Raw genomic sequence first — 115,036 nt, 5'->3', positions numbered from 1 at the left:
TCGGAAACCTGCCCATTGATTTCCTGTGGCTACCTCAATGCGGAGTTGCAAGCGGGCAGCGAAGATGAGCGCATTACCTATCGCATCAAGGCCGGCGTTCCCGTGCCAATGGTTGAAGCGGTCATCATGGATAGCGCGGGCAAAATTCTTCCATCTGACGGTGAAACCCAAGGAGAGTTGGTGCTGCGTTCGCCTTGGTTAACCCAAGGTTACTTCCGTGAGCCTGAGAAAGGTGAGGAGTTGTGGCAACACGGCTGGATGCACACTGGTGACGTTGCGACGATTGACGGCATGGGTGTAATTGATATTCGCGACCGGATTAAAGATGTGATTAAAACTGGCGGTGAGTGGTTGTCATCACTTGCCCTTGAAGACCTTATTAGTCGCTGCAGCGTTGTGCGTGAAGTGGCAGTGGTTGGAGTGGCTGATCCGCAGTGGGGTGAACGACCATTTGCCTTGATAGTGCTGCATGAAGGTCAGCAGTTGGACGCTAAAGGATTAAAAGAACATCTCAAGCCTTTTGTTGAGCAGGGCCACATTAATAAGTGGGCGATTCCAACGCAAATTGCGCTTGTTACTGAAATTCCCAAGACTAGTGTGGGCAAGCTGGATAAGAAACGAATTCGCGTGGATATCGCCCAATGGCAAGCAGCCGGTAGCGAATTTCTGTCGACGTTATAGCCAATGTAAGTCGAAGGTTTGACTGTGACTGATCAGTCAAACAAGCGTTTGGCTTGCTAATTGCTATTTACTAGCCATTCTTGCTTTAGCGGCACATTGCTATATGCGGTGAAACCGTTGGGCCAGAGTGGTTGAAGCTCTGCAAATCACACTTTCGAGGGATCAATCCGTTTTGCACGCTGGATATAGTCGAGCCATAAATAAAAATAAAACACCATGGAGTTGTGTCGATGACAATAAAAATCTGTCCACAGTGGCGTCTGGCGAAACTGCCGTTGGCAGTAGGCCTCGCTTCTACTCTTGCCGCACCTGCATTCGGTGTGACCTTCAACATTGGTGAAATAGAGGGGCAATTCGACTCCTCGCTTTCTGTCGGTGCAAGCTGGTCTACCGAGAGTCCTGACAAAGATCTGATTGGCTCTAATAACGGCGGTCGTGGTCTTTCACAAACCTCAGATGATTCGCGTCTTAACTTCAAGAGCGGCGAAACCTTCTCGAAAATCTTCAAGGGTATTCACGACCTTGAGTTGAAGTATGGCGATACTGGCGTGTTTGTTCGCGGCAAGTATTGGTATGACTTCGAGTTGAAAGACGAAGATCGTCTTTTCAAAGATATCGATGATCACAATCGCAAAACCGCGGCGCAGGCCTCCGGTGCTGAAATCCTCGATGCCTTCGTTTACCACAACTACGCCATCGGCAATCAGCCTGGTACTGTGCGTTTAGGTAAGCAGGTTGTGAGCTGGGGTGAGAGCACCTTCATCCAGAACTCGATCAACTCGATCAACCCGGTTGACGTCTCCGCTTTCCGTCGCCCCGGTGCGGAGATCAAGGAAGGCCTGATCCCCGTCAACATGTTCTATGTATCGCAGAGTCTGACAGACAGCCTCTCGATGGAAGCGTTCTATCAGCTTGAGTGGGACCAGACCGTCGTTGATAACTGCGGTACTTTCTTCTCCCAGCCTGACGTCGTGGCCGATGGTTGTGATCAGAATCTGGCTGTACTGTCCAATGACCCCGCATCGATTAACCTGATTAACAGCATCCTTGGCGGCGCTGGCTTGGGTGTGACTCCATCACCTTGGGATGAAGGTTTGCTGGTGAAGCGCGGTCCTGACCGTGATGCCAGAGACAGTGGCCAGTACGGTGTGGCGTTCCGTTACTTCGCGGATCAGCTAGACACTGAGTTCGGCGCCTACTTCATGAACTACCACAGCCGGCTGCCAATTTTCAGCGGCCAAGGTGCTTCAGTTGATGCAACCAATACCATTAACTCTGTTGCAACCGGTGCGGCTGGTTTGGTAGGGGCTTCAACCGCTGCACGTTTGGCCGCAGCAGCAACCGCGGGTAACGGCAGCTACTACATCGAATACCCTGAAGACATCCGCTTGTATGGTTTGAGCTTTTCGACCACCTTGCCTACAGGTACTGCGTGGAGCGGTGAGTTGAGCTATCGGCCGAATGCGCCTGTTCAGCTCAACACCACTGACATTTTGTATGCCGGTCTGAATCCGATCAGCATTGGCGGCAATGCGGTGTACGACAATGCTTCGTTGCTGGATGGTCAGCCAGGGCAGGATTTGCCGGGTTATCGTCGTAAAGAAATCACCCAACTGCAAACTACCTTCACCCACTTCATCGATCAGGTGATGGGCGCCAGCCGGCTAACGTTGGTGGGAGAGATTGGCTGGACTCACGTTGGCGGACTCGAAAGCACTAGCGATACTCGTTATGGCCGCGACCCTATCTTCGGTCCAGGTGAGCTGCCGGGGCAGATCGGTGGTGTTGCATCATGCCAGGCACTCAACGCAGGTACCTTGGGCGACCCGAATGGCAAGAACGTTAGCCGTCATTGCAATAACGAAGGTTTCACCACGGCAGATTCCTGGGGCTACCGCGCTCGGGCAATTTGGGAATACCCGGATGCATTAGTGGGTATCAACCTCAAGCCAAGCGTTTCCTGGTCGCATGACGTTGACGGTTATTCCCCAGGCCCTGGCGCCAACTTTGAAGAAGGCCGCAAAGGTGTAAGTCTGGGGTTGGATGCTGAATACCAGAATACCTACACCGCAAGTCTGTCATATACCAACTTCTTCGGTGGTGATTACAGCACTCAGTCGGATCGCGACTTTGCTGCGCTCAGCTTCGGTATGAACTTCTAAGGCACCCGATTTAAAGGAAGGCTGTATTTATGAAAACAACAAGAAGTCTGTTACAAACGAGTGCAATAGTTTTTGCCTTGAGTTCGATTTCCACCAGCGTACTTGCTGCCGTTTCCGCCGAGGAAGCAGCAAAGCTGGGGACTAGCTTGACTCCTATCGGTGCTGAAATGGCTGGGAACGCTGCTGGAACTATTCCAGCTTGGACCGGTGGCCTGCCAACCAACGCAGGTACGGTTGACGCTGGCGGGTTTCTGGCTAACCCGTTCGCTAGTGAAAAGCCGTTGTTCACCATCACTGCCGAAAATATGGAGCAGTACAAAGCTAATCTGACGCCGGGTCAGATTGCGTTGTTCAAGCGTTATCCAACTACCTACAAGATGCCGGTTTACACCACGCACCGTTCGGCAACCGTGCCCGCCAAGATTATCGAGGCGACCAAGAAAAATGCGCTCAACACCAAGTTGATTGAGGGCGGCAACGGTATGGAAAACTTCGATACCGCTAACCCGTTCCCAATCCCGAAAGACGGCTTGGAGGTTATCTGGAACCACATTACTCGCTACCGCGGAGGCAGCATCAAGCGGGTTGTGGCGCAAGCTACGCCGCAGCCGAACGGTTCTTACTCGCTGGTTTACTTCCAGGATGAGTTTACCTTTCGTAACTCGTTGACAGACTACGATCCAAGCAAAGAAAGCAACGTGCTGTTCTACTTCAAACAGCGGGTAACCGCGCCATCGCGTTTGGCAGGTAACGTACTGCTGGTACACGAAACCCTTAACCAGGTAAAAGAGCCGCGTTTGGCCTGGCTCTACAACGCCGGTCAACGTCGCGTGCGTCGTGCTCCACAGGTTTCGTATGACGGCCCAGGTACCGCTGCCGATGGCCTGCGTACTTCGGACAACTTCGACTTGTACAACGGTGCCCCAGATCGTTATGACTGGAAGTTAGTGGGTAAGGAAGAGAAGTACATCCCTTACAACAGCTATGACCTGGATTCGCCAAAGCTGAAGTATTCGGAAATCCTCAAGCCAGGCCACATCAACCAAGACTTGACCCGCTACGAACTGCACCGCGTGTGGCACGTGACTGCAACCTTGAAAAAGGGTGAACGCCATATCTATGCCAAGCGTGACTTTTTCATTGATGAAGATACCTGGCAAGCGGCTGAAATCGACCATTACGATGGCCGTGGCACTCTGTGGCGTGTAGCCGAAGCGCATTCGCAGTACTACTACAACTACCAAGTGCCTTGGTACACCCTGGAAACCCTTTATGACCTGTTGTCAGGACGCTACTTGGCACTGGGCATGAAGAACGAAGAGAAAGAGGCTTACGACTTTAACTTCAAAGCCACTGAAAGTGATTTCACCCCAGCGGCACTGCGCCAGGCTGGCGTACGCTAAGCGTACCGGGCCCTGCAATAAAAAACCGGCCTAGTGCCGGTTTTTTATTGTTCAGGCCTGAGTGCAACAGAACAGGATGACAAACCAGATGGTTCTGCTTTTATGTGTGGTAACACCTAAATGCTTCAAATGCCTTGATCAAGCCGTTAGTCTGATGCTCTGTCATGTAGATTGCTGACCTAACTCATCCAAGAACAGGCAAATGACCGACTTATCCAGCCTGCCGGGCTCATCTCGAATCACCGCCCAAGGGGAATTACGCTTTTACAGGCCGCCGCTGCCTGAAGGGCATGTTTCCAGGTCACGTCTATGTCTACGACTAGAGCACGGTCTGCAAGGTCGTTTGTTGCTGGTATCAGCGCCTGCAGGTTTCGGTAAAAGCTCTTTGGCGATCGAGTTTTGTGAGCATTTGCCGAGTAACTGGCAAAACCTATGGCTGGGTTTGAGCGAACGCGACAGTGATCCGGGGAAGTTCCTGGAGCGTCTGTTACTGGGGCTTCAACAACATTACCCGAATGTTGGGGATGAGGCGCTGGGGTTGTTGAAGATGCGTCAACGCCATCAGCCTTTTGCATTTGAAGAGTGGCTGGACGCGTTCCTTGATGATTTGACCCGTGTATTGGATCCGCGCCAGCCGTTATTGCTGGTGTTGGATGATTATCATCTGGCTCAGGGTGCGGTCCTCGACCGTTGCTTGCAGTTTCTTCTGAATCATCTGCCAAGTGGGATGTTGCTCTTGGTGACGAGTCGTCAGCGTCCCGATTGGCATCTTGCACGGCTGCGCTTATCGCAGCAGTTATTAGAACTAAACGAGCAGGATCTACGCTTGACGCAAGACGAGATCAGCCAGTTGTTGAGTCGACAGGGTGCGAGTTTGCCTGCGGAGGCACTGGCTGAGTTGTGCGTGCGCAGTGAAGGCTGGATTGCCGGGCTGCGCTTGTGGCTGCTGGCGGCAACTGATGCCGGGCAATTGACGGATCTGCATCATGTGATGGCGGTGCCACATGGTGCGCAAGGATTGATTCGTGAGTACTTGCTTGAAGAGGTCATTGAGCGTCAGCCTGCGGACGTTCAGACATTTTTGTATGACACCGCAAGAATGGATCGTTTTTGTGCTGAACTGTGCGATGTAATTCGTGATAGTCGCGACAGCGCGAGTATTTTGGACTACTTGCAGACGCACCAGGTATTTCTCGTACCGCTGGATGAGCAGGGTAAATGGTTTCGTTATCATCACCTGTTCTCAGACTTATTGCGGGTCCGCCCCCTGCAAAGTTCCGAGATAAATGTTGCTCACATGCATTTACGTGCCTGTCGTTGGTTCAGCGCTCAAGGCCTTCTCGATGAAGCAATCGAACAGGCCCTGCAGGCCGGACAGCCTGACGTTGCCGCGAATCTAGTGCAGAGCCTTTCAGAAGAGCAGTTGCTGGCGGAGCAAAATGTTTCGGCATTATTACGTTGGAAAATGGATCTGCCAGATCACTTGCTAAGCAGTACTTCCAGGCTGATTTTACTTTACAGCTGGGCATTGGCTTTAGCCTGTCAGCTTGACGCCGCTGAAGAGCTTGCCGCGCAGCTCAGTCGTTTTCTGCCCGCGCCATCTGATCAGCAGCAACGAGAATTAGTCGCGCAATGGTTAGCGATTAGTGGCGCGATTGCGCGGGGGCGCGGCGATAGCTCGCGAGCCATCGAATTCTGTACAGCCGCATTGGCCGGGTTATCTCACGAACGTTATGGTCCGCGATTGAACTGCTTGTCGATATTGGCAAATCTGGCAATTGTGCAAGGCGACCTGTGGCGAGCACGAGGGCTTAATCGTGACGCGTTAGAGCTTGCCCAGCGTATTGCCAATCCACTGTTTGAAGCGCTCGCTTATTATGATCGTGCTCGGGTGCTGCAAGCACGCGGTGAAATTTCACGTGCCTTGGCAGAAACGCGCCAAGGTTTGGAATTGCTGCGTGATGTTCCGGCCCACCGCTTTTATGCGGCTCGCGCCAGACTCAAACTGTATGAGGGCACCTTGCTTTCTCTAGGGTTGCAGCCTAAACAAGCGGCTTCTCATTTACGTGCGGGTATCAAAGAGTCGCGTGCATGTCGCGACATTAATGTGTTGATCGGTTATTGCGTTTTAGCCAGTCAAGAAGGCCGTGAAGGGCGCTTGTCCGAGGCTTTCGCTTTGCTCAGTGATGCGGAGCGACTGATGCACATCTGGGATGTGCCTGCTGTTTATTATCTTGCGATGATTACGCTAATCAAATGTGAACTCTGGTTGCGCCAAGGTCAGGTAGAGCTTGCTGAGGCTTGGCTTGAGAGGTTGGATGAAACCTATGGAGCAGGACAGGCTGCAACAGCACCTGAATACCATCCGCAGTTGGCGTTGCACATCGACTTTCATTTAGCGGTTCTTGAACGGATTAAAGGGCGTGTCACCGAAGCCGAGCGGCGATTAAAAGCGCTGATTCAGCGGGCCAAAACAACTGGTGGACAGTTCATTGGTTCGTTTGCAGAAGTGCAGTTGACTTTACTTGTCCTCCATTCTGGGCGAGAGCAAGAGGCGCAGCAGCACCTCGATAATGCGCTGGAGGTTGCAGCAGGGGGCGGCTTGCTGCAGTTTGATGAGCTCTTGGTGCATAAACCGAAATGGTTACGTGGGCAGCTTATGGCGCGTGCTAGTAATCCAGTGAATGAAGCTTTGCTGGCGTTGCTACCAGCGCTTGATCCAAAGCCCGAAGTGACGCGTGAGTGTCTGAGTCTTATTGATGCATTGAGCAGCCGGGAACAAGCCGTACTTGAGTTGATTGCCAAGGGCTGTTCGAACCAGGAAATTAGCGAGCGGTTATTTATTTCGCTGCATACCGTTAAAACCCATGCTCGGCATATCAACAGCAAGCTGGGGGTTGAGAGGCGAACCCAAGCTGTAGCGCGGGCTAATAGTTTGGGGCTGCTCTGAGGTGGGCTGTTGGGTTTTGGCTTAGGAAACCTCTGAAAAACTACTGCGCTAGGTATTACTGCGTTAAAAAGCTGCTCAAAATGCTCATTTAGGACAGCTAAACTGCGCTTTTTCGCATCTTTTCGTCTTGTACTCCCGTCGCTCGCTACCTTTTTCAGAGGTTCCTTAGAAGGGCAGGTCAGACTTGGGGAGTTTCAAACTCAATTGTGGATTGGACTTTTGTTCGGTTTGCTTACGCTTGCTGAGGTTTAGTTGTTGTTGCATATCGTCCTGAAGTTCGACTAAAACAGGTTGCAGCGACTCAATGTTAGTACGTACGACGGGGTTTGAGTGCGATTGTCCAATATAGGTGATTCGTTCCAACAAGCCTTGCCGGGCATCGCTGGATAGGTGCACAAATAAGTTGGGTAACTGCTTGCTCAGATCCGCGCTGTACAGAACCAATTCTTCACGACCAAACTGTTGAGTGAGTTCTAGGTAATCGAGCGAGCTTTTGGTCAGCAATGCAGCTGCAGCCTTGGTTTCAGCCAGCCCTTTAAGGCGTACAGGATTACTCATTTCGCCGGGGGAAAGAGTCATCCAAAACTCGGTCGTCAGGCTAAAAAGTACCGCTTGTTGATTGAGTGAGTAGCTCATCAAACCAAGTGCCTCAGCAGCATAAGGCTGTTTGGCAACATTGAAGTCAAAGTACAAGCGCATTAACTCTTTGAGTTGGAATAACGACTCTCGTGCCTCGTTCTGGCGCGACACTAGTGGTCGGTAGATATTCAGCTGAGCTTGTAGATTCTCATCGCTGACCATGCGTTGGTAGATTGGCCCCGTAAACTCTCCGCTACGCCTTGGCAGTGCGTTGGCCTGGGTTTGATTTACCTTTTTTAAGGCCGCAATCAAGGATTGGTAATGGGTGCTGCTCCAAGGCCGCTGTATGTCCGGAATTTTTTCACCCAAATAGAACAGTTGCGTGGCACCGGCAACGTTGATCCACAGCAGTAAGAGTGTGATCACTAATAAGGTGAATGAACGATATCTGTTAGTTAACTGCACCCAAGGCATCCTGCATGTTCTGGCTGGATTTGACGCTAGCGTTTCAAGCGCCTTATGTCTGCCGAATGAAAGTATGGGGTTGCATGGTGCTTGCAGCCGCCTTCTCGCGTTAAAGACGCCTGAGCGTTACCTCTAACCTCCACGCTGAAGTTACCCAGTAGCACTCTTGGTTATGGCTATTGTTGCCCTGTACCTAGGTTTGGTAGAGCAAGGTCCCCCGGCGTGGTGTTATGGCTATAGGTTGTGGGCGTACTCGTAGATATTCGGACGCGTTTCATCAGCCAGCGGTGGTGTCAAAACCGTATATAAAACTATAAAAAGGGGCTTTTAATGTCTGTATCCGACACCGCACTGTTCTCCCCTGTGGCCAAGCTGTTCAGTTCTCTTGGGGTTGGTGCGCTGGCTCTGAATGAGCTGAAGTCGCTCTACGCTCCGGTGAGTAGTGGTTCTAAGTTTGTTGAGATCGAAGGCTTCAATTTGCACTACCGTGATGAAGGCGACCACAAACTGCCGGTAATAATTATGCTTCACGGTGTGGTTGCATCGCTGCATACGTGGGATGACTGGCTTCTGGAATTTAGCCAAGATTACCGGGTGATCCGCTTTGATCTTCCTGGTTTTGGTTTAACTGGGCCAAGCGTGGATGGCATTTATACGATTGAGCGGATGCTTAGCGTCGTGAGTCTATTGATGGATCACCTCGGTGTTGCGAAGGCTAGTTTCGCCGGCAATTCACTGGGCGGATATGTGGCATGGAACTTCGCTTTGAGCCAGCCTGAACGTGTCGAGAAACTGGTGTTGATCGACCCTGCGGGCTACGCCATGAAAAAAATGCCGTGGATGATCGCGGCGTCTGCATTGCCGGGTTCAACGGTCTTGATGCCGATCTGGATGCCTCGAGCACTAATCGCCCAAGGTGTAAAAGATGTTTACGGTGATCAGCGCAGAATTAAGCCGAATGTGATTGAGCGCTACTATCGGCTGAGCCGACGCCCCGGAAATCGTAAGGCCATGATGCAGATTTTCCGGCAACTGGTTTTGATTAACCGCACCCAACTGCATCTAACCCCGGCAGCAGTCGCCAAACTTAGAGCGCCTACCTTATTGTTATGGGGGGAGTCCGACCGTTGGATTTCGCCAGCGCATGTGCAGTTATGGCAGCGTGACTTGCCGGGTATTCAAGTCAAAACCTATCCGGGCGTTGGGCATCTACCTATGGAGGAAATCCCCTGGCAAAGTGCCGCCGATGCGTTGCAGTTTATGCGGGCACCTGACTCGCTCGAGTTCGTCATTTAATCCGCCGCCGCGAATGACGGATGTATCCATCATTCGCGGCTAAAAGCTTAGCCTTTGCTCGTACTGGTTTGACTCAGGCTGCGGCGGGCTCTGTTGTTTCGTCAAACTCAACGCGAACGGCATAAAGCAACTCAATATTGTTGTGCTGCCATGGATGAAAATCTTCTTTGAAGAAGTCTTTGTAGGTTTTTATCATGGGTCTAAACACGCCTTCTTTACCCCACATCCAGCGCAGGCCGTCGCGCCAAATACGCCAGTTCCACAGCAAGCCATCTTGTTTAAGCATGTGTGCCAGGCCGAGAAATGTGTCTTTGATGAAGAAAAACGTGCCGATGCGCATCGCCCGATGCAGAATTTTTCTATCGCCGCCAACCTGGTTATAAACGTCGAAAGCCACCGCCTTGTGCTCGGTTTCCTCCAAGGCATGCCAGCGCCACAACTGGCGCATCAGAGGATGGGCGCCCTCCATCTGTTTTTCGTTACGCAAAAGTCCATCTGCCATGATCGCGGTTATATGTTCCATGGCTGCGGTCGCGGCTAATTGACGTTTTGCAGAGAATTTTTTTTGCGTGTAGTGAATACGTTTTTTGGCGCGATTTTCCATTCGCGTAATATCGTAGCCCAAGTCCCTCAGCCGGTCGCTGTAAACCAAGTGCTCGCGACTGTGATGACCTTCCTGGCCTATGAAGCCGCGTATTTGTTCGGATAGTTCAGGGTCACTTATCTGGTCACGAAACTTACGCACCGAATCGATGAAGAAACGCTCGCCATCAGGGAACAACACTGACATGGAGTCAAACAGGTGGCTCTTGAAGGCGTCGCCGCTATGCCAATGTCGAGGCAAAGGATTGGGAAAGTCGAAATCCATGTGTCTTGGGCGAATTTTTAATCCCGCAGGTGTAGTACTGACCATGCTGACTCCTGATTTATAGTTCTTCTAGGTAGCCCACTATGAGTGGCTCGTGTCTATTGGAAAAGGTTATCAACTGCCAATATTCAGGTCATATATGGCCATGTATCCATGCTGGTATCACAGCTAGCAATCGGCAGAAATGGCGAAACCGGCTTTATCTGCTTGCTGCGCTTGGACGCTTGCGGTTATGTTTTTGGTCTATGGTCATATCTGGCCAACAACAATAAGAAACTGATGACGTCGATCTTGAATTTCAACGCAGAACTGGTGCCGGTTGCCTATGCCGAGGCTCTTCTCGAGTTGCTAGAAGAGCTTGATGTGAGCCGTGAGCAGGTTTATGCGGGCGCAAATGTTCGCCCGCAAGTGCTGGATAGCCCGCAGGGGCGATTGTCATTTGTAGACTTCAACTTGCTTGCACTCAGCGCATTACGTCTGAGCAATGAGCCTGGACTAGGCCTGTTGTTGGGCCGCAGATTGAATGTATCGACCCACGGCATTCTTGGTTATGCGGTGCTTTCTAGCGCCAACCTCGATAAGGCGATTCAGTTTGCACTTAAGTACTACCGGGTACTCGGCATAAGCTTTGAACTTGAGCGTGTTGAGTTAGCGAACCGAGTCGAATTGCGCGCCAGTGAAAGCATGCCGTTAGGCGAACTCAACCGGTTTGCCGCAGAAGGTTTGTTTGCCAGCTTATTCACAATCGCCGGTTTTCTGGTGGGTGAGCGGTTACGTGATGTTGAGGTGGGTTTTACCTATGCCGAGCCTGAATATGCCGGTCGCTATGAGCAGGTGTTTGGTGTGGCTGCTAAGTTTGAGCAGCCATACCTCTACCTGAGCATACCTAAGCTGTATCTGGAAAAACCGATGGCGCTGGCTAATCCCGCTACGGTGCAGATGTGCGAGCAGCAATGCGAAGCGCTACTTTCAACCTTAGATATTCAGGATGGGCTGCTAATCCGTGTGCGCCGTTTGTTGCTCGCGCGTCCTGGCGATTTTCCAGACTTGGCTAATGCTGCAAAAGCATTGCATACCAGTGGCCGTACTCTGCGTCGGCACCTCTCCAGTATGGGGACCAGTTACCAAGAAGTGCTGGATGATGTGCGTCGCAGCCTAGCGCTGCAATACCTGACGACCACACATTTGCCATTGTATGAAATCGCCTATCTGTTGGGCTTCAACGACCCGTCTAATTTTCGCCGGGCGTTTAAAAAATGGACCGGTAAATTACCCAGTGCTTATCGCTGAAAGCACTGTTCTTGAGGCTTTTTCCTACGTGTTTTGCTCAAGGAGCCATATGGGTTCTGGAAGTTGCTTGTGCCACTTGTCGGATTTTTAGCTGCGTCTGTCCTTTCAAATAAAAGTCATTTCACTTGGTTATCTGAGTCTGTGCGGCGGTATTGCTGAAGTCTGCGGTAGTGGCTTTTTGCTGTTGAATGTTTGATTAGTCAATAGCGAATAATAGTTATTCAGCAAGTATTAGAAGTTTGTCCTACGCTAGTTTTTCAACTAGTCGAAAGTATTGATTTGCATCAAACGTAGCCGGGCGCTCTGGTGATTAGATCACGGCTTTCAAACTGAACAGACAAGGATGACCAGAATGATTGGAAGAACCAATAAAAAGCTGATGATGCGCGTTCTGGTCGTCGATGACGACTTGGGCAATCCAAACAGTGCCCGCGGTCGGGTACTGGCTGAGCTTGAAGAAGAACTTCGTGGCCGTAATGCAGAATTGGTATTGGCTACTTCCTATGAGGACGGCTTGGCCTCTGTAACCTCTGATGCGGCCTTGCACTGCTTTTGTGTCGACTGGACGTTGGGGCAGAACGATACCGCCAGCCACATCCAGGCTTTGGAGTTGTTGCGTGCTATTCGCCAACGTCACGAGCGTGCGCCGGTGTTTTTGATGGCAGATCACGATGCCAAGAAAAGTATTACGGTCGAAGCGATGGAACTGGCTGATGAGTTTGTCTGGATGCTCGAAGACACTGCGCCTTTTATTGCCGGTCGTGCAGTTGCCGCGATCAATCGTTATCTGGAACACCTGTTGCCGCCGTTCACCGACGCATTGCTGCGTTACACAGTAAAGGATGAGCACTCCTGGGCAGCACCCGGTCATCAGGGCGGCATCGCTTTTACCAAGTCACCGATTGGTCGGGTGTTTTTCGACTTCTTCGGCGAAAACCTGTTCCGGGCGGACAGTGGCATAGAACGAGGCAATCTGGGCTCAGTGCTGGATCACAGCGGCCCGGTCGGTGAGTCTGAAGCCTATTGCGCACGGGTATTTGGCTCCCATGCCAGTTACGCCGTGCTTAACGGCACCTCAGGCTCAAACCGCACCATCTTCATGGCGTGTGTAGGTGAGAACCAATATGCGCTGTGCGACCGAAACTGTCACAAATCGATTGAGCAAGGTCTGGTTCTGACCGGAGGCCTGCCGATTTATATGACGCCTACACGTAACCGCTACGGCATCATCGGCCCGCTATTGCCTGCACAGTTTGAGCCCGAACGAATCAATGCGGCGATCGCCAATCATCCGCTGGCGGCACAGGCCAAAGGCAATAAAGCGGTATACGCGGTGGTCACTAACTGTACTTACGACGGCATGTGCTTGAACGTCGAAAAGGCCGAAGACATGCTGGCGAGCAATGTGGACCGTATTCATTTTGATGAAGCCTGGTATGGATACGCGCGCTTTAACCCCATGTATGAAGGTCGTTTCGCCATGCGCGGCGAGCCTAAAGACCATCAACCCGATCAACCAACAGTTTTTGCAACCCACTCAACCCACAAGTTGCTTGCGGCATTGTCTCAGTCGTCTTTTATCCATGTCCGCAATGGTCGTAATCCGATTGAGCACAGCCGGTTCAATGAGTCCTTTGTAATCCAGGCCACCACTTCGCCAATGTACGCCTTGTTTGCTTCCAATGAAGTCGGGGCGGCGATGATGGACGGCAATGGCGGTTATTCATTGACCCAGGACACCATTCGCGAAGCGGTTGATTTCAGGCAGGCGCTTGCCCGCACCCACCGTGAATTTGCCGAGCGTGGCGATTGGTTTTTCGAGCCCTGGAATGCCCCGCAGATTAAAGATGCCAAGACCGGTGAGCTGGTTGACTTTGCCGATGCTGACGCCGAGCAACTGACCACCGACCCGAACTGCTGGACGTTGGAGCCAGGGGCGCAGTGGCACGGTTTTGAAGGGCTTGAGGATGGCTGGTGCATGCTTGACCCGATCAAGGTCGGCATCATGGTTCCGGGCATGGGAGCAGACGGTAAGCTGTTGGCCGAGGGGATTCCTGCACCCATTCTGGGGGCCTATTTCTATCGCAAGAACATCGTACCTTCGCGTATTACCGATTTTATGGTGCTGTGCCTGTTCAGCATCGGTGTGACCAAGGGCAAATGGGGCACCTTGATCAGCGTATTGCTGGCATTCAAGCGTGATTACGACAATAACCTTCCCTTGGCGCGAGTGCTGCCAGATCTGGTTGCTCAAGCGCCTGAGCGCTACAGCAACATGGGGTTGCGTGATCTGAGCCAAGAAATGTTTGAGTTCATGCGCAACAGCCGAATGGATGATCTGCAGGCCGCAGCATTTGGTTCGCTGCCCAAGATTGAAACCACGCCTCGCGCTGCGTTTCAGGCATTGCAAGCCGGTGAAGCTGAACTCTTGCCGCTGGCTCAGGCCGCTAATCGGGTGACAGGCGTTGGCATCATGCCTTATCCACCAGGTATCCCAATTGTGATGCCGGGTGAAAACCTTGGGCCGCTCGATGGTCCCTGGATTCGCTATATCCAGGCACTGCAAGATTGGGGGAATCATTTCCCTGGCTTCGAGAAAGAAGTCGAGGGCGCAGTGCACAAGGACGGTGACTATCACTTCTGGTGTCTTAAGTAAGCCTCAAGCAGCCTTTCACATGCCTAATGGAGTGAGCGTTAATGAGCAATCGTAAACAGCCTCTGCCGGGACAACTTGCAGAGCAATATCCCGTGTTAATTATTTCTCAAGTGCAAGCGCAAACGGGCAGTGCGGTATTGCGCAGCGCCTTGGAAATCGGTGAGGCATTAGCTGCACATGACCTGAGTTTTGAGGTTGCAAACAGTCTTGAAGATGGCGAAGTTGCGTTGCTGTCTAGTCCCGCTTACAGCTGCGTCATTCTCGGTTGGGGGCTGTGTGAAGACGACATGACCAAGGCCATGGACATTATTAAATTAATCCGCAAACGCACTGCGCAGTTGCCGATTATCGTTGCCATGAGCAAGTCCAAGCATAAGCAGGCGCCGCTTGAATTCTTTGAGCAGATCGACGGCTTTATTTGGCATCCAGAAGACAGCCCAACATTCATCGCTGGACGCATCGCCGCTGCTGCTAAGCGTTATCTCGATAGCATATTGCCGCCGTTTTTCGGTGCCTTGGTCAACTTCTCTGACACCCATGAATACTCCTGGCATACCCCAGGTCACACCGGCGGTACGGCTTTTATGAAAACCGCGGTAGGGCGCAGCTTTCTCGATTTTTATGGTGAGGAAATGCTCCGCTCAGACCTCAGTGTTTCGGTGGGTGAGCTTGGCTCCTTGAATGACCATTCTGGTCCTGTGCTTGAGGCTGAGCGCAATGCGGCGCGGGTTTTTGGCGCGGATTACACCTTCTTTTCAGTGGGCGGGAGTTCGGCCAGTAACGAGATTGTGCTGCATTCGGCGGTGACTGATTCTGATCCGGTGTTGGTCGACCGTAACTGTCACAAGTCGCTTAATTATGCATTGAACATGACGGGTGCTGTGCCTCTGTACTTGCGCCCACGGCGTAATGCACGTGGCTTGATCGGCCCTGTTCCGCAGTCGGAAATGAGCCCCGATGCTATTGCTAAAAAAATTGCAGACAGTCCTTTGCTCACTGACAAAAAGCACAAGCCGGTATTGGCGGTGCTTACCAACTCGACCTACGACGGCCTTTGCTACAACGTGCAAACTACAACGCGCGAATTGAGCAAGAGCGTTGACCGCATTCATTATGATGAAGCCTGGTACGCCTATGCGCGCTTTAACCCCTTGTACGAAGGCCGCTACGGCATGCACCGGGGGGAGCGTCATGCCGATGATGCAACTGTGACTGTCACCCACTCGACACACAAGCTGTTGGCGGCGCTGTCTCAGGCATCCATGATTCATATTCGCTCAGGCAAGGTGCCGGTCAGGCCAGCGCTGTTCAACGAAGCCTTTATGATGCATACCTCGACTTCACCGCAATACAGCATCATCGCCTCGACCGATGTGTCGGCGAAAATGATGGATGATTCCGGTGAGTATCTAACCGATGAATCGATTGGCGAGGCGATTGCTTTTCGTCAGGCGATGGTACGGCTCGGCAATCAAATCAATCAGCGCGACTCAGACGACTGGTGGTTTGGTGTCTGGCAGCCGGACCAGATTGGCGGTGTGGCCTTTGTCGAGTTGCCGGTCGAGCAATTACGCAAAGGTCAGTCATGGGTGCTCAAACCAGAGGACAGCTGGCATGGCTTTGGTGACTTGGGTGCCGATTACTGCATGCTTGATCCAATCAAGGTCACCATACTGACGCCGGGGCAAAGCCTTGAGGGTGAGATGCAAGAGGCGGGCATTCCGGCACCGCTGGTTTCGTCCTTTCTCTCCAGTCGCGGCATTGTGGTCGAGAAAACCGAGCCTTATTCGATTCTCTTGCTGTTCAGTATTGGCATTACCAAAGGCAAGTGGGGCTCCTTGGTCGCAGGCCTGATGGAGTTCAAAAAGCATTACGACAGCAACACATCGCTGGAGCAGGTCATGCCTGACCTGCTCGATAGCTATCCCGAGCGCTATAGCGGTATGGGACTCAAAGATCTGGCTGATGAGATGCATGCCGACATGCTCGCGTCCAAGCTGCTGCACAACATGGATGCTGCGTTCACCCTGCTTCCGGATCAGGTCAGTTCGCCACGTGCGACCTACACGCAATTGGTCAAAGGTGAGATTGAGCAGATTCCCGTGCGCGATTTGCTTGGGCGCACTGTAGCCGTGCAAATCGTGCCTTATCCGCCAGGTATTCCGTTGATGATGCCCGGAGAAAAAGCGGATGCCGATAAACGCGCAATTATCGATTACCTGCTGGCGATGGAGTTGTTCGACGGTCACTTCCCGGGATTCGAACATGACAACCACGGGGTTGAAATAGAGCGCAGCGCTGACGGTGACATTACTTACATGGTGTACGTGGTCAAGGCCTAGTTCAGCACATGAGTGCGTGAAACATATTGCCGTTTAGCACAAGGAGCCTTTTATGGCGCAAACAAAGAAAATGGGCCTGATGGGACTTACTACCCTGGTCTCGGTCAACATGATGGGCTCGGGCATCATCATGTTGCCTTCGAGCATGGCTCAGCTGGGAGCGGTGTCACTGTTGTCATGGATCATTACCGCTGTCGGGTCGATGGCCATTGCCTATTGCTTTGCCCAGTGCGGGATCTTTTGTCATCGCTCGGGAGGCATGTCGGCCTACAGTGAAGAAGCCCATGGCAAGTCGGCATTCTTCCTTTGTTCGTTCCTGTACTTTCTTTCGTTGGCAATTGGCAACGTGGCCATCGGTATCTCGGCTGTGGGTTACCTGACGCCGTTTTTCCCTTGGTTGGGGACTGGCGCAATCCCGCTGTTCATCGGTACCGTGGGTTTGATTTGGCTAACCACGGTTGCCAACTTCGGTGGCCCACAAATCACCGGAAAAATTGGTGCGATTACCGTATGGGGGGTGATTATTCCCGTTGCCGGGCTCAGCGTTATTGGTTGGTTCTGGTTCAAGCCAGATGTACTGGTGGCAGCGTGGAATCCTCATAACCTGGCCTTGAGTGAGGCAATCGGCCAGAGCATTCCGCTGACCCTGTGGGCGTTCTTGGGGATGGAATCAGCAGCCCAGAACTCTGACGCCGTTGAAGACCCTAAGCGTAACGTGCCTTTGGCGTGCTTGTTCGGCACATTAGGCGCCGCGGTGGTGTATATCCTGTCCACCACTGTGATTCAGGGCATTGTGCCCAACGCTGAGTTGGCCAACTCCAGCGCGCCATTCGCCGCCGTTTATGCGCAGATGTTCAATCCATTCGTGGGGCAGATCATCATGGGGCTCGCTGTTATGGCGTGCGTGGGCTCGCTCCTGGGCTGGCAGTTTACCCTGGCCCAGACGGCAAAAGTCACTGCAGACCAGCGCATGTTTCCCAAGCTGTTTTCCCGCGTGACCAAACACAACGCGCCGGTGATCGGCATGGTTGTGTGCGGCATTCTGCAAACCCTGATGGCGGTCTCAACCATCTCGCCAAATGCCAGCGAGCAGTTCAGCAAGCTGGTTAACCTGGCTGCAGTCACCAACCTGATTCCCTATGTCACCTCGCTCTCAGCATTATTGGTCATCATGTACAAGGCCAAGGTTAGCGCCGGGGTGTTCCGACGCAATGTGGTGATCTTGTTGGTCGCAATGCTTTACTCCTTTTATGCCCTGTATGCCTCGGGCAAGGACGCGGTATTTGGTGCCATGATTGTTATGGCTGTTGGTTACCTGATGTATGGCTTTATTGCCAAGCGGTTTGTCGATGAACCTGCAAGCCAGCCCGCCAGCTCATAGCCGCTGTGCTTGCAACGCTTCGGACATCAGGAATCAAGGGATTAGGAAATGAATATGAAACATACGAAAAGACTACTTGGTTGCGTGCTGGCGCTGGCTTTTAGCGTACCCATGCTGACGACTGCCGCGACGCTCGACCGCGTGCGCAGCAGTGGTGAATTGACTATGGGCTATATGCCGGATGTCGAGCCCTTTAGCAGCAAGCAAGGTGACAAGGTTGAAGGTTACGCGATCGATATTTGTCGCAATATCGCCGTGCGGGTCAAGCAGCAACTTGAGCTTTCTGACTTGCAACTGAACTTTGCTGCAGTTGGCGATGATGATGCCGTTAAGGCGGTCAGTAATGGTGATGTCGATATTCTTTGCACGCCGTTACCGCAAACACTCACTCGCCGTAAGCTGATCAGCTATTCATTGCCGATCTACACCGCAGGCCTTGCTGCACTGGTTCGTGATGATGCGCCAGAACGCCTGGTGAGGATTCTCCAAGGCAAGGAAGGGCATGCTGGCCCTACATGGCGGGCGACCATAAACCGCGGTATCGCAACCCATACATTCGCGGCGATCAAAGGCGGGGTTACTCTCGATTGGATCCGCCAACGGATGAACAAGTTGGGGTTAGTCGCCAAATTGATCACCGTCGATAACCATGAGCAGGGTGTCAAAGCTGTGGCTGATGGTGAGGTTTCGGCGTTCTTCTCTGACCGCATCCTACTGACCAGCTACGCACATAAGTCTGCTCAGAGCGAAAGTATTCGGGTGCTGGGCAATATTTATGAGCGCGCGCCTGTCAGTATGGTGCTTGGCCGTGGAGATGAGGACTTCCGCTTGCTGGTTGATACGGTGATCAGTGAGATGAATGACTCAGGTGAACTGCTCAAGGCCTATCGCAAGTACCTTGGTGCGCCAAGTGCTACCGATGAGTCTCTGCTTAAGCTTTACGCATTACCGATTATAGAGTCCGATAATTAAGCCACACTTAGACCGCCCCGTTTGGGGCGGTCACTTCGATGTATTTTCAGGCAGGGGTGTCTTGCTGACTCACTTGATCGAGCGCTTGACCCAGCGTCTGCAAGGCGCTGCCCATGCGTTTCGCTTGCTCCATGACCAGTTGCGTATCGCCATCATCACAAGCGTGCTCCAAGGCGACGCAACAGTCGATTAGCTGTGTCGCTCTGATAATTGCTGCTGCACCTTTGATGCGGTGTGCGAGTTCCGAAAGCGCGACAAGATCCATGGTTGTCAGCAGTTGGCCAAGGCTAGAAAGATCTTCTGCGACACTGGTTTTCATCTGATCCATCAGCCTGATACTGACTGATTGGTTGCCTCCGGTTATCCGTTCGAGTGCTCCTTGGTCAAACACATCGGATGGTACCCAGGTACTCTCAGGTTCTTGCTGTTTTAGGGCGCTAAGGGCTTGCGCCAGGTCATCAAGTTCGACTGGCTTGAACAGACAGCCATTCATGCCTGCGTCGATGCAGCGCTGAAGCATTTCGGGTTGCGCATTGGCGGTGAACCCCAAAATCGTGCAGGCATTTGCGCCCAGCATTTGCTCCTTGCTGCGTATCGCTCGGCTCAGGGTATAGCCATCCATTACTGGCATGTTGCAGTCGGTAATGACAAGGTCGAAGTGTTTTGACTGCCAAAGGGTAAATGCACTATCACCGTCTACAGCGGATTCCACTTGTTGGCCCAGAAACTTCATTTGTTGTGCCAGTAGCATGCGGTTGGCCGGGTGGTCGTCAACTACCAGAATCTTGAGCTTCGGCAGATTTAGTTTGGGTGTTTGATCCGGCGTGGATACTTCATTTTTCTTTTGCACTGTCTCTAAGCACAAGAGTTTAAGTTCTACGGTAATGCAGGTTCCCACGCCTTCCTGGCTTTGTAAGAGCAGGGTGCCGCCCATCATCTCGACAATATTTCGACAAATCATCAAACCCAAGCCGCTGCCGCCTGAGGTCTCATTCACCTGAACGAAAGGTTGGAACAGGGTCGCCTGATCATTCGGGGAGATGCCAATTCCGGTATCGGATACTTCTGCCCTTAACTGAATATAATCATCACCCAGTGAGGTGCCGGTTAACTTGAGCAGGACATGCCCCTGCTTGGTGAACTTGATTGCATTACTGATCAAGTTTGACAGCACCTGTCTGAAACGCACCGGGTCAAGTAATACGTGATCTTCGAGTGCCCCCTCAAGTTCAAGTCGTAACTCCAGCGACTTTTGCCTTGCCAAGCCCTCGAAAACTCTGACCACGCCTTCAGCAATGTGCCTGAGATCGGCGCGTTCCGGGTTGATACTCAGATGCCCGGACTCGATTTGGGCCACGTCCAGAATGTCGCCAATCAGTTCAAGCAACCCACTGGCTGAGTTATAGGCAACCTCAAGGGATGCATGATCCGGCGGGGCATTTGTTTCCCGCTTTAGAGCCAGTTCCAGCATACCAATCACCGCGTTGAGTGGTGTGCGGATCTCATGACTCATGGTGGCCAGGAAGGTTGTTTTGGTTCGATTCGCTTTATCTGCCTGGTCCATGGCGACGCGCAGTTGCTCAAGCAATGCGCGTCGGTCACTGATATCCACCCAGCCGCCAATAATTCCACGCACCACTCCGTTGCGGTCGAGGTAGGGTAGTTTCCAGTGATAAATGACTCTAGGCACGCCATTGAGCGTGACCATACGATCGATAATGATTGGCTCTCGCTCAACAATTACCCGGTGGTGATCGCGCTTGATGTCTTTCGCATCTTCTTCTGAGAAATGTTTGAGATCGGAACTGTTGATGATCTCCTCCCTCGATGCCCCGAGCGCTTCCAGGTAGCTGTCATTGCATATGCGTACGCTCATGTCGATATCACGAACATAGATCGGGTGGGGTGTGCCGTTGATCAGCAACTCCATGAACTGTATCTGCTCACTAAGTTCGCGCTCAGCCACTTTCCGCTTGCGTATCTGGTTGCGCAGGTAAAAGTTCCAGCCGAGAAAGACCACCAGCACTATTGCTGCGGCGGTTATAGCCTGGAAGATGAGTTGCTTGTAACTGCGCCAAGAGGGAGGCGCCAGGATTACACGAGTACGCCAGCGATTGATCAGGACACTGTACTCATCAGGCGAGATTTCCATCAACGCGCTGTTGATAATCGCCTGCAGTTGGCGGTCTTCGGGGCGCAGCGCAAAGGATGAGGCGGATAATGGCTTGGCAATCGTCGTGTTAATGCGCAACTGATTTTTATACAGGCGTGCAATGTAGTAGCGGGCAACGAACAAGGGTTGGATGGTGGCATCTGCATCGCCAGCCGCCACCAGTGCAAAAGCACCTGAGGTGTCTGGAGTTTCGACCAGTTTGATATCCGGATAGTGCTCGTGTATGTAGGGTATTAATGCATGCCCCTTAGCCAGTGCGATGCGTTTATTGCGCATTTGCTCCGGGGATATGATGCTTGGCTGGTTCGCCATGGTGATGAATGCATAGGGCGCGGACATATAGGTCCGGCTGAATGCCATTCGGCTACTGCGCTGTTCCGTTGGCGAAATATCGGCAACTATATCGACTTCGCCATCGGCCAACGCGTCGAACATGTCATTGATCTTGGCAAACCGAGTGACCACCACCTGCAGGTTGGTTTGTGTCTGAATCAACGCGAGTATATCGGCGGTGAGTCCGTAGTAGCTGTCGTCACTGCCGAAATATGAATAAGGCGGAAAACTTTCAGCGACGGCAACTCGCAGCACTGGATTTGCATTAATCCAGCGTCTCTGCTGCGCAGTTAACTCGGGCATCTCGACGCTGGAAAGTCCGCCTCCGCTCCAGCGTTTCAAGATGCTCTTGCGTTGCTCGGTTGATATCCCAACATGGATCACATTGTTGAGAATATTCAGTAATCGTTCATTTGTGTGGTTTATTACAAACCGTGAGCCATTCGAGTGGGCTCCCCAGAATGCATTGGTTACCTTTAACTCGTTTGCGTAGTAGGTATTGACCAGGTAATTGGCGGAAACAACATCGCTTAGTACAACATCCTGCAAACCAAACGCGACTGATGAAAATGCCTCCAGGCTGCTTGAAAATGGTGTGAGTATTGCCCCGGGAGCCAAACTTTCGGCTTGGGAACGACTCATGTCCATAAGGTTGTAAGCAACCTTTCGCCCGGACAAGGCCTCCTCTGACGCCTCCCAACTGTCTCCGGTAGGCTGGACGAAGGCAGGTGTTGAGTTAATGTAGGGCTCGCTTTCCAGAAGGTCGGCATCATCTGCAATCGATGCTAATGACGTGAGCATGTCTATATCGCCATTTTTGAGCGCATCTACTGCCTCTTGGCGATCTTTGTAGAGATGGGCCTCAAAGGATACGCTCAGTTCACGGCTGATGAGCGAGATAATATCTGCTGTTATGCCTGTGAATTCGTTGCTATCGCTACCGAGTCTGAATGGGGGGTAGTCTGAACCAAAGGTGCCTACGACTAATGTTTCTTTCTTGCGCAACCAGCTCCAGTCGTCATCGCTTAACTGGGTGCGATGCAGGGCTGACTGAGATTGCCCCAATAGCTTGAGGTGAGTGAAGTGTTCGGTCGCTTTATTTGCATGGGCAAGAGTAAATGCACCCAAACATAAAAAAATCAGGCAAGAAATACGCAGGAAATGGGCCATGATTTTTAAGCGACATTATTACGTTTGGCAAACTCGAGTAGCTCAACCAGGGACGTCGCTCCGAGCTTCTGCAACAGGCGTGTTTTATAGGTGCTTACGGTTTTGTTACTTAATAGCATTACGTCGGCAATTTGTTTATTGGTCATGCCCTTGGCGAGGTGTTGAAGCACCATAAGCTCTCTGTCAGACAAGCTTTCCAATAATTGACTTTCGGGCTGTTCACCGTCGTGAGTCGCCCCAATGATTCCATACGGAAAGTATGTATAACCGGACAAAATTGCGTTGACTGCACCGCATAGCCCGGCCAGATCTTGGTCTTTACTGACAAAGCCTGCTGCCCCAGCCTGCATGCAACGGTTTGCTAGAGAGCTTGCTGGTTGCGAGGTTAGTACCAGCACGCGAGTGGAGCCTCCTGTGGCTTTAAGCCGAGCAATAACTTGTAATCCATCCAGCCTGGGAATGCCGATATCAAGAATCACAACGTCGGGTTTTTTGTCTTTAGTTAGCTGCAAAGCATCCACACCATTGTCTGCTTCACCCACGATTTCATATCCTTCCTGCTCGAGTAGTACTCGAACGGCTAACCGGATCACTGGGTGGTCGTCAACAATCATAACTTTGCGCATACTGCTCCTAAATACTTTAATAAATAATATTAAGACTACATGTTAAGGATGTTTCCAGCGTCAGCTTTATGTGGCGTTGAAGCAGTCCAGAGTTCGGGTGACAGACATGAGTCTTGTGTACAGCAAATATTGATGTTGCCTCAATGACAGTGTTTCGTAGTGACTGTGTTTGAATAGCAATTATTTGTAATAGCCTTGGATGCTTAAGCATAGTCTCTGCAGCCAAATCGTCTAACTAATCAGGCATGTGCCCCAAAAAGCCAATCGCCATGATAGAGGTCTCGTTATCAGCTATCGGTTATTTACATCGGTGTATTTTCCATATGCAGCGTTCGGCATAGCCAAATGCCTAGCTGATATCACGCAGTTGATTGCTCTGAGGGCATGAGCTAATGCAACACATTCGCTCACTGTTCTGGTCAGCCTGTAGCTATTACTCCCGCTGCTCGTGGCGCTCGGCTCTTCTGTCATTTGTACCTTTGACAGAGGTTTCTTAAAGTTCATCAAACTGTAAACAAGCTTTGTCCTGAACGGCCAAAACTAGTAATGGTGCTGTCTACCGAGCACAACTGCTCCAATAAAGCGGGGCTATGGTGGCCAAAACGCAGTAGGTTTTATGTAGGACTATTCTTGCTGGCTGGTGGGGCGGTTCCGGGATATCACAAATCGTGCGCTGGAGACTGGACATTAGCTATTTCTAGGTAATATAGGCCGCCTTGCCCGGTTGAGACCTGACCATTTGTAGGCTGGATCTGTAATTGCTTTGGTTACGTCTTGATCTGTTCGCATGTGCTAATCCGTCTGTGCCAAAATTGTACGGCCAACTCTGTAGGAACACCCATGGACGTTAACAAACCAACGCTAATCCGCGAAACCTTCCCTGTTGGGCCATTGCAGTGCAATTGCACGATCATTGGTGACCCCGTCAGCAAGAAGGCGATTGTGGTTGATCCGGGTGGCAACCCCGATGAGATCATGGCGCGTCTTGACGTTCATGGTTTGAAGGTCGTCAGCATTATTCACACCCATGCACATTTGGATCACTTTCTGGCCTCAGGGCAGATGAAGGAGAAAACCGGTGCAACGCTGCACTTGCACAAGGAGGATCAGTTCCTGTGGGACAACCTTGAGATGCAATGCAAAATGTTTGGCGTGCCGTATACGCCTGTGCCATCGCCGGATCAGTGGCTGGCAGATGACCAAGCCTTGGATTGCGGCTGTGGCGTGGCATTACACACACCGGGGCATACCCCAGGTTCGATGAGCTTCTGGTTTCCTCAGGCGAAGCTGTTGATCGCTGGCGATACCCTGTTTCGGCGCGGTATCGGTCGTACAGATTTATGGGGCGGCGATTACGCAACCATCGAACGTTCGATCAAACAGCGCTTGTATCGCCTCGATGAAGACGCAACCGTGGTAACGGGCCATGGGCCAGACACACGGTTGGGTGATGAGATGCGTGAGAACCCATTTATCAAAGCTTGATCGATCGAATCGCTAGCAGTGTGAGAGCAAGGGTTGGTAGGCTTGCTTGAAGTTATCTAAAGCTTGAAGGCGCAGGTGCTTGCCTGTTTAACAGTAGGAAACAAAGGAATACTTATGAGCAATGTGCGTAAATTTGCACTGGTAGTTGCAGCATCTACTTTTCTTGCCGCATGTACCAACAACCCGTACACCGGGGAAAGCGAAGCTGGCAAGTCAGGTATCTATGGTGGCATTGGTGCGGTAACAGGCGCTTTGATTGGCGCAGCAACCTCCAGCAAGAAAGATCGCGGCAAAGGCGCGTTGATCGGTGCTGCCGTGGGTGGTGCAGCGGGTGGCGGCTATGGTTATTACGTTGACAAACAAGAAGCTCAACTGCGTCAGAAATTACTCGGAACCGGTGTGCAGGTTCAGCGTAATGGTGACCAGTTAACGCTGATCATGCCGGGTAATATTACTTTTGCCAGCAACTCTTCTGATATTTCCAGCAGCTTTTATCCAACGCTAAACTCGTTGGTCACTGTGTTTAAAGAGTTCGACAAGAACGGTATCGATATCACCGGTTACACCGACAGCACTGGCTCGCTGGCGCTGAACCAGAACCTGTCTAATGCGCGTGCGCAAAGTGTCGCCTCATACCTTTCTTCGAATGGTGTGGCGGGTAATCGCATTTCGGCTTTTGGTGCAGGTCCTAATCAGCCAATCGCCAGCAATGCCACCGAATCGGGTCGCGCCCAAAATCGCCGTGTAGAAATCACCCTTCGCCAGCTATGATTTCGGAGAGGTCTAACGCCTCAGGTTTGGGCACAACTGTGCAGTTAAGGATTATTGGCTAATCCATATTCAACAGAAAAATCCGGAACGCCAAGCCGTTTCGGATTTTTTATCTCTGTAGGTAAGTTTTATCGATAAGACGGTGAGCCAAGGAGAGTGGTTTTAATTGAGTAACGTTGCGGAAATTTTCCTGGAAATTGATATGTTTGTTATCAATGGGTTGAGGGCGTTATGATACTTGCGAAATTGTCAGAGTAAGAGCAGTCCTGACTAGGAACCGGTTGGGCTATTTTTTATAGGGAGCAATAATATGGACATGGATATATACGGTCGACTCATCACTATTTTTCTTGGCTTTTTCGCTATTACTAATCCCATTCCAAATACGGCAGTGTTTGCGGGTTTGACCCGTAAAACAGATAAAGCCGAGCGCTATCGAATTGCAATTAAATCAACAGTTATTGCTTTTTGTGTTGTGGCATTTTTTTCATTGTTAGGTAAAGCACTTTTTCACCTGTTGGGCATTACTTTGCCGGCATTGCGTATTACCGGTGGTATTTTGGTTTTTATCATCGGTTATCAAATGCTAAATGGACATAACTCGGGCACTCATGCCGAGGACGATGGGGATACAGATATAGCAGTCAGTCCTATCGCTGTTCCTATTTTGGTAGGGCCAGGCACCATTGCGACCGCCATGAATTATTCTGCTTCAGAAGGTTCGATGGGTGCAATTATGGCTATTTCAATGTATGCACTGCTCGGGCTGATCACGTTCTTTTGCTTTATTTTTAGTGCCCGAGTGGTCGAGATCATTGGGGAGAACGGTTTAAAGATAATTACTCAGTTAATGGGTTTGATATTGGCGGTGATAGGTATTCAATTACTGATTGCTGGAATCTATGAGGTTGTCAGTATGAGCGACAGTATGTAGTTTTATAAGGCCTTTGCTGGGGCAATCCCGGTGAAGGCTACAACCGGGGGCTGCCTGAATTAAATGCTCTCAGATACCACGATCGAGTGCGCACCAAGCCGTTTTGCCCCCTTTTTTACGCTCGACGCAAACCTTTGCGCCAACTAGTTCGTTAGCCATTGCCCCTTTACGTCCTTCGTCCTTGGCATGGGCAGAGGCTCTGTAGAGGGCGGGCTTTAACTACTGGCAGAGTGCAATTTTTATTTACTTGGCTAATCTTAAATTGGCAGTCGCTCAAGAAAATAGGGGCGAGGTCGATACCACGGACGTGTGCAACACCAATTGCAGTACTCTAGCGTTGAGGGTTCTATGCTAAAACCGCAACTCGATCAAGAACCGGTTGTGCAGGTGGTCCTGGTGGTTGATGACCTTGAGGATAATCTTGATGCGGTGCAGGAGTTACTTGACCAACCCTCAAGAAAACTTCATTGCGTCAACAATGGTAAGGCGGCGCTTGAGTTCTTAGACGATCACGATGTTGATTTGATCTTACTTGATGTGCAGATGCCGGGGATGGATGGATTTGAAGTTGCTCGGCGCTTGCGTGAAAATCCGAAGACTCAATTAACCCCCATTATATTTCTCTCAGGTCTCGATCAAACTGATTCGGTTTTGGCTCGCGGATATGCTTCCGGTGCGATCGACTTTATTAAAAAGCCATTTGATCCCGCAGTACTCAGTCATAAGGTCAGCGTGTTGCTTGCGCTTGAGAACCAGCGCCGTGAATTGCGTATTTTAACTGAGCAACTTGATACTGCGCGCAGCTTCAATGCTTCGATACTTGAAAATGCTGCCGAAGGCATCATGGTGGTGTCAGAGCAAGGGGACATACGTTACGCAAACCCTGCGCTTGCCAATATGTTGCGCTGTCCGATAAACGAACTTCTGGGCTTACAGGCGCAGCGTTTTCTGCAAGTTCAACCCGTTACTGAGAAGTGGCAGGCGTGCAGTTTTTACCAGCATTGGCTACAGGGCGAAACATATTGTCTGCATGATGCGTCGCTGTTCACCCAGGATGCACAACAGATACCTGTTGCACTCTCTTGTTCACCACTACCGACGCAGCAGGCCATGGTTTTTATGGCGTTGGATATGTCGGTAACGCGAAGCCTGCATCAACAACTTGAGTCATTGGCATTGTCTGATGCCTTGACCGGGTTATTAAATCGTCGCGGATTTCTTCAAGCTATGACTGGTGCATTGTCGCGCCGAGATCGAAGCGGGCACGGGCTTGCCGTGCTGTATATGGATTTGGACGGATTCAAGCGCATTAATGATCTGTTGGGTCATGATGCCGGTGATGTGCTCTTGTGTCAGGTTGCAAAACAGTTGCGCGGGTGCATTCGTTCTTATGACACACTCGGGCGAATGGGTGGTGATGAGTTCACCTTGTTACTTGATAGTCTGCGTAACCCTGGTGATGCTGAGCGGGTTGCCAGCAAGTTGATTGAGACTGTCTCCGGACGGCGCAACCTCAATGGTTTCGACTTCAATCTTGGCGTCAGTATTGGTATTGCCTATTTGCCTGAAGAGGGCATGGGCGTTGAGGCATTGCTTGGCGCAGCAGATATGGCGATGTACGAAGCCAAGCGCAGCGGCCGCCGCCAATACCGGGTTTATACCGAAGAAATGCGCGGGCGTGAGAACTCGAAACGGGTTTTTGAGGGTCAGTTACGCAGCGCCGTTACTCAGCAACAATTCAGCCTGGCTTATCAACCGCAAATTAATCTGGCCAACGGAGAATTACGCGGCTTAGAAGCCTTGTTGCGTTGGCGTCAGGCGGATAACAGCCTGATGCCGGCAGCCGATTTCATGCAGGTCTTGGAAGACTCGCGGTTAATCAATGAGTTGAGTCTGTGGATATTTCGCCAGGCAGTTGAACTGCGACAATCACTAGCCGATAAGGTCGCTGATGAGGTGCGCGTGAGTATCAACATCAGTGCGCTGCAGTTCAGTTTGACCGGGTTGAGCGATGACCTCAGTCAGGTGTTGTCAGAATGTGCAGCGAAGCCTGCGCAGGTCGAGTTGGAAATTGCAGAAACTGCGCTCATGCAAAACATTACGCACAGTCGTGAACAGTTAAAACGCTTACGCAGTTTAGGCGTTAAGACTACGCTTGATGGGTTTGGCCGAGGGCCACTTTCGCTGGCGGATCTGCGCAACTTCGATTTGGACGGCTTGAAGATTGATCGTCAATTCATCAAGACAATGCTTGAGTCGCCTGTGGATGCGGCAATTGTTAAATCGATCATTCAGCTCGGACAAAACCTGGGGCTTGAGGTGATTGCCACCGGAGTTGAAAGCAAAGCTCAGCGTGACTGGCTAGTGGAACATGGCTGTCATGCGCTGCAAGGTTTTTTAATCGCGGCGGAACTAAAGCCAGAGGAAGTCAGGCTGAGTTGGACTCAGCGCTCAGTAGAGTTGCAGCCAGCAGATTAACTGGCTGCAAGTGAGTGGCTATTGATGCAGGCTCACCAGTTCGGCATCTTTTTGTTGCCACAGCGCATTGATCCACTGTTGGAATGCTTGCCGGTATTCTGGATCCTGGTCGTAGTTCTTGCCGATAAACTCAGCTGGGATTTCTAATTCCTTAATATTAACCACCACCTCTCTGACCTCTCCGCTGAGCAGCTTCCAGAAGCCGGGGCTGCCTTGTGGATAGTGGATGGTGACATTGACGATGCTATGCAGTTGGTCACCCATGGCGTCGAGCACGAAAGCGATGCCACCAGCTTTGGGTTTGAGCAAGTGTTTATAGGGCGACTGCTGCGCAGCATGCTTGCTTGGGTGGTAGCGTGTACCTTCCAGGAAATTGAAGATGCCGACCGGGTTCGCACGGAATTTGTCGCAAGTGCGTCGTGTCGTTTCGAGGTCTTTGCCTTTCTTTTCCGGATGTTTTTCCAGATAGGCTTTGGAGTAGCGCTTCATAAACGGAAAGCCCAGCGCCCACCAGCACAGGCCAATCACCGGCACCCAGATCAACTCTTGTTTAAGAAAGAATTTTAGCGGGCGAATGCGTCGATTGAGCAGGTATTGCAGTACCAGAATATCGACCCAACTCTGATGGTTACTGGTGACTAAATAAGAGTGCTGGTAATCCAGGCCTTCAAGGCCATTTACCCGCCAGTGGGTACTGCAAACTAAATCCATCCACCCCTTGTTGCAGCTCACCCAGAACTCATGAATGAAGTTCATTATCCAGTTACACACGCGCTGTGCAGCGGCAAACGGTAAACAGATTTTGAGAAAGGTAACGATGAACAAGGGGACGCAACAGATCAGCGTGTTCAGGATTAAACAGCACAGGCCAATAATGCCGCGCAAAAATGCAGGTAGAAAATTCAGCATGGGGGCAAGTGCCTCCAACAGGTGGGGCGCGCCCCGATTCAATCAAAGCCTGTAGTTTTTACCACAGGTCGGTTTGCGCACAGGTTAACTCGAACTGCATGAACTTCAACTCATGGCAGGTTCAATAACTGCAAAAAAATACTGGATATCGCCGAGCGACTCTGTCGAAGTCGACCGGCGATAATATTCAATTAACTTATTTGGGCAGGTTTGCAGCCTGTATCGCGGTGAGTGCAATGGTGTAGACAATGTCGTCTACCAGCGCACCGCGTGACAAGTCGTTTACCGGTTTACGCAAGCCTTGCAGCATAGGACCGACGCTGATGCAGTCGGCGCTACGTTGCACGGCTTTGTAGGTGGTGTTACCTGTGTTTAGATCGGGGAATACGAACACTGTTGCGCGTCCGGCAACCGGGCTGTTTGGGGCTTTCTGACGGCCGACAGATTCAATTGCCGCCGCATCGTATTGCAGAGGGCCGTCAAGTAGTAAGTCGGGCGAACTTAACTTGGCTAGGCGCGTTGCTTCGCGGACTTTTTCCACTTCTTCGCCGGTGCCAGAATCTCCGGTCGAATAGCTGAGCATGGCGACGCGCGGTGGAATGCCGAATGCGCTTGCCGATGAAGCACTTTGTAGCGCGATTTCAGCCAGCTCAGGAGCGCTCGGGTCAGGATTTACCGCGCAGTCGCCATAGACGACGACTTGATCCGGCAAAAGCATGAAAAACACTGAAGACACCAACTTGTAGGCGGGCGCTGTTTTGATCAGTTGCAGAGCCGGACGGATGGTGTTGGCAGTGGTGTGCACTGCGCCTGAGACCAAGCCATCGACCTCATCGAGTGCCAGCATCATCGTGCCGAGCACCACGCTATCTTCAAGTTGAGCACTGGCCATCGGCGCGTTCAGGCCTTTACTTTTACGCAGCTCGACCATGGGTTCAACGTAGCGCTCACGAATCAGGTCAGGGTCCAGAATTTCCAGGCCGGGCGGTAACTCGATGCCTTGCGCCTTGGCCACGCTCAATACCTCATCTGGCTTGGCCAGCAGCACGCAGCGAGCAATACCGCGCTCTTGGCAGATCGCGGCTGCCTGAATGGTTCTTGGTTCATTACCTTCGGGCAGCACGATACGCTTGTTTGCAGCCTTGGCACGCTGCACTAACTGATAACGGAAGGCCGGTGGTGACATGCGCAGCTCACGCACGGTGCCACAGCGCGCGCGCAGCCATTCATGATTGATGTGGTTGGCGACAAAGTCTGCGACCTTCTCTGCGCGCTCTTTATCGTCGACTGGGATCTCCCGGTTGAGCCGGTTGAGGTTGGTTGCAGTGTCGTAGGAGCCAGTGCTCACCGCCATCACGGGCAAGCCACTTTGCAGGGCGCCACGACAGAGTTCGACAATGCGCGGGTCCGGAGCAAAGTCGCTGCACAACAGTAAACCGGCTAGCGGCATGCCGTTCATGGCGGCCAGGCTGGCGGCAAGAATGATGTCGTCTCGATCGCCCGGCGTCACCACCAGCGTCCCCGGCTTTAGTAGTTGCACCGTGTTGGCTACGGCGCGAGCGCAAAGCACAATCTTGAGCATGCGGCGTTGCTCGTAATCGCCCGCATTGAGTACGCGCGCGCCAAGTAAATCGGCGATATCGCGAGTGCGCGGGGCATTGAGTTCTTCTTCCCATGGAATGCAGCCGAGCAGCAGAAAATCATCGCGTCTAAACAATGGTGACTGTTCTTTAAGGCGTGCAGCAAATGCCTCTATACCGTCTTCGCTGCGCACTTTGTTAAGGATCGCGCCGAGTACTTTCGGGTCTTTCGGGCCGCCGAACATCTGAGCCTGAATCTCAACGCGATCACATAGTTCGCTGAGGCTTTCCTGTTCTGGTGCAGACACCAGAATCACATCGGCATCGAGGCTTTTAGCAAGGTGAAAGTTGACCCGTGCGGCATAGCTGGCTTGGCGGGTTGGGACCATACCTTCGACAATCACCACATCTTTGTCAGCGGCAGCAGTTTGGTAAAAACTGATTATTTCTTCGAGCAACTCATCAAGCTGACCGTCGCCAAGCATGCGTTCAACATGGGCGAGTTCCAGTGGCTTGGGTGAGTGCAGGCCGTGGGTGCGTGCAATTAATTCACTGGAACGCTCAGGGCCCAAGTCACCCTGATGCGGCTGGGCAATGGGCTTGAAGAACCCGACCTTGAGCCCCGCGCGCTCCAGCGCGCCAACCAGGCCAAGGCTGATTGAGGTGAGGCCGACACCGAAACCTGTGGGCGAAATGAAGAAGGTATGCATGCTCAATCCTATGGTTAAACCTATGTTCTTTTGCGGGCGCGGGTACTGGGTTAAGAAGGCAGCGGCACAATCACGCAGTGTGCTGTCTCAACAACGCTAGCGTATCGAGGGCAATTTGCCGCTCTTCATTGGTGGGGATTACCAGCACTCGAGTATGGCCCGGAGTATGAATGGGGCCAGCCACGCCTCGAATGCACAAGGCATTGGCTTCGCGGTCAAGTTGCATGTTGAACAGGCTGAGGTGTTGAACTGTTTTGTTACGAATCAGCGGGGAGTTCTCACCGATGCCGCCAGTAAAGACCAAACCATCAAGGCGCGGTAGTGCGCAGCTGATTGATGCGATCGATTTGGCCAGCCGATAACAAAACACTTCAATTGCCAACGTGGCGCCGACGTGACCTTGTTCGCGTGCTTGTTCAAGGGTGCGCATGTCATTCGACAAGCCTGACAAGCCAAGCAAACCGCTGTCTTGATTGAGAGTGCGATCAATTTCATCAAGACTCCAGCCCATGGTTCTGGCGAGGTGGCCGTGCAGATTCGGGTCGACATCGCCACTGCGGGTCCCCATTACCAAGCCTTCCAGTGGGGTTAATCCCATGCTGGTGTCGCGGCTTTGACCATTAACCACGGCACAGGTCGAACAACCGTTGCCCAGGTGAGCGACTAACCAACTGCTGTCGCCGTAAGCAAGGCCACTGAAGGCTGCTGCTTGCGCGCTGACATAGTGATGGCTGGTGCCATGAAAGCCGTAGCGCCGCACGCCGTGTTCACGGTAGAGGGCTTCAGGCAAAGCGTAGCGAAATGCATGTTCCGGTAGGCTTTGGTGGAATGCAGTGTCGAAAACGGCAACCTGAGGTAAATGCTGAAATAATTTTGCTGCGGCCTCAATGCCTTGGACGTTAGCCGGGATGTGCAACGGTGCGAGCGGCTCCAGGGATTTGATTTCCTGCAGCGTTTTGCTGTCAATCAAGGTGGCGGTGGTGAAGTGTTCACCGCCATGCACCACGCGATGACCAATGCCCAGCAGCTTGCCTTGGGCTGCACGCTCTACTAAAGGCAGGAGTTCGGCCAGTGCCTCACGGTGGACGGCATTGCCGATTGGTTTGGAGTCTTTGCTGCCGCGATACTGCCAGTGCAGCGCTGCATCAGCGCTGCCGAGGCGTTCAGCCAAGCCACTAAGGGTGAAGTCGGGCTCGGTCGTATTGACCAAGGCGAACTTGATCGACGAGCTGCCGCAATTAATCACTAATATATTGCTTGCCTGCATTTAGCGTTCCTTAGCATTCTCAGGGCGTTTCTGTATCCGGTTTCGGTGGCGTAGCAGCGGCTGCACACCAGCCACAGTCAAACGGCTGACCCAACTGAGCCCTGCGCAGTTCAGGGCTTTGCACCCATTGACGGTTTTGCCATGGCGGCTCATGGCGCAGATGCTGGGTGTGGCCGCATGACAATATTGCCACCCAGTGACCGTCCTCGTCCTGACGGAAGTCAAGCAAGTACACGGGTATGCTGCCAGTCCGTCCGTCTGGGCCGGGTTCGCTTTCGGGCGAGGCCTTGGTTAAACTTGTCCGTTCTTTATTCATAAGCAAAAGGTCCCGCCCCATGCTGATCGCTGCCAATAAGGCCGTATCCATCGACTATACCCTGACCAACGACGCTGGTGAGGTGATAGATAGTTCCGCTGGCGGCGCACCGCTGGTATACCTGCACGGCGCTGGCAACATCATCGCCGGCCTAGAAAAAGCGCTACTGGACAAAAAAGTTGGCGACGAACTGGACGTTTCGGTTGAGCCAGAAGACGCCTACGGCGAATACAGCGCTGAGTTGCTGGCTACGCTGAATCGCTCGATGTTTGAAGGTGTCGATGAACTGGAAGTGGGCATGCAGTTCCACGCTTCCGGTCCAGACGGCAGCATGCAGATCGTGACAATTCGTGAGCTTGAAGGCGACGACGTTATTGTCGACGGCAACCATCCTCTGGCTGGTCAGCGTCTGAACTTCAAAGTGAAGATCGTTGACATTCGCGACGCCAGCGAAGAAGAAGTTGCTCACGGCCACGTGCACGGCGAAGGCGGTCACCAGCATTAATTGCTGCGTGCCGTTTGATCACACAAAACGACTTATGGTCCTGTTATAAGTGTGACTGGCTGCTAAGCTAGAAGTGAGTAAGAAAGGGCGCCTCAAGGGCGCCTTTTTTGTCCCATGTGGAATTTGCTGTGAGCTCAAGGAGCAAGCCATGAGTGCCTTTCACGATTTAACTTTGCGGGCTTTAGACGGCCAGGAATTGCCGTTAGCACCGTTTAAGGGCAAGGTCGTTCTGGTGGTGAACGTGGCTTCCAAATGCGGTTTGACCCCGCAATATGCTGGCCTCGAGAAGCTCTACCAGGAATATCGCGATCACGGTTTCAGTGTGCTGGGTTTGCCATGCAACCAGTTCGCCGGGCAAGAGCCAGACAGTGAAGAGGCGATCAAAGAGTTCTGCACTGCCAATTATGGAGTGAGCTTTCCACTCGCCAGCAAGATTGAGGTTAACGGTGCAGAGCGTCATCCTTTATACCGTTTGCTAGCAGGCGAGGGCGCCGAATTTCCTGGGGATATCACCTGGAACTTCGAGAAATTCCTGGTCGGCCCTGATGGCCGTGTGTTAGCGCGGTTTTCGCCACGCATGACGCCGGAAGATCCTGCATTGATTCACGCGATTGAAAGCAGTGTGGGTATCACTGAGCAAGCCATAGGCGCCAAGTAATTGGCATGATTTGCAATCATGCTTGTCTAGGCAAGTGCATCTCATGCTGCTGACTGTCGGCAAGCAAGGTGAGAAGGGTGTTTATAACCCGCGCCTGCGTTTCCTCGCGGAGCAGCATGTCACGTGGCTGTGAACCCGCGTTCAGTGATGTTTTTACCTTAATCACTGCTATCAATAGTGCTGGGCATAGTGCTTGCTCAGCTCTATTGTCGCGTTCAAATCATTGATGCATTCACTTGGTGGTGGGCGCCTGCCTTATCGAGTGTCGCTGACCAAATGTCGGTCTTGCATTGATAATTACCGAAATTGAATTCGCTGCGCCCGATCACTCCGTCGAGTTCGATCAAGGCGTGCTGCTGGAGAAGTTATGACTGCACAAGCTCTGTTTCAGCCGTTTAACTTGGGTAGCCTGACGTTGCCGAGTCGCGTTGTGATGGCGCCGATGACCCGTTCATTCTCGCCGGGTGGTGTGCCTAACAACGACGTTATCGAGTATTACCGGCGCCGTGCTGCGGGCGGTGTCGGTTTGATCATTACCGAGGGCACCACCGTTGATCACAAGGCTGCCAATGGTTACCCGAATGTGCCGCGTTTCTATGGTGAAGACGCGCTGGCGGGCTGGCAGAAAGTGGTTGAAGCAGTCCATGCCGAAGGCGGTAAGATCGTTCCGCAGTTGTGGCACGTAGGCAACGTGCGCAAACTCGGTACTGAGCCTGATGCGAGTGTGCCGGGCTATGGCCCGTGCGAGAAAGTAAAGAACGGTGAAGTGGTTGTCCACGGCATGAGCCACGACGACATCCGCGAAGTCATTGCTGCATTTGCCCAAGCGGCGGCGGACGCTAAGCGCATCGGAATGGATGGGGTCGAATTGCACGGCGCCCATGGCTATCTGATAGATCAATTCTTTTGGCAAGGCAGCAACCAGCGCACCGATGAGTACGGCGGTGACCTCGCTCAGCGTTCACGCTTTGCGATTGAGTTGATTCAGGCCGTGCGCGCTGCTGTGGGTGCTGATTTCCCAATCATCTTGCGGTTCTCGCAGTGGAAACAGCAAGACTACAGCGCGCGCTTGGTAGAAACTCCGCAAGCACTTGAAGCGTTTCTCAAACCGCTGTCAGAAGCTGGCGTGGATATCTTCCATTGTTCGACTCGACGCTTCTGGGAGCCTGAGTTTGAAGGCTCAGAGTTGAACCTGGCAGGCTGGACACGCAAATTGATCGGCAAACCGACCATCACCGTCGGCAGCGTTGGTCTTGATGGCGAGTTTTTGCAGTTTATGGTCAACACTGACAAGGTCGCGCAGCCAGCCAAGCTTGAAGGGCTGCTTGAGCGCTTGAATAATCAGGAGTTCGATCTGGTTGCAGTCGGTCGTGCACTGCTTGTCGACCCTGACTGGTCGTTGAAAGTCCGTGACGGCCGCGAGGAAGAGATTCTACCGTTCAGTCGCGAAGCTCTGATGAGCCTCGCTTAACCTTTAAAGTTTGCTCAGCCACATACTGGCCGAGCACTTTCCTTAGCCCCGGCACATCGGGGCTTTTTTAGCTCTGCGATTTAAGCTGTTGCCTGCTCTGGCGTCAGGGCTGAGTACGAGCTGTGGGTAAATCTTCTATCGGTGTGAGTGCGTTGCGCAGATGCTGCTCAAACAGGTCGATGATCGTCGCCCAGCCTTGACGGGCAGCGTGTTGTCTGCCGTTGAGCCTAACTCTGCGTAGGCTTTCCGGCGTTTCAAGCAACCAGCAGGCTGCCTCGATAAATCCCTGCTGATCCTGCGGCATTGCCAAGGCGCCATTGTGCCCATGGCGGATATGTTGACTGGCTGCGGCTTGGTCGTAAGCGACTACTCCGAGCCCAGAGGCCAGAGCTTCAAGTAGCACATTGCCGAAGGTCTCGGACAGGCTGGGGAATACGAACAGGTCACCTGAGGCGTAATGCGCTGCCAGTTGTTCACCGCGTTGTACACCACAGAATAGCGCCTCGGGTAGTTGCGCCTGCAGTTCTGCACGTTGCGGCCCGTCGCCGACTAGAATCAGTTTCAGATTGCGCTGCGGATAGCTCTGTTGCAGCGCCTTGAAGGTGTCTATCAGCAATTGCAGATTTTTTTCTGCAGCCAGTCGGCCGACGTGAATCACCGCCGTATCTGACTCACCTAGCCCCCATTGCTGGCGGAGCTCGTTTGAGCGCTTGGACGGATTAAACAATTGACTGTCTACCCCGCGTGACAGCAGTTCAACGCGTTCAAAGCCGCGCCGTTCCAGCTCAATTTTCTGGCTGACACTTGGGGCCAGAGTCATACGTGAGCGGTTATGAAACCAGCGCAGGTAATTGGTGATCAGCCGCGTCAACACGGCGGCGCCATAATGCCCGCTGTATTGTTGGAAGTTGGTATGAAAGCCACTGACCACGGGGATATTCAAGCGTTTGGCTGCGCTCAATGCAGACCAACCGAGCGGGCCTTCTGTGGCGATGTACAACACGTCTGGGCGTTGTTTGCGCCAACGGCTGAGGAGCTTGTGCCGCGCTGTCTGGCCCCACTGCAACCCGGCATAACCAGGCAGCGGCCAGCCGCGCGTGAGCACTAAATGCTCATCGCTCTTGCGTTCGCGGTCGCAGCTTTGCCGTGGCCGAATAAGCTGTAGTTGATGGCCGCGCTCACGCAAGCCATTAACCAATCGCTCAAGGGTATTGGCCACGCCGTTGATTTCAGGCGTGAAGGTTTCAGTAATTAGTGCGATGTACAGTAAAGGTGTGTTCATGACAGCAGTTTCGGCTGCTGTCATGTAGTCAATGTGTCGGATTTATTGCGATATTATGAATGTGCTTGGCTGGGCGCTACCCGAGTATCGCCGCGCTCGCGAACCCAAAACAACGTGGCACCTGCTACGGCCGCAGGCATCATCACCAGGTTAACGCCGGGGATCAGCAGGGCCAGGTAAGTACTTCCTCCAAAACCGAGTGACTGCCAGCGTTTCTCGCGCAACCAGGCGAGCATGTCCTGCCAGCTCATCTTGTTGTTGTCCGCCGGGTAGTCAATGTACTGAATTGCCATCATCCATACCCCGAACAATAGCCAGAGCGGTGCGGCAACTAAATTGACCACCGGGATAAACGACAAAACGAACAGGCCAATCGCCCGTGGCAGAAAGTAGCCCAGCTTGCGCATTTCGCGGCTCAGCGTGCGTGGCACCATTGCGGCCAGTTCGCCCCAACTGAATGGTGGGAAGTTGTCTTCACCGCGCACCACGACCTCTACTTTCTCCGCAAGAAAACCGTTGAATGGCGCCGCAATAATATTGGCCAGCATGGTGAAGGTGAAGAAAATCATCAGTAGCACCAAAACCACAAACAGCGGCCAGATTATGTACTCAAGAAAGCTCAGCCAACTTGGCAGATTGGGCATAAATGTATCGACCCAGCCACTGAATTGTTGCGTGGCAAAGCCCACCAGAGCGCCAAACAGCAGCAAGTTGATGGTCAGCGGCAAGAGTACAAACAGGCGCAGACCGGGGCTGAGGACCAGTTTGAGGCCTTCGCTGAGGTATTGTGGGCCAGATAGTACGGGGGCAGGCATAGGAGTTTCCGTGTAAAACAAGTTGTGCAGACCTTACCGACTTTACCGCGCAGGGGAAAGCTTCGGCAGGCGCTAGCCCGCTGTCTTTACACAGTTATAGTCGCGGTCTATGCCGTGAATTGTTAAAGCAAATTTCCATCAATCACGCAGCCCCAGTAATCTTCGCCTCAGTTAAGTTTTGGGGCTACTGCTTTGACCATGACCTTCCCCTAGGTGTCCGAGTAGTCCCGCTTTATTTTGTCAGGCTCAGCGCCTGTGGGAGTCAATTATGTCGGCTACACGTCACGCACGCGTCATTATCCTGGGTTCTGGGCCTGCTGGTTACAGCGCAGCGGTTTACGCAGCTCGGGCTAACCTCAAGCCGCTGCTGATTACCGGTATGCAGGCGGGCGGTCAGCTCACCACCACCACTGAAGTCGATAACTGGCCGGGTGATGTACATGGTCTTACCGGCCCGGCACTGATGCAGCGTATGCAAGAGCACGCCGAGCGTTTTGAAACCGAGATCGTGTTTGACCACATCAATGCGGTTGACCTTGCCGGCAAGCAGTTCACCCTGGTGGGTGACAACGCAACTTACAGCTGTGATGCCTTGATCATTGCCACTGGTGCCAGCGCACGCTATCTGGGCCTGCCGAGTGAAGAGGCATTCATGGGCAAGGGCGTCTCAGCTTGCGCCACCTGTGATGGTTTCTTTTACCGGAACCGTGAAGTTGCGGTGGTTGGTGGTGGTAATACCGCAGTGGAAGAAGCGCTATATTTGGCCAATATTGCCAACAAGGTGACGTTGGTACACCGCCGTGAAACCTTCCGCGCTGAAAAGATTCTGCAAGATAAACTGCAGGCACGAATTGCCGAAGGCAAGATCGAACTCAAACTCAACGCGCAGGTTGAGCAAGTGCTTGGCGATGACATGGGGGTTACCGGTGTGCGTTTGCTCAATAACGACGGTAGCCACGCAGAGTTGAAGGTGGATGGACTATTTGTCGCCATTGGGCACACCCCAAATACCTCGTTGTTCGAGGGCCAGCTTGAGCTAAAAGATGGCTATTTGGTGGTTCAGAGCGGTCGTGAAGGGAATGCCACTGCGACCAGCGTGCCCGGAGTGTTTGCAGCGGGTGATGTGGCAGACCATATCTACCGTCAGGCGATTACCTCGGCAGGCGCCGGTTGCATGGCTGCGTTGGATGTTGAACGCTACCTTGATGGCCTTTGATTACTAAGTCAGCTAACAAAAAGCCCTGCATTGTGCGGGGCTTTTTGTTGAGTTAAATCCGGTATTTACAGCGAACGGCTAAGCGGTTGTTGCGCAAACTCAACAGCGCTTAAACCATGCACCATCAAAGCACGGATGTTGGCGTGGTCTGAACCTTCCGGCGTTGCCAAAACACTGCGGTAGTGTTCGCCAAAGCAGCGCAGCGCTTCGTCATCGCTCAGTTGTTCGAGTAATGCCAAACCTAAAGTTTTGCACGATCCCTCGTTTTGCCCCGCTGCGTTTTCAACGCCACCATTGCTGAAAGCGCTGGGCTGGTAATGATAGTGGCTGGCAATAAATGACAGGGTCTCGGCAAAGTTGAAGGTGTCGCTATTCAGGCGTGTACGAAATTCTTGCAGGGCACTCATGCAACCTATCCTTTGCTGTTTTGCTTGTTCAGGGCAGCCAATTGTTCGGCTGTGGCTTCTTGCTGGTATTTGGCTTTCCAGTCGGCGTACGGCATGCCGTAAACCTCTTCGCGCGCTTGATCAGGGGTAATAGCAATCCCGTTTTCATCTGCGGCAGCTTTGAACCACTTGGACAAACAGTTCCGGCAGAATCCGGCCAGGTTCATCATGTCGATGTTTTGTACATCAGGACGGCTGCGTAGATGTTGTACCAAGCTACGGAAAGCAGCAGCTTCGAGTTCGAGACGTTCTTGATCAGTCATGGCAGTGCTCCGGGCGGGCAGGGCAGGAATGGGCCGATAATAAAAGGCTAATAGCCGGGCGGCAATCCTTGCTCGGTGGTCGTCGCGCTATGCCCGCCATGTGGCGTAGCGCAACACCATCATTTATTCGCTTAGCGATGACCGGCAAGCGTGATCGATACTGACTCGGCAAAGCGCAGGGCATGAGGCTTGTCGACTTCTACTTCAGCGTAGCGCACCGCCTCGTTGCGCATCACCAAATCGAGAATTTCCTGGGTCAGGCGTTCGAGCAAGGCAAAGCGATTGTCTTCAACATGCTGGATGATCGCCTTGGTGATGGTGCGGTAATTCAGTGCGTGATCGATATCGTTATCACGTACTGCCTCTACTGCCGGGTAGAGAATTGTCAGGTTGATCAACACATCTTGTTTGTTGTTAATCTCTTCTTCTTTGATCCCGATAAAGGTGCGCAGGCGTAGATCCTTGACGCGAATCCGCGCCATCCCGGGTTCCAGTCGCGGCATAGTTACTTACTCCGTCCAATCAATTGCAGAAATTCGTGGCGGGTATTGTACGACTCACGAAACGCCCCAAGCATGACAGAAGTACTCATTACTGAGTTCTGCTTTTCGACACCGCGCATCATCATGCACATGTGCTGGGCTTCAATGACAACCGCAACCCCCGCGGCTTGTGTGACGGCCTGTATCGCTTCGGCAATTTGTCGAGTCAGGTTTTCTTGAATTTGCAGGCGGCGCGCATACATATCGACTATTCGAGCTATTTTCGACAGGCCCAGCACTTTGCCGGTCGGAATATAGGCAACATGCGCCTTGCCAATAAAGGGCAGCAAGTGGTGCTCGCACAAGGAGTAGAGTTCGATATCCTTGACGATGACCACCTCATCACTCTCGCTGGCAAAGAGTGCGCCATTAACCACTTCTTCGAGGTTTGTCGTGTAGCCGTGACACAGGTATTGCATGGCTTTGGCAGCGCGTTTTGGCGTGTCGAGCAAGCCTTCTCGGTCGGGGTTCTCACCCACGCCGATCAATATCTGACGATACTGATCGGACAGTTGATCGTTCATTCAAGAGTCCTCAAGGCTCGCCTCATTTCAGGTGACGGCCGCCATTTACGGTAAGGGTGGTGCCCGTGGTGTACGGCGAATCGAGTAAGTAGCGGATAGCTTGGTAGATCACATCGGGGCCGGGCTCTATACCCAGTGCCGACTTGTTCAGCGCTTTGCTGCGGTAAGCCGGATCATCACCCGCATTGAACATGATCAGCGCCGGGGCAATGCTGTTGACCTTGATCTGCGGGGCGTATTTGGCGGCAAAGGATAGGCTCAGGCTTTCAAGGCCCGCCTTGCTGGCGCAATAGGCGATATGTTTGGCGCTGCCTTTGCGTGCCACATCATCGGTGATATGGATGATATCGGCGCAGGATGATTGCTCCAGCAGCGCGGCACAGTGCAGGTTGATGAGATAAGGCGCCAACATGTGCACATTGGCCATTTGCTGAAATGTCTCGGCTTCATGGCTTGGCTGCTCAGCCAGCCAGCTCGAGGCATTATGAATGATTGCTCGCAGGCTCTGTACTTGGCTTTTAAGTGCGTCGATAAACTCGAGGATACCGGCCTCTGAACTGAAATCGGCGAGTATTGCCAAGGCACCCTGCGCGCGCAGGTGGTCAATGCTTTTGCGCTCAGTACGGTAGGTGACAATTACCGGCTGGCCCTCGTCGAGCAGGCGTTGGGCGCAGTGCAGGCCAATGCGTTGACTGGCGCCAGTAATCAAAATCGGGGCGAGGTCGGCACTCATGGTTCACTCAGGTTAAAGGTTAAGGTGGTTCAGTCACCTGAAGCTGGGCATCTGGCCCGTAATGCGAACTCCGGACGAACCGTGCCTAACGCTATACCAGCAGTTGTACTTGTACAACCAGGCAGGCTTATGTGTGAACTGTAGATCAGCGGCTCAGCTCTGCGTTGGTAGATCGTCGAGTTGAGAAAGGTGAGTGTTGAACACAGACGGTTGATGACCTGCCGTGCAGCAGGTCATCATTTAGTCGCTTACTTTGACTCGTCCAAAAAGCTTACCAGCGGCTTGATGAAACGATCGAAAGCTTCGATGTGCGGCATATGACCGACGTTATCGAGCTCCACTAATGTTGCGTCGGGAATCGCTTTGGCCGTCTGTTTGCCCAGTTGGTCATAGCGGCCGAGTGAGGCTTTCACTTCGCCGCTGACGCGGTCCTTGCCAAGTGCAGAACGATCACGCGTGCCAATGATCAGCAAGGTCGGCATGCTCACTTGGCCAAACTCGTATACCACCGGTTGAGTGAAGATCATGTCTGCGGTCAGCGCCGCATTCCAGGCGAAGCGCGGGTAGTCTTTATCACTGGTGATGCCTGCAAGAAGATTGACCCATTCGTCATAGCCCGCTTGCCACTTGTTATCGTAATAGCTTGTGAGCTGGTATTGCTTGACCTGCTCGTAGCTGGTTGCAAGGGTCGATTTATAGATGGCATCGACTGAGGCGTAAGGGACTTTGGTTTTCCAGTCTTCAAGGCCAATCGGGTTGACCAGAATCAGCTGTTGCGTGAAGTCACTGAACATCAGGCTGAAGCGAGTCGCGAGCATTCCGCCCATGGAATGCCCCAGTATGCTGGCTTTTTCGACGCCCAAAGAGTCGAGCAGTTGCTTGGTGTTATTCGCCAGTTGCTGAAAGCTGTATTGGTAGGCGATGGGTTTGGTCGATTTGCCGAAGCTGATCTGGTCCGGTGCGATTACTCGATAGCCAGCGTTTGTCAGCACTTTGATGGTGTTACGCCAATAGGCACTGTTGAAGTTTTTACCGTGCATCAGCACGATGTTTTTACCGTTACTTTTGCCTTCTGCAGGCGGGACGTCCATGTAAGCCATTTTCAGCGGCTTATTGGAACCTGCGTGTTGTTGGCTGCTGAGTTCAAAGAAGCTGACGGGGTAGGGATATTGGTAGTTAGTCAGGTCTATATCGTAAGCCGGTGGCGCTACTGTTGTTGACGCCGTTTTTGCCGGCTCGCTTGCGGTTGCTGCATTGGCGGGTAACGAGGCCAGGCTCAGGCTGAGAACAGCCGCAGCAGTGGTCATTAAATTGCTTGAGAAGTAGCGGGTCATATAGAAACAGTCCATTTACGCGGAATGATCAGCTCACGGCTGCAAGGCGGAGCTATGAATAGGGTTCTACGTTGCTGGCAGAGCCGCCTGCCGACAAATCTGTAGGCAATATGTAAGCGACTTCACAGCAGTCTATAGGACCCTTCCGAGGTGCTTGCATGGATTTTGTAACCCCAAACTACTGACGCCGGTCACAGCACTTCGCCCTTTAGCTCATGACTCAAACCATTGAGCTAAAGGTGTCGGCCGGTTTTGGGGTGTCGTTTCCAGATCGCGTTTCGGGTTATCTAGAGCTTGCTGTTCCAAGGGTGCGCAGCGGGGGTGATCTACGGTTATGCAGCCACGGCGCGAGCAGGCGAGTCGAAAGCGGGATAAACAAATACGTCATCAGCGGTGTTAGCGCCAAGGTCGAGAGCAGCACTCGGCTAAGCAAGGAAAAGTCGTTTAGCCAGCCACCGAACAGCAGGTTGAAACCCAGTGATACTGGAAAGAATGCCAGCCATATGGCCACGCTTTGTTTCCAGCGAGGTGGCTGGCGGTGAGCCGCACCAAACCAGGAGTCGATGCCGACTGCGCGCTGCTCTTGTGGTTGGGCAAACAGACCGGCGCCGCGTGCAAGCCAAGCGGTACGTGAAGCGGAATGCTCCCATGACGCCAGAGTTTGTTCGTCAGCGAAACGGAAAATAATCTGGAACTCATCGCCAGAAGGCGGCGGAGCCAACACGCCAGAGCCCAAGTAGCCGGGAAAGTCGGTGGCCAGGTGTTCGCCTTCATGTAACCAGGCGATAAGGTCGTGATAGCGCCCGCTGGCAACGCGGCGAGCCACCATCAAGGTGACAGGTTGTGCAGACATTGTGTATCTCCATTAAGCCGGGCCGGCATTCAGGGTATGAGTGCAGGCAATACGTCGCTCGGGATAGTGAGCAACGCAAAATATAAGCAAGGATTATTCCGATTTTTAAGAAATTAGCCAGAGCGGGCTTCGCAGCCAGTATCGCTAGAGTTGTCAGTTAGCGTCTTGCACCGCCTAGGTGCAGTAGGCAGGCTAAGTGGAGCGTATCAGGCAGCAAGTCTGATAACTCAGATGAGTTACACTATCGGCACTCTCTTTTGCCGAACCCGCTGCTATGTCAGATCCCGTTGGTGCATTGTCTTTGAACTCCAGTGCTCTAAAACAGGAAGAGCTGTTTCCTATTCGTGAAGTTTCGCGTTTAACCGGCGTCAATTCAGTCACATTACGTGCCTGGGAAAGACGCTACGGGCTTCTTCAGCCGACGCGTACTGAAAGTGGGCACCGATTGTATTCGCAGGCTGATATTGAATCTGTACGCAGTATTCTGGCCTGGACTGAACGTGGTGTAACTGTCAGTAAGGTCGGCAAGATTCTCGCCAAGAGCAGCTCGGCCAAAGCGGCCAGTGCACCCGTGTACGAGGTGGCCACTGCGTCAGAGTGGCAGCAGTGGCAAGCGCAGATTCGTGCCGCTGTTGGTTGCTTTGATGACTTGCAACTGGATCGTCTGTACGGCCAGGTATTTGCCAGTTATCCATTGCCCGTGGTGTTTCAGGATGTCCTGATGCCACTGTGGCAAGACTTGCTTATGGGGCATGGTGATGTCAGCCAAGCCAGTGAGTGGCTATTCTATGATGGCTTCTTGCGTGGTCGTGTACTGCAGCGTTTGCATGCAATGCGCAGTCAAACCGAAGAACGCGTGCTATTAGCGGCGTTACCCGGCCATTGTCGTGAGCTTGAATTACTGGTGGCGGGTTTGTTACTGAGTGACTCCAGCGCTGCAGTCACTGTATTGGGCGTGGGGCAGCCTCTTGCGGAGTTGGCTTACCTATGTGAACGGATCAAACCCTTGGGGCTGGTGTTGTTTTCCAACCAGCCACCCAGCGAACAGCTGCCACAGACACTCAAGCGTCTGGAACTGGCCGTTGATTGCCCGGTTGCTCTGACGGGAGCTTGTGCTGATCTGATAGAGGATGCGCTGAGTGGTTCAGCGATTGCCTGTCTGGGGAGTGAGGGGCGTTTGATGTCGCGGCGCTTGCAACAGTTTCTGGCGGGGCATCTGGATACTTAGCCAGGCAATCGCGGCTGCTTATTCCGGGTGTGCGTGTGGGTAAAGGGCACGGTGCTGCAGATAAAGAAACTGCTGCAAGCGTTCGCTACTGAGGCTATCCATTGGCTCCAGTTGATAAGCAAGGAGGCTTTTGGTCGCTCTGCGCACGAATCGGCCTTTGATCGAGATCGGTTTTTGCCCACCAAGCGGTAGTAACAAATTGAATTGAGTGGGAGCTTTGCGGTTTGCTAGCGGTTCAATAAGCAAGCCATTGAGCGACAGTTCATGTACCAGCAGGCCGGTTGCACTGCCATTGCGGTTGCGCAGTTCAAGTGGTGTCTTTAGATGCAAGCGCCAAGCGCGCCTGTCAGTTCCGGACTCATCGAATATTTGCGGGGTGCCAAGTTCAAGGTGCTGGTTGTGCTGAGCATCTTCGGAGACAAACGGGGTAAAGATCATTCGCTGGTTAGCAAAACGGGCGTCAATGGTCAGCTTTTCAACGTTCGCGTAATTGCTAAGCAGGTCTTTTAGTGACTCTTCGAGGTCAATTTGAACAGACAAAGCTCCAGGCTGCTTGTTTGCAGGTCGGTTATACAGGTGCTGGATAAACTCCAGCTCATCTTCTGTAAGCAGTACTGGATCTTGCATATTGAACTCTACGCGAAGCGTTGTTGATCAATGTAAGACAATGGATAGCAGCTTTAGTTTTACGCTTAAATTAGGTAAAACTGTCCGTTAGTCGGGTTTTAAGCAGTGCCACTTCAGCCTCTAGTTGTTTGACGCGCTCCTGCGTATGCAACTGCAAGGCAATCTCGTCCTGAATACCCTGACAGAAAACAGGGTTCCCACTTCGAGTGTAGACAGGGAAAGTTGATTGCACATTGCCGTGGAGATTAACAATTCGCACGTCAATGCTGATGCTCTCAAGGTTTGCATAACTGCCGAGCAGGTCATTCAATGAGTCTTCGAGATCATTCTGGACAGGCAAGGCCCCGTGCTGCTCATTCTCGGGTTGGTTATAAAGCTGCTGTATAAATGCTAGCTCTTCATCCGTGAGCAGTGCCGGTTCTTCCATGATGAACTCTTACGTCGATATTTAACCTTCAGAGAAAAACCAAACCTAGTATTCAAGCATCAGGATTGCGGTCCGCTAGTTGGGTTTTGAGTCGTGCAACTTCGTCTTCCAACTGCTTGATTCGTTCCTGTGCTTGCACATGCTCTGTAACGTTTTTCTGGATACCAATAAAGTAGACGAGGTTATCACTTTCGTTATAAATCGGCGTAATTGATAGCTCGTTCCAGAATGGAGAGCCGTCCTTTCGGAAGTTTCTTATGACTTGGCGGCAATGTTCACCGTTTTTCAGGGCTTCCCGGATGATTTGAAGTCCTGGTTGGCCACGATCGTCAGCCTGCAGGAATCGACAGTCCTGGTACAGAATCTCTTCCTTGGTGTAGCCGGTTAGCGCTTCAAAAGCCGAGTTGGCGTAGATCAGGATATTGTCATCACCTTCTTGTTCGGCGACCACAATTCCATCGTTTGAGGCGTCAACCACCAGCTGTAGCAGTTTTGCGCTGATCATGCACTGAATTCCAAGTCTAGGTTAAGGCATTCTAAAACATCCGAAGAGGCTGTCCAGTTACGGCATAATAGCTGCTGAATTGGACAGTTTTTGGAGCAGGTTTTATGAAAGTCGCGATCTTTTCTGGCTCGGTTTATGGCACAGCCGAAGAAGTTGCTCGTCATGTGCGGGAGCTGTTAAAAGCAGCCGGGTTTGAGACCTTCTATGATCCTCGCGCGAGTTTGTCCGATGTTCAGGCGTTCGCCCCAGAGGCCTTTTTAGCCGTGACCTCAACCACCGGCATGGGCGAGCTACCGGATAACCTGCAGCCGCTGTATTACGCTATTCGTGATCACCTGCCTGCTTGGAGCGGACTGCCCGGCGGTGTTATCGCGCTGGGTGATTCCAGTTATGGCGATACCTTCTGTGGTGGTGGTGAACTGGTACGCGAGTTATACGCTGAGCTAGGGATTCGTGAGGTTCAGGACATGCTGCGCCTTGATTCCAGTGAAAGCGTAACTCCGGAAACTGATGCCGAGCCTTGGGTTGCCAGCTTTATTGCGGCGCTCAAAGCCTGAGTGATCTGAGGATGAGGATATTCAGCGTCTGAATGTCAGCTGTAAATACGCCGTGGTGTCTCGCTGGGACACTAAGCTGGCTGCCAGAGCGACTAGGCAAGGACTAAGCACTCGCTAGACTCAATACACGTCATAACAATAAGTGTAGAGGTGTCGAGGATGAGTGCTGCCCAAGAACTGACCTGCGTAAGTCTCAAAGATCAGGTATCTGCTGCCGAGTGGCAAACCCGTGTTGATCTGGCCGCTTGCTATCGATTGATTGCGATGCACGGTTGGGATGACCTGATCTTTACCCATATCTCTGCGAAAATCCCCGGCGTTGATGAGTTCCTGATCAATCCATTCGGTTTAATGTTCCATGAAATTACCGCTTCCAGCCTGGTTAAGATCGACCTCGCGGGTAAAAAGCTGATGGACAGTCCGTATGAGATCAACCCGGCGGGCTACACCATCCACAGCGCAGTGCATGAGGTTCGCCACGATGTTGCTTGTGTCGTCCATATCCATACGGCGGCGGGTATTGCCGTTTCGGCGCAGAAACAGGGTTTGTTACCGCTTTCGCAACAGTCATTGTTTGTACTTTCCAGCTTGGCCTATCACGGTTACGAAGGCGTGGCACTGAACCATGATGAGAAGGCGCGTTTGCAGGCAGACTTGGGCGACAAGAACTTCATGATCTTGCCCAACCACGGATTATTGACTGCCTCATCGAGTATCGCCGACACCTTTCTGATGATGTTCACTTTGCAGCGTGCGTGCGAGGTTCAAGTCATGGCGCAGAGCGGCGGAGCTGAATTGATTCACATCCCGCAGCAAATTCTCGATGGCGCCAAAGCCATGGTTGCCGGTGTGATGAAAAGCCCGCAGGGCATGGGCGGTTCCTTGGCTTGGCCGGCTTTGCTGCGTAAGCTCGACCAGCAAATGCCAGGTTACGCCAGCTAATGGCACTGCCAGGCATCCCGCTGGCGCAGTGGCGTGCGAAAAGTCAGCGTTTTAACTTCAACGGCCATGAGATTCATTACTGGACCGCAGGCGCCGCCGACTCTCCGCCGCTGTTGCTTATTCACGGCTTCCCGACGGCTAGCTGGGATTGGCATTATCTTTGGCAGCCATTGGCGCAGCACTACCGGCTGATTGCATGTGACATGCTCGGCTTTGGCTATTCGGCGAAACCGACTGGGCACGATTACAGCTTGCTTGAACAGGCGGATTTGCAGCAGGCGTTACTGGCCCAGCTCAAGGTTTCAGGCGCAGTGCATGTGCTGGCCCATGATTATGGTGACAGCGTCGCTCAGGAATTACTGGCACGTCATCAAGAGGGGCTATTCAAACTGGCGAGTTGCGTGTTCCTCAATGGCGGGTTATTTCCGGAAGCCCATCATCCCGTATTAGTCCAAAAGCTGCTGCTTAGCCCGCTGGGGCCATTCATTGGTCGTTTATTCGGTCGTAAAAAGCTTGAAGCGAATTTCGCTAAAGTGTTCGGCCCCGGTACCTTGCCAGATGCGGCAGAGCTGGATGATTTCTGGGACTTGATTGCGCAAAACAATGGGCCGGCGATTATGCACCGGCTGATTCGCTACATGCCCGAGCGGCGCCAGCACCGCGATCGTTGGGTAACGGCGATGCAGGTCGCGCAGGTGCCGATGCGGGTAATTGACGGGGCTGTCGATCCGATTTCCGGACTGCATATGGTTGAGCGCTATCGGGAATTGATTCCTCGGGCCGACACTGTGCTGCTGGAGGGGATTGGCCATTACCCGCAAACCGAGGCGCCAGAAGCCGTGCTTGAGCATTACTTGGGGTTTCGTCAGCCGCTGGATCAAGCCTCTGCGTCGGTTGCGAATTCGCTGACGCAGTAGCGTGGCCAATTGATCTACATGATCAAGGTCGCGCCAGCTTATCGCTTTGCCTTATCGGGCACTATTCAGACCCGGTTGTCATCGTTGTGACAATCGGGGCACTGCCCGACACTCTGCTCAATCCTAAACACTGCCAGGAGCCTTCTGATGAGTGAAGCCATTCGTTTCCAAGACCAAGTCGTAATTGTTACCGGTGCCGGAGGCGGCTTGGGGCGTGCCCATGCGCTGCTCTTCGCGAAGCATGGCGCCAAAGTTGTAGTTAATGATTTAGGCGGCAGCACCCACGGCGAAGGAGCCAATGCCTCTGCGGCAGACAAAGTGGTCGAAGAAATTCGTGCAACTGGTGGCGTGGCTGTGGCTAATCATGACTCGGTGACAGACGGCGACAAAATCGTTGCGCATGCCTTGGATGCTTTCGGGCACATAGATGTAGTGGTCAATAATGCTGGAATCCTGCGCGACAAGACCTTCCACAAGATGGAACAGGCTGACTGGGATCAGGTGTATCAGGTGCATGTTGAAGGCGCCTACAAGATTACTCGTGCGGCCTGGCCACATATGCGTGAACAAGGTTATGGGCGGGTGATCTTTACATCATCGACTTCCGGCATTTACGGGAACTTTGGTCAGTCAAATTACGGCATGGCCAAGTTGGGCTTGTATGGCCTGACGCGCACTTTGGCGATTGAGGGCCGTAAAAATAATATTCTGATTAACGCAATTGCGCCGACTGGCGGCACGCGTATGACTGAAGGTTTGATCCCGCCACAAGTGTTTGAACAACTCAAGCCTGAATTGGTTAGCCCACTGGTGGTTTACCTGGCCAGCAATAGCTGCGAAGAGACGTCGGGGCTGTTTGAAGTAGGCGGCGGTTGGATCGGTAAAGTGCGTTGGGAACGTAGTCTCGGTGCAGGCTTCGATCCGCGCGAAGGCTTTAGCCCTGAAGATGTTGCCGCACACTGGGCGCAAATCTGCGATTTTGAAAACGCAGCGCACCCAGCCGATAACGTACAGGCGTTGAAAGAAATGATGGCTAACCTGCAAAAATATGCCATCTGATTCGGCCGGTATGCGAGCTGTTACTGGCTACCGTTAGCGTTTTAAAGTGAAGGCCAGCCATGCGCTGGCCTTTTTGTGTCAGCACAGCAGCAGGCACATTTTCTGGAAACGACGCAGCCATGAACATTCTCATCGATAAGGTTGGGCCGATTACAACGTTGACCATCAATCGGGCGCGGCTCTGTAACGCGGTTGACCGACCTACCGCACAAGCGCTGGCGGATGCCTTGCGTGAGTTTGAAGCCGCTGCCAAACGTTTCAAAAGTGGCCATGGGCGTCATGGCAGCAGGATCTAGCTCTTGCTGGGGATGCCGTATTTGCGCAGGCGCACCGCAATCGCGCTGTGCGAAGTTTGCAGCCGGTTAGCCAACTGGCGGGTAGAAGGGTGGCTGTCATAGAATCTTTCGAGCAAGGCTTTTTCAAACCCTGCGACTGCTGACTCCAAGCTTTCAACCGCTTCTTCAGGTGATTGTGCAGCGACTGCTGTGCCAGCAATATCCAGGTCGTCAATCAGCACCAGATTGCTTTCGCTAATAGCGGCAGCGCGGAAAATTACGTTTTGCAGTTGGCGCACGTTGCCTGGCCAGTGATTACCCAGCAGAGCCGGATAAGTGTCAGGTGCCAAACGACACGGCGATCGCTGAATCTGTGCGCAAGCCTGACGCATAAAATGGCGGGCCAGGAGCAAAATATCCTGGCCACGGGCACGCAGCGGCGGAACCTCAAGATTGAGTACGTTGAGACGGTAGTACAGGTCTTCGCGAAAGCTTCCCTCGCTGACCATTTTTTCAAGGTCGCGGTGGGTGGCGCTGAGAATGCGTACATCAACCTTAACTTCCCGCTCGCCGCCAACACGGCGGAATGTGCCGTCGCTGAGAAAGCGCAATAGTTTGGCTTGCAGGTAAGGTGACATTTCACCGATTTCATCAAGAAATACAGTGCCGTGATTGGCCAGCTCTAACAGTCCAGGCTTGCCGCCGCGCTGGGCTCCCGTGAATGCGCCTGGCGCGTAGCCAAACAGCTCGCTTTCGGCGAGGCTCTCCGGTAACGCCGCGCAGTTCAGGGCTAGAAATGGTGCATCGCAACGCGCGCTGCTAGTGTGGCAAGCACGCGCCACCAGTTCCTTGCCGGTTCCGGTTTCGCCCTGAATCAATAAGGGGGCATCGAGCGTTGCAACGCGTAACGCACGGGCCTTCAGCGTGCGAATCGGCACGGAGTCGCCAAGCAGCGAATCAAAGCCTTCAGCGTGATCATGGTGCAACGCCGAGAGGCGAGCGCCAATCCGGCTAGGTTCGTACAGCGTGAGCAATGCTCCCGCGAGCTGCAACTGACCTGCGCCCGCCGTTTCACTTATTGGCATGGCATCCAGCAGCAACGCTTGACCGTTTAGGGTGACTTCGCGCAGTGGCAGGCGAAAGTTCTGTTCCAGCAGCTCATGTTGCAGGGCTGGGTTGGCAAATAGATCGCCAAGAGCCAAGCCTTCTGGCTCTTGTTCACAGAGGGCAATCAAGGCAGGGTTGGCCAGCAATACGCGGCCTTGACTGTCGACCGCCAGCACCGGATCGCTCATTGCTGCAAGCAAGGCATCAAGCTGCAAGCGGCGACGTTGGCCGGGGAGAATATCGACGATGGTAACCGCCTGCACTCCGTGAACCTTGAACAAGGCCTCGCGCAACTCATCGAGTACTTCGGGGCTCAATGTCGGTGCGTCGATATAAACGTTGGGCGGCACCATCTCGACCGCATCCAGATTTAGATTGCGCCCACCCAACAGTGCCAGCACTTCCTGGGTGATACCTACGCGGTCGATGAAGGTGACATGGATACGCATGCGGTCAACTAAAACTGGGGACAATAGCTAAGTATGCCCGGTCTGCGCGCTGACGTTAACTGTTGCTGTTATCAGGTTGTTCTGGTGAGAGAAAAAACAATCATTACTTTAAGCGTAATGATTCCATCGTCTAGTTGATTGATAGCCGTCGGCTTGCGCTCCTAATGTGGCACCACGACAGCGCACTACGTGGAGTCAGCATGACAACAATAATATCCCCGCCGCCGAACTGGTCACGTCGCCGGACTGAGAAACAGCGCCGCCTTGAGACAGTCCGTGCACTCGCCGACGGTGTGGTTTTGCCCAGCGATAAAATCGTTGCCGCGCTTGAAGCTTTGATTGCCCCGGGCGATCGCGTGGTGCTTGAAGGCAATAACCAGAAACAGGCCGATTTCCTCTCTCGCTCCTTGGCGAAAGCCAGCCCCGAGCGCCTGCATGACCTGCATATGATTATGCCGAGCGTGAGCCGCGCGGAGCACCTTGATTTATTCGAGCGTGGCATTGCGCGCAAACTGGATTTTTCCTTTGCGGGCCCACAAAGCCTGCGCATCAGCCAATTACTCGAAGATGGTCTGCTCGAAGTCGGTGCGATTCACACCTATATCGAACTCTATTCGCGACTGCTGGTTGACCTGATCCCCAACGTTGCGCTGGTTGCCGGGTTCAAGGCAGATCGTGCCGGTAACATCTACACCGGGCCAAGCACCGAAGACACGCCTGCGCTGGTTGAGCCGACTGCGTTCAGCGATGGCATTGTGATCGTGCAGGTCAATGAGCTGGTTGATGATGTCAGCGAACTGCCGCGCGTTGATATTCCGGGGTCGTGGGTCGACTTTGTGGTGGTGGCTGACAAACCGTTCTATATCGAGCCGCTGTTCACCCGTGACCCACGCCACATCAAGCCGGTGCATGTATTGATGGCGATGATGGCGATTCGCGGCATCTACGAAAAACACAACGTGCAGTCGCTAAACCACGGCATTGGTTTTAACACTGCTGCCATCGAGCTTATTTTGCCAACCTACGGTGAAAAGCTCGGCCTCAAAGGCAAGATTTGCCGCAACTGGACGCTCAACCCACACCCAACGTTAATCCCGGCGATCGAGACCGGTTGGGTCGAAAGCGTGCATTGCTTTGGCACCGAGTTGGGCATGGAAAACTACATCGCCATGCGCCCCGATGTGTTCTTCACCGGGCGAGACGGCTCGATGCGTTCAAACCGGATGATGTGCCAGTTGGCCGGGCAATACGCGGTCGACCTGTTTATTGGCGCCACCTTGCAAGTCGATGGCGACGGTCACTCATCAACCGTTACCCGAGGTCGTCTTGCAGGTTTTGGTGGTGCGCCAAATATGGGGCACGACCCACGCGGGCGACGCCATGCAACCCCAGCTTGGCTAGATATGTGCTCCGACACCGGTGCTCCGGTGACCATGCTTGAACGCGGTAAAAAGCTGGTGGTGCAGATGGTTGAAACCTTCCAGGAAGGCGGCAAACCGACCTTCGTCGAGACTTTAGATGCGGTTGAAGTGGCGCGTAAAAGCGGCATGCCATTAGCGCCGATCATGATTTATGGCGATGACGTGACGCACCTGCTGACCGAGGAAGGTATCGCCTACTTATATAAGGCGCGCTCACTTGAAGAGCGCCAGGCGATGATCGCCGCAGTGGCTGGGGTTACCAGTATTGGGTTGCGCCATGATCCTAAAGATACCTTGCGCATGCGTCAGGAAGGCTTGATTGCTCTGCCTGAAGACTTGGGCATTCGCCGCGCAGACGCCAGCCGTGAGTTGCTCGCAGCCAAGAGTATCGCTGAATTGGTTGAGTGGTCAGGCGGTTTGTACAACCCGCCCGCTAAATTCAGGAGCTGGTGATGACTGCTTTATACGTTAAACAGCCGCGCCTGAGTGTTGCTGAATACCTGGCTGATCTAGCTGTCGATGTGTTGATCGATGAAGCTGATTTGTCACCCAAGCCGGGGCTGGTTGATCGTCGCGACAATGGCGCCCATGACGATTTGCACTTGGGCTTGATGCATTCTTCTGCGTTGTCGTTGTGGCCTGCCTTTAAGCAAATGGCTGAGGCCGCAAGCCAGCAAACTGAGATTAATCAGGCGTTGCGAGAGGCGCTGGGTCGCATCGGTCGTGAAGGCGAGGTTGAAATGCTGCGCGTTACTGGCGGCGTCAATACGCACCGGGGCGCAATCTGGGCACTGGGCTTATTGTGCGCAGCCGCAGCGCTGGATGGTCAAGCGCTGAGTGCCGGTGAAGTCACCTTGCGCGCCGCGCGAATTGCCATGCTCAACGACCGGGCCATGCCCGTCATGGCCGAAAGCCACGGCCAGCAAGTTTGCCGAACCTTCGGCTTGCCCGGTGCCCGAGAACAAGCTCAATTGGGTTTTCCGGCGATCACTCAGCATGGGCTGCCACAGTTGCTGCGCAGCCGTTCAACGCAGGCGGGCGAGCAGAATGCACGGCTGGATGCGTTGCTGGCGATCATGAGTCAACTAACTGATACCTGTGTGCTCTATCGCGCCGGTCTGACTGGTCTCGATTGCATGCAGAACGGAGCACGAGCGGTGCTAGAGGCAGGCGGTTGCGCCAGTCTCGATGGCCGTCGGTTGCTGCGTAATCTCGATAACGACATGTTGAGGCTACGTGCCTCACCCGGCGGGGCTGCTGATTTACTCGCCGCGACTTTATTTCTCGACCGCCTTGCGCCTGCCTTGCACGCGCCGATAGGGAGTGTCTGATTATGCAAACGCTGTCTTTCCAATTCAGTGCCGGGCAACCCGCCCTTGGCCGCGCTCTGGTCGGCTGTGTCGGCTCGGGTGATCTTGAAGTAATGCTTGAACCGGGTACCAGCGGCACGTTGGCAATTGAGGTCGTGACCTCGGTCAATGGCAGCGATGCGCGTTGGCAGCAGCTGTTTCAGCGCATGTTCAGTGAGCAGCAGATGCCTGCGTTAAACATCTCGATCCACGATTTTGGCGCGACTCCAGGGGTTGTGCGCCTGCGTCTGGAACAAGCAATGGAGGCCTTGACTGATGACTGATGCAAATGCAGACAAGATCGCGCGCTTGCTTGAACAGCGCAGTTTTATTGAACTCGGTGCTCGTCAGCGCGCGCGCGCATTGCTCGACGCCGGTAGCTTTCGCGAGCTACTCGATCCATTCGCTCGGGTGACTTCACCTTGGCTGCCCAAACAAGGCATCGTAGTTCAGGCCGATGACGGGGTGATTATCGCTAAAGGCACCATTGACGGTGAGCCTGCTGTGGTCGCGGCAATCGAAGGGGCGTTCCAAGGTGGCAGCCTCGGTGAGGTCGGTGGGGCAAAGATTGCCGGCGCTTTAGAGCTTGCCGCTGAGGATAATCGTAACGGTATCGCCACCCGCGCCTTGCTCTTGCTGGAGACCGGTGGTGTGCGCTTGCAGGAAGCCAATCTGGGACTGGCGGCAATTGCTGAAATTCAGTCTGCAATTGTTGACCTGCGCCAGTACCAGCCGGTCATAGGCTTGGTTGCTGGGCCAGTCGGCTGCTTCGGCGGTATGTCGATTGCGGCGGGTCTTTGCAGTTACCTGTTGGTGACTCAGGAAGCCCGGCTCGGCCTCAATGGCCCGCAGGTCATTGAGCAGGAGGCTGGTCTTGATGAATACGACTCCCGTGACCGACCTTTCATCTGGGGCCTGACCGGCGGTGAGCAACGCAACGCCAGTGGCTTGGTTGACGGTTACGTGGCGGATGATCTTGAGGTTATTCGTGAACAAGTCCGCAGGTTGTTCAAGCAAGGTCGACCTGCGCTTGAGCGCAGCCGCAAGCATGCTTGGTTTCTTCAGCGATTGCAGGCGTTCGATGCTGCACAGCAAATCGATGCCGCAGGTGTTCGCAGCCTCTACCAAGGAGAGCAGTCATGAGTGCAACCACTGAACCGCGTGGCCGTAACTGGTTCGAGTCGCTGGCTGTAAATGCGCAGTTGGTTAGCGGATTACCGGATTCGCTGCTGGTTGCTGACAGCACCTTGAACGGCCAACCTGTGCGCTATTTAGCCGTGGTAGCGGACGCAAATAACCGCTTTCCCCGTGCGCGAAATGGCGAGGTCGGCCTGCTTGAAGGCTGGGGGCTGGCCCAAGCGATTGATCAAGTGATTGAGCAGGACCGCGAACGTGAAGACAAGCGGGCGTTGATCGCCATCGTCGATGTGCCAAGTCAGGCATATGGCCGCCGTGAAGAGGCGCTGGGTATTCACCAGGCGTTGGCGGGTGCGGTCGACAGTTATGCCCGTGCGCGTCTGGCGGGTCATGCAGTTATTGCATTGTTGGTGGGTAAGGCGATGTCCGGTGCGTTTCTGGCGCACGGTTATCAAGCCAACCGTTTGATTGCCCTACGCGACCCAAGCGTGATGGTGCATGCCATGGGCAAGGAGTCTGCCGCGCGCGTGACCTTGCGCAGTGTTGATGAGCTGGAAGCGCTGGCGTCGACCATTGCACCAATGGCTTATGACATTGAGAGCTATGACTCACTTGGCCTGCTTTGGGAAACCTTGAGTGTTGATGACGCCGTTAAGCCACAGGCTGATGATGTCGCACGGGTGCAGGGCTGCCTGAGCAGCGCACTCGATGATATCGCCAACAGTCCGCGGGACTTGCGCAGCAGGCTTGGCGCGACCAACCGCGAAGCTTCATCACGGGTACGCGAGTTATTACGGGCGCAGTGGTGAACGTAAGCGTCACTGCCTGGAGCTGAACACGTGATCAATTGCCTCGATCTACCAACGCAACAGCACTATCTGCCACACGATTTGCTTTGGGGTTTTGCCCCAGAGCATCTGCCGGCAGATGCGCCTGAGTGGGCGGCCGAGGCATTGCGCTTCGAGCCGCCGGTTGTGGTTAGGCGAGCGCCAGCCTCAGCGGGCATGATTGCTGTTGGTTTGCGCGGCAAAACACGTGATCAGCGCTTTGCTTGCTGGATGCCACTCTCGGCAGTGACCCGTTGTGTGCAGCCGGAACAGTTGATTGAGTTGCAAGATCAACGCTATCGCGACTGGCCGCTGTTTAAGGCGCTTGCGCAGCTGGCTGGGTCACTTAATCAGAGTGGCTTGCGCTGGGGGATTACCGGCAGCCTTGGATTTCAGTTGGCCAGCGGTATCGAAGCGATTCATCCCGCCAGCGATCTCGATTTGCTGGTGCGTACAGCGCAGCCGATGTCGCGTTCACAGGCGATGGTTTTACTGGCATTGCTGGATAGCGCCGTCGTGACAGTCGATGCGCAACTGCAATGCCCGACGGGCGCGGTTGCTCTGCGTGAATGGGCAATGAGCAGCTCGAAGGTGCTGCTTAAAACCCAGACTCAAGCGGTGTTGGTCGATGACCCGTGGGCGCCAGAGTTGGCTGTCGCATGAGCAGCATATGGGTTTTTCCTGGCCAAGGTGCGCAGCAACCGGGCATGTTGCACGCGCTGCCAGATTCACCTGAGACACGCTTGTGCGTGAATGAGGCCAGTGCAGTACTTGAACAAGATGCCTTGGCGTTGGACTCACTTGGTGCTCTTGCCGAAACCCGCGCGGTACAGCTGTGCTTACTGATTACCGGGGTGGCTTGTGCGCGGATGTTACTGCAGCGTGGCCATCGCCCTGATTATGTTTCGGGTTTGTCGATTGGCGCATACGCCGCAGCGGTTGTAGCGGGCGCAGTCAGTTTCGCTGATGCGCTGCGCTTAGTCAGCCTGCGCGGTGAACTCATGCAACAGGCGTATCCGCAAGGCTTTGGCATGACCGCTATTTTGGGGTTGGATCTCGGCACAGTTGAAAACTTGCTGGCGCAGGTAAACAGCGCCGAACAGCCGGTGTATCTGGCCAATATCAATGCTGAGGCACAGCAGGTAATAGCGGGCAGCCATAGCGCCATGCTGCAAGTGGCGGCGCTGGCGAAAAAATCCGGAGCGGCTTGTGCTAAACGTCTGGCGGTGAGCGTGCCCTCGCATTGCTCGTTGCTTGAGAGCCCTGCGGCGACACTCGCTGAGGCATTTGCTCAGGTCAGTGTAAGTCCTGCGCAAGTGCGATATTTAAGCAGCAGTAGTGCACGTTTACTCAACAAACCGGAACAACTGCGCGATGACCTGGCGAACAATATGTGCCGCGTCGTCGATTGGCATAACACGTTGCGCACGGCTTATGAACGCGGTGTTAGGTTGCACCTCGAACTGCCTCCTGGGGCTGTGTTGACGGGCTTGGCCCGGCGCGTGTTTGAACCCGGGCAAGCCATCGCCTTTCAGGGCGCTCGGCTCGATACCTTGGACGCCATGTTGCGTCAGGAGGCGAGCCGCGACTCTTGAACTGAGCTGTACCGCTTGATCGTTACGAAGGACAAAAACAACAACTTCGAACTGTTTCTTGAGGATAAAAATAATGATTATTTATGGTGTGGCGTTTCTTGCGTTCTGCACCCTGGTTGGTATCACCATCGGTGAGCTACTGGGGAAGTTGATTGGTGTGCCGGCCAACGTTGGCGGCGTCGGTATTGCCATGATGTTGCTGATTTTTCTCGGCGGCTATCTAAAAAAGCGCGGCTATCTGATTCCTAAATCAGAACAGGGCGTCGAGTTCTGGAGCGCAATCTATATCCCTATCGTGGTGGCAATGGCTGCCCAGCAAAATGTCTTTGGCGCGCTTAGCGGCGGGCCAATGGCGATTCTTGCTGGCGTGGCGGCGGTGGTTGTGGCCTTTGCTCTGGTCCCGGTTTTAGACCGGATGGGCCAAAAAAAGCCTGATGCGCCAACTGAGCCTGACGTAAACCCTTTGCCTAAACTGCCACGGTGATAGCTATGTACGAGAGTATTCTGAAAGTATTCACCGCTTACAGCTTGATCGCCGGTTTTGCCATTATCGGTATTACAATGTGGTTGTCGTATTGGCTGTCTGACAAGCTGACCAATGGCCGGCTGCACGGCTCTGCAATCGCTATTCTTCTGGGGCTGGTTTTAGCCTATGTCGGTGGCGCTATGACCGGTGGCAGTAAAGGTTTGGTCGATATCCCGCTGCTATCCGGAATCGGTATTCTGGGCGGCGCCATGCTGCGTGACTTTGCCATTGTCGCCACTGGTTACGGGGTCAATGTTGAAGAGCTAAAACGTGCGGGGCTGGTTGGCGTACTGGCGTTGTTCGTGGGGATCGGTTCATCCTTTGTCGCGGGCGTCGGTGTCGCGATGGCATTCGGCTATACCGATGCGGTAAGCCTGACCACTATTGGCACGGGTGCCGTGACCTATATTGTTGGTCCAGTGACGGGTGCCGCGATTGGTGCAAGCTCAGAGGTCATGGCGCTGTCGATTGGTGCGGGTCTGGTCAAAGCTATTCTGGTGATGATCGCCACGCCCTTTGTTGCGCCATACATCGGCCTGAACAATCCACGCAGCGCAGTGATCTTTGGTGGCCTGATTGGCACATCGAGCGGAGTGGCTGGCGGATTGGCCGCGACAGATCCTAAGCTGGTGCCTTACGGTTGCTTGACTGCAGCTTTCTACACGGCGCTAGGCTGTTTGCTAGGCCCATCGCTGCTGTTCCTGATCATGCGTGGCCTGATGGGCTGAAACTGATCGAAGCCGAAGCTGTGCTTTACCCCGCCTGAGCAACAGTATTGCTCAGGCGGGGTTGTTGATACTGTACATCCGACACTCCGCCAATAACGCCAACAGATTAGGATCACGCTCTTTGGCTTTGAGGAAGACCACGCCAATGTGCTGCTGCATATGGTACTTGGCCTGCAAGGGGATGAGCTTGATCCGGTTTTCATAAACTGCCGCAATTCGACCGGGGAGCAGGGCGTAACCCACCCCGGAACTGACCATGCTTAACAAGGTGAAAATATCATTCACCTGCATCGCAATCTTCGGTTCAAACCCCGCTTGGCGAAACACCTGCACGCCATCTTGATGTGTGGCGAAACCGTGGGTCAGGGTAATAAAAGTCGACTCTTTGAGAGCCGCCAAATCAACTTCAGTTTGCTGGGCAAAGGGTGAGTCGGTTGGTACTGCGAGAAAAATATCATCCGAAAACAACGGCAGTTGCTCGCAATCCTGATCATTGATGTGCTCGTTCAGAGCCACCAAAATTGCATCCACTTCGAGATTCTTCAATTTAAACATCAGGTCGACATTTGAACCAAGAATCAGGTCGATATTCAGCTCGCTGCGCCGCAGCTTTAGCCCCATGATCAACTGGGGAACGGTTTTCACCGTGAGTGAATACAGCGAGCCGAGCTTGAATCGCTCCGCAGAAAAGCCCGCCGCTTCACGGGTTAAGCGAACCGTATCGAGTACATCCTGAATCAGCTTTTGGGCACGATCCTCAAGCAGATAAGCACTTTCCAGCGGGATCAGGTTGCGCCCTTCGTGCTTGAACAGCGGGCAACGCAGCGCACTCTCAAGCGAATGAATCGCCCGATGTACGCTCACATTGCTGGTCTGCAGTTCTGCCGCTGCGCGACTGAGGTTGCCACTGCGCATGAACGCGAGAAACGTTTCAAGCTTCTTCAGCGTGAAGTCTTCATCAATCTGCATGCGTCAGTGCCTGGAAAGTTAAGAGGCCAGCGCTGCGCTGGTGGGGCGCTGCTGAGCTTAACCGCAGGTGATGCGGTCGATAATTTCAGCTTCGTCGGTATCGATGTTCAAACGAGATGACTTGTAATCCATGGTCATTGGGTCGGTTGGGCCCAAGACTCGAACGCTTTTAGCGCCGGCTTTTTCTTTGATTTGTTTGCTTAACGCCGGAGTGACTCGCTGCCCCAGCATGTCTTGGACAGCTTCGGCGTTGCACTTGTCCTTGAAGCGATCAGACGCAACTGCCGCGGCTGTATCCGACGCGGTGTCTGAGCTGCCACCGTCCATTGAGCTACAGGCGCTTAGTGATGCAATTAGAGCCAAGCCAGCGAGATGTTTTAGTTGCATGTAGGTGTCCTCTGAACGGGTGATAACGGCACAGCCTGTGCAAAATTGGCGCGCTTGGCAAGCGCAAAGCGACGATCCAAGGCTGTCGGCGGTGTGCAAGCATAACGATACCGGCGACTGTGACCAAGCCTGCAAGCCTGCGAATTGAGTTTAAAACTTGTCTTTGGTCAAACCATTCAAGGGTCAGCGCTGACATCGGGTTGCTATTCGTTGCGGCTGGATCGAGGCACAGCATGCCGATAAACGGTGCTGCACAAGCGTGGCCAAACCAGAGCCATTCCCCAACCCAACACATAATTGGCCTGATGCAACATGGCATACGGATGGGCTAGAGTAGCGTTTTTTAATGTTCAGGCTGGCTGTAATAACACGGTCTTTAGCCTTGTCACGACGTCTATCGACTGTCTGCCAGAAACGCGACAGCTGTTTTGAGGTCGAACATTGACTTAGCTAGACTGTGCAGCTATCCGCGCCTTCCGGCTCGACAAATATAGCGATGCCTTCTGACGCTCCCAAAACCAAGGTGGTTGTGTGCAACCAGTTATCTCGATACAGCAGTTGAGCAAGGTTTATGCCTCGGGCCACCCGGCGTTGACCTCCATCAATCTTGATATCAAAAAAGGTGAGATTTTCGCTTTGCTTGGCCCCAACGGTGCAGGCAAAACCACCCTGATCAGCATCATCTGCGGCATCGTCAATCCTGGCACAGGCAAGGTTCTGGTCGAAGGCCACGACATTATCTCCGACTATCGTGCAGCGCGGGCCAAGATTGGCTTGGTGCCACAGGAGTTGTTCAACGAAGGCTTTGAAAGTGTGTTGGCCACGGTTAAGTTCACCCGGGGTTTATTTGGTAAACCGGCCAATCCTGCTTATCTCGAACAGCTGCTGCGTGATTTGTCGCTGTGGGATAAAAAGGATGCGCGCATTTTTGAGTTGTCCGGCGGCATGAAGCGCCGTGTGATGATCGCCAAAGCCTTGTCCCATGAACCTCAGATTCTGTTTCTCGACGAGCCAACAGCCGGTGTCGATGTCGAACTGCGCCGTGACATGTGGAATATGGTGCGTGGCCTTCGCGAGCGCGGCGTAACCATCATTCTGACCACTCATTACATCGAAGAAGCCGAGGAAATGGCTGATCGCATTGGGGTTATCAGCAAGGGTGAAATCATTCTGGTTGAAGATAAAGCTGCGCTTATGCACAAGCTTGGTAAGAAACAGCTGACCTTGCACCTGCAGCAGCCGTTGACCAGCATTCCAGATGCTCTCGCCAGTTACCCGCTGGAATTGGCAGACTCCGGCCATGCGCTGGTGTTTACCTTTGATGCCCAACGTGAACACACCGGTATTGCCGAGCTGCTCAAAGACTTGGCGCAGCAAGGCATCGACTTCAAAGACCTGCAGTCGAGCCAGAGTTCGCTTGAAGAAATCTTCGTAAACTTGGTGAGGAACCGCGCATGAATTTCTATGCGATTCGCGCCATTTATCTGTTTGAGCTTGCGCGTACCTGGCGCACGTTGCTGCAAAGCATTGCCACGCCGGTGATCACGACTTCACTGTATTTCGTGGTGTTTGGCTCGGCGATTGGTTCGAGCATGACTCAGGTTCATGGCGTGAGTTATGGGGCGTTTATCATCCCTGGCTTGATCATGCTGGCGCTGCTCACCGAGAGCATTTCCAACGCCTCGTTTGGTATTTATATGCCGAAGTATTCAGGGACTATTTACGAGATACTTTCTGCTCCGGTCTCTTACCTTGAAATCCTTATCGGCTATGTTGGCGCTGCGGCGACCAAGTCCATCATTCTGGGGTTGATCATCTTGCTGACGGCGCGGCTGTTCGTCGACTTTGAGATTCTTCATCCATTCTGGATGGTGGCCTTCTTAATCCTCACTGCCGTGACCTTCAGCTTGTTCGGTTTTATTATCGGGGTCTGGGCGGATGGCTGGGAAAAACTGCAAATCGTCCCCGCGCTGATCGTCACGCCGCTGACTTTCCTTGGCGGTAGTTTTTATTCGATCAGCATGCTGCCGCCAGTTTGGCAGACGGTCACACTGTTCAACCCAGTGGTGTATCTGATCAGCGCATTTCGTTGGAGTTTTTATGGAGTGTCCGACGTTAGTGTTGGTATCAGTCTGGGCATGATTCTGGGCTTCTTGGCGCTGTGCATCGGCGCTGTTGCCTGGATATTCAAAAGCGGTTATCGACTTAAAAGCTAAGACAGTCACTGTGGGTTACTGGAGGAGCTGCGATTGGACACGCCTCAGGCGCTGAACCAGCAACTGGAAGTGCTTTATCGCACTGAGTCGCGGCGCGTCTTGGCCACCTTGATTCGCCTGCTCGGTGATTTCGATCTGGCCGAAGAAGCATTGCATGAGGCGTTTCGTGCGGCGCTTGAGCAGTGGCAAACTCAAGGTGTACCGGCTAATCCACGGGCCTGGCTGGTGTCTGCGGGACGTTTTAAAGCCATTGATGGATTGCGCCGCAATGCCCGCTTTGAACCGCTTGGTGAGCCCGATGAGGCAGCCGCCGATGCGCCTGCTCTGGATGACTTTGAAAGCGTCGAGGATGACCGCCTGCGTTTGATCTTTACCTGCTGTCACCCGGCGCTATCAGAAGATGCCCAGGTTGCTTTGACCTTGCGTGAGATATGCGACCTTGGCAGCGAGGACATCGCCAAAGCATTTCTCACGACTCCCAGCACAATCGCGCAACGTATCGTGCGCGCTAAAGCCAAGATTCGTGATGCCGGAATCCCTTACGAGGTACCAACCAGAGGTGAACTTCCACAGCGCTTGGCAACGGTGTTGCGGGTTATCTACTTGGTGTTTAACGAAGGCTATTTTGCCAGCTCAGGCGAGTCAGTCATTCGCAGCCAACTCTCGACGGAGGCTATTCGGTTGGGGCGATTGCTGCTTGAGCTTTTGCCAGAGCCGTCAGTAAAAGGCTTGTTGGCGTTAATGTTGCTGCATGAGTCGCGCCGCCCTGCGCGGATTTCGGCAGACGGGCAGGCGGTGTTACTTGAGGAGCAAGATCGCAGCCTGTGGTCGCCTGCACATATTGAAGAAGGTCAAACGCTGGTCCTGCAGGCTCTGCAGCAGGGCGGTTACGATAACTACAACGTACAGGCTGCGATTGCCGCCGTGCATGCCGAGGCTACGACTGCGGCAGAGACAGACTGGTCGCAGATTGTCGGACTTTATGATGTGCTGCTGCGCTTACAACCTTCGCCGGTGATTGAGCTAAATCGGGCTGTCGCGGTATCAATGTGCGATGGCCCGACAGCAGGACTCAGCATTATCAATGCCTTGCTAGAGGGCGGCGAGCTTGCGCGCTATCACCTTGCACAGATGGCTAAAGCCGATTGCTTGCGGCGTCTGGATCAGCGAGCTGCGGCGCGGGCGGCTTACCTCGAAGCGCTGAAACTGGCCGGGCAAAGTCCTGATCGCTTGATGATTGAGCGGCGTTTAAGTGAGCTGGAAGATTAAGCTGACCCGCCAGTAACCCTTGGTCTATTGGCTGAGTAAAACCCCTGTCTGCGATGTGAAAAGTGCGTAGAATCCGCCCCTTTTTCCGCAACAGGAGTGCTCAATGAGTTTTAATCTAGCGAACAAACCCGCTGAAGAGCGTAATGCTGGAGAGGCTGAAAAGGCGCGTTTGTTTGAGTTGTGGCAGCAAAATCTACAGCGTTCAAAAGTCGATGCCGCGCGCTTGTTTGGTGAGAAGAGCAAGCGCAAAGGCAAGTGGGAAGAGTGGATGCGTGAGCAGGTTGCGCAACTCACACCGCCGGAATACGCGAGTATGGTTCTGCGTGAAGTGCGTCGTTTAGCTAATTAAGCGCTAAACACTCGGGTATAAAAAAGCCCTGCCAAGTGCGGGGCTTTTGCTGCGTCAGCTATTTCACCTCATCCGTCAGGGTCTTGTTGCGCCAGCCTGCACCGCCCGGCAGTACCAGGTTGAGCAAAATCGCGATGATCCCGCAGAGCGAAATGCCTTTGAGGCTGACATCGCCAGCACCAATGACCATGCCGCCAATGCCGAAGACCAGGGTGACCGCGACAATCACCAGGTTGCGCGCCTCGGAGAGGTCAACCTGATGACGGATCAGGGTATTCAAACCGACCACTGCGATTGAGCCGAACAACAGGCAAAGAATCCCGCCCATCACCGGTACCGGAATACTTTGCAGTACAGCGCCGAACTTGCCAATGAATGCCAAAGCCATGGCAATTACCGCCGCCCAGAGCATGACTTTGGGGTTGAAGTTCTTGGTCAGCATGACCGCGCCCGTCACTTCCGAATAGGTCGTATTCGGCGGACCACCGAGCAAGCCTGCGGCAGAGGTTGCCAAGCCGTCACCGAGCAGCGTGCGGTGTAAGCCGGGTTTTTTCAGGTAGTTCTTGCCGGTGACTGTGCCGATTGCCAGTACGTCGCCAATATGTTCAATCGCTGGCGCAATGGCCACCGGCAACATGAACAGTATTGCGTTCCAGTTCAGCTCAGGCGCTACAAAGTTGGGAACAGCCAGCCACGGGGCGGCTGCAATCGGTGCAAACTCAACCACGCCAAATGCCCAGGCCAGGCTGTAGCCGACCGCTACACCAAGCAAAATAGGGATCAGCTTGAATATGCCTTTACCGACGACTGCCACGATTAATGTGGTGATCAGCGCCGGTAGCGAAATCATCAGCGCAATGTCGTAAGGCACCAGTTGTGCGCTGGCATCACCCGCTTTACCCATGGCCATGTTGGCGGCAACTGGCGCCAGGCCCAGGCCGATCGACATGATTACCGGGCCAATGACCACTGGCGGTAGTAAACGGTCGATAAATCCGGTGCCATTGATCCGGACGGCGCCAGCCAGCAGCATGTAAACCACGCCAGCAGCGACTAAACCGCCGAGCGTGGCGGGCAGGCCGAAGTCTGCTTTAGCGGCAAGAATAGGGGCAATAAAGGCAAACGACGAGGCGAGAAACACCGGTACCTGATTTTTCGTCACCAGCTGGAAAATCAATGTGCCAAGGCCTGCTGTAAACAGCGCGACATTGGGGTCCATTCCGGTAATCAACGGCATCAGTACCAATGCGCCGAATGCTACGAACAACATTTGTGAACCGGCCAACGCCTGACGCCATGTGGCGTCTTGCACTCGGTCTTGCATGCTTAGGCGTCCTTTTGCTTGGTGCCAAAAATTTTGTCACCGGCATCGCCCAGCCCGGGGATGATATAGCCATGTTCGTTGAGGCGTTCATCAATCGATGCGGTGTAAATTGCCACGTCTGGGTGGGCATCGTTGACCACTTTGATCCCTTCGGGCGCGGCAACCAGCACCATGGCGCGGATTTCCTTGCAGCCAGCTTTTTTCAGCAGGTCTATGGTTGCGACCATCGAGCCGCCGGTCGCCAGCATCGGGTCGATAATCATTGCCAGGCGTTCATCAATTTCCGGGACCAACTTTTCCAAGTAGGTATGCGCTTGTAGAGTTTCTTCATTGCGCGCAACACCGACGGCGCTGACCTTGGCGCCCGGAATCAAACTAAGGACGCCTTCCAGCATGCCAATCCCTGCGCGCAAAATAGGCACCACCGTGATCTTCTTGCCGGAGATCTTTTCTACTTGTACCGGGCCACACCAACCGGCGATCTCATAGGTTTCCAGTGGCAGGTCTTTAGTTGCTTCGTAAGTCAGCAGGGCACCGACCTCTTGAGCCAATTCGCGGAAGTTCTTGGTGCTGATATCAGCGCGACGCATCAGGCCGATTTTGTGGCGAATCAGCGGGTGGCGAATCTCTTGAATTGGCATGTGTTAGGGCTCTCCGACTGAGCTGGCAAAAAAACTGGCTTAGATTAAAGCATTGTGCGCAATAAAGGGCGGCGCTGTGTTCACTGATGTCGCCTAAGTTAAGATTGGTTTTGTTGATCTATGCCAATTATTATCTGGATTGCTGAAATATTGCGCATAAATGGCGCTCGTTCGTCTGTGAAGGCTTGCTCCCCGGCAGACAGATGCGTACCTTTGCCGACTTTTATTTTGACGCACCGATCAGGTTTTCGTGTTGCGCTAACCCAAGAGGAACGAACATGTCTGCTGATCTCGCGCACATCCGCCAGGTAATGGCTGAAGCTGATTGTCTGTACACCGACGAACAGGTTGAAGCCGCCATCTGCAAGATGGCTGAAGTTATCAACGCCGAGATGGCGGATACCAATCCTGTAGTTTTCTGTGTCATGAACGGTGGGCTGATCTTCTCCGGTAAGCTGTTGCCGAAGCTGAGCTTCCCGCTGGAGCTGTCTTATTTGCACGCCACCCGTTATCGCAACGAGACCAGCGGCGGCGACCTGTTCTGGAAGGCCAAGCCCGAGGTTTCGTTTATTGACCGCGATGTCCTGATCATTGATGACATTCTCGACGAAGGTCACACCCTCGGCGCAATCATCGATTTCTGCCACCACGCGGGTGCTCGCGCAGTGCATACAGCTGTGCTGGTTGATAAAGATCATGACCGCAAGGCGCGCCCGGACCTGAAAGCCGATTATGTTGGCTTGCCCTGCATTGATCGCTACATTTTTGGTTACGGCATGGATTACAAAGGTTACTGGCGCAACGCTGCAGGCATTTTTGCCGTTAAAGGCATGTAAGCCTGTGCGCGGCCCTGAATTTCTCGATCAAGCCCTGTTCTCTGACTTGGCTGCCAAGGCTGCGCAGAATCCACGCCAGCGCCAGCATCACAATTTCCATGAAATGCAGGAACCCTGTCATCGCATGGCAATTGGCTTGCAGCCGGATACCTACATCCCGCCGCATCGCCACCTTTCTGCCGACAAGGCTGAAGCGTTGCTGGTGGTAAAGGGACGCTTGGGGTTGCTGATTTTTGATCAGGACGGCGCAGTGCAGGCCAAGCGTATCCTTGCGGCGGGCTCTGATTGTGTTGGTGTTGATCTACCGCCAGGGATCTTCCACGCCTTGGTTGTGCTTGAGGCCGACAGTATTCTGTTTGAGTGCAAGGCCGGGCCGTATTTGCCGATTGGCGAGGGCGAGCACGCCAGTTGGGCGCCGCAAGAGGGGAGCCCGCAGGTGGCCGAGTATCTGAGTTGGATGCGCGCGCAGTTTGACGCAATCGACTGAGCGTTGAGCACAATGGGTGCGCGGGGTACACTTGCCGGCCCGTGTAGCCCGGTTTAGCTGGAGTCAGTGATGCGTAAAGACAAGAAACAAGTGATTGGTGAAGAGATTGGTGATGAGCCGATCAAGTTGTTCCTCGATGTCGAGCCCGCTGATGACACGCCGCCGTCGTTGCACAAGCTGGTTAAAGCCTATCGCGGTCTGCGTTTCGATGACTTTGAGCGCTTCCTCGGCTTTTTCGTCACCGCAGGCTATGACGTCAACGCTAAAGATGCTGACGGCAACGACTTTGTTGCCTTGATTCAGGATCAGCGTAATGCACAGCCCTATATTGAGCTGATCAAGTCAGCCGCACACTAGCTGACTGCGTAAATTAAATAATGAATAGAAAACCCGCTTACGTTAGCGGGTTTTTTGTATCAGTTTTATAACCTTAAATCAGGGTTAAAGGACGCCCGCCTTTTTCCATGACAAGTAACGGCTAACCAACTCTGGCCCCAGCTCGCTAGGGCGTGCATCAAGCACTGGAACATTGTTTGCCACTAGACGCTCGTGCAGTGTGTCGCGGGCATTTAGGTAGTCGACGGTTGCGCAGTAGGCGAGTGCCGAGTCGAGATTTTGCACGGGTGCTTGGCGTAGTGTATCCAGCACTTCTTCGCGCAAGCTGGCGATCAATACACGATGCTGACGACTCAGGCGTTTAACGGCGCTAAGCAGTTCCTGGTCGTCTTCATCGCGCAGGTTAGTGACGATCACCACCAGTGCCCGCCGCCGTTGGCGGCTGAGCAGTGCATCAGTCGCCGCCGTATAGTCCGCAGGCAATTGGGTGCTTTTAAGATCATACACGCTGTTAAGCAATACATTCAGCTGCGCAGCGCCTTTGACGGGTGCAAGGTAGCGGCTTTGTTCACTGGCAAAGGTGCTCAAGCCTACGGCGTCGCCTTGGCGCAATGCGATGTAACTCAACAGCAGGCTGGCGTTTAGCGCATGATCGAAATGGGAAAGCTCGCCATCCTGGCTGCGCATGCGTCGGCCGCAGTCGAGCATGAACACAATCTGCTGGTCTCGTTCATCCTGATACTCACGGGCAATCGGCGTGCGTTTGCGAGCAGTGGCTTTCCAGTCGATCTGACGTAACGAGTCGCCATCGCGAAACTCACGCAGTTGATGAAACTCCATGCCTAAGCCGCGTCGCTGATGCTGACGAACACCCATCTGGCTGAGCCAGTCATCAACCGCCAGTAACTGGGCGCCGTAGAGTCGGGCAAAGTCAGGGTAAACCCGGGTTTCGTCAGCGACATTCAGTACCCGCCGAGCACACCACAGGCCTAATCGGCTTGGCAGGCTGATCTCTGCCCGTGGAAAGCTGAAGTGGCCGCGCACCAGTGGCCGCACGCGGTAGCTGAACTGGGTTTGTTCCCCTGGCCGTAACGCCACTCGCTGTGGCAGGTGTTCGCTGGCCATTTCATGGGCGCAGTGGTCGAATACCTGCACTTCAGTGTGTTGCGTGTAACCGTGGTGCAGGGTCAGTTGCACATCGCTCCAGCGCCCCAGTGGGAGCTGGCCGGGTAAGTTGCGTTCGAGGCGCGGCGAGGGTGTCTTGTGCAGCAGCCAGGCATCAACCAGTGCTGCCCCGCCCAGCAGTAACAGCAGCCCCCACCAGAGCGAATTGATGACCTCGGGCAGTTCTATTGCCAATGCATCCAAGGCGCCGAGCAGAACTGCGCAGAGCAACAGAGCGGCCACGGCGATGAGCAGGCGGCGGGCCGGTTTCATCGCGCAGCTTGCTCGTGGTTTGAGGTTACTGTGGTCATAGACGTGGCGCCGGCACTTGATCGAGAAGCTGTTGCAGCACTTGGTCAATCGACAGACCTTCGATATCCAGCTCAGGTGACAGGCGTACTCGGTGACGCAGCACCGCCAGGGCGCAGCCTTTTATGTCATCCGGGATGACGAAATCACCACCACGTAATAACGCACGGGCACGGCTGCCACGCACCAATGCAATTGAGGCGCGCGGGCCAGCGCCGATTGCGAATCCAGGCCAGTTGCGCGTAGCGCGAGCCAGGCGCACGGCATAGTCGAGAACCTGTTCGTCAACCGGCAAGTCGCTGGCGATTTTCTGCAGCGCTTGTACGTCTTTGGCTTGCAGCAGGGTGCGCAGCGGGGCGACTTCAAGCATGTCGGCTTTGCTGGAGCGAGTCACCTGACGGACCATGAGCATTTCTTCATCCTGCTGCGGATAATCCATACGCAGCTTGAGCATGAAACGATCAAGTTCGGCCTCGGGCAGCGGGTAAGTGCCTTCTTGTTCAATCGGATTCTGCGTGGCCAACACCATAAATGGCAACGGTACAGACAGCGCCCGGCCTTCAAGAGTGACTTGGCGTTCTTGCATCACTTCAAGCAGCGCTGCCTGAGTCTTGGCCGGTGCACGGTTAATTTCATCGGCCAGCAATAAATTGGTGAACACCGGGCCTTTGCGCAGTTTGAACTGCTCGCTTTGCAGGTCGTATACCGCATGCCCGGTGACATCGCTGGGCATTAAGTCCGGGGTGAATTGAATACGCGAAAACTCGCCGCCAAAGCATTTGGCCAGCGCGCGTACCAATAGAGTCTTGCCGAGGCCCGGTACACCTTCAATCAACACATGGCCGCCAGCAATCAGCGCGGTCAACACATCGTCAATTACCCGAGCTTGGCCGATCAAGGCTTTTTGCAACTCCAGGCGCAGCGCTTGAGCCAGTTGGCTGGCGCGCTGACGTTGTTGCGCCGTATTCGCGACCGAAGTCGCCGGAGCTGAGCTGGCAGGTGCGGCTGGGTTGGCGCTTGACTGGTCGGGAGTGTGTTCGCTCATAAGGCATTCCTGAGAGTTTGCAGGTGGGCAACCTGACGGGTGAATTCGGTGGCGGTTAACCGCTGTTGCGGGACTGGTCGCATGGCTTTGCCTATCGCGCCAGTGCTGAGGCGCGTCAGGCGGCTGAGGACTAACCATTGATCAGCGACTGGCAAACGTTCAAAGCCTGGGTGACGCTTGCGTGCGCGGCGTTGAATATCCAGTTGCAAGCCTTGTAGCAGTGTTTGTTGGCCATTGCGCCTGAGGTTGAAGTCAGCGCTGGCGCGGATGTGTTCTTGTAGCTGTCTGCGGCTGAAACTCGCCGGTAATTGCAATGGACCTTGACGCATGCCGACGCTCCAGAGCGTCAGAGCAAGGAGCAACCCAAGGGCCAATAGCGCTTGTGGGAAATACTTCCAGAGCAAACTCAGCAAATCGTCATGGTCGGCGCGAAAGAGCAGGGTGACATCGGTTTCCTGAGTCAGGTACCAGAGTAGCCAAGCGTTATCGTACTTGGCGATTTTGTCGTTTTGCCAGGCCCAGCTATCGGTTAAAACGGTGATTAACCCATCACCGTGATAGAGCTGGAGCATATGGGTTGATTGAGCGCTATTGGCCCAGGCCGTGGCGATGTTTTTCGCGTCGTAAAGGTGAAAGTCAGTGTCGAAACTGATGTAGGCGGGTGCATCTTCATTTTCGAGATAGAGCTTTGTTAGCTTGGGGTAAGCGTCTTGCTCATCGTCAATCACCGGTGCGGCTTCAGGCTGATCGGGCTCGCCTTGCGATAACTGTTCCAATTGCGAATAGCTTTCTGGTTCAGGCTCTGCTGCTGTCTGATCTGCGTCGTGGCTGGTTTCAGTCGGGGCCGAATCAGGACTTTTGGACGCCTTTTCAAGGGCGTCTAAATCATCACTGTCGAGTTGCTGAATCCCCAGTCTGTCGAGCAGCAAATCACCACTCTTGCCTTTCTTTTCGTCCCATAAGCGCTCTGCGACAAATATCAGGTGTCCGCCTTTGGCTGACCAGTCGAGCAGTCGCTGGGTTTGCTGAGGTGTGACTTTTTCCCGATCGCCCAACAGTAATAAGGTGTGGCCAGTGCTCGGTAACTGCGCCAGCTTGGCCAAGCTATCAGCTGTTTCGACTTTGACGCCTTGGTCGCGCAAAAAAGCCTGCGCCGCGAAGTAAGGATTCGCTTTAACTTCAGGGGCGGCGCCGTGGTCGATAACGGTTTCATAGGATTCGGCTCGCCCCAGCAAATAGCTGGCAAGCAAACCAAGGGCAAGAATAATCAGTGCGCCAATGATAAAGCCGTTACGTCGGCTCATGCCGCAGCCTCCGGCTCAAACAGCTGGCGCCAGTTGTTGCACAGTGATGCTTTGGCAGAGGCCGGTGGCAGCTTGTGTCCATAGGCTAGATTTTGCCAATGATGAGTCAGCGTTGAGCTGAATCGATCAAGCTCTGGTTGCTCAAGGCTTTCAACCAGTTGCAAGACTTCGTGCTCGGTGTGGGCGCTTTTCAGACCCAGTCGGTAATCATGCAGCAAGCGGCTGAGCAGGGCACGGTAGAGCAGGCCCAAGGCTGCGCGTGGCTCACGATCCCAAAGCTGGCTAACTTCGCTACAAATATCATCCGGCAGACTTTCAGGGGCGACTTCCAAACCGAACATCTGGCTCGGCGGCGCACTTTTAGTGCGCTGGGGTAAAGTAAAGCGCCCGGTGAAGGTATTTAACCAATCCCGGTAGCGCCACACTATCCAGGCGATAAGGGCGAATAGAGCCGCCCAGAGCAGGGCGGCGAAGATTTGAGCCAAGGTCTCCATCGACTTCCAGAGCTCAGCCAGTTTGCCCAAACCTGAAATCAGCGACTCAAGGAAATCGGTGTCTGGCTTGGCTGGTTTTTCGCTATCTCGCAGGCGCCAGCGGGTTACCGTTTCCGGGTTTTTGAACGGCGGCTTATCAAGTAGTTGGCTGATACTTTGTTGCGCCGCCTGGCTGCTCAAGGCTTGTTTTTGCAAGCGCTCGGCTTGTGGTCCAAGCGGGTCTTGCTCGGCTGGTGGACGAGCCGTCGCAGAGCTGTTTGGTGCTGCGGCATCTGCTGCGGCCATTGCCGTGTTTGGTAGTTGGCTGAACAGCAGGCCTACAGCTAGCAGCGCGGCATAGGCAACACCTGTTAAGCGTTGCCGCAATTGGCGAAATGCCAGTTCAATGTCCCATGCTTCCAGTGTGGTGCGGCGGTTCAAGTACAGGCTGAATCCACATGCCACATACACTGGTTCCCAGACAATCAGAAGCAAGGCGTAGAGCCCGTTGGACAAATGCTCCAGCCACATCCAGTCGTTTTGCTCGGGGGCAATCAGGCTTTGCCAGCTCCAGTCCAGTTCCAGTTGTTGCGGCAGCATTAAGTAGAACAAGGCAGCCAAGCCAAGACTCAGGGCAAACTCAACGTGCACGCCGACGACTGTCAGCCAGGTCGCGCCACCTGCATTTTTTTGCCCGAGGACGGTCAGGCGCTGGCTGCGAGCGGCGCCTGAAAGTCCTTCCAGTTGCATGACTGGCATATCAAAACTGCGCGTAGTGCTGATACGTCGCCAGGTCAGGCTGGCCAATAGCTGTGGTTTTAACAGTCGCGGATAGGCTTTGAGCGCTTGCCTTAGTGTCGGTGTATTGCCAAACAGGCTGTTGGACAAGATATACAACGGCAAGCGTTCATAGGCTGGTTTCAGCCACCAGAACACCAGTATGGCAATGCTTGGATAGTCCCAGAAAATCAGGCAAAGCAGGGCGAATATCGGCAGGGTAACCAGCGCCCAACTGGCCATCAGCAATCCTGCATGTCGGCGCGCGAGTAGTACGCCGAGATCAAGTGCTTCCCAGCCACTGCGTGGACGAATTGCGACGTTAACTTCAGTCAGACGCATGAGCACCTCGCCCGGCAAGGATCAGATAGCTCAGCACCAATGCCCAGAGTAAAGCGCCCACGGCGTACTTAACATGCGGCGTGGCGAAGGTCATTGATGACCAGTACGCCTCGATAAAGGCTGCAAGTAACAAAAACACCACAACACCAGCAACCAAACGAATGCTATCTGCTGCGGCTAAGCGTAAGGCTTCGGTGCGGGGCAAGCGGCCTGGGGCAAGTAATGCCCAGCCCAGCTTCAAGCCTGCAGCGCCAGCAAGCGCGATGGCGGTAAGCTCGAAAGCGCCGTGACCGATAACGAAGGACCAGAAGGTTTCGCTATAGCCAATTTGCGTCAGGTGACCAGCTACTGCGCCGATCATCACCCCGTTGAACAGGAGAAAGAACAAACTGCCGAGCCCGAATAACAAGCCGCTGGCGAATGTCTGAAAGGCAATGCCGATGTTGTTCATGATGTAGAAGCCAAACATCATCCAGTCGTCCCCAGAGCCGCGCTCACTGAAGCGGCCCAGGCGTCTGGCATCCGGGTCATACATGCTTTCCATGCTTGCGACTTGTTGTGGGTCGACCACGCTGTAAACAAGATGGGGAAACCAGTAGACCAGTAGCCCCATGATTATCAAGCTGCCAAAGAACAACAGACTGGCGGCCAGTACAAAGCGCCATTGCGCGCGAACCAAGCGTGGAAAACCACTGAGCAGGAAACTTACTAGCTGGGCGCCAATAGTGCTGCGGTGGCGATAGAGTTGTTGGTGGCCGCGCAAGGCTAATTGCTGCAACTGTTCAATTAAGTGGTTGCTGTAGCCTCGGGCCTGGGCCAACGAGAGCTGTTGGCAGACGCGTCGGTAATCAGCCGCAAAGCCCTTGCTGTGCGACGCATCGGTTTTACCGGTTTTCTCCAGGCCATCTAACTTGCTGGCGAATGCTTTCCAGCTGGCTTGGTGATGGCTCTCGAATTGACTCTGCTTCATCGAGGCCCCACAAGACTGTGGGCAATGCCATTAATAGTTTGTTCAGCTTGTTCGGTCGGCACCTGCAGTGGTACCGCGATTATGTTGGCCAGTTCAACGCGGCGTTCCTGCGACAGGCTGCTGGCGCGCTCAGCAAAACCAAGTATTGCACGTTGTTCTTTCAGGCTAAGGGCGATGGGGGCACGCACTGCCTCTGCTTCAGGTAAAACCGGCGCAAGCGGCTTTTCCTCGCGGTAAACCACCAGCGTGCCTGCGGCTATATCGCCCAGACGTTTGAACGTTGGGCTGTTCAGGCAACTGAGAATGCCGAAGGTGTAGCCGAATGGCAGTATGTCGACAAAGCGCAGCAGGTTGCGGGTCAGGGAGGCTGGCCAGCCCACTGGCGTGCCGTCGTCGTGTACCACGCGTAACCCCAACCATTGTTTGCCGGGGGAGCGGCCTTGGTTGAGCACCTCAAACAAAACCATGTACCACCACGTCACTATAAACAGCAAAATCGTGCCTAAGCCCATACCTAGTTTGCCGAGCATGCTTAATAGCAGGTACATCAAGCCCAATACGATGCCGCGAATGATCAAGTCGATGCAATACGCCAGCGCACGCGGTACCAGTCCGGCTGGGCGCAGCGAGAGATCAATACCTTCTGGCGTCTCGACGTGATAACGCGTATCCAGCAACTCAGCGGCGGGGCGGCTTGAGGCGGGGCTGGTGGCGTTTGTTTGATTGTTTTTGGTATGCGGCATCGGCTGACTGCGATGAATAAAGCCCGATGCTAGCCAGAGCGAGCCGCTGAGGCAACTGGTCTAGACACAATCTGTAGATTCCCCCCGCAATCTGAGACATCTCTGAAAAACTACTGCGCAGGTAATGTTGCGATAGTCGGGGTTTCGGCAGCCATTGATGCGGCTCTGGTTGCTGCTTTTTTGAGCTGTCCTAATCATCCGATTGGTAAATAGAGCCACACAATTAAGCGATGTTAGACTGCATCAGCCATTCGCTCAGGACAATACTGTGACTTCAAGCATCTTCTGGTACGACTACGAAACGACTGGTATCGACCCGCGCCGCGATCGCCCTTTGCAGGTGGCTGGTATCCGCACTGATGAACAACTGAACGAGATTGCCGAGCCGCTGAATATTTACTGCAAACCCAGTGACGATATCCTGCCGCACCCAGCCGCCTGCATGATTACCGGTATAACTCCACAGATACTGGTTGAGCGGGGGCTTGATGAAGCTGAGTTCATGGCGCAGGTGCATGCGCAGTTGTCGCTGCCCGGTACTTGTGGTGCGGGCTACAACAGTATTCGTTTTGATGATGAGGTCACGCGTTACAGCTTGTATCGCAACTTTTATGACCCTTATGCGCGCGAATGGCAGGGCGGTAATAGTCGTTGGGATTTGATTGATCTGGTCAGAACGGCGTATGCATTGCGCCCGGAAGGGATCGTCTGGCCGGAGGTGGAAGGGCGCGTTAGCCTGAAGTTGGAGTTGTTAACGGCCGCCAATGGTATTGAGCATGGTCAGGCGCACGACGCATTGTCTGATGTGCGTGCAACTATTGCTTTGGCGCGGCTACTGCGTGACAAGCAAACCAAGCTTTACAATTATCTGTATGGCCTGCGCAGTAAGGCGCGGGTACTTGATCAGATTAAATTACTGCAACCCATTGTGCATATTTCTGGGCGCTTTGCCGGGGCCAACCATTACTTGTCAGTGGTGTTGCCGCTGGCTTGGCATCCGCGTAACCGCAATGCGCTGATCGTATGCGACTTGCAACGTGATCCAAGCGTGCTGCTCGATGAAACTGCAGACACCCTTCGTGAGCGTTTATATACCCGCCATGATGCATTACTCGACGGTCAGTTGCCGGTGCCCCTTAAGTTGCTACAGATTAATCGCTGCCCGGTTGTTGCGCCGTTAAGCGTGCTGCGTGACAGCGACATACAGCGTTTAGAGCTCGATATGGTGACTATCCAGGCACGCGCTGAGCAGCTAATCGCAACACAGTCGCATTGGCAGGAAAAAATACCCGAGGTGTATCGCGAGGAAGCGTTTGCCGGAAGTGATGATCCCGAGCAGCAACTTTATGACGGTTTTATCGGTAACCGCGACCGTAGCTTGTGCGAGCGTGTGCGCACTTGTGAGCTTGAACAACTGGCTACAGAAAGTTGGCCGTTTGATGATCCGCGCTTGCCTGAACTGTTATTTCGTTATCGGGCACGTAATGTACCATCGAGTTTGAGTGCTGAAGAACAAGTGCGTTGGCAAACATTTTGCCAACAACGCCTAACATTGCCCGAGTTTGGTGCACCCAATACAGTGCAACAATTTGCTCAGGCGATGACTGAGGTGTTACCAACTGCGTCACCTGCTCAGCAACAAGTTCTGCATGCGTGGCAAGACTATGTTCAGCAATTAGCCCACCGCTACGGCCTTTCTTAATCAGGGATTTTGCGTTGGGCAGTGTAGGGTTATGGAGTATGTCGCGTAGTCATTAATAACCTGGATTATTTGTTTGCCTGCTAACGATGCGTCATTGCATTGTTGACGTTAATTTTTTGGCATAAAAAAACGCCGGACTAACCGGCGTTTTTTGTAACAACGAGAAACTTGCGGCTGATTAGCCCAGCAAAGTAGCCCAGCTCTCAACCACGTCAGCGCCCCACTTGGCTTTCCACTCTTTCAGTGTCTTGTGGTTGCCGCCTTTGGTTTCGATGACCTCACCGTTGTTAGGGTTTTTGTATTGCTTAACTTTGCGAGCACGCTTGGTGCCGGTACCTTTAGTGGCACGAGCGTTCTTGCTCATTTTCGCATCTGGATCGAGCAGAGCGATAATGTCCCGCAGGGATTTTTGATATTCGCCCATCAGTTTGCGCAGTTTGCCTTCGAACTCCAGTTCTTTCTGCAGTTTGTCATCTTGTGACATGTTTTTCAGGCGTTCTTGCAGTTCTTTGATGGCTTCTTCTGTAGCGCGGTATTCGTTGATCAGCGACATATTGTGTACCTTGGCTCATTCTGAGGTGACTATGTGTAACTAATAATAGACACGCACTTTTCACAAGTAAACCGGTTTATAAAGAAAAGACACACTACTGCAAGTAATTAGTTGTTTAGCGGGTCTGCTAATAGCCATTTTTTTGAGAAAATAACAGTCACTAAGTTGGCGCGTCTAATTATGGCGCTGCCTGTGACCCGACAGGAATGTCTTGGAGGCATAAGTCCCCGGCTGTGAGATGTGCTCGGGTTGCGGTTTTTTTAGTGGACTCAACCACTCAGGGTTAATGCGGTTTTTTCTCGCGATGTCTAGAATGATCGCCTTTGTAAACTTAGCGGGAGCTTTTCATGCGCACTTTTCGGCTGGTTATTGCCTGCCCAGACCGTGTTGGTATCGTGGCCAAAGTCAGTAATTTCCTAGCGACGTATAATGGTTGGATTACTGAGGCTAGCCACCATTCTGACAATCAGACTGGCTGGTTTTTTATGCGCCATGAAATCCGTGCGGACTCTTTGCCGTTCGATATAGATGGCTTCAAGCAGGCTTTTGGTCCCATCGCGCGTGAGTTTTCGATGGAATGGCGGGTTACCGATTCGGATCATAAAAAACGCGTAGTGCTTATGGCGAGCCGAGAATCCCACTGTTTGGCTGACTTGTTACATCGCTGGCACAGTGCCGAACTCGACTGTGAAATACCCTGTGTCATTTCCAATCACAATGACCTGCGCAGCATGGTTGAGTGGCACGGTATTCCGTTCTTTCATGTACCTGTTGATGCGCAAGATAAGCAGCCAGCTTTTGATGAAGTGGCGCGCTTGGTTGAGGCGCATCAGGCCGACGTAATTGTGCTTGCACGCTATATGCAGATACTGCCGCCGCAGTTGTGCCGCGATTATGCGCAACGGGTGATAAACATACATCACAGCTTCTTGCCGTCATTTGTGGGGCCAAACCGTATCACCAGGCGTCGTTACGTGGGGTCAAGCTGATTGGCGCGACATCACACTATGTAACCGAGGAGTTGGATGCGGGCCCGATTATCGAACAAGACGTGGTGCGGGTCAGCCACCGTGAAAGCATTGAAGAAATGGTTCGCCTTGGTAAGGATGTTGAAAAAATGGTGCTCTCTCGTGGACTACGCTATCACTTAGGAGACCGTGTTCTTGTGCACGACAACAAGACGGTTGTATTTGATTGATACGCCTTGTATCGCAACCTGGGCGTATCTGAAAGGAGTTCGATTATGCTCAAGTCAATCAAAGCGCGTGACTACATGACCACTCACCTTGTGACATTTCGCGCCGAGACGGATTTATTCACGGCGATAGACCGATTGCTTGAGCACCGGATCTCTGGGGCGCCTGTGGTCGACTCTCTGGGGCGCTTGATCGGTTTGATATCTGAGGGTGATTGTTTGCGAGCAACGCTGTCTGGCGCCTACTACGAGTCAATTGGCGGCACTGTTGGTGATTACATGAGTCGCAATATTGAGAGCATTAGTCCAGAAGCAAGCGTGATTGAGGTCTCTGAGCGTTTTTTGCAGGGTAAACTTGGCCGCCTGCCGGTGATTGCTGATGGGCGACTGGTCGGGCAGATAAGCCGCAGTGATGTATTGCGCGCCGCTAAAGAGTTTGCCCAGCATGAGAAAGGCCGACAGGCACTTGAGTGAGCCAGTTATTCATCAATAATCTGTTAAACAAGAGTGTGTAGCGCGAAGCTGAAGGTCTTGTTTATCCGTGCACTTCAGTAATTGTGAGCACACTGTCGAAGGAGGTAGATCATGGCTGATCCGCTCGATCGCGCCGTATCAAAGGCCCCGGCAACTGTTGGTGAGGGTTGCCTGAGCCGTTACGACATCGATCAATTGAGCCCTGAAGACGGCGCAGACTTTACTGATGCACAGTCGCTGTTGAAGCAAACGCAAAGCCTTGATCAAAGTGATCAGAAAGACGATCAATAGCGCTACATCAGTAATACAAAGGGCGCCTCGATGGCGCCCTTTGTATTTAGCTCACTGCACCCGGATTTAAGATGCTTAGGGAACCTCTGAAAAACTACTGCGCTAGATATTACTGGGGCAGCCCTTGCTGCGTTAAAAAACCTCTCAAAATGCTCATTTACAACACGTAAAGTCGAGCGCGACCTCGGCCGCTTTTCGCAGTTTTTTGCCTTGTCCTACCGTCGCTCGCTACCTTTTTCAGAGGTTCCTTAGATACGGAAGCTGCCTACCAATTGATTGAGGCGTGTAGCCTGGCGCTCCAGATCACTACAGGCACGAAGTGTTGCATGCAGGTTCTCGACGCCTTCCTGGTTGAGGGTGTTGATCTCGATGATGTCCATGTTCAGCGATTCGATAACCGAGGTTTGCTCTTCGGTGGCAGTGGCCACCGACTGGTTCATGCCGTCGATCTCGCCGATACGCTGAGTGACGCTACCAAGACGCTCGCCTGCCTGATTGGCAATCGACACACTTTCCTCGCTGTAGCGTTGGCTCTCAGTCATGGTTGTCACAGACTCACGTGAGCCCACCTGCAGCTCCTCGATCATGCTTTCGATCTCTTGCGCCGACTCCTGTGTACGGTGTGCAAGGTTGCGCACTTCATCAGCAACTACCGCAAAACCACGGCCCGCCTCACCCGCGCGCGCTGCTTCAATCGCCGCGTTCAGTGCCAGCAGGTTGGTTTGTTGTGAGATGCTTTTGATGACTTCAAGGATTTGGCCGATGTTCACGGTTTTGCTGTTCAGCGCTTCAATGTTGCTGCATGAGGCGCTTATTTTTCCAGACAGATCATTCATCGCCGCGATGGTGCGCTCAACCACCGAGCGACCATCTTCAGCTTGCTCGCGGGCATCGGACGCCTGAGTCGAGGCATCGGCAGCATTGCGCGCAATTTCCTGGGCTGCAGCACCAAGCTCATTGATCGCCGCTGCGACACTGTTGGTGCGACTGGCTTGTTCGTCGGAATTAAGCATCGATGAGTTCGAGGCATTCACCACCAGCTTGGCAACTTCGTTGACCTGAATCGTTGCCGAAGATACTTCGCGAATCGAGGTGTGAATCCGCTCAACGAACTGGTTGAACGACCTGGCCATCTCACCGAACTCATCGTTGCTGTTGGCGCTCAGGCGTTGGGTGAGGTCACCTTCACCCATGGCGATGTCGCGCATGGCTTTGCCCATAGTATGCAGGGGCTGCATGAGCACTCGCATCAATACGCTAAGCAATAGCATGATCAAGACCACCGCAATAATTGTCGCGATAATAGCTGAAGCACGGAACTCGCTTAGCATCGAATAGGCTTTGTCTTTATCGATCGACAGGCCTAAATACCAACTCACCGATGGCAAACCTTTTACCGGGGCGAAACTGATGATGCGCGTGCTGCCGTTGATTTCTACTTCACTAATGGCGCTGCTGATGGTCGGAGCATTTTCTGCGTAGACATCCTTGAGCGACTTCATCACTAAAGATTTGTCCGGGTGCACCAGAATTTGACCGTTTGCACTGACTAAGAATGCGTAACCCATACCCCCAAAATCCAGCGAGTTGATGGTCTCAACCAGCGTGCTCATGCTTAGGTCGCCGCCAACTACGCCAGCACTCGGAGCAGGTGTGGCAATGGTGATGATCAGGCCGCCGGTGGCTGCGTCCACATAAGGCTCGGTCAGCGTGGTGCCTGCGGTTGCGAGCGCATCCTTGTACCAAGGCCGTGTTCGTGGATCATAACCGTCAGGCATTTTCTCGTCGGGGCGCATTGCGAAGCTGCCGTCGGTACCACCCAGGTAGGTAAAGTCGAACGTCGAGGTCAGCGCTTTTTGCTCAAGCAGGCCAGTTACTGCGGAAGTATCAGGATTTTTCGAGATCGACTGTGCTGCACTCTCAACCAGCAAAATCCGGCCCGATAACCAGTTTTGAATATTGCTGGCGGTTATATCGCCCATTTCATGCAAGTAACTCTCAAGGTCCTCGCGAATGGCATTGCGTTGCAGGTAATCGTTGTACAGTGTGAAAATCGAGAAGGCTGCAACTACTACTAATGCAGCGGCAAGCAGTATCTTGTGACTGAATTTCAAATTTGTGTTCATACACTCTTGCGCCCGTAAGGTACTGAAGCCAGTCTTTGATAAGGATATATACGGCGTCGCAAACTAGCGGCCTTAGGGAACCTCAGATGCTCACTGGCGCTCACCCTTTGGGCCAGCCGTTGGCTGTTACTCCCGCTGGTTGTTGCACCTTGTACTCCCTTCGCTCGCTTTTTTTCAGAGGCTCCATGATCAGATATGTCGGCAAGCGGGCTCAGAAGCTTTAATCCAGAGGACGGTAAATATGGCTGTAGCAAACCAAATAATTTTAGGCGCTGATCTTGAGGGTCAAGAGGTCGGTCAATCCTTGCGCCTTGCCAATCGTCACGGTTTGATTGCAGGTGCAACCGGCACCGGGAAAACGGTGACACTGCAGCGTTTGATCGAAACCTTTAGTGAGGCCGGCGTTGCAGTATTTGCCGCTGACGTAAAAGGCGATTTGTGTGGCGTCGGAGCCGTTGGAAACCCACAAGGCAAGATTGCCGAACGCATTGCCAGCATGCCTTGGCTTGAGCATGTACCCAAGGCATGTCCCGTTTCACTCTGGGATATAAACGGACAAAGTGGCCATCCGCTGCGTACCACCTTGAGTGAAATGGGACCTTTGCTTCTCAGCTCACTGCTAGAGCTGAGCGATAGCCAGCAAGCAGCACTCTATGCCGCGTTTAAAGTGGCCGATCGCGAAGGTTTGTTGTTGCTTGACCTGAAAGACTTGAAAGCACTGCTCAATCATCTCAAGGACCACCCCGAAGTGCTCGGTGATGACGGTGCGCTCTTTACCAAAACTTCAGGTCAGGCCCTGTTACGCAGGCTTTCAAGCCTTGAGCAGCAGGGTGCAGAGGCTTTGTTTGGTGAGCCCGCCTTGCAGTTGGAAGATATTCTTCAACCCGACGCCAACGGCCAAGGCCGTGTGCATTTGTTAGACGCCAGCCGCTTGGTGCATGAAGCGCCAAAAGTGTATGCAACGTTCTTATTGTGGTTGCTGGCTGAGCTTTTTGAGCAGTTACCTGAACGCGGCGATGCCGATAAGCCAGTGCTGGCGCTGTTCTTTGATGAGGCACACCTGTTGTTTGCCGATACACCAAAAGCGTTGCAAGAGCGCTTGGAGCAGGTGGTACGCCTGATTAGATCGAAAGGCGTCGGGGTGTATTTCGTCACACAGTCGCCGAGTGACTTACCCGATGATGTGCTGGCCCAACTGGGTTTGCGTATTCAGCATGGTCTACGCGCATTCACTGCGAAAGAGCAAAAATCGTTGCGCGCGGTAGCCGAAGGTTTTCGGCCGAATCCGGCGTTCGATACGCTCAGCGTGCTCACCGAACTGGGCATCGGCGAGGCGTTAGTCAGCACTATGGAAGAGAAGGGCACGCCAGCCATGGTCAGGCGTGTGTTAATTGCTCCACCGCAGTCACGAGTGGGGCCGTTGACTGAGGCCGAGCGCGTCACTTTGATCAAGCAATCGCCGCTCGCTGGGCGGTACGACAAACCGATCGACCGCGAGTCCGCTTATGAATTGCTGACCGCACGTGCCGCCGCTGCTGAGGTCAAGCCAGACGCTCAAGTAGCCGCTCCAACTGCAGGCAACAGCAAAGCCGCCAAAGAGGGTGAAAGCCTTACTGATATGGCTACGGATTTGCTGGGCGGCTTTGCCAGCCAAGCGATGAAAACCGCCGTACGCCAAGCAGCCAACCAGTTTGGCAGGCAATTGGTGCGAGGGTTGATGGGCTCTTTATTAGGCAGTAAAAAACGCTGAAGAAGCGGCCTTAAGCTTGGCCGGCCAGATTGAGGTTAAATAGCTCTGTATGGCCGGCTATTTCAGCACTTCCTTGAGGAACCTCTGAAAAACTACTGCGCTAGGGATTACTGGGGCAGCCCGTGCTGTGTTGAAAAGCTGCTCACAGCCTTTAGGCTGAACGCACTTTAGTGCGGCCCCGAAGGGGTGAGCAACGCGAATCAAATGCTCATTTAGGACAACTAAGTCGAGCGCGACCCCGGTCGCTTTTTCGCACCTTTGACTCGCTGGCGCTCGCCCTTCAGGCCAGCCTCTGGCTGTTACTCCCGTTGGTCGTTGCGCCTTGTACTCCCGTCGCTCGCTACTTTTTTCAAAGGCTCCTTTAAAGTTGGGATTTATCTTCCAACTCTTTTTCGATTTTCTGTATTTCTTTATCAAAAGCTTGGTCGAGAAGAGAGGCTCTTTTCCGCCAGGGCTTGCGTTCCGGTTCGGGTTGAGCGGCGTAGGTTAAAACTTCTCCGCCGTAAACATCCTTGTAACGCTGCGCCTGGCGCTCGAGTTCGGCGCGCAGTTCGTCTTTCGTCACGTTAAATCCCAAGGTCTGAGTTGTATTACTAAGGTGGCAACGCGAGCTGTCATAGCTCGTTGTTACGGCCACCGTTATGCTGAAAGCGTACGGTCAGTTTTCAATTGAGTATACAAAGTACTGACTCGGGCTATACAGCCACAGGCAATGAAAACAATTTCTTTAGGGAACCTCTGAAAAACTACTGCGCTAGATATTACGGTGTTAAAAAACTGCTCAAAATGCTCATTTAGGACAACTAAGTCGAGCGCGACCCCCGGTCGCTTTTTCGCATTTTTTTGCCTTGTACTATCGTCGCTCGCTACCTTTTTCAGAGGTTCCTTAGCGGTGTCGACTTTTACTATCGATCTCAGCCAATTATCGCGAACGGTTTGAAAATGTCCAGTTTTTATACGGTTTGTAGCAAACATTAGCTGTACTTTTATACCTATATTAGTGTGGCGTTGAGTTGTCTTCGGTTGGCACACTTGATGCGTTCGGTGGGCTGAATTTGATCGGCCCCTGTAAGCGTGTGTTTTCAAGAATAAGTAAGACTGGCTGGACATGGAAAGATTACAAATATTTATAAAATTAACCGAGATTGAACAGTTTGCATGTTTTTTTGCTTTTTTGATCTTTGCTTAAACCGCTCTAGGGCGAGTCTTTCAGCCTGTATAGGGGCTGGATCAGACTTAAAAACGGATTGGATGTCGAATGAGAAGACTCTCAAACGACTAGGTCATACACATCATGTATACAGCACCGCCTTGGAGGCAGAGATGAAGTATTTATGTCTGGTTTATAGCAATGAGCAGCAATTACATTCCTCGGCAGACAGCCCTAAAGATGAAGAGTGCTGGGCCTACGCCGAAGCGGTACAGCGCAGTGGACGGATGATTGCCGCAGAAGCTTTGCAGCCGGTGCACAGTGCAACAACCGTGCGCATGCGCGGGGGCCAGTTATCGATCACCGATGGTCCATTTGCAGAAACCAAAGAGCAATTGGCAGGGTTTTATCTGATTGAAGCGCGTGATTTGAATGAGGCGGTTCAGCTCGCGGGTAATATTCCAGCCGCGCGGGTTGGTTGTGTAGAAGTGCGCCCAGTACGGCAGTTGGATGTTTGACTTGTAGTTATAACCGCTGGAGTTGTTTGCGCGACTAAAAAACCCTTAGGGAACCTCTGAAAAACTACTGCGCTCGGTATTACAGCGTTAAAAAACTGCTCAAAATGCTCATTTACAACACGTAAAGTCGAGCGCGACCTCGGCCGCTTTTCGCAGTTTTTTGCCTTGTGCTCCCGTCGCTCGCTACCTTTTTCAGAGGGTCCTTAGCACAGGGTTTTTTAGTCGATGTCGGAAAAATGTTAGAGCATTGTGGATCAAGGCTGTTGCAGTTTTTTCAGGGCTTCACAGCTGACTGCATAGTTAGCTTTGCAGGCTGCGGTGTACAGGGCGACTGCTTGATTTGGGTCGCGCGCGACGCCGTGTTCACCCGTGAAGTAAAGATTGCCGAGGATATGCTGGGCCATTGGGTTGCCGCCTGAGGCCGACTGGTTCAAGTACTTGAGCATGGCGTCGCGGTTAGCAAATGAGGCGTCATCGCGACCTGTGTACAGATACGCTAAACTCACCGCAGCCATTGAGTGACCTTTATCCGCGGCTTTCTTCCACCAGGCTTCTGCTTGCTTAAGGTCCTTGACCGGGCGGCCGACGAAGTAGGCGCTACCTAATTTGAATTGGCTATCCAGGTCGCCGGCTTCGGCTGCTTTTCGCAGTTGATCAAACTCGGTGTTGGCAGTTTGTTCTTGAGTCGTTGCGGGACTGGTACCGGGCGCTGTTGCTTCGCTGTCGGTGCCTTTGCTGGCACAACCGGCGAGAAAAAGCAGGGTGCAGAACACTGCAGGAAGAGTTGAGCGCGCCAGTAAATTGGTTTTCATCATTGATTATTCCTGATTTGACGAGAGCATATTGCACGCGATGCTTTGGCTACGTGTAGGAGGCTTCAATCCCTTCGGAGTATCGAGAGCGAAGCTTGGGCAGGCTTCTCGGTACGGTCGTCAGGTTAAACGTCTCCGGCCTCAAAATGAGTTATTGCGGCTAAAGCAAAGACAACAACTCTGTGAATAAGTTAGGTAAACAGTGTGCGGCTTGGGTTGCTGAAATTTATGGAGTATATTTTCATGAAATTATTGGTTGAATAATTCATGAGGCCGTCATGTTCAAGCAGTCTGCCCAGCACGTCTCCAGCTATTATGCAGCAACCTATCCCGAGCCTTTGCAGTTAAGGCCAACGCTTAAAGAGTCGCTCTGCACCGATGTGCTGATCATTGGTGGCGGCTTTAGCGGTCTGCATTGTGCGCTTCAATTGTTGCAGGCTGGCAAGCGTGTAGTTGTTCTGGAGGCAAGTCGCTTGGCTTGGGCTGCTTCGGGGCGCAATGGTGGCCAAGCGTTGCTCGGTTGGTCGTGCGATATGCCGCCATTTGAAACGACGCTGGGTTTAAGTGGCGCTCAGCAACTGTGGCGCAGTATGCAGTTGGCGGCAACAGAAATGCGCGAGCTGCCGCAGCGTTATGGGTTCGATATCGATTACCGATCAGGCAGTTTATACACCGCTGTTCTGGGGCGACGTGTCGCTCAGTTGCAAGCGGCTGAGCGTGAGGCGCATGAGAAATGGGACTCGCCGGGTGTGCGTTTTATCGCGGGTGAGGAATTACGCGAGTGGATTGGCAGTGATCGCTATCTGGCCGGGCTTTACGATCCGCAAGGGGCACATATCAACCCACTGAAACTTGCCCAGGGTTTAGCTGCGGCGATTGAGCAACTGGGCGGGCAGATTTTTGAGCAGAGTCAGGTGCTGGATTACCGCCAGACCACTGAAGGATACAGTGCTCGAACAGCTCAAGCAGAGGTCAGCGCTGATGTGCTGATTCTCGCCTGCAACGCCTACATTGATAAGCTAGAGCCAGCATTGAGCCGACGCATTCTGCCGGTGGGTTCCTACCAGGTCGCAACTGCGCCGTTAGCACCAGAAATTGCACAATCATTGCTGCCCAAAAACAGCTGTGTGATTGATAACCAGTTTGTCCCGGATTACTTCCGTCTAACGCCAGATAACCGCCTGCTATTCGGCGGCGGCTGTACCTATCTCGGCGGTATTCCAAAGGATGTTGCGGCAGCTACCCGGCCTTATCTTGAGCGAGTATTCCCGCAATTGCGGGGTGTTGAGTTGGACTACGCCTGGGGCGGGCATATCGATTGCACAATGAAGCGAACTCCAGATATCGGTTGTGAAGGTCAGCGTTACTGGCTGCAGGGATTTTCCGGGCATGGCGTGCTCCCTACACTGGCTGGTGCGCGAGCGGTGACCGATGCAATTGCGGGCAACACTGAGCTGTTGAAGCTTTACCAACGGCTGCATAACCCGGCGTTTCCCGGTGGTTCACGTTTAGCTGCGCCCATTGAGGCGCTGGGCAAGGCGTGGTATCGGCTGCGCGATACGCTTTAATTTTGCAGGTATATGAGTGATTCGATGAAGTCGCTTCAAGGAGCTGATATGGATATGCAGGATGAGGTCGAAGGACTGGCGATACTGATTCGCGACCTACGCAAGTACAAGAAGGTGAGCCTTGAGGCGTTGGCTGAGCAGGTCGGTCGCTCTGTGGGTTTTCTGTCACAGGTTGAGCGAGCAATCTCCAAACCAACGGTGGCTGATCTCACGGCTATTTCAGAGGCGCTGGGTGTTTCTACCAGTTACTTTTACAGCCTCAGCAAGCCGCGGGAAGTTGGTTGGGTAACCCGCCCGGGCGAGCGCCGAACTTTATATTACGCTGGCGGGATTACCGATGTGCTGGTCTCGCCGAGGATGTCGGCCGGTTTCTCGATGCTGGAAAGCCATTTGGCGCCCGGTGCGACAAGCGGTGAAGGGCACTTGAATGACAGCTCCGAGCAAGGTGGTTTTGTGCTTGAGGGTGAGTTGACAATCTGGTTCGAGGACGCTGGCGATGACCAGGAAAGTCCTGTGACCTTGCGCGCCAACGATGGCTTCCAGCTGCCGCCACACAGCCAGTTTCGTTATGCCAATCTCAGCCAGCAGGCGACACGGGTGCTTTGGGTTTTCAGGTAGTCACCTTCAGTGGCGAATTGCATGCGCCCACGGCAACTATTTTGTCGCCATTGGCGTTTGCAAGTGGGCTTAGACCTGCGATCCTTTTAAGGAGCTTTTGAATTAAACCTGTTAGAGGTGCGTATGCAGATCAGTTGTGATTTTGACAGTGGCAATATCGAGGTTATTGATGCCAGTAATCCTCAACGGGTATTGCTGGCGATTCGTCCTGATCTGCGCAGTCATCACTTCCAGTGGTTTCACTTCAAGGTGGATGGTCTTACACCGGGCAAGCCGGTTGGATTCAGCCTGACCAATGCCCACAAGTCTGCCTACAGCCACGCCTGGACGGGTTACGACACCGCAGCATCTTATGATCAGAAAAAGTGGTTCAGAGTCCCGAGCCGTTTTCAGGATGGTGCGCTCGATTTTGAGCTGGCACCGCATCAGACGCAAATATGGTTTGCCTATTTTGAACCTTACAGCCGTGCTCGCCATGATCAACTGATAGCCAGCGCAGTTGCCGATGCTGGGGCGCAAGTTATCGCTACGGGCAAGAGTATTGAAGGGCGCGATATCCAGCTGTTGAAAGTCAGCCGTAACCCCAATGCGCAGCGCAAAGTCTGGATCATTGCCCAGCAGCATCCAGGCGAGCATATGGCTGAGTGGTACATGGAGGGCGTGATTGACCGTCTGAAAAACAGTGAAGATGCCCAGCTCAAGCACTTGCTCGAACATGCTGATTTGTACTTGGTGCCGAATATGAATCCTGATGGCGCCTACCGTGGGCATTTGCGCACCAATGCTGCCGGTCAGGATCTTAATCGAGCTTGGCAATCAGCAAGTGAAGAGCAAAGCCCCGAGGTGTATTTCGTTCAGCAGCAGATGCGCAAGATCGGCGTTGATCTGTTTCTGGATATTCACGGCGATGAAGAAATTCCCCACGTGTTTACTGCCGGTTGTGAGGGTAATCCAGGATACAGCCCACGGCTGGAGACGCTTGAAAACGAGTTTCGCAGCCGGTTGGTTGCCAGTGGTGCTGAGTTTCAGACGCGTTTTGGCTATCCGCGCAGTGAACCGGGCAAGGCCAACACCACCTTGGCGTGCAACTCAGTGGGTATGGAGTTCGACTGCTTGGCGTTCACCATCGAAATGCCGTTCAAGGATCACAACGACACACCGTGTCCGCGCACCGGCTGGAATGGTCAGCGTTCGGCACAACTGGGCAAGGATGTACTCAGCGTGATCGCTGATATGGTTGAGCAGTTGCGCTGAACATAGCTCGTAACGCTTGAGGGTTTGGTTTTACTGAACTCTTTATTGAATGGATAGGTCGCAGTTGTCTGCCTGAGTAATCCAACTCAGGCACAGCTCATCTCAAGGATTGCAGATGCTTAGCGTTAACCTTGGGCCGTTGAACATGTCGGCGGCTCATTTGCTGTTATTAAGCAGCTTGTTTGTGGCCACGCTGGTTGGCTGGTGGGTTGGGCGCAACGCCAAGAGCAATCCAGAAAACCGCCTGTTCCTGATGTTCCTGTTTGGCGTGCTGGGCGCACGAGTTGCCTTTGTTGTGAGCTACTTTGAGCATTTCCAGAATGACTTATGGCAAGTGATCGACCTGCGCGATGGCGGCTTTATCGCGTGGCCCGGTGTATTGCTGGCGCTCGGGTTGGGCCTGTATTGGTTGGTCAGGGAACCACTGATGCGCCGTCCACTGGGCATCGCATTGATTACCGGGTTGTTAATCTGGGGCTCAGGCACGGCAATGATGCGCGCTCTGGAGCAGGGCACTCGCTTACCCGAGGTTGCCCTCGCCACAATGGATGGCAAAGGGGTTAACCTGAGCGACTATGCGGGCAAGCCTTTAGTGGTCAACCTTTGGGCAACCTGGTGTCCGCCATGCCGGCGAGAGATGCCGGTGCTGGCTGCGGCGCAAGCGCGTCATACTGACGTGACCTTCTTGTTCGTAAATCAAGGTGAAGGCCAGGACGAAATCAGTCGATTTCTGCAGGCGGGTCAGTTGACGATGAGCAATGTGCTGCTTGATAGCGGCGCGCAGCTTGGACCGTTAGTTGGCTCACGCGCATTACCGACCACGGTGTTTTATGACGCTCAAGGCCGCCAGATTGGCAGCCACCTCGGTGAGTTATCTGATGCGAGCCTATCGCAAGTACTAGAACTGTTTAAAAAGGATGGTAAACAATGAGTAGGTTCATGCTTAAACCCTCGCGCTGGCTGGCGCTAGCGTTGTTAAGCGCAGGTGCTGCCGGCATACATGCCGAAGAATGGCCGGCACCGATCAAAGCTGTAGAAGCACGGGGTGCGCAAGTTGTCGGTCGGTTTGATGCCCCCGGCGACATGCAAGGTTTCGCAGCTAAATACAATGGCCAAGCCATAGCGCTGTACCTGATGCCGGATGGTAAGCACGTGCTACTTGGCACATTGCTCGATGAGCAGGGTGCTGATCTCAGTGAGGCGCCGCTGGAAAAGTTGGTCTATCAGCCGATGGCCAAGGAAATGTGGGCGCGCATGGAGAAAAGCAGCTGGGTGGCGGACGGTAAAGCCGACGCGCCTCGTGTGGTCTATGTATTCAGCGACCCGAACTGCCCGTACTGCACAATGTTTTGGAAGCAGGCGCGACCTTGGGTTGAGTCCGGAAAAGTGCAACTGCGCCATATAATGGTCGGCATCATCCGCGACGACAGCGAAGCTAAGGCTGCTGCAATACTGACGGCCAAGTCGCCAGAGCAAACGCTTAACGAGCATGAGGCCGCGGGGCGCTCAAGTTCACTTGCAGCGTTAAAAACCATTCCGGCGAATATCCAGAAACAGCTTGATAGCAACTTAGCGCTAATGAGCGAACTGGGTGGCCAGGCGACCCCGGCGATTTTCTATCTGGATAAAGACGGGCGTATGCAGCAGCAACAAGGTGCTCCGCGTCCAGATGCGTTAAAAGCAATCATGGGCGAGTAGGGCGGTAGGGCGGACAACGCTTTTTTGTCCGCCATTTGGCACGGTTAACGCCTGTGTCAAATGGTTGGACTCTGGTGGGCAAGCTTCGCGTTGCCGCACCCTACGAAACACACAATGGCAGACAAGGTTTGCTTGTCAGCCATTGCTGCTGGTCGATCAGCCGCGGTAGTAGCGCTGCTCTACGAAAGGTGTCTTAGCAACTTTCATCGGCACGCGCTTGCCACGCACGATTGCCCAGACATCACTGCCAACCGGCACATGGCTGGCTTGAACGTAGCCCATGGCAACCGGCGCACCCAGCGTTGGGCCGAAACCGCCACTGGTGACTGTGCCGATGGTGTTACCGTCGGCATCGACAATTTCTGCGCCTTCGCGAACCGGTACGCGTTCCTGTGGCAACAGGCCTACGCGCTTGCTGGCAACCCCAGTTTGCTGCTGCGCGAAGATCTGTTCTGCGCCGGGGAAACCACCAGCACGCGCGCCGTCAGCACGGCGTGGTTTGGACATGGCCCAAAGCAAGCTGGCTTCGATTGGCGTACTGCTGGTGCTCATGTCATGGCCGTACAGGCACAGGCCTGCTTCGAGGCGCAGTGAGTCGCGGGCGCCAAGGCCAATCGCTTCGACTTCAGGCTCAGCCAGCAGGCTGCGCGCCAGTGTTTCAGCATGCTCATTGGGTACTGAGATTTCGTAGCCATCTTCGCCGGTATAACCCGAACGGCTGACGAAGCAATCAACACCAAGCAGGCGAACCTGAGTGAATTGCATAAAGGTCATCTTCGCCACTTCAGGGGCGAGACGGCTGAGGACGTCAACTGCTTTTGGGCCTTGCAGGGCTAGCAGGGCGCGAGAATCAAACAGGCTTTCGATCTCGCACTGTTCGCCAATGTGCTTACGCAGGTGCGCCAGATCCTGATCTTTACAGGCCGCATTGACTACCAGAAACAGTGTGTCATTACCGAGGTTGGCAACCATCAGGTCGTCAAGGATGCCGCCGTTTTCATTGGTGAACATGGCGTAGCGCTGCATGCCAACCGGCAAGTCGATAATGTCGACCGGCACCAAGGTTTCCAAGGCTTTTGCTGCATTGGTACCGCGTAGCACAAGTTGGCCCATGTGCGAGACATCAAACAAGCCTGCTTGATCACGGGTCTGCAAGTGCTCTTTCATGACGCCAAGCGGGTACTGCACAGGCATGTCATAGCCAGCGAACGGCACCATTCGTGCGCCAAGCTCAAGGTGTAGCGCGTGCAATGGGGTTTTTGCGAGGGTTTCGGTAGTCATGCATGTCTCCTTGGTGTTCTGTTCGCTGCGCTCCTGTGCGATGCGCAGCGCTTAATCAGCATTCGATAATGTTCACGGCCAGACCGCCGCGAGAGGTTTCTTTGTACTTACTTTTCATGTCGGCGCCGGTCTGGCGCATGGTCCGAATCACTTTATCCAGCGAGATAAAGTGCTGACCGTCGCCGCGCAAGGCCATGCGCACGGCGTTGATGGCTTTAACTGAGCCCATCGCATTACGTTCGATGCAGGGCACCTGGACCAGTCCACCGACCGGATCGCAAGTCAGACCGAGATTGTGCTCCATGCCGATTTCAGCTGCGTTCTCAACTTGCTGCACGCTGCCGCCAAGCACTTCACACAAGGCGCCAGCTGCCATTGAGCAGGCCACACCCACTTCGCCCTGACAGCCAACTTCGGCGCCGGAGATCGAGGCGTTTTCTTTATAGAGAATACCGATAGCCGCTGCGGTGAGCAGAAAACGCACCACGCCATCGTCGTTGGCACCGCTGATAAAGCGGGTGTAGTAATGCATGACAGCCGGGATGATACCTGCCGCGCCATTGGTTGGCGCGGTGACTACGCGGCCGCCACTGGCGTTTTCTTCATTGACTGCCAGGGCATACAGATTGACCCAATCGAGTACGCTCAGCGCATCGCGCATGTTGGCTTCGGGGTTCTTGCATAGCTGACGATAAAGGGCAGCTGCGCGACGTTTAACCTTCAGACCGCCGGGCATGATGCCTTCGTTGTTGCAGCCAGCCGTGACGCAATCTTGCATCACCTGCCAGATGTTCAGCAGGCGCTCACGGGTTTCCGCTTCGGGGCGCCAGGCCGCTTCATTGGCCAGCATCACCTGACTAATCGACAAGTTGTGCTCGACACAATGAGCTAGCAATTGTTTGCCGGTGGTGAACGGGTAGGGAAGCTTGGTTTGGTCCTCAACGATGCGGTCCGCGCCTGCTGCTTCATCATCCACCACAAAGCCGCCGCCAACCGAATAATACTCACGGCTGCGTACTTGCAGGCCAGCTTGATCAAAGGCGCGAAAGATCATGCCGTTGGGATGAAACGCCAACGGCTTGCGGATCATCGCCAAATGTTCTTTCTCGACAAACCGAATGTTTTTTTCGCCGAGTAAATTAAGTTCTCCAGCCGCTCGAATTGCTTTCAGGCGCGCATCAATGGTGCTGGTATCGACGTTGTCGGGTTGTTCACCAAGCAGGCCGAGTAACACGGCTTTGTCGCTGCCGTGGCCTTTGCCGGTTGCGCCCAGCGAGCCATAAAGCTCGACTTTGACCTGCTCGGTAGTCGCCAGCAGGTCGTCGCGGCGTAAACCTTCGACAAAGCGAGCAGCCGCTCGCATCGGGCCAACCGTGTGTGAACTGGAAGGGCCGATACCAATTTTGAACAAGTCAAAAACACTGAGTGACATATAACCTCGGTTATCCGCGGTTTGCGCTTGTGGCTGCAAACCGCATCAATAATTGCATGTGAGGCACTCGCCGGATGAGGCGATCTATGCGCCTTACTTATTCAGCGTAGACCGGGAAGGTCTTGCAGAACTCACCAACCTGACCACGTACACGTTCGATTACAGCTGGGTTGTCCAGTTCATCGAGAATGTCGCAGATCCAACCAGCCAGTTCACGGCACTCGCCTTCTTTGAAGCCGCGCGTGGTCACTGCCGGGGTGCCAATACGAATACCCGAGGTGACGAAAGGCGACTGCGGATCATTCGGTACAGCGTTTTTGTTGACGGTGATATGCGCAGCGCCCAAGGCTGCATCAGCGGCTTTGCCGGTCAGGCCTTGCTTGATCAGGCTGAGCAGGAACAGGTGATTGTCAGTACCGCCCGAAACCACTTCAAAACCGCGACCGATAAACACTTCAGCCATGGCTTGGGCGTTGTTGATCACTTGCTGTTGATAGGCCTTGAAACTCGGTTCCATGGCCTCCTTGAAGCATACCGCCTTGCCGGCGATAACATGCATCAACGGGCCGCCCTGACTGCCTGGGAAAACTGCCGAGTTGAGTTTCTTCTCGATCGCCTCGTTGGCCTTGGCCAGAATCAGGCCACCACGTGGGCCGCGCAACGTTTTGTGCGTAGTGGTGGTGACAACGTCTGCGTACGGCAGAGGATTCGGATACAAGCCCGCTGCAACCAGGCCTGCTACGTGGGCCATGTCGACAAACAGGTAAGCGCCGACTTTGTCAGCGATTTCACGGAAGCGCGGGAAGTCGAGGGTGCGCGAGTATGCGGAGAAACCGGCAACGATCATCTTGGGCTTGTGCTCAAGCGCCAGGCGCTCCACTTCGGCGTAATCAATCAGACCTTGTTCGTCGATGCCGTACTGGACTGCGTTGTAGAGCTTGCCCGACGAGCTTACTTTTGCGCCGTGAGTCAGGTGGCCGCCGTGCGCCAGGCTCATGCCGAGAATGGTGTCACCCGCTTCCAACAGCGCCAGATACACTGCTGAGTTGGCTGATGAACCAGAGTGGGGCTGGACGTTGGCGTAGTCGGCGCCGAACAGTTGCTTGGCACGTTCAATGGCGAGGCTTTCAACCACGTCAACGTGTTCACAGCCGCCGTAGTAACGCTTGCCTGGATAGCCTTCTGCGTACTTGTTGGTCAGGCCGCTGCCCTGCGCTTGCATCACCGCTGGGCTGGTGTAGTTTTCCGAGGCGATCAGCTCGATGTGCGCTTCCTGGCGGCGGTCTTCGGCGTTCAGTGCACGTGCCAATGCTGGGTCGTATTCGTTCAGAGTCAGGCTTTTGTAGAACATTGAAGGTGTCCTTAAAGTCGGGCGCGAGCGTTTATCGCTCGCGCCATGTTGAGTTAGCGCTGCAGCGATTCGACGCTGCGCTTAACGATGTCAGGGTTGAAGTGCTCGCGAGTCAACTTGACCACAATCGGGCTCAACAGCAGTAGCGAGAGCAGGTTCGGCAGGGCCATCAAACCATTCAGAGTGTCAGCCAGCAGCCAAGCAAAATCGAGCTGGGCGATAGCGCCGAATGGCACGGCCAGTACCCAAATGATGCGGAACGGCATGATCGCTTTAGTGCCGACCATAAACTCCCAGCAACGCTCGCCAAAGTAACTCCAGCCAAGAATAGTGGTGAAGGCAAATACCACCAGCGCAATACTCAGGAACGCGCCGCCGAACCCCGGCATTGCTGACTCAAAGGCTGATGCTGAAAGGGCTGCGCCACTTACACCGCTGGTCCAGACGCCAGAGCAGATGATGGCCAGGCCGGTCATGGTGCAGATCACCAAGGTATCAATAAAGGTGCCAAGCATACCGATCATGCCTGAGCGCACTGGGCTATTGGTGGTGCCCGCTGCTTGAGCGATACCGGCGGTACCAAGGCCTGCTTCGTTGGAGAAAATACCGCGTGCCACACCAAAACGGATCGCCGCAATCACTGCTGCACCAGCAAAGCCGCCCGTGGCTGCTATCGGGCTGAAGGCGTGGGTGAAAATCAGATTGAAGGCGTTAGGAATTTGATCAGCAAACACCACCAGTACTGCGATAGAGGCGACGATGTAAGCGATGCACATAAACGGCACAAGGGCAGCCGCAACGACACCAATCCGCTTGATACCGCCAAGAATAACCAAGCCTACCGCGACCATGCTGACAACACCGGTTACCCACAGCGGAATGTCGAAGGTGCTTTCAAGGGCGTGGGCCATGCTGTTGACCTGGACCATGTTGCCAATGCCAAAGCCAGCCAGACCGCCAAAGATGGCGAATGCAGTGCCGAGCCACAGCCACTTTTTGCCCAGACCATTTTTGATGGCATACATCGGTCCGCCTACATGCTCGCCGCGCTCATCTTTCTCGCGGTAATGCACCGCGAGAACCACTTCACAGTATTTAGTCGCCATGCCGACCAGTGCGGTACACCACATCCAAAACAGTGCGCCGGGGCCACCAAGGAAAATAGCGGTCGCCACACCGGCGATGTTGCCGGTACCCACGGTTGCAGCCAAGCAGGTCATCAGCGCCTGAAATGGGCTGATCTCGCCGCTGGCTTCGTCGTCTTTCTTGCGCCCTTGCCACATCAAGCTAAAGCCTGCGCCAATCTTTCTGAGCGGCATGAACTTCAGACGCAGCATCAGGTACAGGCCTGTACCGAGAATCGCCACCAGCATCGGTGGGCCCCAGACGAGACCGTTTATTGAGTTAACGAGGGAGTTGATAAATTCCATGGAACGCACCTTTTTGTTGTTGTTAGCGTCAGGGGTAGCCTGCGCTCGATAGGGGCTGTTAGCAGTGGTATTGCGAGTGGAATCTGTTGCCTTTGTAAGGATTGCTGCTGTGTTTTGTTGCTGGACTGATTGCGCTCGGCATTCAGTTGTTGGTGCGGTCATCATTATTGATGACCGCAGCCCACCCGGAACCAGAATCACGAGCCGAGTTTGAATCAGTGCAAACACCCGCAATTAGTGCGGGCGTTTGCCGGTGCTGCATCAGGCGTCCTGGTACGCTTCGATAGACGGGCAGGCGCAGATCAGGTTGCGATCGCCAAACACGTTGTCGACACGACCCACCGGTGGCCAGTACTTACCGTCGATAAGCGAGGCAACTGGGTAAACCGCCTGCTCACGGCTGTAGCTGTGCGTCCATTCACCGACCAGTTCAAGCGCGGTGTGCGGTGCGTTTTTCAGTGGGTTGTTCTCTTTGTCGAGATCACCGCGTTCAACCGCGCGAATTTCGTCACGGATGGCAATCATTGCGTCGCAGAAACGATCCAGTTCTTCTTTCGATTCACTTTCAGTCGGCTCGATCATCAAGGTGCCAGCAACCGGGAACGACATGGTTGGCGCATGGAAACCGAAGTCGATCAGGCGCTTGGCTACGTCATCAACGCTGATGCCGCTGGCGTCTTTGATCGGGCGAATATCGAGAATGCATTCGTGGGCAACCAAACCGTTGGTGCCGCTGTAGAGCACTGGGTAGTGCTCTTCAAGGCGACGGGCAATGTAGTTGGCGTTGAGAATTGCCAGCTGCGAGGCACGTTTGAGGCCTTCGCCGCCCATCATGCTGATGTACATCCAGGTGATTGGCAAAATGCTCGCGCTGCCAAATGGCGCCGCGCTGACAGCACCTTCTTTACGCGCCATATTGGCGTGGCCCGGCAGGAACGGAATCAGGTGTTCCTTGACGCCGATTGGACCAACACCCGGACCACCACCGCCGTGCGGGATGCAGAAGGTTTTGTGCAGGTTGAGGTGCGATACATCGCCGCCGAACTTACCCGGGGCGCAGAGGCCGACCATGGCATTCATGTTGGCGCCATCGATGTACACCTGGCCGCCGTTGTCGTGAATGATCTGGGCGATCTCACGGATGCCTTCTTCAAACACACCGTGGGTCGAGGGGTAGGTGATCATCAATGCAGCGAGGCGATCTTTGTGTTCGATAGCCTTAGCGCGCAGGTCTTCGATATCCACGTTACCGCGGGCATCGCAGGCGGTAACCACAACGCGCATGCCAACCATGCTGGCGGTCGCCGGGTTGGTGCCGTGGGCCGATTGCGGGATCAGGCAAATATCGCGCTGATCGTCGCCACGGCTGATGTGGTACGCACGAATGGCCAGCAGGCCTGCGTACTCGCCTTGCGAACCGGCGTTAGGCTGCAGCGATACACCGTCATAACCGGTTGCGGCGCAGAGCATCGCTTCCAGTTCATCGGTCAGTTGTTGATAGCCTTGGCTTTGCTCGGCAGGTGCGAAGGGGTGCAAGTTGCCGAACTCAGCCCAAGTCACCGGGATCATTTCACTGGCGGCGTTGAGCTTCATGGTGCAGGAACCCAGCGGGATCATGCTGCGATCCAGCGCCAGGTCTTTATCCGCCAGTTTGCGCAGATAACGCATCAGCTCGGTTTCAGAGTGATAACGGTTGAATACCGGGTGGCTGAGAATTGCCGACTGACGCAACAATGCTTGCGGCAGGCGAGTGGCAACGGCCTTGGCCAATTCAGTGAAGCTTGGCAGGCTGTTGCCAGGCTCGGCGAAGACTTCCCACAGGCTTTCAATAGCGGCTTGATCAGTGGTTTCGTCGAACGAGACACCAACGCGCTGCGCATCAATCACCCGCAGGTTGATCGACAGTTCACGTGCCTGCTTGTGCAAGGCTGCGGTGCGTTCGCCCGTGGCAACGGTCAGGGTGTCAAAGAAGTTGTCCTGCTCAACCGCAAAGCCCAGTTTGGCCAGCCCTTGGGCAAAGATTGCAGTCATTTGGTGCACGCGCTTGGCAATGCGGGTCAGTCCTTGTGGACCGTGATAAACCGCGTACATGCTGGCGATGTTGGCCAACAGTACTTGTGCGGTACAGATGTTGCTGGTCGCCTTTTCGCGGCGGATATGTTGCTCGCGAGTTTGCATGGCCAAACGCAGGGCTGGCTTGCCGAAACGGTCAACCGAGACACCAACCAGACGGCCAGGCATGTCACGCTTGAAGGCATCGCGCGTGGCAAAGTAGGCCGCATGCGGACCACCGAAACCCAGCGGTACACCGAAACGCTGCGCGCTACCCAGAGCGACGTCAGCACCGAACTCACCCGGCGGGGTCAGCAAGGTCAGGGCCAGCAGATCAGCGGCAACCGCAACCAGCGCATTGGCCGCGTGGAAACGTTCAACCAGTGCACGGTAATCAAAAATGTCACCGTTGCTTGCCGGGTATTGCAGCAGAGCGCCGAAATAGGCGCTGGCGTCAGTGATTTCGGCTTCATCCCCAACCACAACTTCAATATCCAGAGGCTCGGCGCGGGTGCGCAGTACGTCGAGCGTCTGCGGGTGGCAATGCTTGGATGCGAAGAAGCTGTTGCTGGCTTTATTCTTCGACAGGCGCTTGCAGAAAGTCATTGCCTCGGCGGCAGCGGTAGCCTCGTCGAGTAATGAAGCGTTTGCAATCGGCAAGCCAGACAGGTCGCTGACCAAGGTCTGGAAGTTGAGCAGCGCTTCCAGACGGCCTTGCGAAATTTCAGGCTGATAAGGTGTGTAGGCGGTGTACCAGGCTGGGTTTTCCAGCAGGTTACGCAGAATCGGCGACGGTGTATGGGTGCCGTAATAGCCCTGACCAATAAAGGTCTTGAACTGTTGGTTCTTGGCGGCGATTGCCTTGATCTTGGCCAATGCAGCGGCTTCGCTCAGGCCCGGAGTCTGGCCCAGTACGCTGGTGCCCTTGATGCTCTCGGGGATAACGCTGGCGCTGAGTGCGTCGAGTGAATCAAAGCCAAGCTGCTGGAGCATGGTGTTGATATCAGCGTCACGCGGGCCGATGTGGCGCGCGATAAATTCGTTTTCGGTCGTCAGGTCAGTCATCAGCTAGCCTCAGGCGTCAGCGTTAGCGTTTAGCAGGCGGTCGTAAGCGGCCTGGTCGAGCAGATCATTGATGGCACTTGGGTTTGCAGGGCGGAAACGGAAAAACCAGCCTTGGCCCAGCGGGTCTTCGTTAACCAGTTCAGGACTGGCTTCAAGGTCGCTATTGATTTCAACCACTTCGCCGTCGAGCGGCATGGTGATGTTGCTGGCGGCTTTAACTGATTCCAGTACGGCGACTTCGGCTTCAGCGCTGTAGCTTTGCGCTTCCGGCAATTGCACGAATACCACGTCACCCAGTGCTTCCTGGGCAAAGGCTGTGATGCCAACGGTTACCAGGCCATCTTCTTCCTGACGCAGCCATTCGTGCTCGACGGTAAAACGCAATTCGCTCATGTGAACTCCTCAAGTGACAGTCTCGTCTGTTTCTATTGCAGACGATGATCCAGGTGCTCGCGATAAGCGAGCGTCTTGTAGTAACTGACTGCAAGGTGAGTGCCACACAAGCAATAGCCAATAAAATCAATGGGTTAAGTAAAATCTGTGGCACTTTGATAATTTATTATGTATTGAAATCAATACGGCTTTTTTAAAGCGTCGCACAACAACTTAAGCAAGCCCCCTAATACCGTAAGTCATTACGGGTGTATTGTTTTGAATACGGTGTATTGATTTGGATACGATTGGTGCGCCAGATGTTTATGGCGGCGCAATAAATAGTGCACTAAAGCTCTAGATCAGCCTTTTAGGGTGCTTGTTTAAGATCTGGGCCAAGAGTTTTGGCATGCTGGCGCATTATTCAGTCACTCAATAATGCACCATTGTGCATGCCGATTGACCTGCTGAAACGCTGTATTGACGGGGGGATTCATTCTTTCGGTTGACAGACAAAATACCTCTTTCGGGCGCTTATCGCTCGGGGACGCTCTGGGTAGCTTGGCGGCAACACTCAATACATCGCTTTCAGGAGCGTCGCATGACAACAAAAACAAGACATGCATTCTTTCAGCCTTGTGCGCTGGCTGCCGCGGTCGCACTCGGATGCACAACCGAAGCCCAAGCTGTGAACTTCAATATTGGTCCTATCGAGGCGCAGTTCGATTCATCACTGTCTGTGGGGGCGAGCTGGGCTACGCGTGATGGCGATAAAGATTTTATTTCGACAGCCAGTGGCGGGACTGCCTCGTCGCGTACTTCGGACGATGGCCGGCTTAACTTCAAAAAGGGTGAAACCTTCTCGAAGATTTTCAAAGGTATTCATGACCTTGAGTTGAAGTACGGTGACACTGGGGTGTTTGTCCGCGGCAAGTATTGGTATGACTTCGAAACCAAAGACGAAAGCCGTTTGTTCTACGACATCGATGACCACAACCGCAAAGAAGCTGCGCAATCGTCGGGTGCAGAGATTCTCGATGCCTTTATCTACCACAATTACACCATTGGCGATTTGCCGGGCAGCGTTCGGGCAGGTAAGCAGGTGGTTAGTTGGGGTGAAAGTACGTTTATCCAAAACTCGATCAACTCAATCAACCCGATCGACGCCGCTGCATTCCGTCGTCCAGGCGCCGAAATCAAAGAGGGCCTGATTCCGGTCAACATGCTCTATGTATCGCAGAGCCTGACCGATAGCGTGAGTATGGAAGCCTTCTACCAACTGGAGTGGGACCAGACGGTAGCGGACAACTGCGGCACATTCTTCTCGACCTCCGATGTTGTCGCTGACGGTTGCGAGGACCGCTTGGTGGTTGCTGGGCCAGACCTGCCGCCGGGTGAGTCAACCAACTCCTTTGTCGATAACGCCTACATTCCGCGTGCTGGTGACCGTGATGCACGGGACAGCGGCCAGTATGGCTTAGCATTGCGTTGGTATGCCGAGTCGCTGAACGATACCGAGTTTGGCTTGTACACCATGAACTACCACAGCCGTGGTCCGGTGTTCAGCACCATTCGCACAACCTCGCCAAGCCCAGCATTTATTCCGGGCGCGCCAGACGCGCGCTACTTTATTGAGTACCCGGAAGATATCCGCCTCTATGGTTTGAGTTTCGCCACCAACGTCGAAGGTACCGCAGTTTCGGGTGAGTTGAGCTACCGGCCGAACATGCCGCTGCAGATCAACTCGACCGACATGTCCTTTGCCGCGTTAGGCCTGCCGTTCTCGCCAATCTTTGTTTCCGGTGAATCACAAAACGCCTCGGCAGCTGATCTGCATGGTTATGAGCGCCGTGAAGTGACTCAAGCGCAGATCACTGCTGTGCAGTTCATTGATCGGGTGCTGGGCGCTAGCCGTCTGACCCTGTTGGGTGAAGTGGGCTATAACTACATCAGTGGAATTAGCGATGATGTAGGGGAAGTGCGCTTTGGCCGCGACCCCATCTTTGGTGCCGGCGAGTTTACCGCACCCGGTGTTTGTGAGGCGTTCAACGCCGCTAACCCCGATGAGTGTAATGACGATGGTTTCTACACTTCGAGTTCATGGGGCTATCGACTGCGCGCCAGTGCTGACTACAACAACCTGTTTGCCGGCATCAATCTGACTCCAAGCGTGGCTTGGTCACATGACGTGAGTGGTTATGGTCCTAACTTCACTGAAGGCAGCAAAGCCATAAGCCTTGGCTTGAATGCCGAGTACCAGAACACATACAACGCCAGCCTCAGCTACACCGACTTCTTTGGTGGTGATTACAACGTGATTACAGACCGTGATTTCGTTGCCCTGAGCTTCGGTGTGAACTTCTGATCAACGATAACCAAAGGATCCGTAATCGATGAAAAACACAAGAATCCTATCGACGGGCGCGCTGTTACTGACATTGCTGGCCAGCAGTGTAATGGCAGCCGTGTCTGAACAAGAAGCGGCCCAGTTAGGCACAACGTTGACACCGCTGGGCGCGGAAAAGGCTGGAAATGCTGAGGGCACTATTCCCGCATGGGATGGCGGCCTACCGAAAACGGCTGGTACGGTCGATGCAGCTGGTTTTGTCACCGACCCCTTCGCCAGCGAGAAACCCTTGTTCGTGATTACCGCGAGCAACGTTGATCAGTACAAGGACAAGTTGTCTGCCGGCCAACTGGCGATGTTCAAGCGTTATCCACAAACCTACAAAATGCCGGTGTATACCACCCACCGCACAGCTGGTGCTCCGCCAGAAATTTACGCGGCAGCCAAGAAGAGTGCGCTCAATACCGTGGGTGTCGATGGCGGAAACGGTCTGCAGAACTTCAGCGACAGTCGTTACTACGCGTTTCCTATCCCGAAGACCGGGGTTGAGGTGATCTGGAACCATATCACCCGTTATCGCGGCGGCAACGTGCGGCGCAATATTGTTCAGGCAACGCCACAGGTGAATGGCTCATACAGCCTGGTCAAGTTCGAGGATGAGGTTGCATTCCCTACCGAGTTGGAAGGGGCTGATCCAGCCAAGACCAACAACATCCTGCTGTACTTCAAGCAGCGAGTGACTGCACCCTCGCGTTTGGCCGGTAACGTGCTGCTGGTTCACGAAACCATCGACCAGGTTAAAGAGCCGCGTCTGGCGTGGATCTACAACGCTGGTCAGCGCCGGGTCCGCCGGGCGCCGCAAGTGGCTTACGACGGCCCAGGTACCGCGTCTGACGGCATGCGTACCGCGGATAACTTTGATGTGTTCTCGGGCGCTCCAGACCGCTATGACTGGAAGCTGATCGGCAAGAAGGAAATGTATATTCCATACAACGCCTACAAGCTGGACTCGCCGAAGATCAAGTATGACGAGATCATCAAGGCGGGTCATATCAACCAGGACCTGGCCCGTTACGAGCTGCACCGGGTGTGGGAAGTTGAAGCGACACTGAAATCGGGTGAGCGTCACATCTATGCCAAGCGTCACTATTTCATCGATGAAGATAGCTGGGAAATCGTTCTGGCTGATCACTACGACGGTCGCGGCCAACTCTGGCGCGTCGCCGAAGGCCATGCTCAGTTTTACTACCCGCGGCAGATGACCGGTTATACCGTGGAGACCTTGTACGACATCATCGCAGGTCGCTACATCGCGTTGGGCCTGAAAAACGAAGAAAGCACCGCCTACGAGTTCGGCTTCAAAGCCAGTGTCGCCGACTACACTCCAGCAGCTCTGCGGGCATCCGGGGTGCGTTGATTCAGATATAGAGCAGACTGACACTCCATATTCAAAGCGGCCTTCGGGCCGCTTTTTTTATTGCCCGGCATCATTCGGGCTTATGGAGCTTCATCCTGAGCGGGATAGGGGTTAGCGTCCTATGCTATCTGCTCCACAACAATAATTATGAGTGGCTATGAGCGCTTACGCATTTTCCGCTGGCGTGGCACTTCCCATCTGCGCCAAGACCACATTGCCCAGAGTGCCGCCTGGACACGTTATTCGTTCACCGCTACAGCAACGGCTGTTGGCTGAAAACTGTCGCCTGCGCCTTTTGGTTGCTCCTGCAGGCTTTGGTAAGTCGGTTTTGCTGGCTGACTGCATGCGTATGTGTCCAGCCGACTGCACCGTGGTTTGGCTTAATTGCGCCGGTGCGCAATGGACCAGCAGTGATCTATGTCAGCAACTGTCCAGCGCACTGGGTTATGCAAATCAATTCTCAGATGATCAGCTATTGCGGGCTATCGGCGCCGAGACTCGCAAACTGTGGATCATTCTTAACGATTACGCGCGAGAGCCCAATGAGTTGCTGGATAACTACCTTGATCGCCTGATTGGGAGTGCCGCTGACTCAGTTAGTTGGTGGGTAGGCAGCCGTCGGCGACCGCAATGTAATCTCCCGCGGTTATTGCTTGAGGGCGAACTGTTTGAGCTGGGAAGCAACGAACTGGCATTCAGTTACGATGAGCTGTGTGAGTGGCTGAGCAGTGTCGATGCAGCTCACGTACAGCACGCCGAGCAATTATTTGAGCTTTGTGCTGGTTGGCCGGCGGCCATGCGCTTATTGCATCTGGCCGCGAGCAATTCGCGTTCCGAAAGTCCGCATGAGTTCAACGGTTCAAACGGTGTATTGCTCGATTATATCGAGCATGAGGTATTGGCGGGGCTTGGGCCGGAGCTGCGCGAAGCGTTGCTGCAACTGGCGCATTTACCACGCTTCAACGCCGAGTTGTGTGAGCATGTCATGGGCGTTGGTGAAGGGGCTAATTGGCTGCAAGCACTGCGTGCCCGTGGCCTGTTTATCCAGCCGATCGATGATCAAAATGATTGGTTTCAGTTGTTTGCGCCGCTGGCTGCGCAGTTGCGGCATTGTTCGGCCCATCTGCCCATAACGGCTACTCATTTGCATGCCAGCCAATGGTTCGCTGCCAATGGTGATATTCCGTCAGCAGTTGAGCACGCGTTAAAGGCAGGCCAGCCTGAAGTTGCGGCGAGTTTTCTCGAGCGTTTCACTGAGGAGAATCTGCTCCAGGGGAAAGACATTGGGCTGATACTGCGCTGGCGTGCAGATTTGCCCGAAGACCTGTTGATGAGTACTCCACGGCTGGTGGTTTTGAATGCCTGGATATTGTTGCTGGCGGGACGGTTGGACGAGGCAAGCTATTGCGCTGCGGCACTGGCACGATTTCAGCCGCGCCCAGAATCTACACGGACTTGTGAGCTTTTCGCCCAGTGGCAGGCTTTAAAAGGCTTTGAAGCCAGCTTGCGAGTGCGCAGTGAACAGGCAATTGAGCATCTGCAGCAGGCACTTCAATACCTGCCTGAAAGCGCATGGGCGCAAGCGCTTATTTGTCGCTCGGTACTGACTCAGATAGCGATTGGTGAAGGCCATCTCGATGAGGCGCAGCGGCTGAGCTACGAGGCGCTTAAGGTTGCTCGCAGCCATGACAGTGCAGTGTTTGAGGCGCTACTTGAGCTTGATCACGCGTTATTGCTTGAAGTGCGCGGCGAGTTTGTACGTGCGCAGGCGCTGTTAGGGCGGGTGCGTGATCAGTATCAGCATCAAGCTGTGCGCAAAACACCGGTCTGGGGGCGTATTCACCTGCGACTCGGGCGTTTGGCCATGCGTCAGGGCCAGCTTGAGCATGCACGGTGCATGTTGCGCACGGCCTTGAGCGAAGCGCTTGATTACGGAGATCCCGGGGCTTTCTACAGCTATTTGGCACTGGCTGAGCTGGCTGCATCCGAGAATGACATTCCCGGAGCCTTTGCCTTGCTTGCCGAAGCTGAGCGTTTGATGCAACGCCAGCGTGTCGCCGATACCCTGTATCGAGGCGTATTGCTCTTGGCGAGCAGTCAGATGTGGATATGGCAAGGCCATCATGAGCGTGCGCGTGAGGCGCTTACCCGTGTGCTTGAGTATCACCAGCGCGAGCAAGCGATGTTGCCACCGCAATATTATCCGGAGCTTATTGTGCGGCTGCGCTATTCACTACTGAACATTGATCTTGGTCAGGGCGTGGATGTGCGTGAGCCCTTGCAGCACATGCTTAAAGAGGTGATTGAGCAGGGGCGTTTAGTTGTAGCTTGCGAGCTTTGGGCATTACTGGCCCGAGCTTGTGAAAGGGTGAACGACGACGCTGGAGCAGCACATGCTCGTGCGCAATTGCATGAGCTGGCAACGCGGTTGAACTACCAGTGCTTGTGGTCTCAGCGCAGCGTGGATCTAACCGTCGCAGAGAGTACCAGCAACCCCACGGAAACCTTATTAAGTTGCCGCGAGTTGGCGGTACTGGGACTGATTGCACAGGGTTGTTCCAATCAGGAAGTGGCTGACAAACTATTTATCTCGCTGCACACGGTTAAAACCCATGCCCGGCGCATTAACGGCAAGCTCGGAGTTGCACGACGCACTCAAGCGGTTGCCAGCGCCAAAGCCCAAGGCTTGTTATAGCAAGGTGTCAATGCAACGGTTGGGCATGGCCCAGTTTGCGCAGGCGCTGACTAAGCGCCAACTGCTCAGTGTTACTGTCGCTGAGCATTAAGGCACGTTCGACATCAAAGCGCTCGGCCTGTGGGCAATCCAACTGTTGGTAGATATCAGCGCGAGCCAGGTGGTCGGCCGCCGTGGGCGGGCAAAGCTGGAGCACCCGCTCGGCATCTTTGAGTGCCGCCAAGTAATCATCATCCTGCACATGCAAGTGGCGCAGGTTGCGCGACATCCGCTGGATAATGCTGTACGGGTCGCAGACCGCGAGATCGCTCGCCTGCAGCTCTCTGTTGCCGAAGTAGCGTAGCAGCATGGCGCGACAATCCTGAGTATACAAACGTCGACCACTGCAAGGGTCGAGCATGTGATCGGCGCCCGATACGCGGACTAGAAAGTGCCCCGGAAAACTCACGCCTTGCAGTGGGATATTCAGGCGCTGGGCGAGTTCCAGCGCGATTACCGCCAGTGATAGAGGCTGGCCACGGCGTCGGCGCATCACTAAATGCAGCAATGCTGCCTGAGGGCGAAGCGGGGCGCTGTCATCCTCGTGAAAATCAAGATCATTCAAACAGCGCAGCAGCGGCATTGCTAATTCTGCCACTGGCAGTTCCGGCAAGCGCGTTCTGACCTGATGTAGCAGTTCGTTGAACTCGGCGAGTACATGAGCAGGCTGCAGGCTAGGGTCGTGCTCAGCCGCAAGCCATAGCGCCGCTTCGAGCAATGCAGGCGGGCTTTGTGCAAGACAGGCAAAGCAGCTTTGGCGCGGGGTCATGGTCATACCTCTTATAGCTATTTGTAACTGTCTTGTTTCGGCACGTCTAGTTCTGAGGCGTTAAATGCTGTGGTCTTTTGTTTGGTTTATTAATCTGTTTGGGGGCCGTGCTTTGCTAACTGCTTATGCAAACAGAGTAGGCCGTTGCGCTGGCTTATGCTGAGGCTGTCAGTTGCAGTATTCGTTGATAGCTATACTTGCATCAGTTCGTATTAGGGGTTGTGATCGTTTTACCGCAAAGCTGCTCTTGATAAGGCGGGAGCAAACCCTAGGGAGCCATAACATGTTTGAAATCATGGACGCCGCCCGGCTTGAGACGTTGCATGTCGCACAGGATCCGCAGACAGGTCTTAAAGCAATTATTGCGATACATAACACCCAGCTTGGCCCCGCTTTGGGTGGCTGCCGGTTTTTACCTTATGCAAATGCCCAGTTGGCTTTGCATGATGCGGTACGCCTTGCCCAAGGCATGAGTTACAAAGCTGCACTGGCCGGTATAAAGCAGGGCGGTGGTAAAGCTGTGATCATACGGCCTGCCCATGTAAATGACCGCGCCGCGTTATTTGAGGCATTTGGGCGTTTTATCGAGACCCTCAACGGCCGCTACATCACCGCGATGGACAGCGGTACCTCCAGCCTGGATATGGATTGCATTGCTCAGGCTACACAACATGTCACCAGTACCACTCATGCGGGTGATCCATCGCCACATACCGCACTTGGAGTGTTTGCTGGGATCCGCGCCACAGCTTATGCGCGTCTCGGATCTGATGATTTGGAAGGCCTGCGTGTAGCCATTCAGGGTTTGGGTAATGTTGGCTTCGCACTTGCTGAGCAACTGCATGCTGCAGGGGCAGAATTATTAGTCAGCGATCTGGACTTGGGGAAAGTCGAGCTGGCGATTGAGCAACTTGGCGCGCACCCAGTGGCTAATAGCGAGATACTCAGCGTTCCCTGTGACATTCTGGCTCCGTGTGGCGTGGGCAGTGTGTTTGATGCGCAGGCAGTGGCAAGGCTTCGCTGTTCTGCGGTTGCTGGCGCAGCTAACAACCAACTAGCCAGCCCTGAGATATCTGATGCGCTGCAAGCACGTGGCATTCTCTATGCCCCAGATTATGTGATTAATGCGGGTGGTTTGATTTACGTAGCTCTCAATCACCAAGGTGAAAGTTTGCCTTCGATCACCGCGCATTTAGCCAAAATAGCGACGCGGTTGACTGAGATATTTGCCCACGCCCAAGCGGATAAACGGCCGCCAGCGCGGGTGGCTGACGCGTTGGCAGAGCGCTTGTTATATCCCTGACAGGCTAAAAGTTGCGGGCTGTGCGAGTTGCTGCAGCGTTTTATTCTGATTCATCAGAGAGTTATTAACTTAAATAAAAATGGCCCGATTAAACGGGCCATTTTTGTGTTTGCTGGGCAGGCTCAATAACCGAGCAATCTGGGGAGGGTAAGACTGATCGCCGGGACGCAGGCAATGATAAAGGTCGCAATGGTCAGTATCGCGACGAATGGCAAGGCGCGCCTGGATATGTCCTCAATCGCGGTGCCGGATATGCCCGAGGCAATAAACAGGTTTTCACCCATGGGCGGCGTCATGAAGCCAATGCTCAGGCAACAGATCAGCACGATACCGAAGTGCACTGGGTCAATTCCCAATGTGTAAGTTATCGGCAAGATCACCGGGGTCAAAATCATGATCGCGGCCAGGGTTTCCATGAACATGCCGACAAACAGCAAGAAGCCAATAATCAATATCCAGATCAGGTAGATATTGTCTGTCAGGCTCAGCATCGAGTCGGCCACCACTGCTGGAATCTGATTTTCTACCAGCAACCGGCCAAATACCGTGGCTGTGAATAGAATGACCAGCACCCGGCCGGTGATCCATGTGGTTGTCTCAAGCGATTTGAAAATCTCTTTGTAATGCAGCTCCTTGTGGATAAACAGGCCGACGAACAATGTATAGAAGATCGCCACAATCGCTGATTCTGTTGGGGTGAACAGCCCCGTATAAATGCCGCCGAGAATCACAAATGGCGCCAGCATCGACCAGAATCCTTCACGCATGGCCTTGCGTATCTTGCTTGCTGACCAACCTTCGCCACTGCCGGTATAGCCCAGCTTTTTGCAGCGGAAGTAATTCATGATCAACAGGCCACCAGCCAGCATCAGGCCAGGAACGACGCCAGCGATGAATAGTTTTGGGATCGACACAGTGCCGAATGCACCATATTTCTCAATAGCCGCAGGTGGCGGCAGCATTCCCATGGCTGAAATACCGAAGATGACCATTGGAATCGACGGCGGAATGATGATGCCCAGGCCGCCGGATGAGGCCGTCACCGCCGAGGCATAACCCTTGGCATAGCCGCGTTTGACCATCGCCGGAATCATCAACATGCCGACAGCCGCTGTTGTGGCCGGGCCCGAGCCAGAGATGGCGCCAAAGAACAGGCAAGCCAGTACCGCAGCGGCCGAGATACCACCTGTGATTGGCCCAGCAAAACTTTCTGCCAGTGCTACCAGGCGCCTGGATATCCCCGCGGCCTCCATTAATGCGCCGGCCAGAATAAATGCGGGCAGTGCCATTAATGGAAACGAACCCACCGAGGTAAAGGCGATCTGGACAAACTTGATCGGGTTTTCGCCAAGGTAGGTGAAAGATGCCAGGGCTGAAACCGCCAGTGCGATGCTGATCGGGGTGCCGATCAACAGTAGCAGAATGAATGAGCCAAACAGAATATAGACAATAGTGGTGTCAACCATGAGCCCGCTCCAGGTGGGTTGCTTTGCGGGTGCTCGGGTTTTGCTCAGGTGTCTGGGCTTGGGCGTCGTGGATAATCTTGTCCAGTTCCTGAGTTTCCGGGTCACGAACATCAATACCTTTGACCAGCTTGTAATAGTTGACCTGAATTATGCGCAGGGTCATCAAGCTGAAGGCGATTGGCAAAATCAGATAGAGGTACTTCATCGGCACGCCCAGAGTTTGTGATTTCCAGAAGACATTGGCCTTCATGAAGAACATCACGCTGAGGTAGACGAAGTAGCAGTTGAAGCAGATCCAGATAAAGTCCGAGAGAGCCTCAAGCGCAACGGCCACCTTGCGCGGCATCAGCTTGAACTGAAAAGTCACACGGTTATGGGCGGCGAGCTTGGCGGCGTAACTGGCACCAAAGAAGGCGAACCAGACAAACATGTAGGTCACCAACTCTTCTGTCCAGGAGAGAGAGTGATTGAACAGGTTACGGCTGAGAATCTGGGCAAACAGGATAATTACAAACAGCGCCAAGAGTACCCGGCAGATGTAATTCTCAAGGTTGTCGATAATTTTGAACAAGCGGCTGGCAGATTTCATTAGTGCCTTCCTGAACGCGAGGCCCAAGAACTCAGGCTTCGCGCTCTACAGCGTGAGCGGTTAGCCATCGGTATGTCGGAGACTCACCGATGGCGATGACAAAGGAGGAAACTTGGGTTGTTGGACTGAGCCAACAGGCAGCGGGCTTAGATGGCGTCGCGGCCCAATGCTTTGAGCACCACATTGACCTGATCTTTGCCGCCGAGTTGCTCGTAATACTTCGGCCATACTTTCGACACAGCCAGGTCAATCCACTCTTTCTCACCATTGGCCGGGTCGCTGATTTCCATGCCTTTTGTGACCAGCTCTTGTTTGATCCTGTCTTCCTGCTCAACCAGCCACTTGGCACTGTGCAGCGTGGCAGCCTTGCCAGCGTCGAGGATGATTTGCTGCATCTCTGGGCTTTGTTCCTGAAACATCGACTCACTGACAATCAATGGCTCGATGGAGAACAGATAGCGCAGGTTGGTGACGTATTTCTGCACCTCATCAAACTTCATGGCATTGACGGTCAAGTACGGGTTGTCCTGGCCATCGACCACCTTCAGTTGCAAGCCAGTAAAGGTTTCTGACCAGGCCATTGGCGTCGGGTTGATGCCCCAGGCGCGGTAGGTGTCGATCATGATTTCGTTCTTGGGTACGCGAATCTGCAGGCCAGCGAGATCTTCTACGGTTTTGACCGGTTTTTTCGAGTTGGTCAGTACCCGAAAACCTGAGTATGCCCAGCCGATAATGCGCACACCGGCATCGCGCACGGTATTGTCGATCAGTGTTTTGCCGATATCGCTTTGGGTCAGGGCTACAGCATCATCGAGGCTTTGAATCATGTAAGGCATCGTCAGGATGCCAACCGAGGGTGAGAATGGCGTGACGTTGTTGATGGCCAGAATCGAGAAGTCCAGCGTGCCCATCGCGGCATTGCTGACGGTGTCTTCCTCGCTGCCTAGCTGGCCATTGAGAAATAGTTTGGCGTCATCCTTGCCATCGGTTCTGGTTTTCAGTTCCTGCGCAAACTTGAGGCCCAACTCGTGCTGGGTGCCGCCAGCGCCATCGCCTACTGCAACACGGAAGGTTTTCGCCTGAGTCAGACTGCTGCCCAAGGCTGTTGCCAACAGGCACAGGGCGAGAACGAGCGGTCGGGTGAACTCTTTGTTGGTTGTCATAACTGCGTACTCCGTTCTAGTTGTTTTGATTACGAAAGTGCAGGTCGAGCAGCCTTCACAAATGCTGCGTGAGCCAAGCTCGAGCAAAGCTTAACGGGTGAGCACGGTGCAAAGCGTGCTGCAAGTGCGGCTGATTGTTGCCCGTCAATTACATTTGACCGGATCAATAATCCGCCTGTGTTGGGAGGCTGTTTAGGGCCACATTTGGAGCCTGTCTGGGGCCAGTTTTTTATGCCCAAATGAGGGGCGAAAAAACGCGTTAAATCAGGTATTTGCACCAAAAAACGGCCATGCTCAAAGACCCGTTATAGCGCGACGCAGGGAGCCAGATTACAGCTAAACGGCACGCTCAGTTGGACTTGTGCAATAGCTGTAGAATTTCATCGAAAACCCGGTTGTCAAAACTATTCGATAGGTCTAGTTCGAGGCTGTTGCGGTAGTAGTTACTCAGGTCCAGACCGACACCCAAGGCATACAATTCAACCGCGGATTGCTGTTCAATCTGCCGGGCTACTTGTTTTAAGTGCAGGTCGAGAATGTCGCTGGAGTTGGTTTGATGAGTGGCGCCGTCCATTGGGCAGCCATCGCTGATGATGATCAGGATGCGTCGCGTGGCCAGACGCTTGAGCAGTCTGCGCTGGGCCCAGAGCAAGGCTTCACCGTCTACGCTTTCGCGAAATAGGTCTGACTTGAGCAGTGCGGCGATACCTGGCCGTGCTTTACGCCAAGTGGTGTCGGCGTTTTTGTAAATGCGATGTTCCAATTCATTCAAGCGCCCAGGGTTTGCGAGTTGCCCCGCTGCACGCCAACGTTTCAGTGGACGGCCACCATTCCACTGTCCAGTCGTAAAACCGAGTATTTCAGTCTGCGCGCCTGCCAGCTCCAACGCTCGGCACAGGGTATCTGCGAGCAAGGCGATGGCGTCGATGTGGTTGCGCATTGAGCCGGAGTTATCAATCAGCAGGCTGATTGCGCAATCGCATTGCGGGCGCATGCGCTCATTGCGGAAAATCTCCTGCTGCTCTGGGCTGATAATCAGACGGCTGAGTCTGCCTGCATCGATTTGCCCCTCTTCTTGAGCAAAAGCCCAGCCATCGCGCTGGGGATGAGCGAGCAATGCGCTGAGGCGCTTGACCAGACGCGGCAGGTTGAGGCCTTGAGTCGCCATGCGTTGATCCATACGCTGGCGTAATTGTTTAAGTAGATCTGCGCGAACCAGACTGGCAGCAGGTACTTCGCGGTCATAGTCGCGGCTAAACACCTGATAGCTGAATGCGTCACAGCTGTCGCGTGAGTTGCCTTGTGCAGTAGCGCTAGCGCTGTCTGCACCCTCTTCATCGGCGTCACTGTCGAGCAGCAGAGCAAAGGCCAGATGGGTCTTCTCAGCAACTTCCGATACTTTACGCTCATCGTTATTGAGCAGTTGTGCGTCAAGTTGTTCAAGCAACTCAACAATCTTGTTGGCAATGAACAGCGCGTGCTCGCTGTACGCCGATTGATCATGACGGCAGCGGCGCAGTAAACCAAAGTGCGGGCCAAAATGGCCGAGCAGGCTCAGCCTTGGGGCCTCGATCAGCATCTCCGTCTGCTCGTTGGCCTGTCCGCCACATAACAGAAACCAACTCATCTGCGAGAGGGTATAGAGCATAAGGCCAACATGGCCCTCGGTCTGACCTGAATCGAGAAATTGCTGGCTCCATTGGCTGAAGCGCAACATCAGGTTACGCCGCACACCTGGATAACTGTCACTGACCAGCGATTCAACCCGTAACTGCTCAAGTAATTCAAAAACCAAACGGGCAATCGGCTGAGCGGGCAGGTGCGTTTGCAGTATTATTCGGTCGCTGTGCTTGAGGCGCAGAGCCAGGCTGTCGGCGACGCCTCGGTATGCCGAAAAGTCATCCTGCTCCGGGTCTGGGTGCAGGTGCGGTGCACGAACCGGGATATGCCGACCGTTTACCTCAAGTCGAGCTCCGCGATAACGCACGCGGCGCTCCCCCGAAAGAGCGCGCAAAGTCGCCGCGCATAACTCTTCGAGTTGTTGCTGGTGCTTCTCACGCCGAGGCGGCTGCTTCATCTCAGCGCTCAAGCCAGTGCCAAATGCGGCAGGGCGGATTCTTTAAGCTCATGATCGAAGCAGCGCTGGTAATACTCGGCAACGACACTGCGTTCTGTTTCATCGCACTTGTTGAGGAAAGACAAGCGAAACGCCAACGCTGGGTCACCGAAGATTTCCGTATTTTCAGCCCACGAAATTACGCAGCGCGGCGACATAAGTGTTGAAAGATCGCCGCAGGCAAAGCCTTCCCGGGTCAAACCAGCAACGGCAACCATTGACGCAAGCAGGCTTGAGTCATAAAGCCCCAGTAACTGTGGAACCCGGGCCGCAACAATTGCTTGTTCTTCTTCGGGGGGCAAGTAGTTGAGGCTGGCGACGATATTCCAGCGATCGAGCTGTGCCTGATTGAGCACTTGTGCGCCGTTGTATAGGCCATTGAGG

The 115,036-nt window shown here is 53.8% G+C and carries 99 protein-coding genes and 5 pseudogenes (2 of these 104 only partly in view); 56 read left to right on the top strand and 48 right to left on the bottom strand.

The genetic code is table 11. From position 1 onward, the window contains the following. The 4 genes from ACN0UH_RS01585 to ACN0UH_RS01570 form a co-directional block, all read left to right on the top strand. Positions 1-681: the 3' portion of a fatty acid--CoA ligase gene (locus ACN0UH_RS01585; protein WP_417660406.1), read on the top strand. The gene continues 1,002 nt to the left of window position 1, outside the view; the window shows 681 of its 1,683 coding nt (coding positions 1,003-1,683); its start codon lies beyond the left edge, outside the window; it ends in the stop codon at positions 679-681. A 230-nt stretch (positions 682-911) separates the two neighbouring features. Beyond that, positions 912-2,843: a DUF1302 domain-containing protein gene (locus ACN0UH_RS01580; RefSeq protein WP_417660405.1), complete on the top strand. Its 1,932-nt coding sequence runs from the start codon at positions 912-914 to the stop codon at positions 2,841-2,843. Between the two features lie 29 nt (positions 2,844-2,872). Continuing rightward, positions 2,873-4,246, top strand: a complete 1,374-nt coding sequence (locus ACN0UH_RS01575) for a DUF1329 domain-containing protein (RefSeq protein ID WP_417660404.1) — start codon at positions 2,873-2,875, stop codon at positions 4,244-4,246. 202 nt (positions 4,247-4,448) lie between these two features. Next, positions 4,449-7,196, top strand: coding sequence for a LuxR C-terminal-related transcriptional regulator (locus tag ACN0UH_RS01570; protein WP_417660403.1), 2,748 nt, complete (start codon positions 4,449-4,451; stop codon positions 7,194-7,196). 165 nt (positions 7,197-7,361) lie between these two features. Here the strand turns inward: ACN0UH_RS01570 and ACN0UH_RS01565 are convergent, their stop codons facing one another. Continuing rightward, positions 7,362-8,249, bottom strand: coding sequence for a hypothetical protein (locus tag ACN0UH_RS01565; RefSeq protein ID WP_417660402.1), 888 nt, complete (start codon positions 8,247-8,249; stop codon positions 7,362-7,364). 321 nt (positions 8,250-8,570) lie between these two features. Between ACN0UH_RS01565 and ACN0UH_RS01560 the strand changes: the two genes are divergently transcribed. After that, positions 8,571-9,536: an alpha/beta fold hydrolase gene (locus ACN0UH_RS01560; RefSeq protein ID WP_417660401.1), complete on the top strand. Its 966-nt coding sequence runs from the start codon at positions 8,571-8,573 to the stop codon at positions 9,534-9,536. Positions 9,537-9,609: 73 nt separating this feature from the next. Here the strand turns inward: ACN0UH_RS01560 and ACN0UH_RS01555 are convergent, their stop codons facing one another. Then, positions 9,610-10,449: a metal-dependent hydrolase gene (locus ACN0UH_RS01555; protein ID WP_417660400.1), complete on the bottom strand. Its 840-nt coding sequence runs from the start codon at positions 10,447-10,449 to the stop codon at positions 9,610-9,612. A gap of 234 nt (positions 10,450-10,683) precedes the next feature. Here ACN0UH_RS01555 and ACN0UH_RS01550 point away from each other — a divergent pair, with 234 nt between their 5' ends. The 5 genes from ACN0UH_RS01550 to ACN0UH_RS01530 all read left to right on the top strand — a co-directional run bounded on the left by ACN0UH_RS01550 (position 10,684) and on the right by ACN0UH_RS01530 (position 19,045). Beyond that, entirely contained in the window at positions 10,684-11,694 is a 1,011-nt protein-coding gene (locus ACN0UH_RS01550) for an AraC family transcriptional regulator ligand-binding domain-containing protein (RefSeq protein ID WP_417660697.1), read from the top strand. A gap of 352 nt (positions 11,695-12,046) precedes the next feature. Beyond that, positions 12,047-14,350 (top strand): Orn/Lys/Arg decarboxylase N-terminal domain-containing protein, encoded by a 2,304-nt coding sequence (locus ACN0UH_RS01545; protein ID WP_417660399.1) that lies wholly within the window; start codon positions 12,047-12,049, stop codon positions 14,348-14,350. A gap of 41 nt (positions 14,351-14,391) precedes the next feature. Further along, positions 14,392-16,692, top strand: a complete 2,301-nt coding sequence (locus tag ACN0UH_RS01540; protein ID WP_417660398.1) for an Orn/Lys/Arg decarboxylase N-terminal domain-containing protein — start codon at positions 14,392-14,394, stop codon at positions 16,690-16,692. 52 nt (positions 16,693-16,744) lie between these two features. Continuing rightward, positions 16,745-18,073, top strand: coding sequence for a putrescine-ornithine antiporter (gene potE / locus ACN0UH_RS01535; RefSeq protein WP_417660397.1), 1,329 nt, complete (start codon positions 16,745-16,747; stop codon positions 18,071-18,073). 54 nt (positions 18,074-18,127) lie between these two features. Next, complete coding sequence (locus ACN0UH_RS01530; protein ID WP_417660396.1) at positions 18,128-19,045, top strand: amino acid ABC transporter substrate-binding protein; 918 nt, start codon at positions 18,128-18,130, stop codon at positions 19,043-19,045. Positions 19,046-19,091: 46 nt separating this feature from the next. On the opposite strand, the gene ACN0UH_RS01525 is transcribed toward ACN0UH_RS01530, so the two are convergent. Together ACN0UH_RS01525 and ACN0UH_RS01520 are read right to left on the bottom strand one after the other, a co-directional pair. Further along, positions 19,092-22,721 carry a transporter substrate-binding domain-containing protein gene (locus ACN0UH_RS01525; RefSeq protein WP_417660395.1) on the bottom strand — a complete coding sequence of 1,210 codons (3,630 nt, stop codon included), beginning with the start codon at positions 22,719-22,721 and terminating at the stop codon, positions 19,092-19,094. A gap of 5 nt (positions 22,722-22,726) precedes the next feature. After that, on the bottom strand, positions 22,727-23,347 hold the full coding sequence (locus ACN0UH_RS01520; RefSeq protein WP_417660394.1) for a response regulator: 621 nt from the start codon (positions 23,345-23,347) through the stop codon (positions 22,727-22,729). Between the two features lie 840 nt (positions 23,348-24,187). Between ACN0UH_RS01520 and ACN0UH_RS01515 the strand changes: the two genes are divergently transcribed. From ACN0UH_RS01515 to ACN0UH_RS01500, 4 genes are all read left to right on the top strand, one after another. Continuing rightward, positions 24,188-24,832, top strand: a complete 645-nt coding sequence (locus tag ACN0UH_RS01515; RefSeq protein ID WP_417660393.1) for an MBL fold metallo-hydrolase — start codon at positions 24,188-24,190, stop codon at positions 24,830-24,832. Between the two features lie 114 nt (positions 24,833-24,946). Further along, positions 24,947-25,603, top strand: a complete 657-nt coding sequence (locus tag ACN0UH_RS01510; protein WP_417660392.1) for an OmpA family protein — start codon at positions 24,947-24,949, stop codon at positions 25,601-25,603. A 310-nt stretch (positions 25,604-25,913) separates the two neighbouring features. Next, entirely contained in the window at positions 25,914-26,537 is a 624-nt protein-coding gene (locus tag ACN0UH_RS01505; RefSeq protein WP_417660391.1) for a MarC family protein, read from the top strand. Between the two features lie 348 nt (positions 26,538-26,885). Further along, positions 26,886-29,015 carry an EAL domain-containing protein gene (locus ACN0UH_RS01500; protein ID WP_417660390.1) on the top strand — a complete coding sequence of 710 codons (2,130 nt, stop codon included), beginning with the start codon at positions 26,886-26,888 and terminating at the stop codon, positions 29,013-29,015. An 18-nt stretch (positions 29,016-29,033) separates the two neighbouring features. Here the strand turns inward: ACN0UH_RS01500 and ACN0UH_RS01495 are convergent, their stop codons facing one another. From ACN0UH_RS01495 to ACN0UH_RS01480, 4 genes are all read right to left on the bottom strand, one after another. Then, positions 29,034-29,921, bottom strand: a complete 888-nt coding sequence (locus ACN0UH_RS01495) for an acyltransferase (protein WP_417660696.1) — start codon at positions 29,919-29,921, stop codon at positions 29,034-29,036. Between the two features lie 199 nt (positions 29,922-30,120). After that, complete coding sequence (pta, locus tag ACN0UH_RS01490; RefSeq protein WP_417660389.1) at positions 30,121-32,214, bottom strand: phosphate acetyltransferase; 2,094 nt, start codon at positions 32,212-32,214, stop codon at positions 30,121-30,123. A 70-nt stretch (positions 32,215-32,284) separates the two neighbouring features. Beyond that, positions 32,285-33,481, bottom strand: a complete 1,197-nt coding sequence (locus tag ACN0UH_RS01485) for an acetate kinase (RefSeq protein ID WP_417660388.1) — start codon at positions 33,479-33,481, stop codon at positions 32,285-32,287. A gap of 19 nt (positions 33,482-33,500) precedes the next feature. After that, the gene (locus tag ACN0UH_RS01480; RefSeq protein ID WP_417660387.1) at positions 33,501-33,848 is read right to left on the bottom strand and encodes a DUF3565 domain-containing protein; all 348 of its coding nucleotides are present in this window, start codon (positions 33,846-33,848) and stop codon (positions 33,501-33,503) included. On the opposite strand from ACN0UH_RS01480, the gene ACN0UH_RS01475 reads away from it, so the two are divergent. From ACN0UH_RS01475 to ACN0UH_RS01465, 3 genes are all read left to right on the top strand, one after another. After that, on the top strand, positions 33,817-34,302 hold the full coding sequence (locus ACN0UH_RS01475) for an FKBP-type peptidyl-prolyl cis-trans isomerase (protein WP_087517954.1): 486 nt from the start codon (positions 33,817-33,819) through the stop codon (positions 34,300-34,302). The genes ACN0UH_RS01480 and ACN0UH_RS01475 overlap by 32 nt on opposite strands. A gap of 148 nt (positions 34,303-34,450) precedes the next feature. Then, the gene (locus ACN0UH_RS01470) at positions 34,451-34,960 is read left to right on the top strand and encodes a glutathione peroxidase (RefSeq protein ID WP_087517953.1); all 510 of its coding nucleotides are present in this window, start codon (positions 34,451-34,453) and stop codon (positions 34,958-34,960) included. A 367-nt stretch (positions 34,961-35,327) separates the two neighbouring features. After that, the gene (locus ACN0UH_RS01465) at positions 35,328-36,431 is read left to right on the top strand and encodes an NADH:flavin oxidoreductase (RefSeq protein WP_417660386.1); all 1,104 of its coding nucleotides are present in this window, start codon (positions 35,328-35,330) and stop codon (positions 36,429-36,431) included. 103 nt (positions 36,432-36,534) lie between these two features. Here the strand turns inward: ACN0UH_RS01465 and ACN0UH_RS01460 are convergent, their stop codons facing one another. Continuing rightward, positions 36,535-37,737, bottom strand: a complete 1,203-nt coding sequence (locus ACN0UH_RS01460) for a glycosyltransferase family 4 protein (RefSeq protein WP_417660385.1) — start codon at positions 37,735-37,737, stop codon at positions 36,535-36,537. A 29-nt stretch (positions 37,738-37,766) separates the two neighbouring features. Then, positions 37,767-38,528, bottom strand: coding sequence for a sulfate transporter CysZ (cysZ, locus tag ACN0UH_RS01455; protein ID WP_417660384.1), 762 nt, complete (start codon positions 38,526-38,528; stop codon positions 37,767-37,769). Between the two features lie 268 nt (positions 38,529-38,796). On the opposite strand from cysZ, the gene trxB reads away from it, so the two are divergent. Then, entirely contained in the window at positions 38,797-39,744 is a 948-nt protein-coding gene (gene trxB, locus ACN0UH_RS01450; protein WP_417660383.1) for a thioredoxin-disulfide reductase, read from the top strand. Between the two features lie 65 nt (positions 39,745-39,809). Here the strand turns inward: trxB and ACN0UH_RS01445 are convergent, their stop codons facing one another. The 7 genes from ACN0UH_RS01445 to ACN0UH_RS01415 all read right to left on the bottom strand — a co-directional run bounded on the left by ACN0UH_RS01445 (position 39,810) and on the right by ACN0UH_RS01415 (position 44,439). Next, positions 39,810-40,151: a HopJ type III effector protein gene (locus ACN0UH_RS01445; protein ID WP_417660382.1), complete on the bottom strand. Its 342-nt coding sequence runs from the start codon at positions 40,149-40,151 to the stop codon at positions 39,810-39,812. Between the two features lie 5 nt (positions 40,152-40,156). After that, positions 40,157-40,453, bottom strand: a complete 297-nt coding sequence (locus ACN0UH_RS01440; protein ID WP_417660381.1) for a DUF1244 domain-containing protein — start codon at positions 40,451-40,453, stop codon at positions 40,157-40,159. A 131-nt stretch (positions 40,454-40,584) separates the two neighbouring features. Beyond that, the gene (gene folX / locus ACN0UH_RS01435; RefSeq protein WP_010486395.1) at positions 40,585-40,956 is read right to left on the bottom strand and encodes a dihydroneopterin triphosphate 2'-epimerase; all 372 of its coding nucleotides are present in this window, start codon (positions 40,954-40,956) and stop codon (positions 40,585-40,587) included. 2 nt (positions 40,957-40,958) lie between these two features. Then, positions 40,959-41,519, bottom strand: a complete 561-nt coding sequence (gene folE, locus ACN0UH_RS01430; protein WP_417660380.1) for a GTP cyclohydrolase I FolE — start codon at positions 41,517-41,519, stop codon at positions 40,959-40,961. Positions 41,520-41,541: 22 nt separating this feature from the next. After that, on the bottom strand, positions 41,542-42,252 hold the full coding sequence (gene folM / locus ACN0UH_RS01425) for a dihydromonapterin reductase (RefSeq protein ID WP_417660379.1): 711 nt from the start codon (positions 42,250-42,252) through the stop codon (positions 41,542-41,544). 248 nt (positions 42,253-42,500) lie between these two features. Further along, positions 42,501-43,586, bottom strand: coding sequence for an alpha/beta fold hydrolase (locus ACN0UH_RS01420; protein ID WP_417660378.1), 1,086 nt, complete (start codon positions 43,584-43,586; stop codon positions 42,501-42,503). 283 nt (positions 43,587-43,869) lie between these two features. Continuing rightward, entirely contained in the window at positions 43,870-44,439 is a 570-nt protein-coding gene (locus ACN0UH_RS01415; protein WP_417660377.1) for an antibiotic biosynthesis monooxygenase, read from the bottom strand. A 274-nt stretch (positions 44,440-44,713) separates the two neighbouring features. Between ACN0UH_RS01415 and ACN0UH_RS01410 the strand changes: the two genes are divergently transcribed. Then, positions 44,714-45,667, top strand: a complete 954-nt coding sequence (locus ACN0UH_RS01410) for a MerR family transcriptional regulator (RefSeq protein ID WP_417660375.1) — start codon at positions 44,714-44,716, stop codon at positions 45,665-45,667. Positions 45,668-45,685: 18 nt separating this feature from the next. Here ACN0UH_RS01410 and ACN0UH_RS01405 read toward each other — a convergent pair whose 3' ends face one another. The 3 genes from ACN0UH_RS01405 to ACN0UH_RS01395 form a co-directional block, all read right to left on the bottom strand. Beyond that, positions 45,686-46,294: a PilZ domain-containing protein gene (locus tag ACN0UH_RS01405; protein ID WP_417660374.1), complete on the bottom strand. Its 609-nt coding sequence runs from the start codon at positions 46,292-46,294 to the stop codon at positions 45,686-45,688. Positions 46,295-46,364: 70 nt separating this feature from the next. Beyond that, positions 46,365-46,721: a hypothetical protein gene (locus tag ACN0UH_RS01400; protein ID WP_417660373.1), complete on the bottom strand. Its 357-nt coding sequence runs from the start codon at positions 46,719-46,721 to the stop codon at positions 46,365-46,367. A 52-nt stretch (positions 46,722-46,773) separates the two neighbouring features. Further along, the gene (locus tag ACN0UH_RS01395; RefSeq protein ID WP_417660372.1) at positions 46,774-47,226 is read right to left on the bottom strand and encodes a PAS domain-containing protein; all 453 of its coding nucleotides are present in this window, start codon (positions 47,224-47,226) and stop codon (positions 46,774-46,776) included. Between the two features lie 104 nt (positions 47,227-47,330). Between ACN0UH_RS01395 and ACN0UH_RS01390 the strand changes: the two genes are divergently transcribed. From ACN0UH_RS01390 to ACN0UH_RS01370, 5 genes and pseudogenes are all read left to right on the top strand, one after another. Next, positions 47,331-47,783 carry a flavodoxin gene (locus ACN0UH_RS01390; protein ID WP_417660371.1) on the top strand — a complete coding sequence of 151 codons (453 nt, stop codon included), beginning with the start codon at positions 47,331-47,333 and terminating at the stop codon, positions 47,781-47,783. Between the two features lie 159 nt (positions 47,784-47,942). Then, complete coding sequence (locus ACN0UH_RS01385) at positions 47,943-48,725, top strand: class II aldolase/adducin family protein (protein WP_417660370.1); 783 nt, start codon at positions 47,943-47,945, stop codon at positions 48,723-48,725. Further along, positions 48,725-49,642: an alpha/beta fold hydrolase gene (locus ACN0UH_RS01380; RefSeq protein WP_417660369.1), complete on the top strand. Its 918-nt coding sequence runs from the start codon at positions 48,725-48,727 to the stop codon at positions 49,640-49,642. The genes ACN0UH_RS01385 and ACN0UH_RS01380 overlap by 1 nt, the downstream gene beginning before the upstream one ends. Before the next feature lie 147 nt (positions 49,643-49,789). Further along, positions 49,790-50,701: an SDR family oxidoreductase gene (locus ACN0UH_RS01375; protein WP_417660368.1), complete on the top strand. Its 912-nt coding sequence runs from the start codon at positions 49,790-49,792 to the stop codon at positions 50,699-50,701. A 119-nt stretch (positions 50,702-50,820) separates the two neighbouring features. Further along, positions 50,821-50,946 (top strand): annotated as a pseudogene (locus tag ACN0UH_RS01370) (enoyl-CoA hydratase); the annotation flags it as partial. Between the two features lie 47 nt (positions 50,947-50,993). On the opposite strand, the gene ACN0UH_RS01365 reads toward ACN0UH_RS01370, so the two are convergent. Continuing rightward, complete coding sequence (locus tag ACN0UH_RS01365; RefSeq protein ID WP_417660367.1) at positions 50,994-52,532, bottom strand: sigma-54-dependent transcriptional regulator; 1,539 nt, start codon at positions 52,530-52,532, stop codon at positions 50,994-50,996. Between the two features lie 200 nt (positions 52,533-52,732). Between ACN0UH_RS01365 and mdcA the strand changes: the two genes are divergently transcribed. The 9 genes from mdcA (at position 52,733) to madM (ending at position 60,115) form a co-directional block, all read left to right on the top strand. Next, positions 52,733-54,406, top strand: a complete 1,674-nt coding sequence (gene mdcA, locus ACN0UH_RS01360; RefSeq protein ID WP_417660366.1) for a malonate decarboxylase subunit alpha — start codon at positions 52,733-52,735, stop codon at positions 54,404-54,406. Continuing rightward, a complete protein-coding gene (locus ACN0UH_RS01355) occupies positions 54,406-55,284 on the top strand; it encodes a triphosphoribosyl-dephospho-CoA synthase (RefSeq protein WP_417660365.1) in 879 nt (292 codons plus the stop codon). Before mdcA ends, ACN0UH_RS01355 begins: the two co-directional genes overlap by 1 nt. A gap of 2 nt (positions 55,285-55,286) precedes the next feature. Beyond that, the gene (locus ACN0UH_RS01350) at positions 55,287-55,586 is read left to right on the top strand and encodes a malonate decarboxylase subunit delta (RefSeq protein WP_417660364.1); all 300 of its coding nucleotides are present in this window, start codon (positions 55,287-55,289) and stop codon (positions 55,584-55,586) included. Continuing rightward, positions 55,579-56,445, top strand: coding sequence for a biotin-independent malonate decarboxylase subunit beta (locus tag ACN0UH_RS01345; RefSeq protein ID WP_417660363.1), 867 nt, complete (start codon positions 55,579-55,581; stop codon positions 56,443-56,445). Before ACN0UH_RS01350 ends, ACN0UH_RS01345 begins: the two co-directional genes overlap by 8 nt. After that, entirely contained in the window at positions 56,442-57,248 is an 807-nt protein-coding gene (mdcE, locus tag ACN0UH_RS01340; RefSeq protein WP_417660362.1) for a biotin-independent malonate decarboxylase subunit gamma, read from the top strand. The genes ACN0UH_RS01345 and mdcE overlap by 4 nt, the downstream gene beginning before the upstream one ends. A 30-nt stretch (positions 57,249-57,278) precedes the next feature. Beyond that, entirely contained in the window at positions 57,279-57,929 is a 651-nt protein-coding gene (locus ACN0UH_RS01335) for a malonate decarboxylase holo-ACP synthase (RefSeq protein WP_417660361.1), read from the top strand. Then, a complete protein-coding gene (gene mdcH / locus ACN0UH_RS01330; RefSeq protein WP_417660360.1) occupies positions 57,926-58,861 on the top strand; it encodes a malonate decarboxylase subunit epsilon in 936 nt (311 codons plus the stop codon). Before ACN0UH_RS01335 ends, mdcH begins: the two co-directional genes overlap by 4 nt. A gap of 73 nt (positions 58,862-58,934) precedes the next feature. Further along, positions 58,935-59,345 (top strand): malonate transporter subunit MadL, encoded by a 411-nt coding sequence (gene madL, locus ACN0UH_RS01325; protein ID WP_417660359.1) that lies wholly within the window; start codon positions 58,935-58,937, stop codon positions 59,343-59,345. Positions 59,346-59,350: 5 nt separating this feature from the next. Further along, positions 59,351-60,115 carry a malonate transporter subunit MadM gene (gene madM, locus ACN0UH_RS01320; protein WP_417660358.1) on the top strand — a complete coding sequence of 255 codons (765 nt, stop codon included), beginning with the start codon at positions 59,351-59,353 and terminating at the stop codon, positions 60,113-60,115. A gap of 51 nt (positions 60,116-60,166) precedes the next feature. Here the strand turns inward: madM and ACN0UH_RS01315 are convergent, their stop codons facing one another. Together ACN0UH_RS01315 and ACN0UH_RS01310 are read right to left on the bottom strand one after the other, a co-directional pair. Beyond that, positions 60,167-61,084 carry a LysR substrate-binding domain-containing protein gene (locus ACN0UH_RS01315; protein WP_417660357.1) on the bottom strand — a complete coding sequence of 306 codons (918 nt, stop codon included), beginning with the start codon at positions 61,082-61,084 and terminating at the stop codon, positions 60,167-60,169. Between the two features lie 57 nt (positions 61,085-61,141). Beyond that, positions 61,142-61,471, bottom strand: a complete 330-nt coding sequence (locus tag ACN0UH_RS01310; protein WP_417660356.1) for an I78 family peptidase inhibitor — start codon at positions 61,469-61,471, stop codon at positions 61,142-61,144. Between the two features lie 531 nt (positions 61,472-62,002). Between ACN0UH_RS01310 and ACN0UH_RS01305 the strand changes: the two genes are divergently transcribed. The 4 genes from ACN0UH_RS01305 (at position 62,003) to ACN0UH_RS01290 (ending at position 65,305) form a co-directional block, all read left to right on the top strand. Beyond that, positions 62,003-62,929 carry an ABC transporter ATP-binding protein gene (locus ACN0UH_RS01305; RefSeq protein ID WP_417660355.1) on the top strand — a complete coding sequence of 309 codons (927 nt, stop codon included), beginning with the start codon at positions 62,003-62,005 and terminating at the stop codon, positions 62,927-62,929. Then, positions 62,926-63,687 carry an ABC transporter permease gene (locus ACN0UH_RS01300; RefSeq protein WP_417660354.1) on the top strand — a complete coding sequence of 254 codons (762 nt, stop codon included), beginning with the start codon at positions 62,926-62,928 and terminating at the stop codon, positions 63,685-63,687. The genes ACN0UH_RS01305 and ACN0UH_RS01300 overlap by 4 nt, the downstream gene beginning before the upstream one ends. Positions 63,688-63,738: 51 nt before the next feature. Further along, the gene (locus ACN0UH_RS01295; protein ID WP_417660695.1) at positions 63,739-64,956 is read left to right on the top strand and encodes an RNA polymerase sigma factor; all 1,218 of its coding nucleotides are present in this window, start codon (positions 63,739-63,741) and stop codon (positions 64,954-64,956) included. A gap of 103 nt (positions 64,957-65,059) precedes the next feature. Further along, the gene (locus tag ACN0UH_RS01290; protein WP_417660353.1) at positions 65,060-65,305 is read left to right on the top strand and encodes a hypothetical protein; all 246 of its coding nucleotides are present in this window, start codon (positions 65,060-65,062) and stop codon (positions 65,303-65,305) included. A gap of 58 nt (positions 65,306-65,363) precedes the next feature. Here ACN0UH_RS01290 and ACN0UH_RS01285 read toward each other — a convergent pair whose 3' ends face one another. Both ACN0UH_RS01285 and upp read right to left on the bottom strand, forming a co-directional pair. Next, a complete protein-coding gene (locus tag ACN0UH_RS01285) occupies positions 65,364-66,629 on the bottom strand; it encodes a uracil-xanthine permease family protein (RefSeq protein WP_417660352.1) in 1,266 nt (421 codons plus the stop codon). Positions 66,630-66,631: 2 nt separating this feature from the next. Continuing rightward, the gene (gene upp, locus ACN0UH_RS01280; RefSeq protein WP_417660351.1) at positions 66,632-67,270 is read right to left on the bottom strand and encodes a uracil phosphoribosyltransferase; all 639 of its coding nucleotides are present in this window, start codon (positions 67,268-67,270) and stop codon (positions 66,632-66,634) included. A gap of 278 nt (positions 67,271-67,548) precedes the next feature. On the opposite strand from upp, the gene ACN0UH_RS01275 reads away from it, so the two are divergent. From ACN0UH_RS01275 to ACN0UH_RS01265, 3 genes are all read left to right on the top strand, one after another. Continuing rightward, complete coding sequence (locus tag ACN0UH_RS01275; protein WP_417660350.1) at positions 67,549-68,106, top strand: hypoxanthine-guanine phosphoribosyltransferase; 558 nt, start codon at positions 67,549-67,551, stop codon at positions 68,104-68,106. A 4-nt stretch (positions 68,107-68,110) separates the two neighbouring features. Next, complete coding sequence (locus tag ACN0UH_RS01270) at positions 68,111-68,593, top strand: WbuC family cupin fold metalloprotein (RefSeq protein ID WP_417660349.1); 483 nt, start codon at positions 68,111-68,113, stop codon at positions 68,591-68,593. Between the two features lie 69 nt (positions 68,594-68,662). After that, positions 68,663-68,950, top strand: coding sequence for a PA4642 family protein (locus tag ACN0UH_RS01265; protein WP_417660348.1), 288 nt, complete (start codon positions 68,663-68,665; stop codon positions 68,948-68,950). 84 nt (positions 68,951-69,034) lie between these two features. On the opposite strand, the gene ACN0UH_RS01260 is transcribed toward ACN0UH_RS01265, so the two are convergent. From ACN0UH_RS01260 to ACN0UH_RS01235, 6 genes are read right to left on the bottom strand one after another with little or no spacing between them, the layout of a single operon-like run. Further along, positions 69,035-70,366 (bottom strand): DUF58 domain-containing protein, encoded by a 1,332-nt coding sequence (locus ACN0UH_RS01260; protein ID WP_417660347.1) that lies wholly within the window; start codon positions 70,364-70,366, stop codon positions 69,035-69,037. A gap of 34 nt (positions 70,367-70,400) precedes the next feature. After that, entirely contained in the window at positions 70,401-71,447 is a 1,047-nt protein-coding gene (locus ACN0UH_RS01255) for an AAA family ATPase (RefSeq protein WP_417660346.1), read from the bottom strand. Continuing rightward, positions 71,444-72,751: a DUF4350 domain-containing protein gene (locus ACN0UH_RS01250; protein ID WP_417660345.1), complete on the bottom strand. Its 1,308-nt coding sequence runs from the start codon at positions 72,749-72,751 to the stop codon at positions 71,444-71,446. Before ACN0UH_RS01250 ends, ACN0UH_RS01255 begins: the two co-directional genes overlap by 4 nt. Continuing rightward, positions 72,748-74,343 (bottom strand): DUF4129 domain-containing protein, encoded by a 1,596-nt coding sequence (locus tag ACN0UH_RS01245; RefSeq protein WP_417660344.1) that lies wholly within the window; start codon positions 74,341-74,343, stop codon positions 72,748-72,750. The genes ACN0UH_RS01250 and ACN0UH_RS01245 overlap by 4 nt, the downstream gene beginning before the upstream one ends. Then, entirely contained in the window at positions 74,330-75,313 is a 984-nt protein-coding gene (locus ACN0UH_RS01240) for a stage II sporulation protein M (RefSeq protein WP_417660343.1), read from the bottom strand. The genes ACN0UH_RS01245 and ACN0UH_RS01240 overlap by 14 nt, the downstream gene beginning before the upstream one ends. Next, on the bottom strand, positions 75,310-76,056 hold the full coding sequence (locus ACN0UH_RS01235; protein WP_417660342.1) for an RDD family protein: 747 nt from the start codon (positions 76,054-76,056) through the stop codon (positions 75,310-75,312). Before ACN0UH_RS01235 ends, ACN0UH_RS01240 begins: the two co-directional genes overlap by 4 nt. A gap of 268 nt (positions 76,057-76,324) precedes the next feature. On the opposite strand from ACN0UH_RS01235, the gene sbcB reads away from it, so the two are divergent. Further along, positions 76,325-77,758 carry an exodeoxyribonuclease I gene (gene sbcB, locus ACN0UH_RS01230; RefSeq protein ID WP_417660341.1) on the top strand — a complete coding sequence of 478 codons (1,434 nt, stop codon included), beginning with the start codon at positions 76,325-76,327 and terminating at the stop codon, positions 77,756-77,758. A 178-nt stretch (positions 77,759-77,936) separates the two neighbouring features. Here the strand turns inward: sbcB and mvaT are convergent, their stop codons facing one another. Then, a complete protein-coding gene (mvaT, locus tag ACN0UH_RS01225) occupies positions 77,937-78,311 on the bottom strand; it encodes a histone-like nucleoid-structuring protein MvaT (protein ID WP_087517907.1) in 375 nt (124 codons plus the stop codon). Between the two features lie 347 nt (positions 78,312-78,658). Here mvaT and ACN0UH_RS01220 point away from each other — a divergent pair. The 3 genes and pseudogenes from ACN0UH_RS01220 to ACN0UH_RS01210 all read left to right on the top strand — a co-directional run. Continuing rightward, positions 78,659-79,383, top strand: a pseudogene (locus ACN0UH_RS01220) (formyltetrahydrofolate deformylase); the annotation flags it as partial. A 171-nt stretch (positions 79,384-79,554) separates the two neighbouring features. Continuing rightward, entirely contained in the window at positions 79,555-79,980 is a 426-nt protein-coding gene (locus tag ACN0UH_RS01215; protein ID WP_417660340.1) for a CBS domain-containing protein, read from the top strand. 111 nt (positions 79,981-80,091) lie between these two features. Next, the gene (locus tag ACN0UH_RS01210; protein WP_417660339.1) at positions 80,092-80,271 is read left to right on the top strand and encodes a hypothetical protein; all 180 of its coding nucleotides are present in this window, start codon (positions 80,092-80,094) and stop codon (positions 80,269-80,271) included. 248 nt (positions 80,272-80,519) lie between these two features. Here ACN0UH_RS01210 and ACN0UH_RS01205 read toward each other — a convergent pair whose 3' ends face one another. Next, entirely contained in the window at positions 80,520-81,284 is a 765-nt protein-coding gene (locus tag ACN0UH_RS01205; RefSeq protein ID WP_371917468.1) for a methyl-accepting chemotaxis protein, read from the bottom strand. A gap of 93 nt (positions 81,285-81,377) precedes the next feature. Further along, positions 81,378-82,397 (bottom strand): annotated as a pseudogene (locus tag ACN0UH_RS01200) (cache domain-containing protein); the annotation flags it as partial. Positions 82,398-82,638: 241 nt separating this feature from the next. On the opposite strand from ACN0UH_RS01200, the gene ACN0UH_RS01195 reads away from it, so the two are divergent. Further along, the gene (locus ACN0UH_RS01195; protein ID WP_417660338.1) at positions 82,639-84,147 is read left to right on the top strand and encodes a helicase HerA-like domain-containing protein; all 1,509 of its coding nucleotides are present in this window, start codon (positions 82,639-82,641) and stop codon (positions 84,145-84,147) included. 361 nt (positions 84,148-84,508) lie between these two features. On the opposite strand, the gene ACN0UH_RS01190 is transcribed toward ACN0UH_RS01195, so the two are convergent. Then, positions 84,509-84,712: a hypothetical protein gene (locus ACN0UH_RS01190; protein ID WP_417660337.1), complete on the bottom strand. Its 204-nt coding sequence runs from the start codon at positions 84,710-84,712 to the stop codon at positions 84,509-84,511. Between the two features lie 758 nt (positions 84,713-85,470). On the opposite strand from ACN0UH_RS01190, the gene ACN0UH_RS01185 reads away from it, so the two are divergent. After that, the gene (locus ACN0UH_RS01185; RefSeq protein ID WP_417660336.1) at positions 85,471-85,815 is read left to right on the top strand and encodes a YciI family protein; all 345 of its coding nucleotides are present in this window, start codon (positions 85,471-85,473) and stop codon (positions 85,813-85,815) included. A 254-nt stretch (positions 85,816-86,069) separates the two neighbouring features. Here the strand turns inward: ACN0UH_RS01185 and ACN0UH_RS01180 are convergent, their stop codons facing one another. After that, complete coding sequence (locus tag ACN0UH_RS01180; RefSeq protein ID WP_417660335.1) at positions 86,070-86,630, bottom strand: tetratricopeptide repeat protein; 561 nt, start codon at positions 86,628-86,630, stop codon at positions 86,070-86,072. A 275-nt stretch (positions 86,631-86,905) separates the two neighbouring features. Here ACN0UH_RS01180 and ACN0UH_RS01175 point away from each other — a divergent pair, with 275 nt between their 5' ends. The 5 genes from ACN0UH_RS01175 to dsbG all read left to right on the top strand — a co-directional run bounded on the left by ACN0UH_RS01175 (position 86,906) and on the right by dsbG (position 91,765). Further along, positions 86,906-88,195 (top strand): NAD(P)/FAD-dependent oxidoreductase, encoded by a 1,290-nt coding sequence (locus tag ACN0UH_RS01175; protein WP_417660334.1) that lies wholly within the window; start codon positions 86,906-86,908, stop codon positions 88,193-88,195. Between the two features lie 48 nt (positions 88,196-88,243). After that, complete coding sequence (locus ACN0UH_RS01170; RefSeq protein ID WP_417660694.1) at positions 88,244-88,813, top strand: helix-turn-helix domain-containing protein; 570 nt, start codon at positions 88,244-88,246, stop codon at positions 88,811-88,813. 123 nt (positions 88,814-88,936) lie between these two features. Further along, on the top strand, positions 88,937-90,067 hold the full coding sequence (locus ACN0UH_RS01165; RefSeq protein WP_417660333.1) for a M14-type cytosolic carboxypeptidase: 1,131 nt from the start codon (positions 88,937-88,939) through the stop codon (positions 90,065-90,067). A gap of 115 nt (positions 90,068-90,182) precedes the next feature. Next, the gene (locus tag ACN0UH_RS01160) at positions 90,183-90,998 is read left to right on the top strand and encodes a prolipoprotein diacylglyceryl transferase family protein (protein ID WP_417660332.1); all 816 of its coding nucleotides are present in this window, start codon (positions 90,183-90,185) and stop codon (positions 90,996-90,998) included. After that, positions 90,995-91,765 carry a thiol:disulfide interchange protein DsbG gene (dsbG, locus tag ACN0UH_RS01155; RefSeq protein ID WP_417660331.1) on the top strand — a complete coding sequence of 257 codons (771 nt, stop codon included), beginning with the start codon at positions 90,995-90,997 and terminating at the stop codon, positions 91,763-91,765. The genes ACN0UH_RS01160 and dsbG overlap by 4 nt, the downstream gene beginning before the upstream one ends. A 156-nt stretch (positions 91,766-91,921) precedes the next feature. Here the strand turns inward: dsbG and gcvT are convergent, their stop codons facing one another. The 6 genes from gcvT to gcvH all read right to left on the bottom strand — a co-directional run bounded on the left by gcvT (position 91,922) and on the right by gcvH (position 100,769). Then, complete coding sequence (gene gcvT / locus ACN0UH_RS01150) at positions 91,922-93,046, bottom strand: glycine cleavage system aminomethyltransferase GcvT (RefSeq protein ID WP_417660330.1); 1,125 nt, start codon at positions 93,044-93,046, stop codon at positions 91,922-91,924. A 55-nt stretch (positions 93,047-93,101) separates the two neighbouring features. Beyond that, complete coding sequence (locus ACN0UH_RS01145; protein ID WP_417660329.1) at positions 93,102-94,478, bottom strand: L-serine ammonia-lyase; 1,377 nt, start codon at positions 94,476-94,478, stop codon at positions 93,102-93,104. A 97-nt stretch (positions 94,479-94,575) separates the two neighbouring features. Then, complete coding sequence (gene glyA, locus ACN0UH_RS01140; RefSeq protein WP_417660328.1) at positions 94,576-95,829, bottom strand: serine hydroxymethyltransferase; 1,254 nt, start codon at positions 95,827-95,829, stop codon at positions 94,576-94,578. Between the two features lie 53 nt (positions 95,830-95,882). Continuing rightward, entirely contained in the window at positions 95,883-97,259 is a 1,377-nt protein-coding gene (locus ACN0UH_RS01135) for an alanine/glycine:cation symporter family protein (protein ID WP_417660327.1), read from the bottom strand. Positions 97,260-97,520: 261 nt separating this feature from the next. Further along, positions 97,521-100,376 (bottom strand): aminomethyl-transferring glycine dehydrogenase, encoded by a 2,856-nt coding sequence (gene gcvP, locus ACN0UH_RS01130; RefSeq protein ID WP_417660326.1) that lies wholly within the window; start codon positions 100,374-100,376, stop codon positions 97,521-97,523. A 9-nt stretch (positions 100,377-100,385) separates the two neighbouring features. Further along, entirely contained in the window at positions 100,386-100,769 is a 384-nt protein-coding gene (gene gcvH / locus ACN0UH_RS01125) for a glycine cleavage system protein GcvH (protein WP_417660325.1), read from the bottom strand. A gap of 580 nt (positions 100,770-101,349) precedes the next feature. On the opposite strand from gcvH, the gene ACN0UH_RS01120 reads away from it, so the two are divergent. The 4 genes and pseudogenes from ACN0UH_RS01120 to ACN0UH_RS01105 form a co-directional block, all read left to right on the top strand. Continuing rightward, positions 101,350-103,113 carry a DUF1302 domain-containing protein gene (locus ACN0UH_RS01120; protein ID WP_417660324.1) on the top strand — a complete coding sequence of 588 codons (1,764 nt, stop codon included), beginning with the start codon at positions 101,350-101,352 and terminating at the stop codon, positions 103,111-103,113. 28 nt (positions 103,114-103,141) lie between these two features. Beyond that, complete coding sequence (locus ACN0UH_RS01115) at positions 103,142-104,512, top strand: DUF1329 domain-containing protein (protein WP_417660323.1); 1,371 nt, start codon at positions 103,142-103,144, stop codon at positions 104,510-104,512. Positions 104,513-104,669: 157 nt separating this feature from the next. Further along, positions 104,670-106,925: pseudogene (locus ACN0UH_RS01110) on the top strand (helix-turn-helix transcriptional regulator); the annotation flags it as partial. A gap of 93 nt (positions 106,926-107,018) precedes the next feature. Then, a pseudogene (locus tag ACN0UH_RS01105) lies at positions 107,019-107,207 on the top strand (response regulator transcription factor); the annotation flags it as partial. A gap of 7 nt (positions 107,208-107,214) precedes the next feature. On the opposite strand, the gene ACN0UH_RS01100 reads toward ACN0UH_RS01105, so the two are convergent. Beyond that, on the bottom strand, positions 107,215-108,015 hold the full coding sequence (locus ACN0UH_RS01100) for a SirB1 family protein (protein WP_417660322.1): 801 nt from the start codon (positions 108,013-108,015) through the stop codon (positions 107,215-107,217). 283 nt (positions 108,016-108,298) lie between these two features. Here ACN0UH_RS01100 and ACN0UH_RS01095 point away from each other — a divergent pair, with 283 nt between their 5' ends. Further along, positions 108,299-109,318 (top strand): Leu/Phe/Val dehydrogenase, encoded by a 1,020-nt coding sequence (locus tag ACN0UH_RS01095; RefSeq protein ID WP_417660321.1) that lies wholly within the window; start codon positions 108,299-108,301, stop codon positions 109,316-109,318. Positions 109,319-109,440: 122 nt separating this feature from the next. On the opposite strand, the gene ACN0UH_RS01090 is transcribed toward ACN0UH_RS01095, so the two are convergent. The 5 genes from ACN0UH_RS01090 to ACN0UH_RS01070 all read right to left on the bottom strand — a co-directional run. Then, positions 109,441-110,784 carry a TRAP transporter large permease gene (locus tag ACN0UH_RS01090; RefSeq protein WP_417660320.1) on the bottom strand — a complete coding sequence of 448 codons (1,344 nt, stop codon included), beginning with the start codon at positions 110,782-110,784 and terminating at the stop codon, positions 109,441-109,443. Beyond that, positions 110,777-111,373, bottom strand: coding sequence for a TRAP transporter small permease (locus ACN0UH_RS01085; RefSeq protein WP_417660319.1), 597 nt, complete (start codon positions 111,371-111,373; stop codon positions 110,777-110,779). Before ACN0UH_RS01085 ends, ACN0UH_RS01090 begins: the two co-directional genes overlap by 8 nt. Positions 111,374-111,519: 146 nt before the next feature. After that, on the bottom strand, positions 111,520-112,536 hold the full coding sequence (locus tag ACN0UH_RS01080) for a TRAP transporter substrate-binding protein (protein ID WP_417660318.1): 1,017 nt from the start codon (positions 112,534-112,536) through the stop codon (positions 111,520-111,522). 349 nt (positions 112,537-112,885) lie between these two features. Next, complete coding sequence (locus ACN0UH_RS01075) at positions 112,886-114,613, bottom strand: cobaltochelatase CobT-related protein (RefSeq protein WP_417660317.1); 1,728 nt, start codon at positions 114,611-114,613, stop codon at positions 112,886-112,888. Positions 114,614-114,621: 8 nt separating this feature from the next. Next, a protein-coding gene (locus ACN0UH_RS01070) for an AAA family ATPase (protein ID WP_417660316.1) crosses the window boundary here: on the bottom strand, positions 114,622-115,036 show its 3' portion. Its footprint extends 566 nt past the window's final position; only the last 415 of its 981 coding nucleotides appear in the window; its start codon lies beyond the right edge, outside the window; the stop codon is at positions 114,622-114,624.

It is taken from the genome of Pseudomonas sp. (assembly GCF_048265905.1).
Taxonomy (GTDB): Bacteria; Pseudomonadota; Gammaproteobacteria; order Pseudomonadales; family Pseudomonadaceae; genus Aquipseudomonas.
The sequence above is the reverse complement of the archived record's forward strand: the minus strand, read 5'-3'. Positions and strand labels throughout refer to the sequence as shown.

Excerpts from the sequence above, each read along its gene's own strand:
- ACN0UH_RS01580 (WP_417660405.1), top strand. The coding sequence starts at position 912 with ATGACAATAAAAATCTGTCCACAGTGGCGTCTGGCGAAACTGCCGTTG.
- ACN0UH_RS01575 (WP_417660404.1), top strand. The coding sequence starts at position 2,873 with ATGAAAACAACAAGAAGTCTGTTACAAACGAGTGCAATAGTTTTTGCC.
- ACN0UH_RS01570 (WP_417660403.1), top strand. The coding sequence starts at position 4,449 with ATGACCGACTTATCCAGCCTGCCGGGCTCATCTCGAATCACCGCCCAA.
- ACN0UH_RS01565 (WP_417660402.1), bottom strand. The coding sequence starts at position 8,249 with ATGCCTTGGGTGCAGTTAACTAACAGATATCGTTCATTCACCTTATTA.
- ACN0UH_RS01560 (WP_417660401.1), top strand. The coding sequence starts at position 8,571 with ATGTCTGTATCCGACACCGCACTGTTCTCCCCTGTGGCCAAGCTGTTC.
- ACN0UH_RS01555 (WP_417660400.1), bottom strand. The coding sequence starts at position 10,449 with ATGGTCAGTACTACACCTGCGGGATTAAAAATTCGCCCAAGACACATG.
- ACN0UH_RS01550 (WP_417660697.1), top strand. The coding sequence starts at position 10,684 with ATGACGTCGATCTTGAATTTCAACGCAGAACTGGTGCCGGTTGCCTAT.
- ACN0UH_RS01545 (WP_417660399.1), top strand. The coding sequence starts at position 12,047 with ATGATTGGAAGAACCAATAAAAAGCTGATGATGCGCGTTCTGGTCGTC.
- ACN0UH_RS01540 (WP_417660398.1), top strand. The coding sequence starts at position 14,392 with ATGAGCAATCGTAAACAGCCTCTGCCGGGACAACTTGCAGAGCAATAT.
- potE (WP_417660397.1), top strand. The coding sequence starts at position 16,745 with ATGGCGCAAACAAAGAAAATGGGCCTGATGGGACTTACTACCCTGGTC.
- ACN0UH_RS01530 (WP_417660396.1), top strand. The coding sequence starts at position 18,128 with ATGAAACATACGAAAAGACTACTTGGTTGCGTGCTGGCGCTGGCTTTT.
- ACN0UH_RS01525 (WP_417660395.1), bottom strand. The coding sequence starts at position 22,721 with ATGGCCCATTTCCTGCGTATTTCTTGCCTGATTTTTTTATGTTTGGGT.
- ACN0UH_RS01520 (WP_417660394.1), bottom strand. The coding sequence starts at position 23,347 with ATGCGCAAAGTTATGATTGTTGACGACCACCCAGTGATCCGGTTAGCC.
- ACN0UH_RS01515 (WP_417660393.1), top strand. The coding sequence starts at position 24,188 with ATGGACGTTAACAAACCAACGCTAATCCGCGAAACCTTCCCTGTTGGG.
- ACN0UH_RS01510 (WP_417660392.1), top strand. The coding sequence starts at position 24,947 with ATGAGCAATGTGCGTAAATTTGCACTGGTAGTTGCAGCATCTACTTTT.
- ACN0UH_RS01505 (WP_417660391.1), top strand. The coding sequence starts at position 25,914 with ATGGACATGGATATATACGGTCGACTCATCACTATTTTTCTTGGCTTT.
- ACN0UH_RS01500 (WP_417660390.1), top strand. The coding sequence starts at position 26,886 with ATGCTAAAACCGCAACTCGATCAAGAACCGGTTGTGCAGGTGGTCCTG.
- pta (WP_417660389.1), bottom strand. The coding sequence starts at position 32,214 with ATGCATACCTTCTTCATTTCGCCCACAGGTTTCGGTGTCGGCCTCACC.
- ACN0UH_RS01485 (WP_417660388.1), bottom strand. The coding sequence starts at position 33,481 with ATGCAGGCAAGCAATATATTAGTGATTAATTGCGGCAGCTCGTCGATC.
- ACN0UH_RS01475 (WP_087517954.1), top strand. The coding sequence starts at position 33,817 with ATGCTGATCGCTGCCAATAAGGCCGTATCCATCGACTATACCCTGACC.
- ACN0UH_RS01480 (WP_417660387.1), bottom strand. The coding sequence starts at position 33,848 with ATGGATACGGCCTTATTGGCAGCGATCAGCATGGGGCGGGACCTTTTG.
- ACN0UH_RS01470 (WP_087517953.1), top strand. The coding sequence starts at position 34,451 with ATGAGTGCCTTTCACGATTTAACTTTGCGGGCTTTAGACGGCCAGGAA.
- ACN0UH_RS01465 (WP_417660386.1), top strand. The coding sequence starts at position 35,328 with ATGACTGCACAAGCTCTGTTTCAGCCGTTTAACTTGGGTAGCCTGACG.
- ACN0UH_RS01460 (WP_417660385.1), bottom strand. The coding sequence starts at position 37,737 with ATGACAGCAGCCGAAACTGCTGTCATGAACACACCTTTACTGTACATC.
- cysZ (WP_417660384.1), bottom strand. The coding sequence starts at position 38,528 with ATGCCTGCCCCCGTACTATCTGGCCCACAATACCTCAGCGAAGGCCTC.
- trxB (WP_417660383.1), top strand. The coding sequence starts at position 38,797 with ATGTCGGCTACACGTCACGCACGCGTCATTATCCTGGGTTCTGGGCCT.
- ACN0UH_RS01445 (WP_417660382.1), bottom strand. The coding sequence starts at position 40,151 with ATGAGTGCCCTGCAAGAATTTCGTACACGCCTGAATAGCGACACCTTC.
- ACN0UH_RS01440 (WP_417660381.1), bottom strand. The coding sequence starts at position 40,453 with ATGACTGATCAAGAACGTCTCGAACTCGAAGCTGCTGCTTTCCGTAGC.
- folX (WP_010486395.1), bottom strand. The coding sequence starts at position 40,956 with ATGCCGCGACTGGAACCCGGGATGGCGCGGATTCGCGTCAAGGATCTA.
- folE (WP_417660380.1), bottom strand. The coding sequence starts at position 41,519 with ATGAACGATCAACTGTCCGATCAGTATCGTCAGATATTGATCGGCGTG.
- folM (WP_417660379.1), bottom strand. The coding sequence starts at position 42,252 with ATGAGTGCCGACCTCGCCCCGATTTTGATTACTGGCGCCAGTCAACGC.
- ACN0UH_RS01420 (WP_417660378.1), bottom strand. The coding sequence starts at position 43,586 with ATGACCCGCTACTTCTCAAGCAATTTAATGACCACTGCTGCGGCTGTT.
- ACN0UH_RS01415 (WP_417660377.1), bottom strand. The coding sequence starts at position 44,439 with ATGTCTGCACAACCTGTCACCTTGATGGTGGCTCGCCGCGTTGCCAGC.
- ACN0UH_RS01410 (WP_417660375.1), top strand. The coding sequence starts at position 44,714 with ATGTCAGATCCCGTTGGTGCATTGTCTTTGAACTCCAGTGCTCTAAAA.
- ACN0UH_RS01405 (WP_417660374.1), bottom strand. The coding sequence starts at position 46,294 with ATGCAAGATCCAGTACTGCTTACAGAAGATGAGCTGGAGTTTATCCAG.
- ACN0UH_RS01400 (WP_417660373.1), bottom strand. The coding sequence starts at position 46,721 with ATGGAAGAACCGGCACTGCTCACGGATGAAGAGCTAGCATTTATACAG.
- ACN0UH_RS01395 (WP_417660372.1), bottom strand. The coding sequence starts at position 47,226 with ATGATCAGCGCAAAACTGCTACAGCTGGTGGTTGACGCCTCAAACGAT.
- ACN0UH_RS01390 (WP_417660371.1), top strand. The coding sequence starts at position 47,331 with ATGAAAGTCGCGATCTTTTCTGGCTCGGTTTATGGCACAGCCGAAGAA.
- ACN0UH_RS01385 (WP_417660370.1), top strand. The coding sequence starts at position 47,943 with ATGAGTGCTGCCCAAGAACTGACCTGCGTAAGTCTCAAAGATCAGGTA.
- ACN0UH_RS01380 (WP_417660369.1), top strand. The coding sequence starts at position 48,725 with ATGGCACTGCCAGGCATCCCGCTGGCGCAGTGGCGTGCGAAAAGTCAG.
- ACN0UH_RS01375 (WP_417660368.1), top strand. The coding sequence starts at position 49,790 with ATGAGTGAAGCCATTCGTTTCCAAGACCAAGTCGTAATTGTTACCGGT.
- ACN0UH_RS01365 (WP_417660367.1), bottom strand. The coding sequence starts at position 52,532 with ATGCGTATCCATGTCACCTTCATCGACCGCGTAGGTATCACCCAGGAA.
- mdcA (WP_417660366.1), top strand. The coding sequence starts at position 52,733 with ATGACAACAATAATATCCCCGCCGCCGAACTGGTCACGTCGCCGGACT.
- ACN0UH_RS01355 (WP_417660365.1), top strand. The coding sequence starts at position 54,406 with ATGACTGCTTTATACGTTAAACAGCCGCGCCTGAGTGTTGCTGAATAC.
- ACN0UH_RS01350 (WP_417660364.1), top strand. The coding sequence starts at position 55,287 with ATGCAAACGCTGTCTTTCCAATTCAGTGCCGGGCAACCCGCCCTTGGC.
- ACN0UH_RS01345 (WP_417660363.1), top strand. The coding sequence starts at position 55,579 with ATGACTGATGCAAATGCAGACAAGATCGCGCGCTTGCTTGAACAGCGC.
- mdcE (WP_417660362.1), top strand. The coding sequence starts at position 56,442 with ATGAGTGCAACCACTGAACCGCGTGGCCGTAACTGGTTCGAGTCGCTG.
- mdcH (WP_417660360.1), top strand. The coding sequence starts at position 57,926 with ATGAGCAGCATATGGGTTTTTCCTGGCCAAGGTGCGCAGCAACCGGGC.
- madL (WP_417660359.1), top strand. The coding sequence starts at position 58,935 with ATGATTATTTATGGTGTGGCGTTTCTTGCGTTCTGCACCCTGGTTGGT.
- madM (WP_417660358.1), top strand. The coding sequence starts at position 59,351 with ATGTACGAGAGTATTCTGAAAGTATTCACCGCTTACAGCTTGATCGCC.
- ACN0UH_RS01315 (WP_417660357.1), bottom strand. The coding sequence starts at position 61,084 with ATGCAGATTGATGAAGACTTCACGCTGAAGAAGCTTGAAACGTTTCTC.
- ACN0UH_RS01310 (WP_417660356.1), bottom strand. The coding sequence starts at position 61,471 with ATGCAACTAAAACATCTCGCTGGCTTGGCTCTAATTGCATCACTAAGC.
- ACN0UH_RS01300 (WP_417660354.1), top strand. The coding sequence starts at position 62,926 with ATGAATTTCTATGCGATTCGCGCCATTTATCTGTTTGAGCTTGCGCGT.
- ACN0UH_RS01290 (WP_417660353.1), top strand. The coding sequence starts at position 65,060 with ATGAGTTTTAATCTAGCGAACAAACCCGCTGAAGAGCGTAATGCTGGA.
- ACN0UH_RS01285 (WP_417660352.1), bottom strand. The coding sequence starts at position 66,629 with ATGCAAGACCGAGTGCAAGACGCCACATGGCGTCAGGCGTTGGCCGGT.
- upp (WP_417660351.1), bottom strand. The coding sequence starts at position 67,270 with ATGCCAATTCAAGAGATTCGCCACCCGCTGATTCGCCACAAAATCGGC.
- ACN0UH_RS01275 (WP_417660350.1), top strand. The coding sequence starts at position 67,549 with ATGTCTGCTGATCTCGCGCACATCCGCCAGGTAATGGCTGAAGCTGAT.
- ACN0UH_RS01265 (WP_417660348.1), top strand. The coding sequence starts at position 68,663 with ATGCGTAAAGACAAGAAACAAGTGATTGGTGAAGAGATTGGTGATGAG.
- ACN0UH_RS01260 (WP_417660347.1), bottom strand. The coding sequence starts at position 70,366 with ATGAAACCGGCCCGCCGCCTGCTCATCGCCGTGGCCGCTCTGTTGCTC.
- ACN0UH_RS01255 (WP_417660346.1), bottom strand. The coding sequence starts at position 71,447 with ATGAGCGAACACACTCCCGACCAGTCAAGCGCCAACCCAGCCGCACCT.
- ACN0UH_RS01250 (WP_417660345.1), bottom strand. The coding sequence starts at position 72,751 with ATGAGCCGACGTAACGGCTTTATCATTGGCGCACTGATTATTCTTGCC.
- ACN0UH_RS01245 (WP_417660344.1), bottom strand. The coding sequence starts at position 74,343 with ATGCGTCTGACTGAAGTTAACGTCGCAATTCGTCCACGCAGTGGCTGG.
- ACN0UH_RS01240 (WP_417660343.1), bottom strand. The coding sequence starts at position 75,313 with ATGAAGCAGAGTCAATTCGAGAGCCATCACCAAGCCAGCTGGAAAGCA.
- ACN0UH_RS01235 (WP_417660342.1), bottom strand. The coding sequence starts at position 76,056 with ATGCCGCATACCAAAAACAATCAAACAAACGCCACCAGCCCCGCCTCA.
- mvaT (WP_087517907.1), bottom strand. The coding sequence starts at position 78,311 with ATGTCGCTGATCAACGAATACCGCGCTACAGAAGAAGCCATCAAAGAA.
- ACN0UH_RS01215 (WP_417660340.1), top strand. The coding sequence starts at position 79,555 with ATGCTCAAGTCAATCAAAGCGCGTGACTACATGACCACTCACCTTGTG.
- ACN0UH_RS01210 (WP_417660339.1), top strand. The coding sequence starts at position 80,092 with ATGGCTGATCCGCTCGATCGCGCCGTATCAAAGGCCCCGGCAACTGTT.
- ACN0UH_RS01205 (WP_371917468.1), bottom strand. The coding sequence starts at position 81,284 with ATGCTTAATTCCGACGAACAAGCCAGTCGCACCAACAGTGTCGCAGCG.
- ACN0UH_RS01195 (WP_417660338.1), top strand. The coding sequence starts at position 82,639 with ATGGCTGTAGCAAACCAAATAATTTTAGGCGCTGATCTTGAGGGTCAA.
- ACN0UH_RS01185 (WP_417660336.1), top strand. The coding sequence starts at position 85,471 with ATGAAGTATTTATGTCTGGTTTATAGCAATGAGCAGCAATTACATTCC.
- ACN0UH_RS01180 (WP_417660335.1), bottom strand. The coding sequence starts at position 86,630 with ATGATGAAAACCAATTTACTGGCGCGCTCAACTCTTCCTGCAGTGTTC.
- ACN0UH_RS01175 (WP_417660334.1), top strand. The coding sequence starts at position 86,906 with ATGTTCAAGCAGTCTGCCCAGCACGTCTCCAGCTATTATGCAGCAACC.
- ACN0UH_RS01170 (WP_417660694.1), top strand. The coding sequence starts at position 88,244 with ATGGATATGCAGGATGAGGTCGAAGGACTGGCGATACTGATTCGCGAC.
- ACN0UH_RS01165 (WP_417660333.1), top strand. The coding sequence starts at position 88,937 with ATGCAGATCAGTTGTGATTTTGACAGTGGCAATATCGAGGTTATTGAT.
- ACN0UH_RS01160 (WP_417660332.1), top strand. The coding sequence starts at position 90,183 with ATGCTTAGCGTTAACCTTGGGCCGTTGAACATGTCGGCGGCTCATTTG.
- dsbG (WP_417660331.1), top strand. The coding sequence starts at position 90,995 with ATGAGTAGGTTCATGCTTAAACCCTCGCGCTGGCTGGCGCTAGCGTTG.
- gcvT (WP_417660330.1), bottom strand. The coding sequence starts at position 93,046 with ATGACTACCGAAACCCTCGCAAAAACCCCATTGCACGCGCTACACCTT.
- ACN0UH_RS01145 (WP_417660329.1), bottom strand. The coding sequence starts at position 94,478 with ATGTCACTCAGTGTTTTTGACTTGTTCAAAATTGGTATCGGCCCTTCC.
- glyA (WP_417660328.1), bottom strand. The coding sequence starts at position 95,829 with ATGTTCTACAAAAGCCTGACTCTGAACGAATACGACCCAGCATTGGCA.
- ACN0UH_RS01135 (WP_417660327.1), bottom strand. The coding sequence starts at position 97,259 with ATGGAATTTATCAACTCCCTCGTTAACTCAATAAACGGTCTCGTCTGG.
- gcvP (WP_417660326.1), bottom strand. The coding sequence starts at position 100,376 with ATGACTGACCTGACGACCGAAAACGAATTTATCGCGCGCCACATCGGC.
- gcvH (WP_417660325.1), bottom strand. The coding sequence starts at position 100,769 with ATGAGCGAATTGCGTTTTACCGTCGAGCACGAATGGCTGCGTCAGGAA.
- ACN0UH_RS01120 (WP_417660324.1), top strand. The coding sequence starts at position 101,350 with ATGACAACAAAAACAAGACATGCATTCTTTCAGCCTTGTGCGCTGGCT.
- ACN0UH_RS01115 (WP_417660323.1), top strand. The coding sequence starts at position 103,142 with ATGAAAAACACAAGAATCCTATCGACGGGCGCGCTGTTACTGACATTG.
- ACN0UH_RS01100 (WP_417660322.1), bottom strand. The coding sequence starts at position 108,015 with ATGACCCCGCGCCAAAGCTGCTTTGCCTGTCTTGCACAAAGCCCGCCT.
- ACN0UH_RS01095 (WP_417660321.1), top strand. The coding sequence starts at position 108,299 with ATGTTTGAAATCATGGACGCCGCCCGGCTTGAGACGTTGCATGTCGCA.
- ACN0UH_RS01090 (WP_417660320.1), bottom strand. The coding sequence starts at position 110,784 with ATGGTTGACACCACTATTGTCTATATTCTGTTTGGCTCATTCATTCTG.
- ACN0UH_RS01085 (WP_417660319.1), bottom strand. The coding sequence starts at position 111,373 with ATGAAATCTGCCAGCCGCTTGTTCAAAATTATCGACAACCTTGAGAAT.
- ACN0UH_RS01080 (WP_417660318.1), bottom strand. The coding sequence starts at position 112,536 with ATGACAACCAACAAAGAGTTCACCCGACCGCTCGTTCTCGCCCTGTGC.
- ACN0UH_RS01075 (WP_417660317.1), bottom strand. The coding sequence starts at position 114,613 with ATGAAGCAGCCGCCTCGGCGTGAGAAGCACCAGCAACAACTCGAAGAG.